Here is a 112,546-nt window from a genome sequence, read left to right as displayed (position 1 = left end):
GCGTCGTGCTCGCGCAATACGGCGGCCACGCGGTGGGCGGCGGCCAGGGCCTGGGCTTCGTCGCGGATCAACTCGGCATGCGGCGTGTGAATCGGGTAATCGGCAGATACAGGAAGTACAGGCATACAACGCTCTCGGGCGAATGAAATGCCAAGGCCATTGCAGCTTCTGTGCCTGCGCGCCAAAGCCCCTGAATACAGGGTTTTCCCGAGGTGTATCGGGGGCAGGTGCGACTGTTGCGCAGCAAACTGTTCGGTCACTGTTGCCGCACCAACACCTCAGGGGCTGCCCGCCACTAGCAAGCGCCTTCAACACACTTCATGAACAACCCCTCCACGGTTTCCCCCTTGCCCCCGACGCCCCGGGATTTCAGGATGCAAGCAATCATCACAAGGAGTCATTTCCATGTTTGCCGGATTTCAGAAAGACCAGCGCCACGTCAACGGCGTAGACATCAGCTACCGCCAAGGTGGCTCGGGTCCCGGCCTGCTCCTGTTGCACGGGCACCCGCAAACCCACGTGATCTGGCACAAGGTCGCCGAACAGCTGGCCGAACACTTCACCGTGGTCGCCGCCGACCTGCGCGGCTACGGCGACAGCAGCAAGCCGGCCGCCAATGACCACCACACCAATTATTCAAAACGGGAAATGGCCCGCGACGGTGTCGAGCTGATGAAAGCCCTGGGCTTTGACACGTTCTCGGTGCTGGCCCACGACCGGGGCGCGCGCGTCGCCCATCGCCTGGCGCTGGACCACCCGCAGGCCGTGCAACGCATGGTGCTGCTGGACATTGCACCGACCCTGTCGATGTACAACCAGACCGACGAAGCGTTCGCCCGCGCTTACTGGCACTGGTTTTTCCTGATACGCCCTGCGCCACTGCCGGAGGCGTTGATCGAAAGCAACCCCGAGCTGTACCTGCGCAGCGTCATGGGCAGCCGCAGCGCCGGGTTGAAACCCTTCACCAGCGAAGCCTTCGCCGAGTACCTGCGCTGCCTGAAACTGCCGGGCACCGCCACGGGTATCTGCGAAGACTACCGCGCAGCCGCCGGCATCGACCTTGAGCACGACCGGGCCGATATCGACAAGGGCAACCACCTGAATCTGCCCTTGCTGGTGATGTGGGGCGCCGAAGGCACCGTGGGCCGCTGCTTCAAGCCACTTGATGAATGGAAGAAAGTCGCCACCGATGTACGCGGCCATGCCCTGCCGGCTGGCCATTACCTGGCCGAAGAAGTGCCTGAGCTGTTGCTTGGCGAAGTCCTGACCTTTCTGCGCTAAGCCCCTTGCACCCGTGACCTGACGGACCCGCCTCGCAGGCTGCAAACGCCTGCGACGGGTTCTCTATGCCCAAAAAACGCCTCGAGATAATAACAATGACAATCAGAAAACTGCTGGGAACCCTGTATGTACAGGTGCTCATCGCGATCGCGCTGGGTGTGCTGATCGGCCACCAATGGCCCCAGACGGGCATCGATCTCAAACCCTTGGGCGATGGCTTCATCAAATTGATCAAGATGATCATCGGCCCGATCATCTTCTGCACGGTGGTGTCCGGCATCACCAGCATGCACGACGTGAAACAGGTGGGCCGGGTCGGCGGCAAGGCGCTGCTGTACTTCGAGATCGTGTCCAGCATTGCCCTGGTGATTGGCGTGCTTGCCGCGCACGTGCTGCACCCGGGTGTCGGTTTCAACATTGATGTGAAGACGCTGGACAGTTCGGCCATCGCAGGCTTTGTCGGCCAGGCGCAACACAGCGAAGGCATTACCGGCTTTTTGCTGAACGTTATCCCCAGCACGTTTTTTGACGCCCTGGCCAAAGGCGAGATCCTGCCGGTGCTGTTCATTTCCGTGCTGTTCGGCCTGGGGCTGGTGATGGTCGGTGAAAAGGCCCGTCCGTTGGTCGCAATGATCAACCAGGCCAGCGAGGTGTTCTTCCGCATCGTCGGCATGATCAGCCGCGTCGCGCCCATCGGTGCGTTTGGCGCCATTGCCTTTACCATCGGCAAATACGGCGTGGGTTCGCTGCTGCCTCTGCTCAAGCTGGTGGGCACCTTTTATGTCACGGCGTTTTTCTTTGTGGCCGTGGTGCTGGGCAGCATTGCCCGCTATGCAGGCTTCAGCATTTTCAAATTGATGGGCTACATCAAATCCGAGCTGTTGATTGTGCTGGGCACCAGTTCGTCGGAATCGGCCCTGCCGCAACTGATTCAAAAGCTGGAGAGCCTGGGCGCGTCCAAAGGCGTCGTGGGCATCGTGGTGCCCACCGGCTACACCTTTAACCTGGACGGCACCAACATTTATATGACCCTGGCGGTGCTGTTCCTGGCACAAGCCACCAATATCCACCTGCCGCTGGAACAGCAATTGACCTTGCTCGCAGTGGCCATGCTCACCTCCAAGGGTGCTGGCGCGGTGGTCGGCGCAGGCTTTGTGGCACTGGCGGCAAGCCTTGCCGTAGTACCAACGGTGCCGGTGGCGGCGATGGTGCTGATTTTGGGGGTCGACCGGTTCATGGCTGAATGCCGCTCGCTGACCAACATCATCGGCAATGCCGTGGCCGCGCTGGTGGTGGCCGCCTGGGAAGGCGAACTGGACCGCGAAAAAATGGCCCCCATCGCCCTCAAGCACGGCCGTCACGCACGCGCCGCAGCGCAGGCCAAGCCCACCGCCGAGTGACCCGCGACACCGGGCGGGCCTGATGGCTCGCCCATCCGGTGCTATTCTGGCGGCTCATGCCGCCATGCCTGTTTCTGATGAACCACAAGAAAGATACCGTGCCCCTACCTGAAGACCTGCGGGTGTTCCTGACCGTGATTCGCAAGGCCGGCTTCGCAGCGGCCGCCGACGAACTGGGCCTGTCCCCGGCCTATGTCAGCAAGCGCATCCAGATTCTGGAAACCACTCTGGCCACCCGCCTGCTGCACCGCACCAGCCGGCGCATCGCCCTGACCGAAGACGGCGAGCGCGTGCAACGCTGGGCCGTCCGCATTCTGGAAGACTTCCAGCAACTGTCCGATGAACTGTCCGATGCCCACGACACCCCGCGCGGGCGCCTGCACATCAGCAGCAGCTTCGGCTTTGGCCGCAACCACGTGGCGCCTGCCTTGTCGCTGTTGGCCGAACAGTACCCGGACCTGGAGATCCGCCTGGACCTGTTCGACCGGGTGGTGGACATCGTCAGCGAAGGTTTCGACCTGGAAATCCGCGTCGGCGACGACATCCCCGGCCAGCACATTGGTCGGCGCCTGGTGAGCAATCGGCGCGTGCTGTGCGCCGCCCCCGCCTACCTTGAGCGGCGCGGCACACCGCAGCACCTGGACGAGCTGGAGCAGCACGACTGCCTGGTGCTAAAGGAGCGCGACAACGCGTTTGGCATCTGGAACCTGGAACACGACGGCGCGCCGCAGAGCGTACGGGTGCGCGGGCCGCTGTCATCCAACAATGGCGAGATCGTTTTGCAATGGGCCTTGGACGGGCGCGGGGTGTTGTTGCGCTCGCTGTGGGATGTGAAGCCGTTGCTGGAGCAAGGCAAGCTGGTGCAGGTGCTGCACGCTTACACGCAAAGCGCGAATGTATGGGCGGTGTACCCCACGCGGCTGGCGTATTCCGGCAAGTTGCGCGCCTGCGTGGAGTTTTTGCAGGAGCATTTCAAAGGCTTGTCGATCTAAGCGCCCAACGGGAGAGCGGGCTCCCCCGTTGGTGCGCCCCATCAGCTGAGCCAGGGGTTGGCTTGAAGGTGCTGGCGCTCGAACGCCTTGATCTGCTCGCTGCGTTGCAGCGTGGTGCCGATGGCGTCCAGCCCTAGTAGCAGCGAGGTCTTGCGCAGGGTATCGATCTGGAACGGGATCACCTGGCCGTCCGCCAGGCAAATCTGTTGATCTTCCAGATCGACACTGATCTGCGCCTGCTCCGGGTGGCTGACGGTTTGCCCGAGTTGCTGCGCCACCGCCTCCTCCAGCGTGATCAACAACACCCCGTTGCGCTGGCAGTTGTCATAGAAAATCCCGGCAAAACTGCTGCCGATCAGCGCGCGAATGCCCATCTGCTTCAAGCCCCACACCGCATGCTCACGGCTGGAACCGCAACCGAAGTTGGGCCCCACCACCATGAAGCTCGCCCCCTGCCAGGCCGGTTGGTTCAACACAAACTCCGGGTTGGGCTCGCCCGACGGCAAAAAGCGCAGGTCGAAAAACAGGCCACGGTCCAGGCCATTGCGGTCGATGCCCTTGAGGAACTGCTTGGGCATGATCACGTCAGTGTCGATATTGGCCGCCAGCATTGGTGCGGCTTTGCCGATGACTTGGGTGAAAGGCTGCTGGCTCATGTGCGATCTCCAAAGTGGCGAATGTCGGTGAGGCGGCCGGTGATGGCAGCGGCCGCGACCATGGCCGGGCTCATCAGGTGGGTGCGTGCACCGGCCCCCTGGCGGCCTTCGAAGTTGCGGTTGGTGCTGGAGGCGCAGCGATCGCCCGGCGCCAGCACGTCATCGTTCATGGCCAGGCACATCGAACAGCCCGACTGGCGCCATTCAAAACCCGCTTCGATAAAGATCGCCGCCAGCCCTTCGGCTTCGGCCTGGTCGCGCACTTCGGTGGAGCCGGGCACGATCATGGCGCGTACGTGGTCGGCCACGTGTTTGCCGCGCACCACGCTGGCAGCGTCGCGCAGGTCTTCGATTCGGGCGTTGGTGCAGGAGCCGATAAACGCGTGGCTGATGCGGATTTCACTCAACGGCATGCCGGCTTCCAGGCCCATGTAATTGAGGGCGCGGCGCATGTCCTGGCGCAGGATCAAGTCACTGACGCCTTGCGGGTCGGGCACACGGGCGCCAATCGGGGCGGCCTGGTCGGGGCTGGTGCCCCAGGTGACCATGGGCTCCAGCACGCTTGCGTCCAGCGCCACTTCCAGGTCGAACACCGCGCCTGCGTCGCTGTGCAGTTGGCGCCAGCCCACCAGGGCCTGCTCCCACAGCGCCCCCTGGGGTGCGCGGGGCTTGCCTTTGAGGTAGGCGAAGACTTTTTCGTCCGGCGCCATGAACGCGCCGCGCGCGCCCGCTTCCACCGCCATGTTGCAGATGGTCATGCGGGCTTCGACGCTCAAGGCGTCGATGGTCGAGCCACAGAACTCGATGGCATAGCCGGTGGCACCGGAGGCGCCGATCTTGCCGATCAGCGCCATGATCACGTCTTTGGAGGTCAGGCCCGGCGCCAGCTCACCGTCAACGGTCACGCGCAGGGTTTTCAGGCGCTTGTAGACCAGGGTCTGGGAAGCCAGCAGGTGTTCGATTTCCGAGGTGCCGATGCCAAAGCCGAACGCGCCCAGCGCGCCGTAGGTGGTGGTGTGGCTGTCACCGGCGGCAATCACCATGCCCGGCAGGATGAAGCCCTGTTCGGGGGCGATCACGTGTTCGATGCCCTGACGCTTGTCGAGGATGTCCAGCAACTCGATGCCGAAATCCCGGCAGTTTTCCGCCAGGTACGACACCTGCCGCGCACCGCCCGCGTCGGGCATGGTCGCTATGCGTTGGGGGGTGGTGGGGTTCACGTGGTCGACCACCGCCAATGCGGTGCCCGGGCGCCACACGTTACGACCGGCTTCACGCAAGCCACTGAAGGCCTGGGGGCTGGTGTATTCGTTGATCACCTGGCGGTCTATATAAAGCAGGACATGGCCCTGGTCATCCAGGGGGCACACGGTGTGGGAATCGATGTGCTTGTCGTAGAGGGTTCTGGCAGTCGTCATTATTAGGCTCACTCAACGGTATGCCTCCATCCTACGCAGCGCGGCGGTGCCATCAATCCCGCCCGGGTGATGGCTCAGAACATGTTTCGTGTTCAATCCCGGCAATTTGAAACATTTTCTTTCATTTGCCCCTTAGGGATTTCTCATTCTCATCCGTCTTAACTTAGATACAGCCCGTCGCGTCAGCAAAAGCTACGACCGGCCTTTTCCGGGCCTCCATTGCCCCCTCCGATCAAGAATCCGCTTTCACATGTCCAAGAAGTCACGCTCAAAACTCTGGTTTCTCGTCCATAGCTGGCTGGCCTTGCCCATCTGGTTTTTTGTACTCATCGTGTGCGTGACCGGCACCCTGGCGGTGGTCAGCCAGGAGATTGTCTGGCTGGCCAACCCGGATATCCGGGCCAGCAAGCCTTCGCACGATGCCGAGCTGCTCAGCTATGACCAGGTGATCGCCGCCCTCAAGCGCGACGAACCCCAGGCGATCGTCGAGTCGATTTCCCGCCCGGATGAATCGCATTTTGCGCTGACCGTCGACCTCAGCTACCCCGGCGGGCGCTCCGTGGAGGTGTACGTCAACCCCTACACCGGCGCGCTCCAGGGCATCAGCCCGGCCTTCAACTTCCAGCGGTTCACCCGCGCACTGCACGGGTGGTGGCTGGTGCCGTTCACCAATGGCTACAGTTGGGGCTGGTACTTGGTGTCGATCCTGGGCCTGCCGCTGCTGGCCTCCCTGGTCACGGGGCTGGTGGTGTACAAGCGGTTCTGGAAAGGGTTCTTCAAGCCCACGCTGCGCCTGACCCATGGCGCGCGCATTTTCTGGGGCGACTTCCACCGGCTGAGCGGCATCTGGTCCATCTGGTTCATTGCCGTCATTTCCATTACCGGCACCTGGTTTTTGATCCAAGCCATCCTGGGCGACAACCAGATCACCATCTCCAGCGAGCCCATCGTCCCGGCGATTGCCCGGGAAAAAGTACCCCTGTCGAGCCCCGGCGTACCGGCGCCGATGATCCCCGTGGACGATGCCATCAACATCGCCACCCAACGCATTCCGGGCCTTGAGGCCAGTTTTGTGTTGCTGCCCAGCACCGCCTACAGCCACCTGCGCATCGGGGGGCGCGGCTGGTATCCGCTGATGTTCCAAACCGCCGAAATCAACCCTTACAACGGTGAAATAGCCGCCTCGCACCTGCTGGCCGACCGTTCGAAACTGGAGTTCGTCACCGAGTCCATGCGCCCGCTGCACACCGGCGACTTTGGCGGGATCTGGGTCAAGCTGATCTGGTTCTTCTTTGGCCTGGTGCTCAGCCTGATGGTGTTGAGCGGCTTGCTGATCTGGAGCAAACGCACGGCGCTGGCCACCCTCAACGCCCTCAAGCGCAGCGCCAAAGCGCCCCGCCCGGCCAAGGCCCGGCAGTTGGAAGCAGAGGAGGCTCACCCATGAGCAAGGTCATCAGTGCAGCCACCCCCTCGCCGCTGCGGGCCTGGTGGCTCAAATGGCGGTTCCATATCAATATCCTGCTGCTGCTGATCCCGCTGGGCTTCATGCCCAAGTACTTTTCCGAAGCCGCGCTGTTTCGCGGCGACACCGGTATTGGCGAACGCGTGGTCGGTGACGTGCAGGTCGGGCCCTGGCACCTGACACTCGCCGAGTTTCGTGATGAAGGCCCACGCCCCGACCCGGCGGGCCCGATGAAGTTCTTCAACGCTGCCCTGTGCGCCACCTGCACCGATCAGGTCAAGGCCACTTACCTGCGCATCGGCAAGCCCCGCAGCCTGCGGGCCGCCGGGGTGCTGTTCTTTGGCACGCCCTATCGCATGGGCGCCGCCCTGTCCATCCCTGAGCGCACCCCGCTGGACGCCGAACTGTGGATCACCATGGAAGGCTGGGACGGCACGATGCACCAGGGTTCCATCCCGTTGAGCCAGGCCTCGCCTGCCACGATTGCCTGGCTGAACAAACAAGGAGTCAAACCATGACGTTGTCGCGCCTGACCCGCGCCTGTGGCGCGCTGATCCTCTGCGCCGGTTTCAGTACTGTCGCCCTGGCCCACAACCCGATGTGTGAATGCAAGGAAGTCGCGGGCGATCAAGTCAAATGCACCGGCGGCTTTTCCGATGGCAGCGGCGCGCCCGGCGTGACACTGGACGTGATCGGCTACGACGAAAGCATCCTGCTGCCCGGCAAGCTGGGCGAAGACTCGACGCTGACGTTCAAGAAACCGTCCACCGAGTTCTATGTGCTGTTCGACGCAGGCCCCGGCCACGTCGTCGAGATCGACCAAGCGGATATCCAGCCCCAATGACCACCCATACCCAGGTTGTTCGCCCGGCCGGTGCCGGGCACGAAACCCTCTACGTGTTGCTGCTGTGCCTGGTGATTCTGGTCGCGGCAGGCGCCGTGGTGGCCTTGCACGGTGAACGCCAGGAAGAGCGGGTGGTGCCCAGCCATCAACTGGACGCCCGCCGCGACCTAAGCGCTGCCGAGCAAGGCCTCTACGCTGACCTGCGGGTGACGCTGGATGAAATCCAGCTGTTGCAGCAAGAACAACACGCGCTGCCCTCCCCCGCACAACTGGCAGAAGAAGGCTTCGCGCCCTTTGCCCAGGACGCCAGCTCGGTCAGCCGGGGCGACCACCGCTGGCAATTGCTGGACGCGGCCTACCTGGGGCTGAGCAAGACGCCCGCCCTCAGCGGCTCGGTGCTGATGCGGGTCAGCGGCAACGAACCGGATGTCTGGCTCAACCGCCGCGACGCGCTTGCCGCGCCCACTGACCTTTCCGACGCGGCGCTGATCGCTGCGGGCTGGCAGCAAGTGGTCACGCAATTCGATGCTGGCGTCACCCGCCAGCACCGTCACTGAATAAGAGAAGCCTCATCTATGTCATCGCCCTTGTTACGCCTGCTGCTGGTAGGCCTGTTCACCCTGCTGCTGGCGCCTCTGGCCAGCGCCGACTCGGCCAAGCGCCTGCGCATCGGCATTACCCTGCACCCGTATTACAGCTATGTGGCCAATATCGTCGGCGACAAGGCCGAGGTGGTGCCGCTGATTCCGGCCGGCTTCAACCCCCATGCCTACGAGCCACGCGCCGAAGACATCAAGCGCATTGGCACCCTGGATGTGATCGTGCTCAACGGCGTGGGCCACGATGATTTTGCCGACCGCATGATCGCCACCAGTGAGCGCCCGGACATCCCGGTGATCGAAGCCAATGCCAACGTGCCGCTGCTGGCCGCCACCGGCAACGCCGCCCGTGGCGCGGGCAAGGTGGTCAACCCGCACACGTTCTTGTCCATCAGTGCGTCCATTGCCCAGGTCAACAACATCGCCCGCGAACTGGGCAAGCTGGACCCGGACAACGCCAAGACCTACACCCAGAATGCCCGCGCCTACGGCAAGCGCCTGCGCCAGATGCGCGCCGACGCCCTGGCCAAATTGACCCGCGCGCCCAACCCGGACCTGCGCGTGGCCACCGTGCATGCGGCCTACGACTATTTGCTGCGCGAGTTCGGCCTGGAAGTCACCGCCGTGGTCGAGCCCGCGCACGGCATCGAACCGAGCCCCAGCCAGTTGAAGAAAACCATCGATGAGTTGCGCGCACTGGACGTGAAAGTGATTTTCTCGGAGATGGATTTCCCCTCCACGTACGTTGACACCATCCAGCGCGAATCCGGGGTGAAGCTGTACCCGCTGTCGCATATTTCCTACGGTGAATACAGCGCTGAAAAGTACGAAGTGGAAATGACCGGCAACCTCGACACGGTGGTGCGGGCGATTCAGGAGTCGGGGGCATGACGGCGGCGCAGCACCTGAACGTGGCCTGCGTTGGCCCGACCCTCGACTTTAGCGATGTTTCATTGACCCTGGGCCGCACGGTGATCCTCGAAGCGGTGAGTTTCCAGGTACAGCCCGGCAGCGTGCATGCACTGGTGGGCCCCAATGGCGGCGGTAAAAGCTCGCTGATCAAAACCTTGCTGGGGCAAACGCCGCATCAGGGCCAATTGAAGCTGCACTGGCCAGAGGCTGTCGGCACCATCGGTTATGTACCCCAAGCGCTGGAGTTCGACCGCGGCCTGCCGATGACCGTCGACGATTTCATGGCTGCGATGTGCCAACGGCGGCCAGCCTTTCTGGGGCTGTCGCGCCATTACGCGGCGGCGATCGGCGAGGCGCTTGAGCGGGTGGGCATGCAAGACAAGCGCAAACGGCGCATGGGCGCCTTGTCGGGTGGTGAACGCCAGCGGGTGCTGCTGGCGCAGGGGTTGATCCCGGCACCACAGTTGCTGGTACTGGATGAACCGATGTCGGCCCTCGATGAAGCGGGGATCCAGGTGTTCGAGCGGTTGCTGGTGGACTGGCGCCGCGCGGGGATCACCGTGCTGTGGATCGAACATGACCTTGAAGCCGTTGGGCGCCTGGCAGACCGGGTCACCGGCCTGAACCGCCGCGTACTGTTCGATGCCACGCCCAAAGAGGCGCTCACGCCGGACCGTCTGCTGAGCCTGTTTTCCACCCATCCCCGGAGCGCGGCCTTATGAGCTATGAAGCATTTCGCCTGATAATCCAGGGGTGGGCCTCGTCCGGGTATTTGCCCCAAGCGCTGGCCTATGGCTTTGTGGTCAACGCCCTGCTGGCGGGCCTGTTGATTGGCCCGGTGCTGGGCGGTTTGGGCACGTTGGTGGTGGTGAAACGCTTTGCGTTTTTTTCCGAAGCGGTCGGGCATGCCGCACTGACCGGCGTGGCCGTGGGCATTCTGCTCGGCGAACCCTATACCGGGCCGTATGGCAGCCTGTTTGGCTACTGCCTGCTGTTCGGCATCCTGCTCAATTACTTGCGCAACCGCACCGGCCTGGCGCCAGACACCTTGATCGGCGTGTTCCTGTCAGTGTCGTTGGCACTGGGCGCAAGCCTGCTGCTGATTCTGGCGGGCAAGATCAACGTGCACATCCTGGAGAACGTGCTGTTTGGTTCGGTGCTGACCGTCAACGGCAACGACCTGCTGGTGCTGGCGGTGGTCGGCTCGCTGGTGATGGCGCTGGCCTTGCCGCTGTACAACCGCATCATGCTGGCCAGCTTCAACCCACAACTGGCGGCGGTGCGGGGGGTAGCGGTCAAGGCCCTGGATTACCTGTTTGTGGTGCTGGTGACGCTGATCACGGTGGCGGCGGTCAAGGTCATCGGCGCGATCCTGGTGGGTGCGCTGCTGGTGATCCCGGCGGCGGCGGCGCGGTTGTTGAGCCAGTCGCTCAAGGGGTTTTTCTGGGTGTCGGTGGTGATCGCCACGGTCAGCACCTTGTGCGGCATCCTGCTGCCGATCGTCTTCGACCTGCCCATCCCGTCCGGTGCCGCGATCATTCTGGTTGCCGGTATCGCCTTCGCCCTCGCCGCCATCGCACGCGGCACGGTGCCCAGCCTCAAAGGGAATTTTGGATAATGCATTGGCTTTTTCGACCACTGATGCTGACCCTGGTGATCAGCACCCCGGCGCTCGCCGCCGACGGCATCAACAAGCTGCAGATTGTCGGCAGCCCGGGCCTCGGCCACGCGGCGCTGGCCAAGGCCCGGGCAACCACACCGGTGACGGTGCTGGCGTCGCTGCCCATCACGTATGGCCTGGCACAGGTGCTGCTCAACGGCACCGACGTTGTGCTTGAACGTGCAGCGCCCGCCAACTTGCCGGGTTCGCGGCAAACTGCGTATTTCACCGGGCGCGGCGCGCAGGCGCTGAGCACACTGGCCCAAGGCGCCGACGCCACCCTGGGCGTGCGCTCCCTGTGGCCGGATGACCCGCTGTACCCGGTGGCCCGGCGCAGCAATATTCGCATCGTCGAAATCGACGCCGCGCGCCCGGTGGATGGCGCCCTGCCCGGCATCGCCCTGCAACCGGGCAGCACCGATGGGCTCAATAGCCAGCCGTGGCTGTCGAGCAACAACCTGGGGCGCATGGCCGATGTGATGGCCGCCGACCTGAGCCGCCTGGCGCCCGCGGCCAAACCCCGTATCGATGCCAACCTGGCAGGCCTCAAGCAGCGCCTGCTCAAGCTCAACGCCAGCAGCGAAACGCGGCTGGCCCAGGCCGACAACGTGAGTGTGGTCAGCCTCAGTGACCACTTCGGCTACCTGATCAGCAGCCTGAACCTGGAGTTGGTCAGCACCGATGCACGCCCGGACACCGAATGGACGCCTCAAGCGTTGCAGCAATTGAGTGCCACCCTCAAGGACAACGACGTGGCAGTGGTGTTGCACCACCGCCAGCCGTCAGAAGCGGTGAAGTCCGCCGTGAGCGCAGGCGGTGCGACGTTGCAGGTGCTGGGCACCGACGGTGACGACCCGGTGGAAGCATTGGCGAGCACTGTGGACCAGGTCATCAGCGCACTCGCCCGTTGACTCACACCACGTCCACGCCCACATGAATGGCATCGTGGCGCCAGAACTCAAGGTCGCAGTCGATCAGGCGCTCATGCTGGTCATAATTGACCCGGGCAATGCGCAAGCCCGGGCTGCCCGCCGACACCCGCAACGCGGCGGCGGCCTCCACCGGCAATGACGTGGGCACGATCTCGAAACGCACCCGCCCGTAATGCAGGTCATACAGGCGGGCGTACAGCTCGGTAATCGACTGATTCAAATCACACTCCAGAATCCCGGGGAAATACTGCGGGTTCAGGTAGTGCTCCACGTACAACACCAGGCGCCCGTCGATCCTGCGGTTGCGGCAGATCTGGATCACGCTGGACAACGCTGGCAACTGCAACCACGCACACACCGCCGCCGAGGCCGGTTGCAGCCGCGCCGAAATCACCTCGGTGGACGGCTCCCGGCCCTGGGCGCTGACCATCGCGTGAAAGTGGCTGCGCTGCATCAGGTTGTAGGCCAGCCGGGGCGGTGAAACAAACCAGCCACGCCGCTCCTCGCGATAAATCTGCCCTTGGGCCTCCAGTTGTAACAAGGCTTCCCGCACGGTAATCCGGGTGGTACCAAACAACTCGCTGAGCTTGCGCTCGGCCGGCAATTTACTGGCGGGCGGCAATAAACCATGGCCCATCTGCTCTTGCAGCGCCTGGCCTATGGTGGTCACTGCCTTGGTTGCCTCATCGCGCATCAACGTTACTCATTTGGACTAGACCAGCACCATCGAAGTGCAGCGAACGCGCTTCCTCGGTGCCCCTTCTACTGCGTGCAAGCCTAGGCATCGCACATGACCGAGAGATGACAGCGGGTGTCGACGGCCTGCCGAATACGCTGCAATACATCGGCCAAGTCCAGTACTTACGGGCACTTTGGCATGGTCTACGCTTACCTCGCGCTTAACGACACAACTGATTTAAAAACGACACCGACATGAAACTGTCATCCACCTGGCCTAAATTGGCTCAGGTATTGCTGACCTAGACCAACACCACCGCAAACGTTAAAAAAACGCAGCGTTGAAAACGCCCAAAGGAGCTTCGGATGAAACAGCTTTTCCTGGCATCACTGTTAGGTTCGACTATCGCCATGTGCACCGCCGCCATGGCGGCTGATACCGATTTGAAAACCCTCGAGGCCGCCGCCAAGACGGAAGGTGCAGTCAACAGCGTGGGCATGCCCGATGACTGGGCCAACTGGAAAGGCACCTGGGAAGACCTGGCCAAGACCTACGGCCTCAAGCACATCGACACCGACATGAGCTCGGCGCAGGAAATCGCCAAGTTCGACGCCGAAAAAGACAACGCCAGCGCCGACATCGGTGACGTCGGTGCCGCCTTCGGCCCCATCGCCGAGAAAAAAGGCGTGACCCAGCCCTACAAGCCCACCACCTGGGCCCAAGTGCCTGACTGGGCCAAAGACAAGGACGGCCACTGGGCGCTGGCCTACACCGGCACCATCGCGTTCATCGTCAACAAAAAGCTGCTGCACGGCTCCGAAGCCCCCAAGAGCTGGGCAGACCTGAAGACCGGCAAATACAAAGTGTCCATCGGTGACGTCAGCACCGCTGCCCAGGCCGCCAACGGCGTACTGGCTGCCGCGTTCGCCACCGGCGGCGACGAGAAAAACATCCAGCCTGCGCTGCTGATGTTTGCCGACATCGCCAAGCAAGGCCGCTTGTCGCTGGCCAACCCGACCATCGCCACCATGGAAAAAGGCGAAGTCGAAGTGGGTGTGGTCTGGGACTTCAACGGCCTGAGCTACAAGGCCAAGATGGCCAACCCGGATGACTATGTAGTGCTGATCCCGTCGGACGGCTCGGTGATTTCCGGCTACACCACGCTCATCAACAAATACGCCAAGCACCCGAACGCGGCCAAGCTGACCCGTGAATACATCTTCAGCGACGCTGGCCAAATCAACCTGGCCAAGGGTAACGCCCGTCCGATTCGTGCCGAGCACCTGACCCTGCCCGCCGACGTGCAGGCCAAGCTGCTGCCAAACGAGCAGTACAAAAAGGTGACCCCAATCAAAGACGCCGACGCTTGGGAGAAGACCTCCAAGGCGCTGCCGCAGAAGTGGCAGGAAGAAGTCATCATCAATATGCAGTAAGGCTTTACCCGGTGTGGGCGCGGGCTTGCGCGCGCCCACACCGCTCTTGTTTCAACCCCCCTCTGTTGCGGAGCGCCAGCCCCCATGAAGCACAACGTCATCCTTGTCGTGCTCGACGGCCTGAACTTTGAGGTTGCCCGACACGCCATGGGGCACTTGCAGGCCTATATCGGCGCAGGACGCGCAGCGCTGTACAAACTGGAATGTGAACTGCCCGCCCTGTCCCGCCCGTTGTACGAATGCATTCTTACCGGCGTACCGCCGATTCAGAGCGGCATCGTGCACAACCATGTCTCGCGCCTGTCCAACCAGCGCAGCATTTTCCATTACGCCACCGACGCAGGCCTTAGCACGGCGGCGGCGGCCTATCACTGGGTCAGCGAGTTGTACAACCGCAGCCCGTTCATCGCCGCCCGCGATCGGCACACCGACGACAAGGCGCTGGCGATCCAGCACGGTCATTTCTACTGGAACGACCACTACCCCGACTCCCACCTGTTCGCCGACGCCGAAAGCCTGCGCCTCAAACACGCGCCGAACTTTCTGGTGGTGCACCCGATGAACATCGACGACGCCGGCCACAAGCACGGCCTCGACACCCCGCAATACCGTAACAGCGCCCGCTCGGCCGACATCATCCTGGCCGACTACCTGCAAGGCTGGCTCGAGGCGGGCTACCAGGTGCTGGTGACCGCCGACCACGGCATGAACAATGACCGCTCCCACAACGGCCTGTTGCCCGAAGAACGGGAAGTGCCGCTGTTCGTGCTGGGCGATGCGTTCAGCCTGGACGCCCACGCCGCGCCCCAACAAACCGATCTGTGCGGCACCGTCTGCGAGCTGCTCGGTGTCCCCCATGACAAACCTGTATGCCGGGAGCTGCTCAAGTGAATTCCATGACCCGTGGCAAGTGGCTGGCGGCCTTGTGCCTCGTGCCCTTCGCCGTGTTTTTTATCGTGTTTGAAATTGCGCCGCTGGCCTGGGTGATGATCAGCAGCCTGCAGTCGGAAGAGTCCGGGTGGGGCCTGGCCAACTTCACCAAGATCTTCAGCTCCAAGTTCTACCTGCAAGCGATCCAGTACAGCCTGGAGATCAGCTTCTACTCCAGCGTGTTCGGCATCATCATCGCGGTGCTCGGCAGTTATTCGCTGCGCCGGGTGGACTCACCACTGCGCAACTTCGTCACCGCGTTTGCCAACATGACCAGCAACTTTGCAGGTGTGCCGCTGGCGTTTGCCTTCATCATCCTGCTGGGCTTCAACGGCAGCATCACGCTGATGCTCAAGCAGGCCGGGATCATTCAGGACTTCAACCTCTATTCCAAGACCGGGTTGATCATCCTTTACACCTACTTTCAGATCCCCCTCGGCGTGCTGCTGCTCTACCCCGCCTTCGACGCCCTGCGTGAAGACTGGCGCGAATCGGCGGCCCTGCTCGGCGCGGACGGCTGGCAGTACTGGCGGCACATCGGCCTGCCGGTGCTGACCCCGGCCCTGCTGGGCACTTTTGTGATCCTGCTGGCCAACGCCCTGGGCGCCTACGCCACGGTGTATGCCTTGACCACCGGCAACTTCAACGTGCTGCCGATCCGCATTGCCGCCATGGTGTCCGGCGATATTTCCCTGGACCCGAACATGGCCAGCGCCCTGGCCGTGGTGCTGGTGGCGCTGATGACCGTGGTGACCGTGGTCCATCAACTGCTGCTCAAGAGGAGCTACCATGTCTCGCGCTGAACCCGGCTCGGCCGCCCTCTACCACCGGGTAGTGGCTTATCTGCTGTTTGCCATCCTCGTGCTGCCGTTGCTCGGCACGCTGGTCTATTCGTTTGCCAGCAGTTGGTCGGCCACGGTGTTGCCCTCAGGCTTTACCCTCAAGTGGTACATGCAGCTGTGGAGTGACCCGCGGTTTTTGAATGCGTTCGGTCAATCGTTGCTGGTGTGTGTCGGCGCGCTGATCCTGTCGGTGGTGCTGATCCTGCCGCTGCTGTTTGTGGTGCATTACCACTTTCCCAAGCTCGACGCGCTGATGAACATCCTGATCCTGCTGCCGTTCGCGGTGCCGCCGGTGGTGTCGTCGGTGGGGCTGTTGCAACTGTATGGCTCGGGGCCGTTCGCCATGGTGGGCACGCCGTGGATCCTGATCGGCTGCTACTTCACCATCGCGCTGCCGTTCATGTACCGGGCCATCACCAACAACCTGCAAGCCATCAACCTGCGCGACCTGATGGACGCCGCCCAACTGCTAGGCGCCAGCCCGTTCAAGGCCGCCCTGCTGGTGGTGCTGCCCAACCTGCGCAAGGGCCTGATGGTGGCGTTGCTGCTGTCGTTTTCGTTTCTGTTCGGCGAGTTCGTGTTTGCCAACATCCTGGTGGGCACTCGCTACGAGACGCTGCAGGTGTACCTCAACAACATGCGCAACAGCAGCGGCCATTTCACCAGTGCGCTGGTGATCTCCTATTTCTTCTTCGTGCTGGTGCTGACCTGGGCCGCCAACATCTTGAACAAGGACAAAAGCCAATGAGCTTCGTCAACGTCCAACGCCTGCAAAAAGGCTACGCCGGCACCCCGGTATTCAGTGACATCAACTGCGAGATCGCCAAGGGTGAGTTCGTCACCCTGCTCGGGCCGTCCGGTTGCGGCAAGTCCACACTGTTGCGCTGCATCGCTGGCCTGACCCCGGTGGACAGCGGGAAAATCCTGCTGGACGGCCAGGACATCGTCCCGCTGAGCCCGCAGAAGCGCAACATCGGCATGGTGTTCCAGAGCTACGCGCTGTTCCCCAACATGACGGTGGAGCAAAACCTCGCCTTTGGCCTGCGCATGCAAAAGGTCAACGCCGACGACAGCCATAAACGTGTGCAGGAAGTGCTGCAACTGGTGGAGCTCAAAGACCTCGCCGGGCGCTACCCGCACCAGATGTCCGGCGGCCAGTGCCAACGCGTGGCCCTGGCTCGCTCGCTGGTGACGCGCCCGCGCCTGCTGCTGCTCGACGAGCCGCTGTCGGCCCTCGACGCGCGCATTCGCAAGCACCTGCGTGAACAAATCCGTCACATCCAGCGCGAACTGGGGCTGACCACTATTTTTGTGACGCACGACCAGGAAGAAGCGCTGACCATGTCCGACCGCATCTTTTTGATGAACCAGGGCAAGATCGTGCAAAGCGGCGACGCCGAAACCCTCTACACCGCTCCCGTGGATGTGTTCGCCGCAGGGTTCATCGGCAACTACAACCTGCTGGACGCCGACAAGGCCAGCCAGTTGCTGCAACGCCAGGTCCACAGCCGCATCGCCATTCGCCCGGAGGCCATCGAGCTGAGCCGCACCGGCGAGCTGGACGCGCTGGTGCGCAGCCACAGCCTGTTGGGCAACGTGATTCGCTACCGCGTCGAGGCGCGTGGGGTGGAACTGGTGGTGGACGTGCTCAACCGCTGCGCCGATGATCTGTACCCCGACGGCCAACGCCTGGCACTGTCCATCGATCCCAGTGCGCTCTGCGAGGTGGCCTGAGGTTGCAACACTTTATTGAGGAAGCGTGAAATGGCTTTGGTAATTTTTGATCTGGACGACACCCTGATCCACGGTGACTGCGCCACGCTCTGGAGCGAGCAGATGGGTCGGCTGGGCTGGGTAGACCCCGAGTCGTTCATGCGCAAGAACAACGAACTGATGGCGGCCTACAGCCAGGGCAAGCTGGCCATGGAAGACTTCATGGACTTCAGCCTGGAGCCGATGATCGGCCGCACACCGCAAGAACTGGAACACCTGGTGGAGCCTTGGGTCGAGGACGTGATCGAGCCGCTGATCTACAGCGACGCGACCCGTACCATCGCCCGCCATCGCCAGAATGGCGACCGGATTCTGGTGATTTCCGCTTCGAGCACCCACCTGGTCACGCCGATTGCGGCCCGTATTGGCATCGACGAAGTGCTGGGCATTGAACTGGGCGTCGCCCATGGCACCTACACCGGCCAGACCGTGGGCGTGTTGACCTACCGCGAAGGCAAGATCACGCGCTTGATGGCGTGGCTGGCGCAAGAAGGTGAGAGCCTGGAGGGCGCGTACTTCTACTCGGACTCGCGCAACGACCTGCCGTTGCTGCTAAAGGTGGACCACCCGCAGGTGGTCAACCCGGATCCGGTGCTGCGCGCGCATGCCGAACAGGCGGGTTGGCCCATTCACAGCTGGACCTGAACCTGGCGTCCATCGCGGGCAAGCCCGAGATGGGCCTCACACCAGGCTTTCGTCGATCACCAGCACCAGCTTTCCAGCGATCTGGTTGGTGGCCAACTCCGCAAACGCCGCTTCGGCGTCCTGGATGGCAAAGGTCTTGGCCAGTTGCGGGCTCAAGCGCCCTTCGGCAAACAGGGGCCACACGTGCTGGCTCAGATCGCTGAACAGGTCGGCCTTGAACTGGTCATCCCGGCTGCGCAACGTCGAACCCAGCACCTGCAAGCGCTTGCCCAAAACCTGGGCCAAGTCGATCTGCGCGTCACGCCCGCCCATCAAGCCGATCAACACCAGGCGCCCGTCACGGGCCAGCAGGCTGATGTTGAGCGCCGCATAGTTGCCGCCCACCGGGTCGAGGATCACGTCGAACGGCGCAAAGTCCTTCAGGCTTTCAATACCGTCGGTGCGGATCACGCCGCCCTGGGCCCCCAGTGCCTCGCAATACGCCAGGCGGTCCGCCGAGCCCACGCTGACCCAGCACGGGCTACCAAACGCTTTGCACAACTGGATCGCCGCCGAGCCCACACCGCTGGCCCCGGCATGCAACAGCACCTTTTCACCCGGCTTGAGGCCTGCCAGCTGGAACAGGTTCAGCCACGCGGTGCTGTACACCTCCGGCAGCCCGGCAGCTTCGGCCAGGGAAATACCCTCCGGCACCGGCAGCACGTGGCGGCCATCCACCACCACTTCTTCGGCCATGCCGCCACCGGCCAGCAGGGCGCACACCCGGTCGCCCACCTGCCAGGACGCACCCGGGCCCACTTCGCTGATCACCCCGGAACACTCCAGGCCCAGCACCGGGCTGGCACCCGGCGGCGGCGGATACAGCCCGGAACGCTGTAATAAATCGGCACGGTTCAAGCCCGCTGCCGCGACACGAATGCGCACTTGACCTACATCGCATGTAGGACTTGGTTCATCAACCCACGCCACATGACCTTCAACGCCTTGCAATGCTTTCACAGTGCCTCCATAGTGAGTCCGGACTGAGCCCGTAGCTGTATCGCCGGGCTTTTTGCATTATGCGACCGGCCCTTACGGAACCGGCGACTTCAAAGACGGCCTAATATGCGTTATCAATTGCCCCCGCGTCGAATCAGCATGAAGCATTTGTTCCCCAGCACCGCCCTCGCTCTATTCATTGGCCTTGGCAGCTTGCCGTTTTCGGCCAATACGTTCGCAGCCAACAGCTGGGACAATCTTCAGCCAGATCGCGATGAGGTGATTGCCAGCCTTAACGTTGTCGAGTTGCTCAAGCGCCACCATTACAGCAAGCCGCCGCTGGATGATGCCCGCTCGGTGATCATCTATGACAGCTACCTCAAGCTGCTGGACCCGTCGCGCAGCTACTTCCTGGCCAGCGACATCGCCGAGTTCGACAAGTGGAAGACGCAGTTCGACGACTTCCTCAAGAGCGGCGACCTGCAGCCCGGCTTCACCATCTACAAGCGTTACCTGGACCGCGTCAAAGCGCGTCTGGACTTCGCCATCGGCGAACTGGACAAGGGCGTCGACAAGTTCGACTTCACCCAGAAGGAAACCTTGCTGGTCGACCGCAAGGACGCACCTTGGCTGACCTCCGAAGCCGCGCTGGATGACCTGTGGCGCAAGCGCGTCAAGGATGAAGTGCTGCGCCTGAAGATCGCGGGCAAAGAGCCCAAGGCCATTCAGGAACTGTTGACCAAGCGCTACAAGAACCAGTTGGCGCGCCTGGACCAGACCCGTGCCGAGGACATCTTCCAGGCCTACATCAACACCTTCGCGATGTCCTACGACCCGCACACCAATTATCTGTCGCCCGATAATGCGGAAAACTTTGATATCAACATGAGTCTGTCGCTGGAAGGCATCGGTGCCGTCCTGCAAAGCGACAACGACCAGGTCAAAATCGTACGCCTGGTGCCGGCAGGTCCTGCCGACAAGACCAAGCAAGTGGCACCGGCTGACAAGATCATCGGTGTAGCCCAGGCCGACAAGGAAATGGTCGACGTGGTCGGCTGGCGCCTGGACGAAGTGGTCAAGCTGATCCGCGGCCCCAAAGGCAGTGTGGTGCGCCTGGAAGTGATTCCGCACACCAACGCGCCTAACGACCAGACCAGCAAGATCGTGTCCATCACCCGTGAAGCGGTGAAACTCGAAGACCAGGCCGTCCAGAAGAAAATCCTCAACCTCAAGCAGGATGGCAAGGACTACAAGCTGGGCGTGATCGTGGTGCCTGCGTTCTACCTGGACTTCAAAGCGTTCCGCGCAGGCGATCCGGACTACAAGAGCACCACGCGCGACGTCAAGAAGATCCTGACCGAGCTGCAAAAAGACAAAGTCGACGGCGTGGTCATCGACCTGCGCAACAACGGCGGCGGCTCCTTGCAGGAAGCCACCGAGCTGACGAGCCTGTTCATCGACAAGGGCCCGACCGTGCTGGTGCGCAATGCTGACGGCCGTGTCGACGTGCTCGAAGACGAGAACCCGGGCGCCTTCTACAAAGGCCCGATGGCCTTGCTGGTCAACCGCCTCTCGGCGTCCGCCTCGGAGATTTTTGCCGGCGCGATGCAGGACTACCACCGTGCGTTGATCATCGGCGGCCAGACCTTCGGCAAAGGCACCGTGCAGACCATCCAGCCGCTCAACCATGGCGAACTGAAGCTCACGCTGGCCAAGTTCTACCGGGTTTCCGGCCAGAGCACCCAGCACCAGGGCGTACTGCCGGACGTGGACTTCCCGTCGATCATCGACACCAAGGAAATCGGCGAGAGCGCCCTGCCCGAGGCCATGCCGTGGGACACCATCCGTCCTGCGATCAAGCCTGCGGTGGACCCGTTCAAACCGTACCTGGCGCAGTTGAAAGCCGACCACGAAGCGCGTTCGGCCAAAGACGCCGAATTCGTGTTCATCCGCGACAAACTGGCCTTGGCCAAGAAGCTGCTGGAAGAAAAAACCGTCAGCCTCAACGAAGTGGATCGTCGTGCCCAGCACACCGACATCGAAAATCAGCAACTGGTGCTGGAAAACGCCCGCCGCAAGGCCAAGGGTGAAGCCCCGCTCAAAGAGCTGAAGAAAGAAGACGAAGATGCGATCCCGGCCGAGCCCGACAAGACCAAGCCAGAAGACGATGCCTACCTGAGCGAAACCGGGCGGATCCTGCTGGACTACTTGAAGATCAGCAAGACCGTGGCCAAGCAGTAAGTGATGGCAATTTAATGTGAACACCCCGTGGAGCGTCATCAAATAGACATCATTCTGTCGTGAAATAAAGGACCGGAGACTCGACATCTCCGGTCCTTTTTTTTCGATCGAGATCACCATGACCATGACCGAACAGCTGAATGCATTGGGCTCAATTCTGGCTCAAGGCAGCTTACACAGCCTGTTCCAACCGATCGTTTCCCTCTCCGAGCGACGTATCCTGGGCTACGAAGCCCTTAGCCGCGGGCCGTCCAACAGCCCATTGCACTCCCCCATCGCCCTGTTCTCAGTGGCCGCCCACGCGGGGCGCCTCAGCGAACTGGAAATGGCCTGCCGGGAAAGCGCCTGCCGACGCTTCAGCGCCCAGCAGCTGCCGGGCAAGCTGTTTCTCAACGTGTCCCCCGAATCATTGATGGAGAGCGCCCACCAGCCCGGCCGCACCTTGCAGTTGCTCAAGGACTTTGGCATCCCGCCCAGCCAGGTGGTGATCGAGCTGACCGAGCAAACCCCCACCGACGATTTTCAATTGCTGCAAACCGCGCTGCATCATTACCGCGCCATGGGCTTCTCGATTGCCCTGGACGACCTCGGCGCCGGTTATTCCAGCCTGCGGTTGTGGTCGGAGTTGCGCCCGGACTACGTCAAGATCGACCGGCACTTTATCGACGGCATTCACCAGGACGCCCTCAAGCGCGAATTCGTCGGCTCCATCCTGCACATCGCCAAGGCCTCCCGCGCCCAAGTGATTGCCGAGGGTATCGAATTGCCGGAAGAGTTGGCGGTGCTCACCGAAATGGGCGTCGACCTGGTCCAGGGCTACCTGCTCTGCCGCCCGCAGGAACACCCGCCACAAGACGCACGGTTGATGCTGCCCAAGCCCGACCATGCCAACGTTGCGCTCAACGAAGAAGGCAGTGACCTCAGCGCCCTGCTCAACGAGCAACCCGCCGTGGGCCAGGACACCGCCACGGCCAAGGTGCTCGAAGCGTTTCGCCAGCAGGCCAACCTCAATTCGCTGGCGGTGCTGGACACGCGTGGGCACCCGGTGGGCATCGTCCATCGGCACTCGCTGTCCGACGCGCTGCTCAAGCCTTTTGGCACTGACCTGTTCGCCCGCAAACCTATCAGCCGATTAATGAGCGATGACTTTCTAGCGGTGGAACTGAACCAGTCGTTGCAACAAGTCAGCCGCCTGCTCACCAGCCGTGCACGCCAGCGTATTGAAGAAGATTTCATCATTACCCTCAACGGCGACTACCTGGGGCTGGGGCGGGTGATCGACGTGCTCAAGCTGATTACCGAGCTGAAAATCCAACAAGCTCGCTACGCCAACCCGCTGACGCTGCTGCCGGGCAACGTGCCGATCCAGCAATGCCTGACGCGCCTGTTGCAGCAACAGCGCGAATCGGTGATCTGCTACGTGGATATCGACAGCTTCAAGCCGTTCAACGATATCTACGGCTATGGGCGCGGGGATGAAGTGCTGCTGTGCCTGGCGCAATGCCTCAACGACCGGGTAGACCCGACGCGGGATTTCGTGGGGCATATCGGGGGGGGATGATTTTTTGTTGGTGTTGGGCCCGCAGGATTGGCGCAAGCGGCTCACCCAATTGCTGGACGACTTCCAGACCCAGTGCCGGCGTTTCTACCGCAGCGAGCACCTTGAGGCAGGCTGCTTTGTAGCCCTGAATCGACAGGGTGTGCGTCAGGAGTTTGCGTTGTTATCGCTGTCCATCGGGGTGGTGCACTTACACCCACAGGCCTGTGGACAACTGGATGCCAGCCAACTGGCCGAGTTGGCCTCGCAGGCCAAGCACCACGCCAAGCATGTGCCGGGGTACAGCATTCATGTGATTGACAGCCTGCAATCGAGCCTGACCGAGCCGCAGCCCTTATAACTCAAGCCTCGGCCGACGCCGGGTACGTGTACTCAAACACCCGCACCACTTCCGAGGCGTGCCACGACGCCGCCGCCACGCCATCGGACGGCCCGCAAAAGCGCCCCAGGCGCTCCACGCACTCGAAAAAGCCGGTACGTGGCAGGCGGCTCGCCCCCTGGCTGATCACCAGTGAGCTGCGCAGCGGTTGATCGGCCTTGGCGTCCAGGGCCGCCAGGTGCTCAAGGGCGGCAGTCAGGGTTTGCATGGCGGGGGTGGGAAATTGCAGGCGTTCAAGCAGTGCGCGGTAGGTCAGCAGGTGCCGCTGGCGGCGGGCCTGGTCCAGCTCGTTAAGCAAACCGTCCCAATGTTGACGGCTGATTCGTAGGCTCATGGCTCTTCCCTCCAGCCCGGCACGCCCAATTCCCAGGCCAGGCTGCGACGAATCGCGGCGTCCGGCTGGCGTTCACCACTTTCGATCAAACCCAGGTAAGACGGGCTGATGCCCACCGTACGGGCCAGCACCTCAATGGCCAGGCCCTTGGCCTCGCGCAGGCTGCGCAGGTCCTGCAAGGGACGCAACGCGGCTTCGACGGTGGCAGCAGGCGCGCTGGACGGCGCAGATGCTGGCTGCTGACCGGCGGCTTTTAACAGCGCCTGGTACTGAGCCCATGGCAACACCGCGTATTCGGGCGCACCATCCCGTGAAATTATCTGAATATCCATGACTGCCCCGTAGGATCTCAACACTTTCTATGTAGGCTATTTCCGTAGAAGTGTAATCCTAACAGCCACAAAGAGCGCAGGGGGATGTGCGCAAGGTTCAGTTTTTTTTCGGATTTTCTTGTTCCAGCAGCTGCGCCGTGGCGGGCAAGCGCTCTACCACGGCCAGTTTTTCCGGCGCCTGGCGCTCACGCCAGGCGCGAAAGGCGCTCAATTCACCGTCCAGGGTCTTCATCACCCAGGCCAGCACGGCGATGTCATCGAGCATGCCAAACACCGGGATGAAATCGGGAATCGCATCGATCGGGCTCAGAAAGTACATCAGCCCCGCCACCACCGAAATCAGCGCTTTGGGGCTGATGGCCCGGTACTCGCCCCGCCAGTAGGCCAGGCACAGGGCCTGGAGCAGCTTGAGATCATCCTTGAGCTTGCCCAGCCGGTTTCCCTGGCTCGACCCTTTGGCGGCCACGGCGAACAGCAGGCTGGGCAGGCGCCCGCGCCCCAGGAGCCGGGCGGCCATGGGCAGGAAGCGGGTGAAATTCCACGGTGCTTTCATCGTCACTCCCGTTCCAGGTGAACAAAAATGTTATCCACACAAATTGTGGATAACCTTGTGAACAGAGCTCTTTTATGCGGCTCAAAGCCTTGTATTACAAGGGCTGCGTTCAAATCGGGCGTTTTTTGCGCACATAAAAAAACCCAATAATTCATTGACTTGGAGCGATTGTGCGTCTACCCGTATGCGGGTTCTTTATCAGACTGCCCTGCACCCCATCCGTTCGATTGGATCCGTACACGCCCGCCAGAAACGACAACGCCCCGTCGAAACGGGGCGTTGGGTGGTCAGGCGCCGATTACTTCTTGGTGGCGTCTGCGTCTGCTTTTGCAGGGTCCTTGATGCCCAGCAGCTCCAGGTCGAAGACCAGTACGGAGTTGGCTGGAATCGCCGGGCTCGGGCTCTGCGCGCCGTAAGCCAGGTCGGACGGGATGTACAGCTCGACCTTCTCGCCCACGTGCATCAGTTGCAGACCTTCAACCCAACCCGGGATCACACCGCTCACCGGCAGGTCGATCGGGCTGCCGCGATCCACGGAGCTGTCAAAGGTGGTGCCGTTGGTGAGCTTGCCGGTGTAGTGAACAGTCACCACGTCGGTCGGCTTGGGCTGTGCGCCGTCGCCTTTCTTCACGATCTTGTACTGCAGGCCGGAAGCGGTGGTGACCACGCCATCCTTCTTGCCGTTTTCTTCGAGGAATTTCTTGCCGGCAGCCGCCGACTCTTCACTCATCTTGGTCATGCGCTCTTCGGCACGCTTTTGCAGCGCAGCAAAGGCTTCAACCAGTTCGTCGTCTTTAAGCTTCTGGTCTTTCTTGCCGATAGCATCTTCGATACCTTGAGCTACCGCTTTGGAGTCCAGGTCGTCCATGCCTTCTTGAGCAAGGCTTTTGCCCATGTTCAGGCCGATACCGTAGGAAGCTTTTTGCGCCGGGGTTTTCAGCTCTACGCTGGTTTGCGAATCGCAACCCGCAAGTACCAGGCTTACCAGGGCCACCGCCGCCGCCAACCGATGCTGTTTCATGCTATTTCCTTGTTCGTGCGCCAAAAGGGCATTCGAGTAAAGTCGCGAGCTTATCAGGCGGCCACGACCAATGGCTACCGGCATGTGAGCAGGAAAATACTGATAAGTTCACGTGTTTAAACGCATTTTTACGCCGATCGGAGCGCTCCTACGGAAAGGCGCGCAACCAAATCAAGGCAAATGGCCACTTGCTGCCCTCCGGACGGGGTGGCATAACACTGCAACAACTCGACAAGGATCGTTATCTTGCGCACTTTTTCCCGTGTTTTCCTGCTGTTTCTAACCCTGCTGGCCTTGGCCCTGGCGGTGGTGCTGTATTACGTGATCAACCCCAGACTGCCGACCTACGTGCCGGTGGAACAGGTGCACTACCCGCCCCAATGGAGCGAGGCTGATCGCCAGACCTACTACTTCACCCCCCAAGGCACCCAGGTCAAAGGCCTGCACTACAACTGGTTCACCGCCCTGGAACTGCCCTTCTCCGAGCAACGCTTTGCCACCCCTGAATACCTGGCGCGCTTCGGCTTCCTGGTGGACCCCAAACAGGTGCCCACTGCGCAAAACCCCGGCAACCTGCCCGTGGGGTTCGCCCGGCACAAAAATGCCGGCAGCAACGACGAGTTTCTCGACATCACCTGCGCCGCCTGCCACACCGGCCAACTCAACTTCAAAGGCCAGGGCCTGCGCATTGACGGCGGCTCGGCCCAGCATGTGTTGCCGTCCAGCGTGCCCACCCTGCGCGGCGGCAGTTTTGGTCAGGCCCTGGTCGCAAGCCTTGCGGCCACCTATTACAACCCATGGAAATTCGAGCGGTTCGCCCGTCATGTACTGGGGGACCAATACGACACCGGGCACCGGCAATTGCGCGAGGGCTTCAAAAAATCCCTGAACACCTTCCTCAAAACCGCCTGGAACGACACCCACCGCGGCCTCTACCCCACCGAAGAAGGCCCCGGCCGCACCGACGCCTTTGGCCGCATCGCCAACGCCAGCTTTGGTGACGCCATTTCGCCGGACAACTACCGCGTCGCCAACGCGCCCGTGGACTACCCCCAACTGTGGGACATGTGGACCTTCGACTGGGTGCAATGGAACGGCTCGGCGCAGCAGCCCATGGCGCGCAACATCGGCGAGGCGCTGGGCGTGGGCGCCACGCTGGACTTTTTCGACAGCGCCGGCCAGCCGCTCAAGGGCGACGCGCGCTACCCGTCCAGCGTACGTGTGCGCGACCTCAATACCCTGGAAGAAACCCTGCAACGCCTCAAGCCACCCACCTGGCCAGAGGACTTGTTTGGCGCCATCGACAAACCGCTGGCCGCCAAGGGCCGCGCACTGTTTATCGAGAACTGCGCCGGTTGCCACGTTCCAGACGTGACGACCGTCAACGGCCGCCCGGTGAAGGCCCTGAAAATGATCCCGGTGGAGGCGATCGGCACTGACCCCGGCACTGCCGACAACATCGCCAACCAACGCTACGACCTCAGCGCCCTGCAATGGGACCCGGCCGAGCTTGCAAGATTGAACGTCGAACTGCACCCGACCCCGGGCGAGCCGCTGGACTTGCACAGCCTGTCCGTGGCCAAGGGCCTGGCTTATGTCACCGCCTTTGTCGAGGACCACGCCTACCGTGCGGCCGGCGTTACCCCCGCCGAGCGCCCGCGCCTGGACGGCTACGGCCTGCCCATTGGCGTGCGTGAACTGCGGGCGTACAAGGCGCGGCCATTGGCCGGGGTCTGGGCGACGCCGCCGTTTTTGCATAACGGCTCCGTACCGACGCTCTACCAACTGCTGTCGCCCCAGGATGAGCGCGCCACCACCTTCTATAAAGGCGGCTTTGAATACGACCCGCGCCACCTGGGTTATCGCACCGAGGCGTTTACCAACGCATTCCTGTTCGACACAAAAATCACCGGCAACCACAACAGCGGCCACGAATTCCGTGCAGGCCAACGGGGCAACGGCGTGATCGGCCGCGGCCTGCAACCGCAGGAGCGTTGGGCGCTGCTGGAATATTTGAAAGTGTTGGGCGGCCCGCTCGAACAGCAACTGCCCTGACGTATCAGCCTCACTGAAAAGGATCATTCGATGTTCGCAAGACTTTGGCTGCGCCTCGGCGCATGGCTTGGCAAGACGTTGCTGTGGTTGGTGGGCCTCGGCCTGCTGGGCTGGCTGCTCGCCACCCTTTGGTTTGCCTGGCGACACAGCGGGCCGGTATCACCCGACGAACAGGTTCCGCCGGGAGAAGCAGCGATGACCCAAGGCATCATCCAGACGGCGGTGCGCATCGTCGACCAACACCGCGAGGGCACGCGCTACCTGCGCGATGCCCATGCCAAGGCGCATGGCTGCGTGAACGCAGAGGTCACCGTGCTGGCCGACCTCGACCCGGCGTTGCGCCAGGGCGTGTTCGCCGAACCGGGCAAGCAGTGGCAGGCGCTGATGCGCTTGTCCAACGGCAACGCGTACCCGCAGTTCGACAGCATCCGGGATGCCCGGGGCATGGCGATCAAAGTGCTCGACGTGCCCGGCAAACAGCTGCTGGCAGACCAGCAAACCCGGGCCGAACAGGATTTTGTGATGTTCAGCCACCCCAACTTCTTTGTCAGCGATGTTGCCGAGTACGCGCAAAACGTATCGGCGCAGGCCGACGGCAAGAAAGTACTCGCGTTCTTCCCAAGCCTGGACCCGCGCAGTTGGCAGGTGCGCCACTTATTCATCGCCCTGGCCACCCTCGCGCCGCCACCGGCGAGCCCGACCCAGACCACGTACTTTTCGGTATCGCCCTACAAGTTCGGCAGCGCCAACGCCAAGTTCCGCGTGGCCCCCGACCCGCAGCGTTGCCCCGCCTACACCCTGCCCAAACAAAACCAGGACTTGCCCAACTTCCTGCGCAGCGCCCTGACCCAGCAACTGACCACCGACCGCGTCCCGGCCTGCTTCGTGTTGCAGATCCAGCGGCAGAACCCGCAGGTCTTCATGCCGATCGAGGACACCAGCATCGAATGGAAGGAAAGCGACGCGCCTTACGAAACCGTCGCCACCGTCACCCTGCCGCCGCAGGATTTCGATACACCGGCGCAGAACCTGGCGTGTGACAACCAGTCGTTCAACCCCTGGTTCGGGGTGGACGCGCATCGCCCCATCGGCGGCATCAACCGTTTGCGCAAGGCGGTGTACGAGGCCATCAGCGACTACCGCCACAGCCGTAACCTGTAAAGGTTGCGTATGGACCCGGCGCAGGCCGTAAGGTTTGCGTCGAGTCGGTTGAGAGGCCCATAAGCACCGACTACCGTGGCTTCCTACCCCATCACACCGTAGGAAATCATCGTGGAAGGTTCAACACTCGGCATCATCGTGCTCTCAATGATCGCGTTGTTTGGCGCGGCATCGTTCTGCTTTGAGCACCTGACCACGCGCCAGCCCAAGAAGAAAAAACTCAGGTAACCCGATACAAAATCGCAGACGAAAAAAAGCCCGCTCAATGAGCGGGCTTCTTGTGGCGACCTGGCGTTCAGTGTTCCAGGTGACCGAATATGGCGCAGCGGACGGGACTCGAACCCGCGACCCCCGGCGTGACAGGCCGGTATTCTAACCGACTGAACTACCGCTGCGCGTAACACATGAAGCGAATGGTGGGTGATGACGGGATCGAACCGCCGACCCTCTGCTTGTAAGGCAGATGCTCTCCCAGCTGAGCTAATCACCCTTCGTTTCGGTGTGGGCCGCATCATACACAGAAAATCTGTAATGTGCTGATTTAAATGCAATTTATTTAAAATAATTTGCACAGCGCCCGGCAGCCCAGGCAAAGCTGCGGTTTATCGCCGTTTCATAGCGAATCCACACCGTCACTTCGCCCATGACATTGGCCACGTATCTACCGCTCAGGGTCGTATGAACCCCATCAGGGTAAGATGACAGAAAGCCACTCCAGCACTTGCCTCGCAATGGGTCCGTCACCTTCCGCCAACTGATCAAGGATGTTGAAGTGGTCAAACGCCAAGGCCAATAGCTCCACGTTTTTGCTGCGGGCCGAGCAGGCCGCGGCGTAGTCGACGGTCTGGCGCTGGAACTCTGCAGGTTCCTGGAGCCCGTAGGGCAGCAGCAGCGGCGGCAGGTTCGCCGGTATCCTCAGTTGCGGGCTCAATGCCTCGGCCTGTGCGGGGGTGATGTTCAGTGTCGGCGCCAGGAAGGTGTGAGGCAAAGGCCGCAGGTCGTAGACACCGCTGACCGCCACCGCGCCCACGTAGGGTTGTTCGGGCAGGCCATATTCTCCCGGCCAGTCGGTGCCCAGCAGTTCGGCAACACCATGGGCGCCTGCCGAGTGGCCAACCAACACGATACGCTGGCGGTCGATGCCGAAACGCTCGGCGTTGCGCCAGATAAAGCTGAAGGCCGCACGGTGCTGACGCACAATTTCAGCGATGGAAACGTTCGGGCACAGCGCGTAGTTTTCCACCACGGTGATCACGCCTAAATCGCTCAACCCTTTGGCCACGTAGCTCCATTCCTTGCTGCTGGTGGCCTTCCAGTAACCACCATGAACAAAAAACACTGCCGGGCGGCCTGCGCCGTCGACCGCTGCCTGGGGCGGGAAGAACACGTCGAGGGTTTCGCTCAGGGTCGGGCCGTAGGGTACGTCCAACTGGCTGGGCAGGGTTTCGCGAACCGCGAGACTGCCTTCGACAAACTGCGTCACGTAGGCGCCGAAATCCTCGACCGAGGCTTCGACGTCATATTGCTCGTTCAATTGCTCCACGCAATTGAAATGCTTGTACAAGGGAACATTCATAGTCGGTATCTCTGCAATTCAGCCGAAGTGAAACTCTTGCGTTCAGGCGCAAAGCATTAAAAAGGAAAGGCCAGTTTTACCCAGTAAGCATCACCCTCGGCGCGGTTGCGCACGCCAGCTTCCTGCTGCCACTTAGCGGTGACCAACCAGCCGCCAGGGCTGGTGTATTTCAGTGAGGGGCCGATGGCAAACGCCCGCCCCTTGTGATCGCGCAGGCGCTCGCCGTCAACCTCGTCATCGGTAGTTTGCCGATAGGCATAACCGCCCACCCCCACCACCCAACCGTTACCCAGGCCCCAGCCGACGGCAAAGTCGGCGTGCAGTTCCTGGCCTGATCGATAATGGGTATCAGGGTTTCGGGCATTGATGTCATACATGGTCTTGAGGTCAAGATTCAAGCCCGCAGGGTCCACATAAGTGAACGCCGCCACCGGTTGCACCGCCCAGTAGTTGCGGCCGATGTTGAGCGACTCGTTACGGTCGAAGCGACCGGTGGGGGCTATTACGTCCAAGCCGTATACCGCATGGAACTTGTCGCTGTAGTGGTAACCCAGGCCATAGCCGAAGGTGATGTCGCCCAGTTCACGCTTGTGGTCACGGGCACCGTTGACCGACACCCTGAGGTCGACCAATGGCGCAATGATCTCAAAGCCCAACTGGCCGCCCAGCACTTGCTGCTCTGTGATCCACACCACACGGGGTGCAATCACGTTGGCCTGCAGCTTGAAGTCCACCGGCAGCCGCCTGCCGTCATTGCCCAGCAGGCGGTCGGCCTCGTAGTGCTGCGCGTAAACGATGCCATACACCCCCGGCGGCGGCATCACCCCGGACATGAAGTTTTCCGCGCCCATAGGGTATGACGACGCCCCACCCTCCGTCGCCAGCGCGACCTGCCCAACGCCTGCCAGCGAGCAGCTCAACGCCAGCCCTAGTGTGTGCCTGAGCCCTTTTTCAAGATTCATTTGTCGTTATCCATCATGAGTTGGCAGTTGCCTGGTTTTATTTTTATTGGGAGAAACAACTTCAAACATCGCGACACAACGGACGAGCACCGGCCATGAATGAGCGGAATGCGCCGCTCATTCAGGCAACCGGGTATTACGTTTACAGCGGGAGGCGAGTGTCAGTGCGCCTTGAGCATGTCCAGTGCCACATCAACAATCATGTCCTCCTGGCCGCCGACCATGCGGCGTTTGCCCAACTCCACCAGAATGTCAAACGCCGACAGCCCGTAGGTCTTGGCTGCCACTTCCGCGTGGCGCAGGAAGCTGGAGTAAACCCCGGCATACCCCAGCGCCAGGGTTTCCCGGTCGACCCGCACAGGCCGCTCCTGCAGCGGCCGCACAATGTCCTCCGCCGCGTCGATCAGGCGCTTCACATCGCAGCCGTGATTGAGGCCGATGCGCTCGGCGGCGGCGATAAAGACCTCCAGCGGTGCGTTGCCCGCGCCCGCGCCCATGCCGGTAAGGCTGGCATCGATACGGTCACAACCATGTTCCAGTGCGACCAGGCTGTTGGCCACGCCCAGGCTCAAGTTGTGATGGGCGTGCATGCCCGTCTGTGTGGCCGGGTCGAGCACATCCTTCATGGCTTTAAAGCGCTCGGCGATATCCGACATGCTCATCGCACCGCCCGAATCCACCACGTAGATGCACTGGGCGCCGTAGCTTTCCATCAGCTTGCCCTGGGCGGCCAGGGCGGCCGGGGTCTGCATATGGCTCATCATCAAAAAACCGACGGTGTCCATGCCCAGTTGGCGGGCATACTCGATGTGCTGGCGGGACACATCGGCCTCGGTGCAATGGGTAGCCACTCGCACCACCCTGGCACCGGCGTTGTAAGCCGCCTTGAGGTCGTGCACCGTGCCGATCCCCGGCAGCAGCAAGGTGGCAATCTGCGCACGCTTTACCGTATCGGCGACCGCTTCGATCCATTCCAGGTCGGTGTGGGCCCCAAAGCCGTAATTGAAACTGGACCCCTGCAAACCATCGCCGTGGGCCACCTCGATGCTGTCGACGCCCGCCTCGTCCAGTGCCTTGGCGATTTGCGCAGCCTGTTCCAGGCTGTAGCGATGGCGGATGGCGTGCATGCCGTCACGCAGGGTCACGTCAGAAACGTAGATTTTTTTTGCTGTCGCAACCATGTTCATACCCCTCCCCCAACGTGGCTGTGGGCGATCCGCTCTGCCACCGACACCGCTGCACTGGTCATGATGTCCAGGTTGCCCGCGTACGCCGGCAAGTAGTGCCCGGCCCCTTCAACCTCCAAAAACACCGAGACTTTGGTGCCCAGGCTCCAGCCAAGCCCCGGGATGTTCTGGCGGTTGTCCTCGCCGTAATGCTCGAACTGCACGTCCTGTTTCAGGCGGTAGCCCGGCACGTATTGCTGCACCTCGGCCACTCGGGCCTGTACTGCGGCGCGGATGGCCTCCGTGTCGGCGCCCGGCGACACAAAGCAGTAAACCGTGTCACGCATGATCAGCGGGGGTTCGGCCGGGTTGAGCACGATGATGGCCTTGCCTCGCGCCGCCTGCCCGACTTCGACGATGGCCCGCGAGGTGGTCTCGGTGAACTCGTCGATGTTGGCGCGTGTACCGGGGCCGGCAGACTTGCTGGAGATGGAGGCGACGATTTCCGCGTAATGCACGGGCGCCACCTGGGCCACCGCATGCACGATCGGAATGGTCGCCTGCCCGCCGCAGGTCACCATGTTCAGGTTGGGCGCCTGCCTGTGTTTGTCGAGGTTGACCACGGGAATCACATACGGCCCGATAGCGGCGGGCGTGAGGTCGATCACCCGCACGCCGTGGGGCTGCAATTTGGCGTTATGCACGGCATGTGCGGTGGCAGACGTGGCATCGAAGACGATGCGGATATCCGCGAAGTTCGGCAACGCCAGCAGCCCGTCAATACCCCCCGCGGTGGTCGGCACGCCCATGCGGGCAGCCCGTGCAAGGCCGTCGGACGCCGGATCGATACCGACCATGGCGGCCACTTCCAGGCACTTGGAATACCGCAGGATCTTGATCATCAGGTCGGTGCCGATGTTGCCCGAGCCAATGATCGCCACGGGAATTGGAAAAGTAGACATGCTCCGGCTCCCTATTGGCGCTGCAACGGTTTGTAGGCCACGGCCTTGATTTCGATCACCAGGTGCGGATGGGGCAACTGGTGCACGGCCACGGTGGTACGGGTCGGCCCGCTGGCGTCGAAGAATTCGCCATACACCTGGTTGTAGGAGGAGAAGTCATTCATGTTGACCAGGTAGCTGCAGATCTCGACCACATCGCTCAGGTCGGCGTCGACGCTGCGCAGGATGTCGCGGATGTTTTGCAACACCTCACGGGTTTGCACCGCGATGTCCGGGCGCACGCGGCCGGTCGCATCCAACTCCGCGCCTGCGATGCTGTTGTCAGGGCGGCGCGAACTGGTGCCCGAGACGTAGAGAAAGTCCCCCGCCCGTTTTACATGGGGAAACGTGCCCAGGGGCGTGGCTTTGCCGTCGACGACCTTGGCGCTGCCGGAAAGTGTTTGGTTCATGCTGTTATGCCTCGCGTACTGTATTGAAGGCAACGGCCCCCAGCGATTGGAATTCGCAGCGCACCGCCACGCCGGGGCGCAAGGCCACGGCGGCAGTCGCGGCACCAGCCATGACCAGCGAGCCCGGCTCCAGCGCTTCACCTTGCTGCGCAGCCAAACGTGCGGCGGCCACCAGGGCGCGCACCGGCGAGCCAAGAATGGCAGCGGTGCTGCCCAGCTCCACCGCTCGCCCGTCAAAGCTCATCAGCAACCCCAAGTTGCTCAAGTCCAGGTCCGGGCGTTGCCAGCTACCCACCACGAATCCGGATGACGAAGCGTTGTCGGCCACCACATCGGGCAGCGAGAACTTGAAGTCCCGGTAGCGTGAGTCGATCACTTCCAACGCCGGGGCGACGGCCTCTACGGCGGCCATGGCCTGCAAGGGGGTAACATCGCCGTGCAGGCGCTTGCCCAGCAGGAAACAGATTTCTGGCTCGACCCGCGGATGCACGTAGCGCGACAGGTCGATGCTACCGCCCTCCTCGATCAGCATGTCGTCGGTCAGGCGGCCCCAGATCAAATCACTGACGCCCATCTGGGCCATCTTCGCGCGGCTGGTAAAGCCCATTTTCATCCCGACCTGGCGGGCGCCACGGCCCAACCGGAGGTCGATCAGCACGCGCTGCACGGCGTAGGCTTCTTCGAGGGTCAGCGCGTCTTCGCCGGTCAGTTGCGGGGTGGCTTCTGCGTGCCGTGCGGCATCGTCGAGGCGCTTGGCAATACGTTGGATTTTCATTGGTTTATCTCAACTGGCGTGTTCGAAGCAGGCACGGACACTGCCCAACCCTTGAATGCGAGCCTCAAAGACATCGCCCGGCGTCACTGCGACCATCGGGCCCAGCGCCCCGGTCAATATCACGTCACCGGCGCGCAGGGCGGTGCCGTTGCTCGCCAGCGTGCGGGCCAGCCACAACGCCGCGTTGAGCGGGTTGCCCAGGCACGCCGCGCCCACGCCGAATGACACCGGCTCGCCCCGGCGCTCCATGACCATGCCAGCCAGCCGCAAGTCCAGGTCCTGCAATTTCACGGGGCGCTGGCCCAGCACATACACCCCGGCCGAGGCGTTATCGGCGATGGTGTCGAGGATGCCGATGTTCCAGTTGGCGATGCGGCTGCCCACCACCTCGATGGCCGGCAACACATAGGCGGTGGCCGCGATCAAGTCGCTGAGCACGATGTGTTCAAAGTCCAGGTCGCGCTCAAGCACCAGCGCCACTTCGGCTTCGCATTTGGCCTGCATGAGGCGCGAGTGCGGGATCTCTTCACCGTCGGTGAATTCCATGCTGTCGAGCAAAGTACCGAAGTCCGGTTGATTAACACCCAACTGGCGTTGCACCGACACCGAAGTCAAACCGATTTTACGCCCCGTAACCCGACGTCCTTCGCACACGTGTTGCAGCGTGTTGAGTTGCTGCACGGCGTAGGCCTCGGCGATACCACCGGGCAATTGGTCGCGTATCGGGTCAATCGCCTGGCCGGTTTTTGCCGCGTGCTGCAACAGGTCGGCCACCCGTTTCAAATGCTCAGACATCCCGAGCCTCCTCGTCGATACGAATGCATACGTTGGTCAATTCGCTGTAGAAATTCAGCGAGTGCAGGCCACCCTCACGGCCAATGCCAGACAGGCCGGCACCGCCGAACGGTGTGCGCAAATCCCGCAGGAACCAGGTGTTGACCCAACTGATGCCCACGCGCATGGCTTCGCTGACGCGATGGGCGCGGCTCAGGTTTGATGTCCAGATCGTCGCCGCCAGGCCATAGCGCGTGTCGTTGGCGCGGGCGATGACTTCCTGCTCGGTATCAAAGGGCGATACATGGCAGATCGGGCCGAAGATTTCTTCACGCACCGAACGGGCATCGTCCCCCAGGCCGGTGATGACGGTCGGTTCGACCCAGGCGCCGTCGTCGCGCACATCACCAAAATACGGAACGCGCCCCCCCGCCAGGAACGTGGCGCCTTCGTGGCGTGCCAGCTCGAAATAGCCAAGTACTTTGTCGCGATGCTTGGCCGAAATCAGCGGGCCCATTTGCGTGGCTGGATCGTTCGGCCAATCGATTTTCATGGCCTTGATGCGTGCCACCAGCGCTTCGCAGAAACGCTCATACAGCGGCCGCTCGACGTACACACGCTCGGAGCACAGGCATACCTGGCCGCTGTTGAGAAACAGCGCGCGCATCATGGTATCGAGCATTTTTTCGAAGTCGCAGTCGGCAAAGATGATTGCTGCATTCTTGCCACCCAGCTCGAACGACACTGGTTTCACGCCTTCGGCGGCCGCACGCATGATGGTGGTGCCGGTACGAGATTCACCGGTGAAAGTGATGGCGCTGATGTCCGGGTGCCGGGAGATGAACTCGCCGGCCGAGTCGGGCCCAAAACCATGCACCAGGTTGAACACACCCGGCGGTACGCCAGCGGCTTCCATGACCTCGGCCAGCAACGTGGCGCTGCCCGGCGTGTCTTCCGAGGGTTTGACCACCACGGCATTACCGCAGGCCAGGGCGGGTGCGACCTTCCAGGTCATCAGCAGCAGCGGCAGGTTCCACGGTGAGATCACCCCAACCACGCCCAAGGGTTTGCGGGCCGCATAGTTGAGCGCGTAGGCGCCGTCCGGCAAATCCAGTCGGTGGCTGTCCAGTGGGGCGGTGGCGAGGATGTCGGCAAACATCCGAAAGTTGGCGATGCCCCGGGGCACGTCAATGGTTGACGCCATGGCGTGGGGCTTGCCGGTGTCGGCCATCTCAGCGGCCAGAAAGTCATCCTGGCGACGCTCCATCTCATCGGCAATGCGCCGCAGCACCGCCACCCGCTGGCTGGCGTTGGTACGCCCCCACTCCCCGGCCAGCGCCTGGTGGCCGGCCTTGACGGCTTCGTCTACCAGCTCACGGCTGGCCTCGTGGACGATGGCAACCTGCGAGCCATCCACCGGGCTGATGTCTTCGAAGGTGCGCGGGCTTTCGACCCACTTTCCGTTTACATAGTTACGATAGTGCTTCATGACTGACCTCAGTGAAACTTGGCAAAAAGTGCGCCCGAAACTGCAACGGTTGTGACGATTTTCAGGCGCAGAAAACCCTGGCTTTAACTTTCGTCAAAGCGCTTGAATCGCAAATGCTGTGGGTGTGGAGCTGACTTACAAGGTGAACTCGACCACGGCCGCGCCGCTGCCATAGAGCGCACCGTAGTGGTGGACTTTTGCCCCTTTGAATTGGCCGTTCAGGGCACCCAGCAGCCAACTGAAGTGTTTGAACCCCATGTCGACCCGGGCCTGTTTGATGTAAAGCGGGAGTCGCTCTTTCAACTCAGCAAGGTTGGCAGTCTCGAGCAAACCAAGGATGGTGCGGTTCCACTGGTCCTCTTCGGGCTTCACGATATGGTCGTCGGCCGGTTCGATATGCCGGGTAAACACACTGCCCGACAACCCGCCTACGCCTATGATCGCTACGCGCTTGCCCTGCTCCAGCGCACATCGCGCGGCAATGGCCCCCAGTTTTTCGGTGGCCTCGCCGTTGTAGTAGAGGTTGTTCGACGCCACCACCAGGGGCAACGACTCATCGCCAATGCCCAGTGCCGTACACGCGACAATGGTGCCGGTGTCGATCGGGAACGCTTCATAGTCGGCGCCGCGAGCGGGAGTGCCCTGGGCACGACAGGCGTCGATACAGGCGTTGGCCAGCTCAACGTCGCTGTACAGGTCGTAGGGCAGCTCGCCGAACTCGTGCCAGTTTTCATCGACGTGAATGTCCTGGCTGCGACGGCGTGTCAGCCAGATTTCGTCCAACACTGCAAACCACTGGGTGGAATACACCAGCACCACATCCGGGCGCGAATCTCGCAGCGCGGTGCCCGCCTGCTGCATGGCCAACTGGAATTGGTGCCAGCCCGGCACATCGCCCCGCAATTGTGGAAGCGGGCTGCCCGGAACAAGAAAAGCCGAAACGATGGTCATGATCAATTCACCAGAAGAAGGAAAGTCGGGTACCACTCAAGCCGAGCGCCATTAGCCCGCAACGGCTGCGCGGGCAAGGCCAGCCTTGACCAGGTTCCACTCCATCACCGCATTGCCGGTCCCGATCACCGTGCCGTAGCCGTGGAGTTCGGCGGCCAGTTCCGGGTATTGCATGGCGGCATGCATCCAGGTAAATGCCCCGGACTTAACTTCGGCAAACGCCTCATCGATAAACTGCGGCAACAAGCGGAACACTTCCTTCATCTGGCCACGGCGCATCAGGTCGATCATGCGCATGTCCCACTGATAGCCCAACAGGCTTTCAGGATGCTCCTTGGTCATGTCTTCCGGCGGCTCCGGTTCCTGGTGAAAATGCCAGTGCGACAGGGTATTAGACGCCAACAGCACAGCCCGCTTGCCCGACTTGCGGATGGCCTGCAGGGTGGCTTTGCCCAACACGTCCATTTCGGTCAGCCCCTCTTCCATGCTCAGGTAGTAAGGGGTGTTGTTGGCCGAAATGGACACCACTGGAATGTCCCACTGCGGACGGATCATGTGCAGGGTGGTGATGGTGCCGTAGTCCACCCGAAAGCGTGGGTTGCGCATCATCTTGGTTTCCAGGCCGGCCTTACGCCCTTCTTCGCAGCACGCCTCGGCCAACGCCACGTCGACTTTCATTGCGTAATCAAAGCGAAAAAGGTTGGGGAAAATCGGGTCTACCGAGCGCCCGGAAAGCTCCGCCACACCGCTGAAGTGATGCCCTACCGAAGTGATCCAGTGGGGCGAATGCACCAGCAGCACATCCGGCTTCAGCGCCTCGACACTTGCGCGGGCCCGTTCATACGCCCAGCGCAGTTGCTCCCAGCCACCGGTTGAGCGCGGTTCGTTTTGCGGCGGGTTTTCTGCATAGAGCATGTGCGGCGGATGGGGGGCCAGAAATCCGCTGATAATTTCACCAGTTGCCATGTCGCTTCTCCTGTTTTTTTTGTGTGGATCAAGGCAGTGAAGGATCAATCACGAACTGAAATTCCATTTCGACCAAGGCGCCCAGGGGCAGCGCTGTGGCACCTACCGATGTTCGCGCCGGTGGTGTCCTGTTTTTATAAAAAGTTTCCCAGACCTGGTTGATCTCGCCAAACCGAGAGAAGTCGGCACAATAGATTCGCGCCAGCATCAGTTGGTCCAGGTCCAGGCTCAGCTCCGCGCTCAGGCGTTCGAGGTTTTTGAGTATTTGCCGGGTTTCAGCTTCCATGCCGCCTTCGATCAAGCGGCCGGAGCCGGGCTCCAGCCCCACCAGGCCCGACACGAAAACAAACGCCCCGGCACGTACTACCGGGCTGTATGAAAAATGCGGAGCGGGTAACGTCAAGCTGGGAATCGGCGCCCATAGAGGTGCCTTGCGGAGAGGATCGGGAGTGAGCATTTTATTCTCTTATGTACGTGCACGTCCTAATTGACACCGATGGTATGTAGCGATAATTAACCTGTCAACAGATTTATCCCGCAAAAACACGACTTGCACGCACTAAAAGCCCAACGAACGTTCGACTTGTTTCGCACCCGCGAAAGGCCAATACTTATGTCGCTGATTTTTCTCAATTTGATACGTGCACATACAAATTAACCGTCTCCCACAATGTAGGGAAGACGCACACGGAAGACCTTGACTGCCATGCCATCGAGCCAGAATCCCCCCACCCTTTCACCTCAAAGCCAACAGCTGGTAGAGCAGTTCCAACTCGAAGAGGTCGCCTCGCATCTCTTGCGCCGGGCGCACTTCATGGCTGAGGAATTGTTCAACGCCGAGTTTGCCGCCGAGGCGATCACGCCACGGCAGAAGGCCGCGCTGGTGGTGGTGTTCCAGCACCCGGGGCTGACACAGAACGCCCTGGCTGGGCATTTGTTCATGGATCGCAACACCGTTGCCGAGATGGTCAAGCGCCTGTGCGCCAATGGCCTGCTGCAACGCACCAGCGCACAGAACGACCAGCGTGCCTACCAGCTCTACCTGACGCCTGCCGGCACCGACTTGCTGGACCGGGTGCTGCCAAGGGATTTCGAGGTGGAAAGAAAGCTGCTGGAGCGCCTGCCGGAAGAATATCGACCGCTGTTTCTAAAATGCCTGAAGCTGATGGTCACGCCTGACAACACCTAATGGCTGACGCCTCTGGCGTATTGGCTCGGTGGCATCCCCACATGCCGGGTAAATGCCGTACTGAACGCGCTGGCCGAGCGATACCCCACACCCTGCGCCACCTCAATCATCCCCAGTTGCGTGCGGCGCAGCAGATCCTTGGCTACGGTCATGCGCCAGCCCAGCAGGTATTCCATGGGTGCCTGGCCCAGGGTGGTCATGAAGCGTTTGAAAAACGCCGAACGGGAAAGCGTGGCCACTTGGGCCAATTGCGGGACTGTCCAGCCGTGGGCAAGGTTGCCATGCATCTGGCGCAGGGCCTTGGCCAGCCGAGGGTCAGCCAGACCACGCAGTAAGCCTTGGGGCGTGTGCTCAGGCGGGATCGAGCGCAAGGCCTCGATCAGCAAGACTTCCACCAGCCGCGTGAGGATCAACTCACGCCCGACCGCCTGCGCCGTCGACTCTTCACGCAGCAGTCGCACCAGCGTCGCCAGGCGCTCGACACCGCGCACATGCACCCGCGCCGGCAACATCGCTACCAGCATGGCAGCTTCGGGGGACTCAAAGTTGAAATGCCCGCCGAGCAGGCGCACGTCGGCGGGCAGGTCGGGGTCGCCGTGGCGCAGCTCATCGGGCTGGGTGCTGCCATACACTGGCACCATCGTCACCGGCTCTACCGGCGCAAACCCCGAGAGGACGAACCCGGGCGTCTTGGGCAGCAGCAGAAAATCCCCCGCTTCAAGGGTCAGCTCAGACTGGCCATCGATGGCCAGCCGACACCTGCCTTCCAGCATCGCGCAGAAGCTGGGCAAGCCGAACTCGGAGTAACGCACGCCCCAGGTTCCGGCGCCGCTGATGCCTTTGGAAAACACCGCCTGTGGCTTGAGCAGTGCGATGACATCGGACAGTGGATCGCTCACAAAAGGACTCCTGCGAATAAATCTTGGACGCCTGATTATAGTGAGTCCAACCGACTCAGGTTATCGTTTTCACAACATTCACCCACTGGAATCCCCCATGAAAACAGTCCTCATCACAGGCTGCTCCTCCGGCTACGGCCTTGAAACCGCGCGCCACTTCCTCTCTCAGGGCTGGAACGTGATTGCCACCATGCGCACACCACAAACCACGCTGCTGCCCGCCTCGCAGCGCCTGCGCATCCTGGCCCTGGACGTGACCCAACCCCACAGCATCGCCGCCGCCATTGAGGCCAGCGGACCGATTGATGTGTTGGTCAACAATGCCGGGATCGGCCTGTTTGGCGCGCTGGAGGCCACGCCCATGGCCACCGTACGGGAAATTTTTGAAACCAACACGTTCGGATCGATCGCCATGACCCAGGCGGTGATTCCGCAGATGCGCGCCCGGCGCGCGGGAGTGGTGATCAACGTCACCAGCAGCGCCACGCTGGCACCCATGCCACTGGTCGCCGCCTACACCGCCAGCAAGCAGGCGATTGAAGGGTTTACCGGCTCATTGGCGCTGGAACTGGCGGCCTTCAATGTAGGCGCCAAACTGGTGGAGCCTGGGTATGCCCCCACTACCCGCTTCAGCGAAAATGCTGGCGAGCGCATGGCAGGGATGATTCCCGCGGACTACGTGCCCGTGGCCCAGGCGATTTTCGCCGAGCTGGGCAGCGGCCAATACACCACCGAGCAGGACGTAGCCACCGCCGTATGGCGTGCAGCGAACGATACCTGCGGGCAGCTGCGCTTTCCTGCAGGTGCGGATGCGTTGGGATTGGCGGCTCAATTACGTCGTTAATCGCCAGCGGCGTACTTGAATGCGTACTTAAAACCGTGGCAGGGGATGGATCCCGATGGAATTCCGTAAACGAAAAAAGCGGCTCATGGCCGCTATTTCCGTTGCTTCCAGGCGTTCAGTAGGCCTTGGTGGAAGCGAATATGGCGCAGCGGACGGGACTCGAACCCGCGACCCCCGGCGTGACAGGCCGGTATTCTAACCGACTGAACTACCGCTGCGCGTAACACATGAAGCGAATGGTGGGTGATGACGGGATCGAACCGCCGACCCTCTGCTTGTAAGGCAGATGCTCTCCCGGCTGAGCTAATCACCCTTCGCTTCGGTGTGGCGCGCATTCTACGGAGCGACCTATAGTCTGGCAAGCACTTTCTTAAATCTTTTTTTTGAGCCCTTCCAATGGCTTAGGCAGGGTTGGCCTCAGCCGTGATGAAGAGAATAATGCCCCCCTTTGTATATAAGGAGAGACTCACCCCATGTGGTTCAAAAACCTGCTTATCTATCGCCTGACCCAAGATCTGCCTGTTGATGCCCAGGCGCTGGAAACGGCACTGGCCACCAAGCTGGCCCGCCCTTGTGCAAGCCAGGAGTTGACCACTTACGGTTTCGTCGCTCCGTTCGGCAAAGGCGAAGACGCGCCGCTGGTGCACGTCAGCGGGGATTTCCTGCTGGTGGCCGCACGCAAAGAAGAACGCATCCTGCCAGGTAGCGTGGTGCGTGATGCCGTGAAGGAAAAGGTCGAAGAGATCGAAGCCGAGCAGATGCGCAAGGTCTACAAGAAAGAGCGCGACCAGATCAAGGATGAAATCATCCAGGCCTTTTTGCCCCGCGCGTTTATCCGCCGCTCGTCCACTTTTGCCGCCATCGCGCCCAAACAGGGCCTGATCCTGGTCAACTCGGCCAGCCCCAAGCGCGCCGAAGACCTGTTGTCCACCCTGCGTGAAGTGATCGGCACCCTGCCGGTTCGCCCGCTCACGGTGAAAGTGGCCCCTACCGCCACGCTGACCGACTGGGTCACCACGCAAAAACCGGCGGCGGACTTTTTTGTCCTCGACGAATGCGAACTGCGCGACACCCACGAAGATGGCGGCATCGTGCGCTGCAAGCGCCAGGACCTGACCGGCGAAGAAATCCAGTTGCACCTGAGCACTGGCAAAGTGGTGACGCAACTGTCACTGGCCTGGCAGGACAAGCTGTCGTTCATGCTCGACGACAAGATGACGGTCAAGCGCCTGAAGTTCGAAGACCTGCTGCAAGACCAGGCCGAACAGGACGGCGGCGACGATGCGCTGGGCCAGCAGGATGCCAGCTTTACCCTGATGATGCTGACGTTCGGCGACTTCCTGCCGGCGCTGGTCGAGGCCTTGGGTGGCGAAGAAACCCCGCAAGGCATCTAATCGCTTCCATTTATGACAAGGACTCCCCATGCGCGCACTCGCCGCCTTGAGCCGCTTCGTTGGTAATACCTTCGCTTACTGGGTGCTGATTTTTGCCGTGCTTGCGTTCCTGCAACCCGGCTGGTTCATCGACCTCAAAAGCGCCATCGTGCCGCTGCTGGGGCTGGTGATGTTCGGCATGGGGCTGACCCTCAAACTCGATGACTTCGCCGAGGTCGCCCGCCATCCGTGGCGCGTCGCCCTGGGCGTGGTCGCGCATTTTGTGATCATGCCGGGCGTGGCATGGGCGCTGTGCCAGCTTTTTCACCTGCCGCCCGAAATCGCCGTGGGCGTGATCCTGGTCGGCTGCTGCCCCAGCGGCACCTCCTCCAACGTGATGACCTGGCTGGCGCGGGGCGACCTGGCGTTGTCGGTGGCCATTGCCGCCGTCACCACCCTGCTCGCCCCGCTGCTCACGCCCGCGCTGATCTGGTTGCTGGCGTCGGCCTGGCTGCCGGTGTCGTTCATGGAGTTGTTCTGGTCGATCCTGCAAGTGGTGTTGCTGCCCATCGTGCTGGGCGTTGTCGCCCAGCGCCTGTTGGGTGCGCGGGTGCGCCATGCGGTGGAGGTGTTGCCGCTGGTGTCGGTGGTCAGCATCGTGCTGATCGTTGCCGCGGTGGTGGCCGCAAGCCAGGCGAAGATCGCCGAATCGGGCCTGTTGATCATGGCCGTGGTGATGCTGCACAACAGCTTCGGCTACTTGCTGGGTTACTTCACCGGGCGTCTGTTCAAGCTGCCACTGGCACAGCGCAAGTCGCTGGCACTGGAGGTGGGCATGCAGAACTCAGGGCTGGGGGCCGCGCTGGCCAGTGCGCACTTCTCGCCCTTGGCGGCGGTGCCCAGCGCGCTGTTCAGCGTTTGGCACAATATTTCGGGGGCGTTGCTCTCGACCTATTTCCGGCGCATGAACGAAGCGCACGCACCGCAACCCACCACCGAAACTTGATCGTCCGATCCATTTTCGGCACTCTACCGGGCGTTGCGGGGACGACCTTGCAACGCTGTCGCGCACTTAATCCGGGGACGACCCCACCTATATAAGGGAGGTCAACATGTCCTGGATCATTCTGTTTTTTGCAGGCCTGGCGGAAGTCGGCTGGGCGGTGGGCCTTAAATACACCGACGGTTTCAGCAAGCCGCTGCCCACCGCGCTGACCATCGGTGCCATGGTGGTCAGCCTCGGGTTGCTGGGGTTGGCGATGAAGGAGTTACCGCTGGGCACCGCCTATGCCATCTGGACCGGCGTGGGCGCAGTGGGCACGGTGATCGCCGGGATTATCCTGTTTGGAGAATCGATGGCGCTGTTCCGGCTGGCGAGTGTGGCATTGATTATCTGTGGGCTGATCGGGCTCAAGATCAGTACCTGAGCCCTCACGCTGTGCGCTAGCGACCGTCGCCGCGCAACTGGCCCACCAGGCCGTGCAAGGCCTGCGGCGTAGCCGCCTGCACCGCGACCGGCTGCCCGGCCACCAAGACCACCCGTGACCAGATCCTGTGGAAAAACCCCTTGTTCGGGTCACGGCTGAAGAAACTCCCCCAAAGCCCCTGCAATGCCATCGGAATGACCGGCACTGGGGTTTCCTCCAGGATCCGCGTCAGTCCGCCCCTGAACTCATTCATCTCACCGTCACCGGTCAGCTTGCCTTCAGGGAAGATGCATACCAGCTCACCGTCCTTGAGGTATTGGGCGATACGCTCGAATGCTTTTTCGTACACCTGCAGGTCCTCATTTCGCCCGGCAATCGGCACAGCCCCCGCCGTGCGAAAAATGAAGTTGAGGACCGGCAGACGATAGATCTTGTAGTACATCACGAAGCGGATCGGCCGACGCACCGCCCCGCCAATCAGCAGTGCATCCACAAACGACACGTGGTTACACACCAGCAAGGCCGCACCTTCGTCCTGGATCAACTCCAGGTTGCGGTGCTCGACACGGTACATGGAATGGCTGAGCAGCCAGATCATGAAACGCATGGTGAACTCGGGGACGATCTTGAAGATGTAGGTGTTCACCGCGATATTGAGCAGCGACACCACCAGGAACAACTCGGGAATTGAAAGCTTCAGCACGCTCAACAGCACGATGGAGACAATCGCCGACACCACCATGAACAACGCGTTGAGAATATTGTTGGCGGCAATCACCCGCGCCCGCTCGTTCTCGGCGGTGCGCGACTGAATCAGGGCATACAGCGGCACGATGTAAAAACCGCCAAACACCCCAAGCCCGAGGATATCGAACAGCACCCACCACGCCTGGCCGTAGCCGAGCACCGCGAGCCAGTCGTTTTCCTGGACGTTCTGCGGGAACCCGCCGGAATGCCACCACAACAACAGGCCGAACACGGTCAGACCGAAAGAGCCGAACGGCACCAGGCCGATTTCAACTTTGCGGCCGGACAACTTCTCACACAGCATCGAACCCAAGGCGATGCCCACCGAAAACACCGTGAGAATCAGCGTCACCACGGTTTCGTCGCCGTACATCCACTCCTTGGCATACGCGGGGATTTGCGTGAGGTAGATCGCACCGACAAACCAGAACCACGAGTTGCCCACGATCGAACGCGACACCGCTGGGGTTTGCTCAAGGCCCATGCGCAGCGTGGCCCAGGACTGGCTGAAGATATTCCAGTTCAGGCGCAACCCGGGCGTGGAAGCCGCCGCCGAAGGAATACTGCGGCTGGCCAGGTAACCCAGCACCGCCACCCCCACGATGGCCACGGCCACCACCGGCGCGTAATGGGTCGACGACATGATGACCCCCGCCCCGATGGTGCCCGCCAGGATCGCCAGGAACGTGCCCATTTCGACCAGGCCGTTGCCGCCCACCAGCTCCTCTTCGTGCAGGGCCTGGGGCATGATCGAATACTTCACCGGCCCGAACAGCGCCGAGTGCGTGCCCATGGCAAACAGCGCCAGCAGCATCAATGCCAGGTGGTTGAACAAAAAGCCCGCGGCGCCCACGGCCATGATCACGATCTCGCCGATCTTGATCGCGCGGATCAACGCGTCCTTGTTGAACTTCTCGCCAAATTGCCCGGCCAGCGCCGAGAACAGAAAGAACGGCAGGATAAACAACAAGGCGCAGAGGTTGACCCAAATGGAGCGGTCACCCTCGATAGTCAGCTTGTACAGAATGGCCAGGATCAGCGATTGCTTGAAGATGTTGTCGTTGAACGCGCCCAGCAACTGGGTCACAAAAAACGGCAGGAAACGCCGTTTGCGCAGCAAGGTGAATTGTGAAGGGTGGCTCATCGTCGGTGTTCCTGCGTGGCCTGAGACTATTTTTCAAGGCCACGACTTTACCTAATCGCGCCTACTTAATCCCTATTCCCGCAATGCAAGGTGATACAAAAAGCTCACCTTTATAGGCGCCCTGCACGGTACGCCGGGCAACGATCAGCCACATCAGCACCAGCGCCGCGACCAGCACACAGCCCATGACACTGAAAAAACCCAGGTGCAGCGTGCTCCACAGCTTTAACGTGGCCAGCGCGTACACGCCCAGCGGGAAGGTAAACCCCCACCAACCGAGGTTGAACGGAATGCCGCCGCGCAGGTAACGCAAGGTGATCAACACCGCGATCAGCATCCACCACAGGCCAAACCCCCACAGCGTGATACCGGCCACCAGGCCAATGCCATTGGCGATCTCGCCGATGCCGGGCAGGCCGTTGGCGGCAAAGATCGCGGGCGCATCGCTGCCCAGCAGCAACATGCCCAGTGCACCGGTGCCGATCGGCCCGAGCGCCAGCCAGCTGGAGGCGGCCATATTGGCGTGAGGCAGTTTGTGCAGGGCCATGCGCAGCATCAGGATCGTCAGAATGCTGAACGCCACGGGTAGGGAAAATGCCCACAACACGTAGCTGGTCACCAGCATCACCAGTTGACCGTGGGCATCGGCCAGGTGTGGCGCCAGCAGGCCACCGCTGGCGGCGGCGACTTCGGCGGCCACCACCGGCAGCAGCCAGACGGCTGTCATCTGGTCGATGCTGTGGGCCTGGCGGGTAAACATCATGAATGGGATCAACACACCGCATGCCAGCGCCATGGCCACGTCCAGCCACCACAAGGCTTCGGCCAGCGGCACCACCGCACTCCCCCAACGCGGCAGCCCAAACAGCAGCAAGCCATTGATCAGGGTCGCCAGCCCCATGGGAATGGTGCCGAAAAACATCGACACGGTGGAATGGGCAAAGATCCGCCGCGCCTCGTGAAAAAACATCACCCAACGGGCGGTATATAAAAGGCTGAACAGCACAAACAGGCCAAGAGTGAACCACCAAAGCCCTTCGGCGACGGCACGCGCACCGGGCACGCTGACCGGCAACTGTGCCAGCGCCAACGCCAGCACGCCGGTGCCCATGGTGGCGGCGAACCAATTGGGGGTGAATTGGCGAATCACTTCCCGAGGCCGGGTCAGGTGGCTAAAAGGCTTCAGGCTTTTGGCAGGGGTGTTGGAGCACGTCATGGGTTCATCCTCTTCCTCGCATGAGGTTGAGGCCATGGTAGAACCGAATCGAATATCTATATAACGGGTAATTTCTCTATCTGTTATCTACTTTTCAGATAAAGGCTGTGCCGAGCCCTGCTTTTGCAACGCCATCAACGCACCCAGCGCGAGCACAATCAGTGTTACACCGTAGCCATCGGTGGTGGCAATGAGGCCGAGGCTGCGGGTCAGATTGCCCGCCAGCAGTGACGGCACGCAAAACGCCAGGTAGCAGAGCGCGTAAAAAGCCGACATCAGGCCCGCCCGTTCGTGGGGCAACGCCAGCGGCACCACGCTGCGCAAGGCGCCCAAAAAGCCTGCGCCAAAACCGCTGCCGGCGATCAGCGTCGCGATAAAAAACACCACCAGGCTGGCACTGTGAACCGCCGCCAGAATCAACCCTACGCCCGCCACCAACAGCACCGCTCCGAGCTTGAGCACCTTGTCTGCCGGGCGATTGCGCAGGCTGAAAATCATCCCCGCCCCGCTCACGGTGAGCACGGCGACCAGCCCGCCGCCGATCAGGTTGGAGGTCGAACCCGTGGCCGCCCTGACCAGCGACGGCGCCAGCGACAGGTAAAAACCGCCCATGGCCCATACCGCCACGTCCACCGGCAGGCAAATCCACAACGCGCGGCGCGCCTGGGGCGGTACATGCAGCGTGGGCCACAGCGACGCCAGCGCACCGGGCATGCGGCTGACGGTTTCCGGCAGGTGCCAGACAAACAGCGCCTGCACGGCCATGACGCCCAGCAGCAAACCGTAGACCAGCGTGGTGGGCAACGGGGCAAACTCCACCAACAGGCTGCACCCCATGGCGCCACACGCCATGCCCAACAAGGGCGCCACGCTGTTGATCAGCGGGCCGTGCTGGCGGTCGGTGTCCAGCAGTGCAGCGCCCAGTGCCGCCGTGGCCATGCCGGTGGCGAAGCCTTGCAAGGCACGGGCGGCAATCAGCCAGGCCACGCTGTCCGCCTGGATAAACAACAGCATGGCCAGCATATCCAGGACCAGGGCGGTAAAAATCACCGGCTTGCGCCCCAAATGGTCTGACAACGACCCCACCGTGAGCAGGGCCGCCAGCAAGGTCATGGCGTAGATTCCAAACACCAGGGTCAACATGGCTGCCGAAAAGTGCAGCCCTTCCTGATAAAGGTGATACAACGGCGTCGGCGCGCTGGACGCGGCGAGAAACGTCAGTAAGGTAAGCGCCAGAAACACCCGGCGGGGACGATGAACAGTGACGCTGGACATGGGCTTGCTCCACTAAAGCTAATATTTTGCTTTTGTGGAGTGTGCTACTGCATCGCGCTTAAAGCAAATTCTTTGTGTTAAGGTTTTTCCCATGGCGATAAAAGAAGGGCTCCGCCCGGGGGGCCGCAGTGCCCGGGTACAGGAATCGGTCCACCGCAGCGTGCGCGAATTGCTGGAGAGCCACGAGCGCTCCAGCATTACCGTGCCGATGATTGCCGCGCGTGCTGGCGTCACGCCCTCCACGCTCTATCGTCGCTGGGGCGACTTGACCGCCCTGCTCGCCGACGTCGCGCTGGCCCGCCTGCGGCCCGACAGCGAGCCTGTGAACACCGGCAGCCTGCGGGGCGACCTACGGGCCTGGGGCGAGCAATACCTGGATGAGATGAGTTCCGAGCTGGGCCGCGACATGATGCGCGATGTGCAGCACAGCGGCGGCCCGGGCTATTGCGTAGACATCCTGAGCGGGCAGTTGCAGATCATTCTCGAGCGTTACCGCACCAGCACCCACACGCTGCCCGCCATCGACAGCCTGTTGAACCTGATGGTCGCGCCGGTCGTGTTCCGCAGCCTCTTTTCCCGCACGCCGCTGCCGCTGCAAGAGCTGCACAGGCTGATCGATATCGCCCTGTCGCACTAAACTTGGCGCAAAAAAAGGGAGCACCTGGCTCCCACTTTTTGCTTTTGCGCTCAGCGCTTGATCAGCTACGCATCCCGCGCCCGCTCACCAGCAGCCGCGCACACCCGATGTACAGCACCAGCGTGGCCACCAGCATAAAGGTGATGGCAATGCTGATGCGGATGTCCGACACCCCCAGGATCCCGTAGCGAAACGCGTTGACCATGTGCAACACCGGGTTGGCCAACGACACGGTCTGCCAGAACGGCGGCAGCAAGGTGATCGAGTAGAAGACCCCGCCCAGGTACGTCAACGGCGTCAGCACAAATGTCGGGATGATCGAAATATCATCGAAGTTGCGCGCAAACACCGCGTTGATAAAGCCCAGCAGCGAGAAGATCGTCGCCGTCAGCACCACCACCAACAAGGTGACGCCCAGGTGATGCACCTGCAGGTGGGTAAAGAACAGCGAGAGCAACGTCACGATGATCCCCACCATCAAGCCGCGCAGCACACCGCCCAGGGTGTAGCCGATCAGGATGGTGTGCGGCGACACCGGTGACACCATCAACTCTTCGATGGAGCGCTGGAACTTGCTGCCAAAAAAGCTGGAGACCACGTTGCCGTAGGAGTTGGTGATCACCGACATCATGATCAGCCCCGGCACGATGTACTCCATGTAGGTGAAACCGCCCATGTCGCCGATCTGTCGGCCGATCAGGTTACCGAAGATCACAAAGTACAGGACCATGGTGATCGCTGGCGGCAGCAAGGTTTGCGGCCAGATCCTCGTGAAGCGCTTCACTTCGCGGTAGACGATGGTCTGCAGCGCGACCAGGTTGGGTTGCAGTTCCGAACTCATAACGCCACCTTCGCCAGGTTTTTCTCCACCAGGGACACGAACAACTCCTCAAGGCGATTGGTTTTGTTGCGCAGGCTCAGCACTTCGATGTTCTGGGTGGCCAGTTGGCCGAACAACGCAGTGATGCCCACCGATTTATCCACCTGCACTTCCAGCGTATGGCTGTCCACCAACCGGCTCGGGTAGCCGATCAAGGACGGCGCGACGTTCAGGTTGTTTTTCAGGTCGAGCAGGAAGGTTTCCACATGCAACTGGTTCAGCAAGCTGCGCATGCTGGTGTTTTCGACGATGGTGCCGTGGTCGATGATGCCGATGTTGCGGCACAGCTGCTCGGCTTCTTCCAGGTAGTGCGTGGTCAGGATAATGGTGGTGCCTTGCTCGTTCAGCTCCGTGAGAAAGCTCCACATCGAGCGGCGCAACTCGATGTCCACCCCGGCCGTCGGCTCGTCCAGAATCAGCAGGCGCGGCTCGTGGATCAAGGCCCGGGCGATCATCAGGCGGCGCTTCATGCCACCGGACAACGAACGTGAAGGCACGTCACGCTTGTCCCACAGCCCCAGCTGGGTCAGGTACTTCTCGGCGCGTTCCTTGGCAACTTTTGCCGGGATGCCGTAGTAACCGGCCTGGGTCACGACGATGTCGAAGGTCTTTTCAAACTGGTTGAAATTGAACTCCTGGGGCACCACGCCAATGCTGCGCTTGAGCGCGGCCGGGGATTTGTCCAGGTCGTGGCCGAAGATATTCACGGTGCCCCCGGTCTTGTTGACCAGGGTGGAGAGAATGCCGATGGTGGTGGATTTGCCGGCGCCGTTAGGGCCGAGCAACGCGAAGAAATCACCTTCGCCAACATCCAGATCGATACCACTCAGGGCCTGGAAACCGTTGCCGTAGGTTTTGGTTAGCTGCCGGATAGACAGAGCGGAACTCATATCGGATTACGCACCAAGGAAGAGGAATAGGCTGACAAGATTAGGGCGCATCGCACGAAATACAACCACGACGCATGGCGAGCATGGTGCTTGCCTGCGCCGTACAAGTACAGTCACCCGTATTGATAGTAGGTATTAAGTCAACGCGGTCATGACCGCCTTCTGATACGCCGGGCGCTGCCGCAAACGCTCGTACCAGGCCTCCAGGTTGGGCATGGCAGGCCGCTCGATGGGCATTTCGAACCAGGCATAAATAAAGCTGCCCAGGGGAATGTCGCCAAGGCCGATCTCGTGGCCCGACAGATAAGGCTGATGCGCCAGCGCCTGCTCCACGGTTTGCAGCACCTCGATGCACGCCTGGCGGCCGGCGTGGATGTTGTCCCAGTTCTGGTTTTCCGGCAGCGTACGCAGCACGCCCCAGAACACCGTCTTGAACGGGTCGGCCCAGGTGGACGTGGTCCAGTCCATCCATTTTTCGGCGTTGGCGCGGGCCTGCGGGTCTTGCGGATACCACGGCGTGCCCGGTGCATGCCTGGCACACAGGTAACGCACGATGGTGTTGGACTCCCACAACACAAAGTCACCGTCTTCAATCATCGGCACCCGGCCATTAGGGTTCAGCGCCCGGTATTGGGGGGTGTCCACCACACCAAAGGCGCCGCCTGCGTCGATGGCCTCGTAGGCCAGGCCCAGTTCTTCAGCGCACCAGAGCGCCTTCCTGACATTTGACGAATTTTTACGACCCCAGATTTTCAGCATGACCGCCCCGGCGAAATGAAGATGGTTGGATGAATGCCGGGGCAGCATACGCCGGTTCATCGGCCACGTGCATCAATGCGCGCGCCAGCGCCTGACTGGCCGGTCACGCGGCCCCGGGTCTTTTGTGCCGAACTCCCCCCTTGCCGGGTGGTCACTATCGATGAGGCGGCCGACTCCCGGCACACCCCGTAACACCCCTGTCACCCTGGCTGTTGGCGAGCCGACTAGGCTCTTGGGTGATTTTGGCCCCTGGTTTCATGGAGGATTGAATATGCTGTTGTTGTGGATACTGGTTCTGGTGGTGGGCATTGCCTACCTGGCCCACCGCCGCACCGCGCCGCTGCCCGCCCTGGGCGTGGTCGCCGTCTACCTGTTGGCCATGGGCGCCTTCAGTCATGCACCGGGCGGGTTGCTGCTGGTGTTCTGGGTGCTGATCGCCCTGGTGGCCACCCCGCTGCTGCTCCCGGACCTGCGCCGCAAATACTTCACCGCGCCGCTGTTCAACTGGTTCCAGAAAGTCCTGCCGCCCATGTCCGACACCGAGCGCGACGCCATCGACGCAGGCACCGTCTGGTGGGACGGCGAGCTGTTCAGCGGGCGCCCGGACTGGGACAAGCTCCTGGCCTACCCCAAGGCCCGGTTGACCGAAGAAGAACAAGCCTTCATCGACGGCCCCACCGAAGAGCTGTGCGCCATGGTCAGCGACTGGCACATCGGCCAGGCCATGGACCTGCCGCCCGAGGCCTGGGAACACATCAAGCAACATGGTTTTTTTGCCCTGATCATCCCCAAGGAATTCGGCGGCAAAGGCTTTTCGGCCTACGCCCACTCCCAGGTGGCCATGAAACTGGCGACCCGCAGTGGCGACCTTGCCTCCACCGTGATGGTGCCCAACTCCCTGGGCCCCGCCGAACTGCTGCTGCACTACGGCACCGACGAGCAACGCAACCATTACCTGCCGCGCCTGGCCCGCGGCGATGACATCCCCTGCTTTGCCCTCACCGGCCCCCTGGCGGGCTCCGACGCGGGCGCCATGCCCGACACCGGCGTGATCTGCCAAGGCGAATGGGACGGTAAACCAACCCTCGGTTTGCGCCTTAACTGGGAAAAGCGCTACATCACCCTCGGCCCGGTCGCGACCCTGCTGGGCCTGGCCTTCAAGGCATATGACCCCGACCATCTGCTGGGCGACGAGGAAGACCTGGGCATCAGCCTGGCGCTGATTCCCACCGACACCCCGGGCGTGGACATCGGGCGCCGCCACCTGCCCCTGGGCGCGGCGTTCATGAACGGCCCCAATTCGGGCAAAGACGTGTTCATCCCGCTGGACTTCCTCATCGGCGGCCAGCCGATGCTCGGCAAAGGCTGGATGATGCTGATGAACTGCCTCTCGGTCGGCCGTTCGATTTCCCTCCCGGCGGTCGGCACTGGCGCGGCCAAGTTCACCAGCCTGGTCACCGGCCAATACGCTCAAGTGCGCGAGCAGTTCAACGTACCGCTGGCGGCGTTTGAAGGCATCCAGGAAGCCCTGGCCCGCATCGGCGGCAATGCCTGGTTGATGGACAGCGCACGCATGCTCACCGCCAACGCCGTCGACCTGGGAGAAAAACCCTCGGTGCTGTCGGCGATCCTCAAGTACCACCTCACCGAGCGCGGCCGTGAATGCATCAGCCACGCCATGGACGTGCACGGCGGCAAGGGCATCATCATGGGCCCCAACAACTACCTGGGCCGCAACTGGCAAGGCGCGCCGATCTTCATCACCGTAGAGGGCGCGAACATTCTCTCGCGCAACCTGATGATCTTCGGCCAGGGCGCCATTCGCTGCCACCCGTTCGTACTCAAGGAAATGGCCCTGGCTGGCCGCGAAGACCGTGACCAGGCGCTCAAGGAGTTCGACGGCCTGCTGATGCAGCACATCGGTTTCGCCCTGAGCAACGCCGCCAGCACCCTGGTGCTGAACCTTGGCCTGGGCCACTTTGAAAAAGCCCCCGGCGATCGCCTGAGCCAGGGTTACTTTCGCGCGCTCAACCGCCAGGCGGCGGCCTTCGCCCTGCTGGCAGACCTGAGCATGATGCTGCTGGGCGGTGAGCTCAAGCGCCGCGAACGCCTGTCGGCCCGCCTGGGCGATGTGCTGAGCCACCTGTACCTGGCGTCGGCGGCGCTCAAGCGTTACCACGACTTGGACTCGCCCGAACACCTGCATCCGCTGTTCACCTGGGCCATGGAAGAAAGCCTGGGCCATTCGGAACGTGCGCTGGATGAACTGCTGAGCAACTTCCCCAACAAGGTGCTGGGTGGCCTGCTGCGGGTCATCGTGTTTCCGTTTGGCCGTCGCCACACCGGCCCGTCCGACGCACTGGATGCCGAAGTGGCCCAGGTACTGGGCCGGGCCAAGGGCGACCCGACGCTGGAAGCCGTGCTTGACGGCTGCTACCGCCCGCAGGCAAAAGACGACCCGGTGGGCGCCCTGCAACACGCCTGCGACCTGCTTGCCGCCAGCCATCCCGTGCAGAAAAAACTCCACGAGGGCCTCAAGAGCGGCCAGGTCAAACCTGCGCCAGGCCAGCCGGCCATCGACGCGGCCCTGGACGCAGGCGTGCTGCAACCGGGCGAGGCGCAAGCACTGCGCGACGCCGAAGCGGCGCGGCGCACGGTGATCGACGTGGACGACTTTAGCAAAGAGGAACTGAGTCAGGCCGAAGGTAAAATCCGCTGAGTCCAGCGGTCGTATAAATACGGGCGCGAGGGCTTTATACTCTCGCGCCCGTTTTTGTTCTTGAGGACTTATCCCGTGTCCAACGTCGTTGCCGATCATCTCGTCTTGCTCGACCACCTGCGCAGTATCCTGGTTGCCGTCGGCGAAGCCGAACAGGTGCCCGAGGAAAGCCACGCGCTGTTTCTGGAGCGCTTTGACGAATTGCGGGCGCAATTGCCTGTTGATCCGATCGAAAGCCAGTACCTGGGGCAGGACCTGATGTGCCAGGTGATTCAGCGGTATCCGCAGATCGCCCACCTGGTGCCGCGCGACCTACTGTGGTTCTTTGGCGGTGACTGCCTGCATTACATGCCCGACGAAGAGCTGGACCTGTACCAGGCGCTGGAAGAGCGTCGCTTTGAGGCAGAGCAAAATGACGAGCCGTTCGACTGGAACCAGGAAAAGCAGTTGCTGGCGCTGTCTGATGACCAGTTGAAGCATTGAGGTGAACCCACAGGGTGATCGCAACACCCGCGTGGGTCGTGAACCACGGCCCACGCCCCGCTGAATGAGCACCACACGGATCAAACCACCACCGCCCCCGCCCTGCCCGGCTCCACCACAAACGACTTGAGCGTCGAGACACTGGCATGTGGGTCCCGTGGGTCGGAGATGGCCCGCATCTGGGTCAGCATGCTGTGCTCTTCAAGCACTACCGACACATACCCGCGCTGACGACTGTCGAAAAACCGCACGTGCGGGTTGAGCGGCAGGATCGTCTGAAAGGCCTCGTACGGCGGGCCGTCGGACGTCACCGACGTGCCGACAAACTCAGTCGCGACCACCGGCGAGTCCGGGTCATCGCCACGGGCGTGCAGGTCATTGGCCCAGAACGAATGAATATCGCCGCCCCAGAACACCGGGTTGCTCACGGTGTGGCGGGTGATCGAGGCCAGCATGCGTTCGCGGTTGGCCATGTAGCCGTCCCAGCCATCGGTCCAACGGCCCACTTTATGTTGGGTCAAGTCGCGCTGGGTGAGCGGTGCCACCAGCAAGTCCTGGGCGATCACGTTCCATTGCGCCCGGGACTCGGCAAAGCCCTGGTCCAGCCAGGCTTCCTGCTCCCACCCCAGCATCGTGCGGCGTGGGTCGCGCAGGTCCGCACAGGTATTGGCAGCGATATGCCCCTGGTGGCTGCCGTTGGCCAGGATGCACGGTTGTTCCGAGCGGTATTGCCGACCGTCCAGCACATGGAAACGGGCGAGTCGGCCGTAGTCCACGCGCCGGTAAATGCGCATGTCCGGCCCGCGCGGCAGGCTGCTCGCGCGCAGCGGCATGTGCTCGTAAAACGCCTGATAGGCCGCCGCACGCTGCTTGAGAAAACGCGCCACCGACACCTTCGGGTCCTGGGACCACTGGTTGGCGTAGTCGTTTTGCACCTCGTGGTCGTCCCAAGTCACCACACTGGGGGCCGCGGCGTGCAGGGCTTGCAGGTCGGGGTCGGTCTTATACAGCGCGTAGCGGTTGCGATAGTCCACCAGGCTCTCGGCGTTGGCGCTGCCGTGGGGGCGGATGATCTTGCCCGAGTCGGCGGCGTAGGAGCTGTCGTAGATATAGTCGCCCAGGAAAAACACCAGGTCCGGCTGCTCGGCCGCCAAGTGGCGATAGGCGCTGAAATAGCCGCGTTCCCAATGGGAACACGAGACAAAACCCAGCCTGGCCGACGCCATGGCCTGCACCGCAGGCACAGTGCGCGAATGCCCCACCGGGCTCTGCGCGCCCAGGCTTTCAAATTGATACCAATAGGGCCGTGCGGCCTCGAGCCCGGCCACTTCCACATGCACCGAATGGGCAAACCGCTCGGTCGCCATCACCTCACCCTGGCGCACGATGCGCGTCATGCCCGCATCGCTGGCCACCCGCCAACGCACCGGCACCGCCCGGCTCAAGCCGCCACGCCCATCGGCTGCATTGAACAGCGGCGCAAGGCGCGTCCAAATCACAAAACCATCGGGCAACGGGTCGCCCGAGGCCACGCCAAGCGTGAAGGGATAGTCGATGCCCGCACTGCGCGCAAACGGGCTCAAGATCGAAAACGCGGTGGCCACCGCCAGCCCGCCGAGTACCCGGCGACGGTCCTGATCGACGCGGCTCATGGGCGGTGCTCGCAGGCGCTCACCCGGCCATCCCCTTCATGCAGGCAAGTACCCTGCTGACGCCTGGGCAACGGTGTTAACAGCTGTCGTGAAGTGAATAGATGAGGCAATGAATCTCTCATGCGGGAAGCACTCGCCGGGTAAATTTTCCAAGAATGTACCGGCGTCGTGTCAGTTTCATTACGTCGGAAAATTCCACTCCTGATGGCCTACAAGCCCCGAAATAGAGCCTTAAAACCTTAAATGAACGTTAACCATTCGGTCATTTTCGGTTGCTAGCGTGTCGCCCCTAATCAACGAGGGGTAGCGGAATGAGAACGTGGGACGAACCCAAAAAACGCAAGGCGCATATCGAACTGATCCCAATGATCGACGTGATGATGTTCCTGCTGGTGTTTTTTGTACTCGTGAGCCTGAACGTGATTCCGGCGCTCGGCATGAAGACGCAATTGCCCAGCGCCAGCAGTTCGCAGCAGCTCAAGCCGCAGAACAAATTCATCCTCACGCTGGGGCTCGAAGGCCAGTTGCAACTGGACGGCAAGGACATGACCGTCGACGCCCTGGTGCCTGCGCTCAAGGCGGCGCAAAAGCCGGACACCCGCTCGACCATCATCGTCAACAGCGACAAGGGCGTGGAAGTGTCGCGCCTGGTAGAAGTCATGGACACCCTGCGCCTGGGTGGCTTTACCTCCGTCTCCATCGCCACGCGTAAGTCCTGACCATGTACGTTCTGTTTCGTGCGCGTCGGCTGCTGGGCAGTGTCCCGGCCCTGATCGCCCTGGTGCTGATTGCACTGGGTATCCATTCCCAACCGCTGAAAATCGAACCCACCTATGACGAGTCGGCCGTGGAGCTGGCCCTGGTCGAACCCGAGCCTGAACAGGTGCCCGAACCGGTCGTGGAGCAAGCGCCACCGCCGCCGGTGATCGAGGACGAGGAAGCCGAACCGGCCCCGCCGCCACCACCGCCCAAACCCGTTCCAAAACCCAAGCCCGAGCCCAAGCCAAAACCTGTGCCCAAGCCGACACCGGTGGTGGCCAAGCCCGCGCCCAACCCGGCCCCTGCGGTGGCCAAGCCCGTGCAGGCCCCCCCGGCGCCTGCGCCCACACCGGCGCCGCCCGCGCCACCGCCACCGCCCAAAGTCGATGGCCAGGCCTTGGAGGGGGGTTACCTCAAAGGCTTGCGCAACGAAATGGACAGCTACAAACAGTACCCCACCGGTCGCCAGGCATCCCTCGAACGCCCTACCGGCGATGTCGTGGTGTGGCTGCTGGTCGACCGCCAGGGCCGCGTCCTCGACGCCGGGATCCAGACCCCGGCCCCGAGCATGTTGCTCAACCGGGCAGCCAGCAACAGCCTGCGCCGCATCAAGCAGGTCAAGCCGTTCCCCGAACAAGCCTTCGGTGGACGTAACGAACAACGCTTCACCGCCACCTTCAACTACAGCGTGCAATAAGCACTCACCACCAGGACGACAGTGATGAAGTTCACCCGGATTCATCTGGCACTCGTTGCCGCGACGAGCATGACCCACGGCATGGTCATGGCAGACACCAGCGACAGTGACGTCGGCACCATCGGCGTGCAAGGCAAGGCCACCGCCGGAGGCGGCTACATGGTGGCGGAGGAAAGCGCCAAGGGCCGCTCCACCGTGACCAAAGAAGCGCTGGACAAACAGACGGCGACGGGCAACGCCATCGACAAGCTCAAGTACACCCCGGGCTTGAATATTTCCAGTGAAGACAACACCGGCCTGTCGGGCTTTCGCTTCACCATGCGCGGGATGAACTCCGACCAGATCGGTATGTCGGTGGACGGCATGCCGATCAACGATTCGGGCAACTACGCGCTGTATTCCAACCTGCTGGGCGACCCGGAAAACATCGACCAGATTTTTGTCACCCAAGGCTCCTCCGAAGCCGACGGCCCGCACATCGGCTCCAGCGGCGGCAACATAGGCATCGTGACCATTCGCCCGACCAAGGACGCCGGTGTGTTCGTCAAGCAGGTGGCGGGCGGCAATGCCACCACCAAAACCTTCGCCCGCGTGAACACCGGCGAAATCAACGGCCTGAGCAACTGGCTGTCGGCCTCCCATACCGAAGGCCAGATGTGGCGCGGCTCGGGTGCCGTGCGTGCAGACAAGGTGGAGTGGAACAGCTTCTTCGACGCGGGCAACGGCAACACCGCCAACCTGATCCTCAAGTACCACGAGCAAGACAACAACAGCTACAGCCAGCTGACCAAGGCGCAGTTCCAGCAGTTCGGCCGCAAATTCGACCCGTACCCCGCCACCCCGACCGTGGGCAGCAACGGCAAGTACAACAGCTACTACGACCTGGCGCAGAACCCGTTCCAGACCTTCACCGCCGTGCTCAACACCCAGTACAAACTGTCTGACAACCTGGCCCTGTCCGTGATCCCGTATTACTACTGGGGCAACGGCAGCGGCGTGGGCTCATCGAGCTATGCGCTCAACCGCGGCTCGAACCAGGGCGGCGTGTTCGACCTGGGCAACCTGCCGACCGCCGCCCAGTACAACGCCGACGGCACCCCGAACAACGGCGTCTACTACCGCCCTTCGCGCACCCAGACCTGGCGTCCGGGCATCACCACCAAACTGAACTGGGACCTGGGCGACCACAGCCTGCAATTCGGCTACTGGTACGAGCGTGCGCGCCAGAGCCAGACCCAACCCTTCATCGCCCTCAAGAGCGACGGCAAGCCCACCGACACCTGGCCTGATGGCAGCGCGGTGGTCGACGCCAACGGCAACACCGTACAGGGCCGCGACCGCTACACCGTGACCCCGGCCCAAAAGGTCTGGGCCCAGGACACCTGGTACATCAACCCCGACTGGACCGTGGTGGCGGGCCTGGCGTACATGAACGTCGAGCGTGAAGGCACCAACCACGGCAGCCTCACCGAACAACCCGGCAAGGCCAGCAAGACCTATAACAAACTGCTGCCCAACGCGAGCGTGAAATACCAGCTCGACGACACCGACCAACTCTTCTACAACCTGACCCGCAACATGCGCGTGCCGCAAAACTACGTGCTCTATGACAAAGGCGTCGGCTCCCTGGACGCCAAGCCGGAAACCAGCTGGGACCAGGAACTGGGCTGGCGCTACACCACCCAGGACATGACCCTGGCCGCCACCCTGTTCTACATGCAATTCAAGAACCGCCAGGTGTCGTCGCTCGACAGCAACGGCGACTCCGCCGACTTCAACGCAGGCTCCGTCACCAACAAAGGCCTGGAGCTGGAATGGAGCGGCTTGCTGCCCAACCACTTCAACTACTACACCTCCTACACCTACACCAAGGCCGAGCAGCAGGACGACCTGACCGTCTACAACGCGGGCAAAGCTGTGGTGCTGCCCACCGAAGGCAAGCAGTTCGCCAACGTGCCGACCAACATGCTGGCGGCCAACATCGGCTATGACGACGGGCGCTTCTACGGCACCTTCGGCGGCAAGTACACCAGCAAGCTCTACGGCGACCTGACCAACGACGAGTCCATTTCCGGGCGCACCGTGTTCAACCTCGGCGCCGGTATCTACCTGCCCGTGGACAAGAAAGTGGTCAAGAGCGCGACCCTGCGCCTGAACGTCGACAACCTGTTCGACAAAAAATACCTGGACGGCGTTTACACCACCAAGACCACCTCGGCGACCTACAGCGGCTTTCGCGATGGCAGCCCCAGCTACATCGTGGGCCTGGACCGCACCGTGACCGTTTCCCTGGAAGCCAATTTCTGATTTTCACCCTGAGAGGTCATGCGACATGGACATGAACACGCTCCACCAGATCACGTTTTATGTGATGTATGCGGCCATGGCGATCGCGATTTTCATCGCCATCGAGCGCGGCATCTATTTCGCCTACGTACGCCGCCAGGCACGCGCCCTCATCGACGCCCTGGGCAGCCAGGTGCACAGCGAGCGCGACCTGCCCCAGGCCCTGACCCGCCGTGACGGCCTGGCGCTGAACATGGCGCAGGCGATCCTGACGCAAAAGGCCTCCAACGGCTCGCGCAAAGAGCTCGATGACGAGATCGAAACCCAGTACCTCAAGTCCCGCGCACCGCTGGCCCGCAGCCTGTGGATCATCGAAACCATCACCACCGCCGCCCCGTTGCTGGGCCTTCTGGGCACCATCCTGGGCATCATCGACACCTTCAAGGCGCTGGCCAGTGCCGGGGTGTCGGACCCTGGGCAGATTTCCGCCGGTATCGGCACGGCCCTGTTCGCCACAGGCCTGGGGATTGCCATCGCGCTGTTCTGCGTGGTGTTCCACAACTTCTTCCAGGACAGCCTGGAGCGCATCAACGACCAGCTGAAAATCCTGCTGATCCGCGCCGCCAGTGGCGCCCGCCTCCAGGGTGAAGTCCCGCACCGGGCCCCCACCCCGCTGCACAGCCGTACGGCATGACCCCACGCAGGCAAGCCCGTTCCAGCCGTTGAACGGGCTCACCGCTCGCAACCGGGTGGGGTTGGGCTTGCCCGTGGTGGTCACCGATTCTTCTTTGCTGACGAGACGCCCATGCCCCTATCGTTGAGATTCCCACGTGCAGGCCTTGCCCTGTGCAGCGCAGGCCTCGCCAGCCTGCTGGTCAGTCCGCTGGTTCAGGCGGACTTTTCAATCCCGGGGTTTGAACTGGTGCACACCGTGCCGGTAGACACCGACCTCGCCACCGCCGATTTGCGCCAGCCGGGCCCGGTGTGGATCAACCTGTTTGACAGCGCCCGACAGCGCATCGACATCGGCCAGTTCTACGCCGCCGACCATCCAGGCTCGGTGATGGACACGGTGATCGAACACCTGGAAGCCGCTGGTAAACGCGGTGTGAAGATCCGCTTTCTGCTGGAAGAAAAAGGCCTGAAGCTGTCGGACGCCGCCACCCTGGACCGCCTGCGCGCCATCCCCAACCTGACGTTTCGCGTGCTGCCCTACGCCAAGCTGAGCGGCGGGATCATCCACGCCAAATACATGGTGGTCGATGGCAAGCAGGCCTTCATCGGCAGCCAGAACTTCGACTGGCGCTCACTGGAACACATCCACGAAACCGGCCTGCTGATCCATGACGCCACCGTCGTGGCCCAGACCCAGGCGATCTTTGAACAAGACTGGCAAGCCCAGGCCGCGCTGGCCGCTGGCAAACCCGTGCCCCTGCCCGCCGCTGGCAACCCGCCGCCGCGCAGCGGCAATTACCTGGTGGCCAGCCCGCAACGCTACAACCCGCCGGGGGTGGGCGACTCGCAGCAGGAACTGCCACGCCTGCTGGGGGAGGCCAAACAGGAAATCCGCGTGCAATTGCTCGACTATGCGCCGCTGTCCTACGGGCCGGACCACACCCGGCCGTACTACGCGGTGATCGACAACGCCGTGCGTGCGGCGGCGGCGCGTGGGGTGTCGGTGAAGTTGATGGTGTCGCACTGGAACACCGAGGCGTTGGAGCTGCCTTACCTCAAAAGCCTGGCCGTGCTGCCCAACGTCCAGGTCAAAATCGTGACCCTGCCGCCGGCCAAATCGGGGTTTATCCCCTACGCCCGGGTCATCCACAGCAAGACCCTGGAGATCGACGGCCAAGTGGCCTGGGTGGGCACCAGCAATTGGCTGGGCGGCTACCTGGACAACTCGCGCAACCTGGAAGTGGTGATGCGCGACGCCGCCATGGCCCAGCGCGTCAAAGCCCTGCACCAACAGCTGTGGGACGGACCTTACGCCAAGGCACTCGACGTGACGGGGGACTACCCGCCACCGCACCCGGGCACGCCGTGACGTTTCCGACCTGATGGGTTAAACACAGCAGCGCCGCCCCGCCGCGGGTGGCACTGTTGAAGTATTGCCCTCTCACACAAACTTCCCCGCACGCCACGAATAAGTCAGTGCGACACACAGGAACGGCCCGTTGTTTAAAGTCCGACAACACAGACTAAACAGCACAAAAAAATCTTATAGCCAGTTGCAATAACGCAAATAACAAATCCCAATAAAGTTAGCCATTCAACTTGTTGAGAATGACTCCACTTAAAAATCCATCCAGCCCACTACAATCACAACCCCCTGTAATCAAACATAAAAACACTAATCAGCCGTTCTACCTACCCGTCATCAAACGCCCTTTTAAAACTTCAATTCCCAACAAACTTGCAAAACAACCACAACCGTCTAGTTTCATGACAGTCTTAGCCGGTCGCCTCTAACACCCGCCTTTCGGGCCGGAGCCCCCGTGCCTGAACACCCCTAAGACGCTGTGCTTAGTTACTGAAACGGAACTCAGTCATAACACTCAAAAAGGGATGCTTGATGAAGCGCAGCCGGTGGTTTCGTGCGTTTTCGAAAACAGGCCCAGCCGAATACTTCTGGCTGTCACTGGTGTGTTTTTCGGCCCTGGTGGTCGCCAGTTTCCTGTTGTTTGAACAACAGATTCAGGACGTCCTCGCCTACCTCACCCTGTACCTGCCTGAAACGCCCGCGCAAAAACTCAACGTGGCGCTGTTGCTGATCGCCCTGTTGGCGCTCGACGTGATGCTGCCGGTGCCTTCCAGCATGGTCGCGTTGCTGGCGGTGGCGATGCTGGGCAGCCTGGGCGGCTACCTGGTGATTTTCATCGGCCTGTGCCTGGGCGCCAGGTTGGGGTATGCGTTGGGGGCGGGCTATTTTCGGCTGCTGTCCGGGCGCCTTGGCCTGCACCAGCGCCAAGCGGGGCAATGGGCCTACCGCTTGAACACCCTGTCGCTGGTCTGCCTGCGCGGCGTGCCGGTGCTGGCGGAAACCTCGGTGGTGGCAGCGGGCATGCAACGCTACCCGCTGCGCGCGTTCTTGCTGGTCACCACGCTGGCCAACGCGGGCCTGGCGCTGGTCTACAGTGCGATCGGCAGCTGGCTGGTGGCAGAAAACGCCCTGCTGGTGACACTGCTTGCAAGCATGGTGCTGCCCGGGGTGTTTATCGCAGGTGTCAGCCTGTTCAAAACCCTGCGCGGCCACCGCGCCGACCAACCCCTGCGCGGGCGCTTTCAGGTCCGCTATGACTACCCCGTGGTGTTTACCGACCACCTGTTCGACCCGCTCAACCCCTGCCTGCACCACCAGCTCACCGCCCAGCACAATGGCCGGGTGACGGTACTGGTGTTTGCCGACGAGCAACTGCTGCACAGCGCGCCGCACTTGGCAGAACAGGTCAACGCCTACTTCGCCGCGTTTGCCGCAGACCTGCAGTTGCTGGCCGCGCCCATCGCGGTGCCCGCCGGGGAGCTGAGCAAAGACGCCAACGTGTTGCAACGGCTCTACGCCGACATGCTGCAGCACGGGCTCGACCGGCACTGCTACGTGCTGGCCCTGGGCGGCGGCGCGGTGCTGGATGCGGTGGGCTACGCCTGCGCCACGTTTCACCGCGGCATTCGCCTGATCCGTCTGCCCAGCACCGTGCTGGCGCAGAACGACGCGGGCATCGGCGTGAAAAACGGCATCAACGCCTTCGGCCAGAAAAACCTGCTGGGCGCCTTTTACCCCGCCACCGCGGTCATCAACGACTTCCAGTTGTTGACCCACCTGAGCCACCGCGACCAGATCGCCGGGCTCGCCGAGGCGGTCAAAGTGGCGTTGATCAAAGACCAGGCCTTTTTCCAATGGATGGAGCAGCAGGCCGACGCCCTCGCCTGCTTCGATCACCCGGCCAGCCGCTACGCCATCCGCCGCTGCGCCGAGCTGCACCTGGCCCACATCACAGGGGCGGGCGACCCGTTCGAGCGCGGCAACGGCCGCCCGCTGGATTACGGCCACTGGGCCGCGCACAAACTGGAAAACCTCAGCCACCACCGCTTGCGCCATGGTGAAGCCGTGGCAGTGGGCATAGCCCTCGACGGCCTCTACGCCAACGGGCTGGGCCTGTTGAGCGATGGCGACACCGAGCGCGTCCTGGGTCTGTTGACCCGGCTGGGTTTCAACCTGTGCCCGCCGGAGCTGGGTCTTAAAGACGCACACGGCCGCTCACAGGTATTGCAGGGCCTGGAGGAGTTCCGCCAGCACCTGGGCGGGCAGCTTTCCATCCCCCTGCTCAACCGGATCGGCGAGTCGGTGGACCTGCATGAAATCGACACGGCCGGCATGGAGCAAGCGCTCGCACGGCTGTCTGGCCGCGCCGCCCCGGCCCTGGCCTTGAGTGAAGGTTGCGCATCATGAACCCACCACCAGGCACCCTGAAAACCTGGCTGACCCTGGGCCGGGTGTCCAACCTGCCCACCGTGTGGACCAACACCCTGGCCGCCGCGTTGCTCGCCAGCAGTGCCGGGGCGCTGGCGCCGCCGTCGTCGCTGGTGTGGGGGTTGTTGCTGTGTGCGCTGTCGCTGTTGTACCTGGCCGGTATGTTGCTCAACGACCTGCTGGACGCCGACTGGGACCGGCAACACCACAACCCGCGGCCCATCACCCTGGGCCTGGTGAGCCGCCAGCAAGTGGGCCTGGCCACGCTGCTGTTACTGGCCCTGGCCTGCGCAGCCGTGCTGGGCCTGAGCCGCGTGATCGACCAGCCGCACTGGCTGCTGGCGGGCGCGGTCCTGCTGACCGGCTGCATCGTCTGCTACAACCTGCTGCACAAAAAATACGCCCACAGCGTGTGGCTGATGGGCGCGTGCCGCTCGGCGCTGTACCTCACCGCCGCCGCCAGCCTGGCGGTGCCTGCGCAACCGATCTGGCTGTGCGCGGTGCTGCTGGGCGTGTACATCAGCGGCCTCACCTACCTGGCACGCCAGGAACAACGCAACCACGTGCTCAGCCGCGTGCCGTTGCTGCTGATGCTGAGCCCGCTGGCGCTGACCTTTTATGCCACCGGCGTGTGGTTCTGGCCGGTGCTGTTGCTGTGGCTCGCTTGGCTGGGCTGGCACTACTGGCGTCACCTGGCCGACCCGCGCCATCGCCAGGTACGCGCCTTTATCGGCGCAGGCCTGGCGGCGCTGCCGCTGTTCGATGCCCTGGTGCTGGCGGTGGCCGATCAGCCGCTGGGCAGCCTGGTGTGCGTCAGCGTGTTTTTCCTGCTTCCCCACTTTCAACGCTGGATCAAACCCACATGAACACGGACGTCACTGCCGCGCCATCGACGGCGCTCCAGCTGCGTCACGACTGCCTCGTGGCGCAGCATCAGGCCCTCATCCACTCACTGGACAACCACACCCTCATCTGGTGGCGCCAGGCCCAGGAACACCTGGCCGCGCAGCCCGACGCCACCACCGCCGCGCGGTTGAGCGCCCAGTGCGCGCGCCACCTGCCCGCCGAGCACCTGCCGTCGGCGCGGGCGCTGCTGCTGGCCCAGACCGTGGAGCACAGCCCGGCCGCTGCCCAGGCGCCGTTGCTGCGCCAACTGTTTTTGTGGGGTGACGACCAAGAGAAAATCGCCCTGCTCAGCGCCCTCGACACACTCGACAGCACCGGGTTGTGCGTGGAGCTGGCCTTGCAGGCCGGGCGCACCAGCAACAGCCACGTGTTCGCCGCACTCGCCCTGCACACCGATTACCCCGCCCGGCATTACCCCGAGCGGGCGTTCCACCAACTCGTGCTCAAGGCCCTGGGCATGGGCCTGGACATCCGGCACCTGCGGGGCCTGGCGCAGCGTCACAGCGTGGCCCTCAACCAACTGGCCCTGGACCTGCTGGACGAACAGCTCGCCGCCCACCGGCCAGTGTCTGCCGGGCTGCCCTGCGCCATCGCCTTTCGCCTGCTGAGCCCTGCGCAAACGCTGCGCCTGCTCGGCCTCAACCGCAAGCAACGCCTGCCGCCGGAATGGCACGCGCCTCTGACCGACACCTGAGCGCAGCGCGGCACCACCACGCCCTACCCTTGACGAGGATTTCCCATGCCCAAGTACTTCGATCCGCATATTCATATGGTCAGCCGCACCACCGACGACTACCAGAACATGGCCGCCGCCGGCATCACCGGGGTGATCGAACCGGCGTTCTGGCAGGGCCAGGCGCGCACCAGCGTCGGTAGTTTCGTCGACTATTTCGACACGCTGCTGGGCTGGGAACGCTTTCGCGCCAGCATGTTCGGCATCCATCACTTCTGCACCATCGGCCTTAACCCCAAGGAGGCCAACGACCTGTCGGTGGCCAATGAGGTGCTGGAAATTCTGCCGCGCTACCTGGTCAAGGACGGCGTGGTGGCCGTGGGAGAAATAGGCTACGACGACATCACCCCCGAAGAAGACCGCTTCCTCGCCGCCCAACTGGAACTGGCCAAGCAGTTCAATCTGCCGGTGCTGGTGCACACCCCGCACCGCGACAAGATCGGCGGCACCCGGCGCACCCTGGCCGTGATCCGCGAAGTGGGGATTGCCGAGCACCTGGTGATCATCGACCACCTCAACGAACTGACCCTGCCGCTGGTGCTGGAAACCGATTGCTGGCGCGGCCATTCGATTTACCCCAATACCAAGATGTCGGAGCAGCGCATGGTCGCGCTGCTCAAGGAATACGGCACCGAAAAAATGGTGGTCAACAGCGCCGCCGACTGGGGCATCAGCGACCCGCTCAAGGTGCCCAAGACCGGCGAGGCCATGTTGGCCGCAGGCTTTTGCAGCGCACAGGTCGAACAGGTGCTGTTTCACAACCCGGTGGATTTTTTCGCGCAAAGCGGCCAGCTCGACAAAACCCTGGTAAGCACCCCGCTGCCCATCGACCAGCGCCGCCAGTGGCAGGAAAACTCGGCCCTGCGTGGCCAGGAACCGGTGGTCAAATGAGCGGCGGCGCGGGATGGTCCGCCACACAACTGGGCTATTGCAGCAACGTGCACCCCACCGCCGACCTGGCCGGGTTGCGTGCCTCCGTCGATCGGCATTTTCAGGGCGTGCGCGTGTTGCGCGGGCTGCACGAACAAGACAGCGGGCTGTGGATTTGTGCCCACGCCGCCCGTGAGTTGCAGGCACCGGCGGCCCGCGCAGCCTTCATGGCGCTGCTGCGCCGCAGCGGCCTGCGCCTGACGTCGCTGAACGGGTTCCCCTACGGCGAGTTTCATCAGGGCGCGGTAAAAGCCGAGGTGTATCGGCCCAGCTGGGCCGAGCCGCAACGGCTGGCGTACACCCTGGACCTGGCGCGGTTTCTGGCCCAGGCCCTGCCGCCGGACTGCCCGCGCGGGGTGATTTCCAGCGTGCCGTTCGGTTACGCGGCCACCTGGAACGCGGCCCTGCAAACACAGGCCGACGCGCACCTGCGCCAGCTCACCGCCGAACTGGCCGCGCTGCACCGCGAGAGCGGCAAGCACATCGTGGTGTGCCTGGAAATGGAGCCCGACTGCGTGCTGGAAAACACCGACCAGGCCATCGCATTCTTCCAGCGCTGGCAAGCCTGCGACCCGCACCATGCCCATCTGGCCCTGTGTTTTGACGTGTGCCACCAGGCGGTGATGTTTGAAGACTGCGACCTGTCGCTGAGTCGGCTGCGCGAGGCGGGCGTGCCGGTGGGCAAGGTGCAATTGTCGAATGCCTTGAGTTGTCGCCTGCCGCTTGACGATCAAACACGACGCGCCCAGGTGCTCGACACCCTGGGCGACTTTGCCGAAACCACCTACCTGCACCAGGTCAAAGCCCGCGATGCACAGGGCCGCAGGGTGGCCTGGCCAGACCTGCCCGCCGCACTGAGCGCCTGCGCACACCCGGCGCAGCGCTACACCGAACTGAGGATTCATTTTCACATTCCGCTGTTCAGCGAACGGTTGCTGTTGCCCGAGTTGTGCGGCACTCAGCACGCCTTGGCGCAGACCTTTGATTTTATGGCGCGCCACGCCGATTTTCGCCCGGTGCTGGAGGTGGAAACCTACAGCTGGGGCGTGCTGCCCGCGCCCCTGCGCCCCGACACCGAACACGCGCAACTCCTGGGCATCGCTGCCGAACTGCAATGGGTCGAGGACCAGTTGCGCCAGCGCCAGTTGTTAGAGGCCCCCAGGCTGGAGGCTCGCGCGTATGCCCTCTGAACAGCCGCTGTTGTTGATCAATGTGGTCGGGCTCACGCCTGCACTGTTGGGCGATGCAACGCCGCACATCAATGCGCTGCTCAAGACCGCCCAGATGGCCAGCCTGCAACCGGTGTTTCCGGCCGTCACCTCGACGGTACAGGCCTCGATCCTCACCGGCCGCCCACCCTCCGAGCACGGCATCGTCGGCAATGGCTGGTACTTTCGCGACCAGGCCGAGGTGCGTTTCTGGCTGCAACCCAACAGCCTGGTCGAAGGGGAAAAAGTCTGGCACACGCTCAAGCGCGAGCTGCCCGGGTTTCGCTGCAGCCAGTTGTTCTGGTGGTACAACATGCACGCCGACGTGGACGCCGCCATCACGCCGCGCCCGCATTACCCGGCCGACGGGCGCAAGGTGTTTGGCCTGTATTCGTCGCCAGCGTCGTTGCACGCACAAATCGAACAACAGATTGGCGAGTTCCCATTCCCGGGTTTCTGGGGGCCGGCGGCGGGCATTGCGTCGAGCCGCTGGATCGTCGATTGCGCCCTGGCCGAGTTCGGCATCAACCGGCCCCACCTGCAACTGATCTACCTGCCGCACCTGGATTACTGCTTGCAAAAATACGGGCCTGAGCACCCACAGGTGAGCGAGCAAGTGCGCGCGATCGACCATGAAGTGGGCCGCCTGTTGAGCTTTGCCCAGGCGCAGGGAGCGGCAGTGATGCTGCTCTCGGAGTACGGGATCGAAGCGGTCAGCCAGTCCGTGTCGATCAACCGCGTACTGCGCAATGAAGGCCTGTTGCAAGTGCGTGAGTCACTCGGCTGGGAACTGCTCGACCCCGGCGCCAGCGCGGCCTTTGCGGTGGCCGACCACCAGGTGGCGCACGTCTATGTGAAGCACGCGCACGACATCCCCCGCGTCAAAGCCTTGTTGCAACGCCAGCCCGGCATCGAGCAGGTGCTGGACAAACCCGCGCAACGGGCCTGGCAGCTGGACCACCCGCGCAGTGGCGAGCTGGTGGCCGTGGCCGAGGCCGGTTACTGGTTCGATTACTACTACTGGTTCGACGACCGCAAGGCGCCCGACTTCGCGCGCACCGTGGACATCCACCGCAAGCCCGGCTACGACCCGCTGGAGTTGTTCATCGACCCGGCGATCCGCTTTCCCACCCTCAAAGTGGCGCGCCGCCTGCTGCAAAAAAAGCTCGGCTTTCGTTACTACATGGACCTGATCCCGCTCGACACGTCACTGGTCCGTGGCAGCCATGGCCGCCTGCCCGAAAGCGCGCACACCGGCCCGCTGCTCATCACCAATTGTGATCTGGCGTTACCGCCGCAACTGGCGGCAACGGCAGTGAAGCAACTGCTCCTGCAACACTTTCTGGGGCACCCACACACCGACCTGGCCAATGCCAAGGAGCTTCCATGCGGCGCGCCATTTCCTTAACCGTTCTGAGTGCCGTGGCCGGTTTGGCCCAGGCCGGGAACACCAACACCTTCGACTGCACGCAGTTCCTGCAGTTTGGGGGCAACCTCGACGCCACCCGGGCCGCGTTCACCCAAGGCCCGGAGACACTGGCCTGGAACTGGTTCGCCTGCCTGAACCAGCCCGATACCACGCAACCTGCCAACCGGGTCTGGGAAACCCTCAAGCCGTCCGATCAGGTCTACCTGAGCAACGGCGGCAAACCCCTGCCCTACAACGAGAGCCCGCCGGTGCCCGCCGCCGTGCTGCAACAGGCCCAGAAACTGGGCATGAACCCCGACCGCACGTTCCACAACCTCAACGCCACGCAGCAAGTCGACGGCCTGATCGTGGAAATGGGCGGCCAGGTGCCCACGGCCGAAAAAGGCCAGCCGGTGCGCTTCCAGTTGCTGATGAGTGAAGACACCTTCAGCTACATCGTGGCCCGGCAGGTCTACAACGTGGACGGCCAGGAGGCGCTGACCAGCGACCTGGACTTTCCGTCCACCGCCTGGGAGCTCAAGGCCGCCTGGCTGTGGATCGGCAACGACACGGCCTACCAGCGAAAACTTGCCAACGACGGTTACTACATCGCCCAGACCTACTACCAGCAAGGCACCACGTACCAGGTGGGGTATGCGGCGTTGAGCGGCCTGCATGTGATCAACAAGCTCAACCCCGGGTGGGTCTGGACCACCTTCGAGAACCGCAACAACGGCAAGTACACCGTGACCAACGCGATCCCGCCCACGCCGATGACCAACGACACCGGCCCGACCGCGGCCGCGCAATCGGCGAACACGCCTTTTCAGACGGCGTTTCCCGCCCTGGCGCAGTACGAGCTGATCGGTGTGCAGTCCGGCACCACGCCGACGCTGTTGGCCAACTCGCAGTTGGAGTCGGTGTTCCAGAGCCAGTCGTCGTGCTTCGCCTGCCACAGTACGGCGGCGTATTCGAAAAAAGACGGCTATTTCAATTTCGCCCTCAACCAGCAGGGCGGCATCGTGTACCCCACGGCCCTGCTGCCGGAGGCCGACTTTACCGGCTACCGCAAACTGGATTTTGTCTGGTCGCTCAAACGCGCCCAGTGGCACCGTCAAGGAGAATGACATGAGCGTCTTGAATTTCCCGCGCATCTACCTGGGCGGCCACTTTTTCTGGAACCCGCCCACCGCCAACAACAACGACATGTTCCCGCTCTACGACGCGGTGAAGATGCAGATGAACTGGCCGTTCCTGAAGGCCTTTGGCATCACCCCCGAAAACGCCGCCAGCACCCTGATGCCCTGGACGATCGCGCCGCTGGCGGTCGACAAAATACCGCCCTACGTCATGCAGGTGCCGGGCAACGCCAAGCAGATCCAAGCACCGGTGATTCCCGGCGAATGGAACCTGTTTGGCGACAACGCCTGCGGCACGGTCAACTACAACCAGACTCGCTCGGTGATCACCGGCGGCGAACTGCCCGGCGGTGGCTACGTGGGCCAGGACCCGCTGATCGACCAGGTCTTCCAACTGGTCGGCAACCCGTTTGGCAGCAACGCCCAGACCCCGGCGCGTTTTGTGGACGTAAGCCCATGGCAGAACGCGTTCACCGCGCTGTACTTCGACAAGCTGATCCTGGGCGACACCCAGTGCGGCCTGACGCTCAACCGCGAGCACCGCATGCTCGACCGCTTCTTGAACTTCAACTGGGCGAACCTGGGCGGCCTGAGCTACGTCACCACCACCTGGCAGACCTGCTTTCCCAAGGAAAACCTGGAATGGGCGCTGGGCGACTCGGCCCTGCTGGAAAACCTCCAGGCACAGATGCAGCAACAAAACGCCAAGGGGTTGATGTTGCGGTTTTCCACGTACCTGACGGTCTATGACAAAAACGGCATCCTCAACAACTACCCGCCCATCGACACCCACACCTCCACCCCCCAGGCCCAGGCGCAAGTCGAAAAAATGTACCGCGATGGCCTGGCGAACGTGGGCGATATTTTCTTCAACCCGGCCTACAGCCGCACGGTCGGCACAGTGGGCCTGTGGTTCGAGGGCGAATTCCCCACCGCTCCAGCGGGCCAGCGCCTGGTGCCCGCCAGCCCCGTGCCCATCGGCAAAGCCACGCCAGACCCGGACAACCCGGTGCAACTGGGGGTGATCTCGGCGCAGGTGCACGACACGACCTTGTCGCTGGACCTGGCCAACACCTTTCCGTTCTACCCCGTGGACAAGACAGCCCCCATTCCCGTGGCGGCCAAGTACCAGGCGGGCACCTACCAGGTGGGTGTGCGCCAGGACGGCGCCTTCAAGGAGCTGGCACGCTTTGGTTTTGAGCAGTACCAACAGAGCGCGTTCGACCAACGTTCGGGCATTCTCGACTTGCCCCTCGGCAGCGACGCGCAGAACACGCTGAAAGCCACTGGCCCGCTGGAACTGCGGCTGATCGGGGACACGCCGGTGACCGCCGCCGTCCAGCAGCGGTGGACCGCCGAGGTGGTCGAGAGCGCAAGCTTCATCGACGTCGGCGACACCAAGACCTTGCAGATCATGGTGCAACAGGACGGTGCCCCCGCCCCCGCGGGCACCGTGTTGTGGGTGGCCGAATACGCCAACGCCTACATGCTGTGCACCACCGACTATTACCTGACATTCAGCAACGCGGCCGACTTCACGCTGTTTTACGACCACCCCAAAAACCGCACCCTAAACAACGCCAACCTGCCGCAGTTTCGCGGCGCCGCCACCCTGGCCCGTCACGTGACCGAAGGCACTGGCCGCCAGCTCATGGCCACCCGGCTCGCTGTCGCCTCCGACGCCGAGGAGCCGGTGAGCTACGCGCAATTTTTGTCGACCCCGGCCGCCGTCCCCCTGAGCCCCTGCCTGAAGTTCAAAGATCCGATCCCCCTGCAAGGCACGTTGCAGAACGCCGATGAAAGCCCTGTCAATTACAGCGTGACGCGGATACAGACCGACGCCCAAGGCATCGCCCTCCTGACCGTCACCGCGCAAGCGCCGGGCTTTCCGACCTTGCGTTTTTTTGTGCAGGAAGACGAGACGCCGCCAGCCGTTCCCTTCAGCTTCCCGCTCTCGCAGGCGTTCACCGACTTCCTGGCGCCGCTGCGCGTGTTGCCGCAGGAGCCGCACCTGGTGCAAGCGTTTATCGAGGCGTGGAATCCGATCTGCCACCTCACCCAAGCCCGCGTGATCATCTGGGAGACGTTCATCTACCCGCGCATCCTGCAGCCGTTCTATTACCTGTACCCGATCATGAGCAAGTACATGCCGCTCAATTCGCTGGAGCGTATCGAAGGCGCCGTCGACCAGTTGATCGTGCTGATCAGCAAGCCCTATCAGGAGGAAAGCACCCTGGCCATGCCCATCACGCGGGACATGCCACAAAGCCGTCGCGCGGTCCTGGAGCTGTGGGCCCGGGCACTGGTGAAAAAGAACTACCCCCCAAGACCGCTCGGCCCGGGCGACGTCCCACAGGCCTGAGCCTCCCGTCTGAAGCAGGACCACCGGGTGACGCCCCGTCACCCGGCACTTCACAGGAGTGTCATATGAAAATCGCTCTTTTGCGCCGGTTCTTGCTGTTGATGCTGCTGCTCAGCCCGTCTGTGTTGGCCGGGCAGCCCAGCGGCGCTGTGTACTTCACCATGGGCGTGCACAACAGCGCAGGTTGCAATGAACAGAACGGCAACTGCATCGCTACCCGCGCGCCCACCGACCCGTCCGACCCGTTTTTCCCGGCGTTCTGGATCAGCGACTGGACCCAGTACCGGGTCATGCACAACTATGAGAAAAACCCGCCGCCCTACAGCAACCCGCCCAGCACCCTCACGCCTTCGGACTACACCGTCTCACGGGGCACCAGCTATTACGACACCACTTATATTCCGCCAGACGGTGACGGCTTTGGCGCGATGATGGAGCACTACGAACAGTACTGCCTGCCGATCTTCCCGATCAAAAACAACCACTACACCTGCTCCTTCGTGTCCTTGGGCAACAAGGCCTACTTTCTCACCTACCCGCAAGACCGTCCCAAGGACATGCCAGCGTGCTGCCTGTTTTCGCCGATGAACCACCCGCCCCGGCAGGACTTCATCCAGCACCTGCCCTACAGCGCCACGCGCAGCCAGCACCTGGGGGCCAGTGTGCAGGCCTATGCGCTAGAGCTTGACTCGCCGTCGGGGCCGGTGCTGTTCGGGTATGCCTTCAACAAACAGGCCTCGGGAAAACCGCCTTATCGGCTACCGCAGTCGTTCTTCTTTTCCGGGGACGCCAGCATCGCCAACGCCCCCATCGTCAGCCAGAACTACACGAACTTTCGCATCGCCCAACCCGTCCCGGCGCAGACCTGGGACAAGGTGGCCGCCATGTGCCCGTCCAACCCGCCACCGTGCCAGTTGTTCGAGCCCCCGGCGTCGCAAAGCAATGGCCACAACGCCCAGTGGAACACCCTCATGAAGCGCAAACCCTGACGGACAAGGATCAATCGCCATGAAAACTCTGCTTTGTTTTTCCGTGATGTTACTGGGTCTGGCCAGCCTGCCTGCGCTCGCCCGGGAACACCCCGCGCCCCTGGCCGTGGCCGCCAATCTCAACTGCCAGCCCCCGCCACTGCACCGGCCGCCAGCGCTGGCCAGGATCAGTTCGACCAATACAGCTGGCAGCTTTTCGTCGCCCTGAACTGGCCCGCGCAACAGGGCCAACGCGGTGTCCCCGACTGCTCTCGCGCACCAGGCGCCGGGGGCTACACCGTGTGGCAAACCTACAAGACCGTGGAGGAAATCTTCTTGCCACAAGCCGCGAACCCGGGCCCGTGGAACAGCCCGCTGCTCGCCAAGACCCTGGGCATCATCAATATTGCCGCGCTGAAAAACACCAGCCTGGTCACCGCCATCGACCAGGCCGTGGGCGGCTGGCTGATCGACCAGGCTGGCAACCCGACCTACTACGACATCTCGGCCAACGAAACCTCCTACAACTACATCGTGGCCAACACGTTCTACAACGCGAATATCGTCTCCAAGGCCAATAACATCCGCTTTCCCAACGGGGTCATCGAGGTCAAGTCGAGCTGGCGCATTCTTACGCCTGCGGACAACGCCAGCCACTACCTGACCCAATTCGCCCGCGTGGCCACGTTCAATGACCAGGGCCAACGCACGGGTGTTACCGAGGCCTATCTGGGCCTGGTGGGCCTGCACCTGATCACCAAGGCCAATGGCTACCCGCAGTGGATCTGGTCGACGTTCGAGCACATCGACAACGTGCCGCCCAAGGTGCAGGCCGGCAACCAGTGGCTCGACCAACCCGCCCAGGGCGTCAACTACGCCTACTTCAACCCCAATGCCCCCGCCGACACCCTCAACCAGTCGCCCTGCAATTGGCAGACCCAGGGCGCGCACCTGGTCTGCGTGCCCAAGGCCGGCACCACGTTCAAGACCCCCAATCCGCTGAACCGGGTCACACCGATTGCCGCCGTCACCGCGGGCATCAACGCCCAGTACCAGGCAGAACCCGGGCTTTCCAACAGCGTGCTCAAGTACTACCAGCTCATCACCACCCAGCGCCCGCTGATGCCCGACAACCCCAGCAACCCGCTGGGCCAGCCGACGCCTGCGCTGTCGGCCAACGTGACCATGGAAAGCTACATCCAGCCCAACAGCAGCTGCATGAATTGCCACTCCATGGCCACCCCGGTGAAGAGCCCCTTCAAGTCCGATTACTCCTACCTGTTCAAATTTGCCCAGCCTCCGGCTGCCACTGCCATCAAGGACGAGAACTAAGCCATGAGCATTTTCAACGGACCTCGCTTGAATTTCTGGGGCGGCATCCGCACCGATGTCAGCCTGCCCAACAACTCGCCCACCCTGCCCCAGGGCTCGGACCACAACTGGCCGCTCTTTGACCTCACCACCTCGACCCTGGCCCCCGAGGCCCAGGGCTACAGCGACGACCAGCTGAACAACATGATCAACACCCCCAGCGGCAACTACTACACCGCTGGCGGCTGGAACCATTACGGGCAACACGTGGTGGACATGCAAAACGCGCTGATCAGCTCGCAGGGTAACCCGGGCAGCCTCAGCACCACCGGCGATCTGATCGGCCAGCCGGTGTACCTGCTGGGCTCGGTAGACCCGCTCACCGGGCAAGGCCCGGTGTCGGGCCCGATGATGGTGGACCTGGACCCTACCGCCTCGACCACCACGCAGATTTTTGTCGGCGGCCTGCAGATCGGCGGCCTCGACAACCCGCAACTGGTGATTCGCCACGACACCGTGTGCAGCAGTTTCGACGTGACCGGGCGCGTGCTGGAGCCCAAAAAAATGGACGCCCCAGGCTCGTTTCACGCCAGCGGCACCTTCCAGCTGACCTTCCCGCTGAGCAGCATCGTCAGTTGGAACACCAACAGCCCGGGCCTCGCGGCGATCATCCAGGCACCGGGGGCCACGGGCATCGTGCTGCGGTTTGTGATGTTCGAGATGTGCCCGCAGATGACCACCGAACAACTGACCGCCGACTACGCCGCCAACCGCTATACCCCCAACCCGAGCATCGGCCGGGTCATCGGCACCCTGGCCCCGGCCTTTGCAGGCGAGCCGCTGAGTTGCCAGCCGGGACGGCAAGTGGTCAACCCGTGCACGGGCAACGCCGCTTATGCGGTGATGGGCAACAACGGCCTGCTGAGCATCGACATGGTCAATGTCATCCCCAAGCAAACCTTCCGCGCCGTGCGCGACGACATCACCAGCCCCATTGGGCCCAACATCAATTACGGCGTGGTGAGCATCAACGCGGGCAACACGGTGCTGGCCACCCTGGACCCCACGGCCAGCACCTTGCAGGACTACTACGTGTATGGCGGCCTCGTCGACCTGCCCCTCACGGCCAGCCAGCAACAAGCCGCGCAGACCTCACCCCTGTCCATCACTGCACCCGCCACCGTGGCGGGCACCACGCTGGCGGCGGTCGAATCGACCTACCGGGTGTACGCCGATTACCGCAACGTGTACCTGGAAGACCACCCCGACGGCCTGACGATCACCTTGCAAGTGCGCTACCTGGGCGGGCCGGTGCCCGGGCCCACGCCGATCACGCTGCAGGCCGGCCCGCCAGAGCTTTACGATCAACCGCAAAACTGGGACTTCATCACCTTCCCCACTTCGCTGACCGTCCCGGCCGGGCAATCGAGTGTCAGCGTGCCGGTCACGCTCACACCGGGCAGCGCCGCCCAGGCCGGTTTCGTGGCCCTGACCTGCACCGCCAACGGCGACGAAAACGGCGCCTGGTTCACCAACCTGCGCAAATACGCGCAGACCGACTTTGGCATCCCCCAGGGCACTACCGTCACCTGGGCGATGATGTACCCCAACGTGCTGCGCTTTCACTACCTGGCCTTTCCGGCCATGTCGCGCTATATCCCGCTCAACCAGCCGGACGCGATCATGGCCGCGAAAAACCCCATCCTCGCCCGCACCTCGGACACCTACAAAGGCACCACGCTGTTCATGCCGGTGGTGCGTTCGATGTCGCCCTGCCAGCGCGCCCTGCTGCGCGCCTACCTCACCGGCGAGCCATGGCAACCGCCGCAATAACCCAGGAGAGCCCTACGATGCCCATTCAAATTGCGGCGCACCCCACCCTGGCGCTGCGCCCCGCCACCGTGATTGCCGAGGGGTTGCTCAACCCGCGCGGCGCGTGCGTGCAAAGCGATGGCAGCCTGCTGCTGGTCGAGGCAGGTTCGGGCCAGGCCGACTCGCCCTTCAGCGGACGCATCAGCCACCTGCGGCCCCATCCGCACACCCCGGGCGCCTACCTGCCACGCGAAACCGTGGCCCGAGGGTTTCGCGCCATGAACATGCAAGCCCGCATGCTGCGCGATGAAATCATGGGGCTGTCGGACATTGCCTGCGGCGACGGCCGTTGCCTGGTCAGCCAGACCGACTACGTCGAAGGCTCCAAACTGCTGGACCTCAACCACTGCCCACCGGAGCCGGTGTTTCACAGCCGCGGCAACCTGAACGCACTGTGTTATCACCCCACGCGCCGCAGTTGGCTGGCGGTCAAGCCCGACACCAATCAACTGGTGGAATTTCGCGAGGGCCAGGACGAGTGCGTCTTGGTGCACCTGCCCGAACTGGCCCAGGGCCAGGAAGCCGTGCCCGTGACCCTGGTGCATGAACCGGCGACAGACGCGGTGCTGATCAGCCTGTTCTCCGGCGAACTGCACAGCGAACCGGCTCGGCGCGGCATCGACTTTGCCGACCGGGCCGGCCAGGTCATCCGGGTGATGCCAGCCAGCGGGCAGATCGAGGTCGTGATCAGCGGCCTGCAACTGCCCACCGGGCTTGCCTGGACGGCCAATGGCGACCTGCTGGTACTGGAACTGTGCAGCCACCTGCAACAACCCTTGCCACCGGGCTGGAATGGCGAAACCTTGCACGGCGGCTTTACCCGGTTTTCCGGGCGACTGCTGCGCGGCAACCTGCAGACCGGAGAAGTGACCGTACTCGCCCAGGGGTTGGACACGCCCTCCAACCTGTGCGTGGCGGGCGACGCGGTGCTGATCAGCGAGGGCATGGGGCTGGTCGGGCGACCGTTGCCGGTAACCGGCGACCAGGCCGCGCCATTGAGCGGCCGGTTACGCCGGGTGCTGCTCTGAGCTGCACGCAAAAAAATCCCCGGCGTTAGCGCCGGGGTTGGGGTCACGCTTGCGAATCGCCTTGCGGGCCGTTATTGCGCACCGGTCGCTGGCGGAACTGGTTGGCCAGCCCTGCCACGGCGTTGGCGCCCATTTCCGCGCCCGTACCGGCGCCCATGTGGCCTGCGAGGGTGCCCAGCCCGTTAAGCGAGCTGGACAACAAATCACCGGCCATCTTGGCACCCGCGTTAAGGCCTGCACCCACCGCCGACGCCGCGCTCATGGCTTTGGGCGGCACTTCTTCCTGCAGCATCTTGACCGTGGCTTCGGTGGCCTTGTCGCTTAACACAGCGGTGGCCCCGTAGGCGCCAAAGGTCAATGCCGACATCCCGACGTTGGTGGCGTGGTCTGCCGCAACAACCGCAGCGGGTGGAAGCCCGGCTTGAGTGGCGGCTTGCTTGACTGCGCTGCGGGTCATGGTCGCCAGGGAGAAGCCACCACCAAGCGCCAGGCCGTTGGCCGCAATGCTGGATCCTGTGACAGCGCCAGCGAGGGATTTAACGGTATCGGTGGCAAGGTCCAGCGGCAGCTTGGCCACGCGTTTCGCACCGTTGAGCAACGGGTCACGCGAGGGGCTGCAATCTCTCAGGGTTTCGTATTGCTTTTTCCAGTCCTGGCGCCCGAACAGGTATTCGGGCCCTGCGCGGTGAGCCTGCAGATCGTGCTTGCGCATGATCCCTGCATAGCCCGCCCCCGCCACCATGCCGCCCGCCGAAGACAGTACCGTGTCGGCTGTCGCGGCGGCCTTGGGGCCTTTGGTGGCCGTGACGGCAACCGCCACCAGCCCGCGTGCGATGTTACGCAAGGTAAACGTCTGGAACGCACCGGCGGACTGCACGGCGCGTGCGCCGGTCGTTTCCTCGTTGCGTGCGGCCTGGGCGTGCTGCATCACCGGCTCCAGCGCACTGGCCGGCGCCTTGAGCCAGAACGTATCGTGGGTGGCACGCGACAGCATGCCGTTGCCCACGGTGTCGACGGCCCCGGACATGGACCCTGCAATGAAGCCGGTGTAAGGCGCACTCTCGGCCGCCTTGGCCGTGACACCCGGCACCTTGTCCAGAATCACCGACGCCACGGCAAAGGGCGCCGAACCAATCGCGCCCTGTACCGGCAACGTCACACGGTCCATCCGTGTGGCCTTGTCGAGCAAGCGCTCCACGTCGGCGGCGGTCTGCCCCATTTGCTGCAATTGACTGGCGCGGTCTTTGACCATCGCCGCGAGCTCTTCCCTGTTCTCGGGTGTTTCATGGGGGGCAAAAATGTCCCCCATTTTTTTCTCCAGGTCCATCAGGACCTGGTGGTTGTGCACAGCGTTGACACCGGCCGGGCCTTGCACCGCAGAATGCCCGAGAGGCTGCATCTGGATGTGTTGGTCGGCCCCTCCGGGCGCAAACGGCAGGGGCGCCACTTGAGGGGGTGTCAAGCTGATTTTCGGTGGTATAGCCATAGGTCTTGCCTCCATGCTCATCAGGTAATTACAAAATGCTCACTCTTTTAAAGTTATTGGGAATGCCAACCACGCGTTGCTGACCGGCCGAGGCCGGATCAATGCGGGCGTGGGATACCAAACTGGTCCAGCGTCGGGTCTACGTTGTGATCGAACTTCTTGGCTGCCTGGTGCTTCTTGACGGCCTCGACAATGGCCGCGATCCCCAACCCGATACTCAACAGCGCATCGACGGCCCAGCCCACAGGACCTGCCGCGACACCGATCGCCGATGCCACCGCGGCACCAGCCGCCTCAGCACCCACGGCCGCACCGATACGTACCGCCGCGCCGGCCGCCAGACGCCCCAGTCCTGCCGACGCTTCCCGGCCCGCCACTTCGCGCACCGCATCAACGCCCGACTTGACCCCTTTGACGCCCTCTTTGGCGTTGTCGACCTTGTCCTTGACGTTTTGCAAACGGTCGGTGGTGGTCATGGCCAACACGGCTGTCGCACTGGTGTCGCCACTGGCGGCTTTTTCCAGGAAGCTGCGACCCGGCTTGGACTGCTGCAGTTCACCCGCGGTGGCCTGCTCGAACTTGGGTTGCTGGCGCTGCACGAAGTCGTCGGACAGCACTTCGTCGTACGCCGCTTTATGCACGTTCACGGTTTGCAGGGCCTGGCCTGCGTCCGCTTTCTTCTGGCCGAGCAGTTGGTGCAGCTCGCCGCCTTCGCTGAAGTTGGCGCGGTAGGCGCTTTGCAACTGATGCTTGAGTTCCGGCTGGTTGCCCACCACCTGTTGCGCGGTCGGCACCTTGGCATCCGGGCCCAACAGGTCACGTTGCAGTTGCAGTTGGGCCGACAAGCCGTTGACCGCGCTGCTGTAGTCGGGCGCCGCGCTGTCTTTGGACTTGTTCTTGTCGGCCGTGCTCATGTCGTTGCGCAGGGCCTGGCCGTTGTTGACGTTTTGCATCTGGTCGTACACGGCTTTTTTCAGCGCAGGATCGCTGGCAATCAGCGAACGTTCCTGGCTCGGCACCGCCTGCGACAGGTACGACTGCACGTCCGGATCGTTTTGCAACTGGCCGATTTTCTCGTTCAGCGCGGTTTCGGTGTCGCCGGTCTTGCGCAGATCGCCACCGGCATCGACGCTCATTTTGGTCTGCTGCAACTTGACCATCACCGCCGCTTTCTGGGCACCGGTGTAGTTCTGCGGGTTGTCGAAGACATCCTTGCCCAGCTTGCTGATGTCGGTGTTGGCCACCGCGTTGATCGTCGCGGCGTCGCTGAGCATGCCAGCGAATTGGCCGCCGTTGGTCGGCGCCTGTTTCTTGATCCAGCCGCTGATGTTGCCTGCGTTGAACAGCCCGTCCGGGCCATGGGTGGCCAGGTCGCGACCCGACAACCCGCCCTGGTCGAGCTGGTTGAGAAAGCCCGGCTGCGACCAGGTCTTGGCAGCCTGCTTGAGCGCGCTGCCCAGGCCCGGGTTGTTCTTTTGCAAGGCCTGAAGGCCGGCGGCATCGGTGCAACCGTCGATCTTGGTTTCGCCGTCGGCACCTGCCGCGTGCTTGGGATCGGCCGCTGCGGTGATCGGGGAGTTGGCGCGCATCAACGACGCACTGATGACCATCTGCAGCGACTGCGCGTCTGCATTCGGGTTGGCCTTCTGATACGAAGCCAGGTCTTTGCCTGCGTTGTCACTCTCGCTCTGCATCTTCTTGACGAAGGCTTTGAGGTCGTTGCTGGAGATCTTGCCGTCAGCCTTGCCACCGTGAGCGGCGGTATCCACCGCGGTCGCCAGCGCCGGGTTGGCCTTGATGAAGGCCATGGCCTGCGCGCCGTTGGCGCCTTTTTCCTGGGCCATCTGCGCGGCGGCAATCGGCCGGTTCAGCTCTTTTTCAGCCTGTAGACGCTGGTCCGGTGGCAGGTTCTGAACCATCGGCTCCCAACGCTTGAGGGCATCGGGCGAGGAGTATTTGGAGTCGTCGAGGAACTTGCCCGCGTCGCTGGCAGGTTGCACGGGGTCGGAGGCCGGTGGCGCAGTGACCGGGGTGCTGCCTTGCACAGGCGCGGTGCCGCACACTGGTTTGGTCGGGCAGGCGCCGCCCACATCCGAGGTGCCACCGGGCGCCTGGGGTGTCTGCGGGGTTTGTGGCGCCTGAGGCGTTTGTGGCAGGTCGCCCTGGGTGGGCGCCGTGCTGTCATCGCCACCGCCGAACAGGCGGGCCATCAGCTGATCAAGTTGGTTCTTGAGGCTTTCACTGCCGCTGTCCAGCTCCTTCTGGAGCTTGTCCAACCCGGCCTGGGCGTCATCGACGGCCTTGTCCAGGTGGCTCATGAAATCAACGGGCTGGCCCATTGAACCAAATTGCACACCGGCGCTTTTAAGCGCGCTGGCGCCGCCTTGGATGTCAGGCGTCGCCTGCGCATCCGGGCTTTGCATTGCTGAACCGGTACCGGAAAAAGGAGCATTCGTTATGCGCATGGTGATCGCCATAATCAGTGGACATTAATAATGCGTGGGAGCAGAGGCGAATCAGGTTCCCTGTCCCGTGTAATTAATTGGCCATCTTTTTTACGTGTGCCTAGAAACCGCTGGATACACGGCGCTTGAGTTGCTCGCGGGCACGTGACAGACGCGAGCGCACGGTGCCGATGGGCACACCCAGTTCCGAAGCGGTGTCCAGGTAGTTGCCTTCCATTTCCATGGACACCCGAATCACTTCCTGCATGTTCTGCGGCAAGGTGTTGATCGCACGGGCCACGCGCGCCAATTGACGGCGCCCGTTCACTTCGCTGACCACATCACTGGTGTCGGCGATTTCGAGCACTTCACTTTCTTGCAGGCATTCCTGGAACGGCTGGCTGTACAGGCGACGGAAATGGCTGCGGATCAGGTTCATGGCGATGCCACACAACCAGGTCAGCAGCAATGAGTCGTGGCGGAATTTGTGCTCGTTGCGCAGGGCTTCAAGAAAGGTGCATTGCAGGAGGTCTTCAACGTCATCGGGGTTCATGACCTTGGCCCGGATGAACAGGCGAACCTTCTGCAGCAACTCGGCATCGAGCTGACGAAGAACAGAAATCGGGCTGGAAAACGCGAACAGATTGGCTACGGACATGGGCATAAACCATTTCAGGATGTGTCCGTCCTATAGAGCGAGATGTGTGCCAAAAAAATTACAAATTTAAGTGATTGTTTTTAAACGTTATTATTTTATTTTGTAAGAAAAAGTGTGCAAGTTTCTGCACAAGCGCTTCAGTTTCAATACATATTTTTGCACATATTTTTGATTGATTTCGTTATGGGAACCAGTTAGCAAAAAATCACCACTCACAGCGCATGATCCCTTGCGTCAGTGCCGCGCCATGAAAATTTCAGGCTTCACGCCCATCCTCGCGATACCGCCCGTTTCCCCGGTTACAGCCCGAAATGGCGTGTCGTCTGACCTGCTGGCGCCGATGATCGCCACTGACCAGGGCACATCCCCGCAACAGATCGCTCGCTTTACCTCGGCGCTGATTCAAAAGAGCCGCATGCTCAGCCAGCGCGAGCTGGTTATCAGCAGCACGGCCCTGCAATCGAAGGCAATGAAGCTGGGCGAGCTGTATCAGTTGTTGATGGGCACCCAGGACACCAGCCTCGACGAAGCCGTGCGCAGCATGCGTCGTGACCTTACGCGCGAAGTGGTCGACGACGATGTTCTGGACCAGGTGCTGACCTGCGCCGACGGTGACGTGGCCAAGGCTCACGTGATGCTTCAGGCCGCCGCGCGCCAGGCCTATAACGAAGGCGCCACCGACGAGCACCAGCGCCTGGCCCACCACCTCAAGGTGCTGCGCCACCGCCATGGCAGCCGGGCCCGCGCCGGTATCAACACCGCCCGCGCCTTTGCGCGCTCCACGCTCAACCCCCGTCGCCGGCAAAACCTGCGCGACCTCTACTACAACGGCGTGGTCGGCCAGCAGACCATTTCGAGCCTGATCGACACCCTGCTCGGCCAGGATGAAGGCGAGCGCGAATTCGAGCCGACCCTGCGCGACCTGCGCAGTGCGATTGCAGACGACCTGGCCGCCTTCACCCCCTCCACCACCCGTCAGCAATTGCGCACCCTGATGCATGGCCTCAATACCGCACGGCATGTGTCGACCCTGTTGCAAAGCTGCGAACACCTGCTGGGGCGCATGCGCGGTAAAAACCCGGCCTTGCAGCTCAACGCCCCGACGTTTCTCAAGCACTTGCTGGTGCTGTCGGGCAAGGGCATGAACCTGCATGAAACCCTGCAACTCACCCAATTTGTCGGCGGCTCCCAGCTCAAGCATCAACTGTCGTTTCTCAACGGCTTGCGGCCGATGCTGCAACAGCTGCCGATCCTGCTCTGGAAGGACCTCAAGGCGCGGCAAGGGGCCTTGGGCAACTTGCTGATGTTGATGGCTGAGCTGACCCAGCAAGAGCAAAACCAGGCAAAAGGAAGCCGTGCCTGATGCACCAGGTTATCAATCTACTCAACCAGCTCGCGCTGGCGGCCATGCGCCGCTCGGAGATTGTCGGCGCGTTCGTGGTGCTGGCCATCGTGTTCATGATGATCACGCCCCTGCCCACCTGGCTGGTGGACATTCTGATTGCCGTGAACATCTGTATTTCGTGCCTGCTGATCATGCTGGCCATGCAGTTGCCGCGTCCGTTGGCGTTCTCGACGTTCCCCTCGGTGCTGCTGATCACCACCATGTTTCGCCTGGCACTGTCGATTTCCACCACCCGCCTGATCCTGCTGAACCAGGACGCTGGCCACATCGTGGAGGCCTTCGGGCAGTTCGTGGTGGGCGGCAACCTGGCGGTCGGCATGGTGATTTTCATGATCCTCACGGTGGTCAACTTTCTGGTGATCACCAAGGGCTCCGAGCGGGTCGCCGAGGTGGGCGCGCGGTTTACGCTGGACGCCATGCCCGGCAAGCAGATGTCCATCGACAGTGACCTGCGGGCCAACCTGATCAGCGTGCAGGAAGCCAAGCGCCGCCGTTCGGAGCTGGGCAAGGAAAGCCAATTGTTCGGCGCCATGGACGGGGCGATGAAGTTCGTCAACGGCGACGCCATCGCCAGCCTGATCATCGTGGCGATCAACATGATCGGCGGCATCGCCATCGGCGTGATCCAGCACGGCATGACGGCAGGCGACGCGGTTCAGCTGTACACCGTACTGACCATCGGCGACGGCCTGATCGCGCAGATCCCGGCCCTGCTGATCTCGGTGACCTCGGGCATGATCATCACCCGGGTGTCCAACGACAACCCGGGTGCCGAAGCCAATATCGGCCGCGAAATCGCCGAGCAGATCACCAGCCAGCCCAAGGCCTGGATCATTGCCTCGGTGGCGATGGTCGGGTTTGCGGCCATGCCGGGCATGCCCACCGGGGTGTTCATCACCATCGCGATCATTTGCTCGATCGGCGGCGTGTTGCAGTTGCAGCGGGCCAAACCCAAGGTAGTCAAGGAACAACCCGCCCAGGTGTCGCCAGAGAACAACGGCAAGGAAGACTTGCGCATGTTCCTGCCCAGCCGGCAATTCGTGCTGCAATTTCACTCCAGCCAGAACACCGCGCAGGTCGATGCGCTGGTGAGTGAGATCCGTCAGCGACGCAACCGCCTGGTGATCAACTACGGCCTTACCCTGCCCTCGTTCATCATCGAATACCTGCCGCACCTGGAGCCCGACGAGTTTCGTTTCACGGTCTATGAAGTGCCGATGCTCAAGGCCACGTTCAGCCAGACCCACGTGGCCATCGACGGCCAGACCCAGCAGATCGAACACGACCCGCAGATTGTGCAAGGCACCGCAGACCGCCAGGAAAGCCAGTGGCTGTGGATGCCGATCGAAGATCCGCAGTTGCAACGCATGTCGGTGGAAGTGGTCAGCGCCAACACCCTGATCATCGAACGCATGGAACGCGCCCTGCAAACATGCGGGCCGCAGTTCATCGGCTTGCAGGAAACCAAGGCGATCCTGGGCTGGCTGGAATCGGAGCAACCGGAAGTCGCCCAGGAACTTCAGCGCGTACTGCCGCTGGCGCGCTTCTCCCAGGTGCTGCAACGCCTGGCGTCCGAATGCGTACCGCTGCGCGGGATCCGGGTGATTGCCGAAACGCTGATTGAACACGGCCAGCACGAACGCGACGTGACCGCCCTCACCGACTACGTGCGCATTGCCCTCAAATCACTGATCTACAACCAGTACTGCAGCGCCTCGGGGCTGTTGGTGTGGTTGCTGACCCCCGAAAGCGAAGGCATTTTGCGTGACAGCCTGCGCCAGACCCAGACCGAAACGTTTTTTGCCTTGAGCAGCGAGTCCAGCCTGTTGCTGGTCCAGCAACTGCGCATGGCCTTCCCGCTGCGCCCGGTCGACCGCGCCGTGATGCTGGTGGCGCAGGACTTGCGCGCCCCGCTGCGCACGCTGTTGCAGGACGAATTCCACCATGTGCCGGTGCTGTCGTTTGCCGAAATCAGCAACGCCGCCGAAGTCAAAGTGCTGGGCCGCTTTGACCTGGAAGACGAACTGCCTCCGCTGGAGGAAGACGATTATGCCGCCTGACACCTGGAGTTTCCTGCATGTTTGAACTACGGGTATTGAACGGGCTGCACCAGGGCGCTGCCTTGCCGCTGGTGGGCGAACAATGGTTGATCGGTGCCGACGAAGAGCACGACCTGGCGCTGTACGACCCGGGCATCGCCGCCACGCATTGCCGCCTGAGCCGGACCGAGGCCGGGTGGTCGCTGGACGCCGAAGACAGCCTGATCAACGACGACGAAGGCCATGCACTGACCGCCACGGCGCTGCTGCCCAACCAGACCTTTGCCCTGGGCAACGTGTGGCTGTGCCTGGCGCCCGCCGAAGAAGCCTGGCCGCAAGTGCCGATGGTGGTCACACCCGGTCAGACGCAACCCGAACAACCGGAACCGATGGCCCCGCCAGCCAGCGCAGCGCCCAAGGGCGTGTCGCGGTTCAAGCTGGCCTGCGGCGTAGTCGCCGGGCTGCTGATGGGCGTGGCGGGCACCCACTGGGGCCTGCACCGCGGCGCCGTCGCAACCCCCGCGCCCGCCGTGGTGGAGCAAAGCCCGCCCGTCGATACGGCGCCGGTCAAAGTGGCCCAGGCCCCGGCTTCGGACAAGATCAGCCTGACCGGTCGCGACGAGATCCGTCGGCGCCTCAACACCCTGCTCAGCGAGCGTTTGCTCACCCAGGTGAGCATCGAAGACAGCAGCGAAGGCCTGACACTCAAAGGCAACCTGTCGGACGACGCACTGGCGCTGTACCAACGCATGTTCAAAGGCTTCAACGACCGTTACGCGACCTCGGTGCCCGTGCTCGATCAGGTCGGCGCGCTGGGCACCGGCCTGCCGTTCGCGATTGCGCAAATCATCTCCGGCACCAACGCCCACGTGGTGACGGCGGACGGTCATCGTCTGTACATCGGCGACCAGCTCAACGGGTTGCGCCTGACGCGCATCGATGACCAGCGCATCGAATTCGACGGCGAACAACACATTGAGGTGCGCTGGTGAGCGCCGCCCTCGCCCAGTGGACCCGCGAGCAGAGCGCACGCCTGAGCCACTGCTCGGCGGTGCGCGTCAGTGGCCGAGTGTCGGCGGTGAGCGGGATCTTGCTGGAGTGCCAGGTGCCCGCGGCCAAGATCGGCGACCTGTGTGAAGTGAGCAAGGCCGACGGCAGCGCCATGCTCGCCGAAATCGTCGGCTTCACCACCCAGTGCACGCTGCTCAGTGCCCTCGGCACCCCGGACGGCATTCAGGTCGGCGCGCGTATCGAGCCGCTGGGCATGGCCCACCGCATTGGTGTGGACGACCGCCTGCTGGGCCGCGTGCTCGATGGTTTCGGCCGCCCGCTGCTGGGCGATGGCGACGGCGCGTTTGCCGGGCTGCACGACACGCGCACCACCACCCCGGTGATCGCCGACGCGCTGCCGCCCATGCAAAAACCGCGCATCAGCAACGCCCTGCCCACCGGCATTCGTGCCATCGACAGCGCGATTCTGCTGGGCGAAGGGCAGCGCGTGGGGCTGTTCGCCGGTGCCGGTTGCGGCAAGACCACGCTGCTTGCCGAAATGGCGCGCAACATGGACTGCGACGTGATTGTGTTCGGCCTGATCGGCGAACGGGGCCGCGAGCTGCGCGAGTTTCTCGACCACGAGCTGGACGACGAACTGCGCCAACGCTCGGTGCTGATCTGCGCCACCTCCGACCGCTCCAGCATGGAGCGCGCCCGCGCCGCCTTCACCGCCACGGCCATCGCCGAAGCCTACCGCCAGCGCGGCATGAAAGTGCTGCTGCTGATCGACTCCCTCACACGGTTTGCCCGGGCCCAGCGTGAAATCGGCATTGCCGCGGGCGAGCCGCTGGGTCGGGGCGGGTTGCCGCCGTCGGTCTACACCCTGCTGCCGCAATTGGTGGAGCGGGCCGGCATGAGTGAAAACGGTTCGATTACCGCGATCTACACGGTGCTGATCGAGGCCGACTCGATGAACGACCCGGTGGCCGACGAAGTGCGTTCGCTGCTCGACGGGCACATTGTGCTGTCGCGTAAATTGGCCGAGCGCGGGCACTACCCGGCGATCGACGTGCCCGCCAGCATCAGCCGGATCCTGGGCAACGTCACCAGCCGGGAGCACGTGAAGGCCAACAACCGCCTGCGCCAATTGATGGCCTCCTACCGGCAGGTGGAAATGCTCCTGCGCCTGGGCGAATACCAGGCCGGTGCCGACCCCGTCACCGACTGCGCGGTACAGCTCAACGACACCATCAACCAATTTCTGCGCCAGGACCTGCGTGAGCCTGTGAGCCTCGACGACACCCTGGCCCTGCTCCACCACATCACCTCGCAATTACCGGATTGACCATGGACGAAGACCTAGAAGTGGATACCCATCGCCTGGCGCTGGAACAGGTGATCGGTGTGTTGACGCCCTTGCGCCAGCACCGCCAGGCGAGCGCCGAACGCACGCGTCAGCGCCTCGAGCAGGAGCTGGCGCAATTGCATGAAGAACTGTTGACCAGCAAGGCTTCATGGAATCAGGAGCGTGACAACCAGAAGGTGCGTCGCCAGCAGTTGTCCGACACGCACCTGCAAAAAACCATGGAACTGACCGACATTGACCGCTGGCATGAAAAGGAGCGCCGCATGCTCGACCGCCTCGCCCACATCCGCCAAAACGTCAGCCAGTTGCGTGAGCGCATCGACTGGCAGGAACAACAAGTGCAGCAGGCGCACCTGGACGTCAAGGCCCGTCAACGCGCCGTGGAAAAACTGGCCTGCATGAGCGAGAGCCTGCATGAGGACTGAGGCCCCCAAATCCATACCGGTGCACCCCACCGCGCCGCGTGCGCCGCAGAAAGCGGCACCGGCGGCGATTCAGCCACGCCCGGACGCCCCACCGTCCAACGCACCGCTGCCCAAACGCAGCGAGGCGCAGCGCACGCGCCTGGCAGACCTCAGCCCCCGCGAAGACAAAGAGCTGGAAGCCGACGGCCTGTTCTTTGAGCAGTTGCTGATGCCGGTGTCCAGCGGTCAAAGCGACCACTCCGGCACCAGCGGGGGCGGCAGCAGTTTTTCGATGTTCACCGCCCTCGACGGCGTGCCGACCCAACTGATCGACGAGCTGGCGCTGCAATTGCCCAACCACGGCAACCGCCCGTTCAGCGCCACCTTGCTGATGCCCAACCTGGGCAAGGTGCAGATTCGCGCCAACAAACGCGACAGCCACTGGGCGATTGAACTGGGGTTCGAGCGCCGTGACGTGCTGGAGCGCATGACCAAGCAACATCAGGCCTGCGAAGACGCGTTCGCCAGCGCCCTGGACCACGACGTGGAGCTGTCCTTGCAACCGGCAGGTGACGCATGAAGCCGTTGAGCCTGCGCCAGGTTCCGGCCAACATGGCGGCGGCGTACACCGCCCTGGGGCGCGGCCTGTGGCTGGACTTTGCCAGCGCCGAGGAACCGGTGCGCCTGACGCTCGGCCCCTTGTTGGCGCCCGGCACGGCGCCCGGCGAACACGTCAGCTTCACCTGCCAACATGGCCCACTGCGCCTGAGCAACGCCGACGCCTTGCTGAGCCTGTGCGGGGAAACCCCGGTGGTCTGCGCAGGGCCGCCACAAGGCTGGTACTGGCAGTGGATCAACCAACAATTGAGCCCGGCCTTGCAGGCCCTGTTGTCACCGCTCGAACCGCAGGTGGAGCCCACGGACCTGGGCGAACATCTCGATTGCCGTCTCAGTGTGGAGCGGGCGGGCGAGCGCGTACACGGCGTGTTGAGCCTCCCTGTCGACACCCTGCTGCGCATGCTCGATGCGGCGCAGTGGCAGGCTGTGGAACAGCCGTTGCCCGCTGACTGGCCGCTGCATTACCCGGTGGTAATGGGCCGCATCCGCCTGACCGTCAACGAGCTGCACGCGTTGCGCCCGGGCGATGTGTTGTTGCCCACCACGGCCCTTTTCGACAGCCAGGGCCAGGGCAGCCTGCACCTGGGCAATCGCCAGTGGGCCGTCGACACCGAACACCAGGATGACCATCTGCAGCTGCGGCTGATTCACGAGGAAGACCTTCACCATGAGCAATGAGCCGTTGGACGAAACGCTGTACGAGATGGACACCGATATCGACGAGCAGGAACCGCCCGTGCCGGTGTACGAAGAACCCCAGGCCCCCTGGGCCCACGAGCAACCGTATGAAGACGATGAGCCGCAACCTGCGCCTGAGCAGGCGCCCTCGCCCGTGTCGGGCCTGGACCTGGACCTGACCGTGCGCTGCGGCGGTGTGAGCCTGAGCCTGGAAACCCTGCAACACCTGGCGCCGGGCGCGGTGCTGGGCATCAGCGGTATCGCACCGGGCGAGGCCACCTTGTGCCACGGCGAGCGCGTGGTTGCCCACGGCGAGCTGGTGGACGTGGATGGCCGCCTGGGGCTGCAAATTACCCGCGTGGTGTTTGACCGATGATTCTGGATGGCATGAACCCGATCATGCTCGCGCTGTTTCTGGGCGCGCTGTCATTGATCCCGCTGTTTTTGATTGTGTGCACCGCGTTCCTGAAGATCTCCATGGTGCTGTTGATCACCCGCAACGCCATTGGCGTGCAGCAAGTGCCGCCTAACATGGCGATGTACGGCATCGCCCTGGCGGCCACGCTGTTTGTCATGGCGCCGGTGGCCCACGAGATCCAGCAGCGCGTGGCAGACAACCCGTTGCAGATCGGCTCCACCGAAAAACTGCAAGCCAGCGCCAACACGGTGATCGAGCCGCTGCAGCGCTTCATGACGCGCAACACCGACCCGGACGTGCAAGCCCACCTGCTGGAAAACACCCACCGCATGTGGCCCGCCGAGATGGCCGCCAAGGCCAGCAGCAGCGACTTGCTGCTGGCGGTGCCGGCCTTTGTGCTGTCGGAGCTGCAGGCCGGGTTCCAGATCGGTTTTCTGATCTACATCCCGTTCATCGTGATTGACCTGATCGTGTCCAACCTGTTGCTCGCCCTCGGCATGCAGATGGTGTCGCCCATGACCATTTCGCTGCCGCTCAAGTTGCTGTTGTTTGTGCTGGTGCAAGGGTGGTCACGGCTGCTCGACAGTCTGTTCTATTCGTATATGTGAGGCAGACGTGGAAGCGTTGGAGTTGTTCAAGCAAGGCATGTACCTGGTGGTCATCCTGACCGCACCGCCGCTGTTGGTGGCAGTGCTGGTGGGCGTGTTGACGTCGCTGTTGCAGGCACTGATGCAGATCCAGGACCAGACCCTGCCCTTTGGCATCAAGCTGACGGCCGTGGGCCTGACCCTGGCCGCCACCGGGCGCTGGATTGGTGTGGAGTTGATTCAGTTCATCAACCTGGCCTTCGACCTGATCGCCCGCACCGGAGGCGCCCATTGATACCGCTGGACGGTGAGCACCTGTTCGAGCTGATGCTGGGCACCGGCCTTGGCATGGCGCGGATCCTGCCGTGCCTGATCCTGGTGCCGGCGTTTTGTTTCAAGTACCTCAAGGGCCCGTTGCGGTATGGCGTGACCGTGGCCGTGGCGCTGATTCCGGCGCCGAGCATCGGCCATTTGCTGGCCCAGGAAAACGACAGCTGGTTCGTGATTGCCGGGCTGCTGCTCAAGGAGTCGGTGCTGGGCATTCTGCTGGGGCTGTTGCTATACGCGCCGTTCTGGATGTTTGCCACCGCTGGCGCCTTGCTCGACAGCCAGCGCGGCGCCCTGAGCGGCGGCCAGCTCAACCCGTCGCTGGGGCCGGACGCCACGCCGCTGGGCGAGTTGTTCCAAGAGATGCTGATCATGCTGGTGATCCTCTCGGGCGGCTTGTCGCTGATCACCCAGGTGATCTGGGACAGCTACATTGTCTGGCCGCCCACCGCCTGGCTGCCGGGCCTGGATGTGCAGGGCCTGGACGTGTTCCTCGGCCAACTGAACCGCACCCTGCAACACGCGTTGCTGTACGCCGCGCCCTTTATCGGCTTGCTACTGCTGATCGAAGCGGCCTTCGCCATCGTCGGCCTGTATGCCCAGCAACTGAACGTCTCGGTGCTGGCAATGCCGGCCAAGAGTATGGCCGGCCTGATGTTTTTGCTGGTGTACCTGCCGACGCTGTTGGAGTTCGGCAACGGTGAGCTCAAACAACTGGTGGACCTCAAGTTCATCCTGGCGCAATTGGTGCGGGTGCCATGAGCGAAAAAACCGAAAAGGCCACGCCCAAGAAACAGCGCGATGCCCGCGAAAAAGGCCAGGTGGGGCAAAGCCAGGACTTGACCAAACTGCTGGTGCTGATGGCCGTGAGCGAGGTGTGCCTGGGCATGGCCGACGAGAGCATGACCCGCCTGCAATACCTCACCGCCCTGCCGCTGCGCCGCCTGCGCGAACCGTTCATGAACACCCTGGTGGAGCTCAGCGGCGAGGCCATGTGGACCTTGATCTCGTTCATTTTGTCGAGCGTGGGCGTGGCCATTCTGATGCGCCTGGTGGGCAGCTGGCTGCAAATCGGCATCCTGTTTGCGCCCAAGGCGCTGAAGATCGACTTGGGCAAGCTCAACCCCCTCAGTCACCTCAAGCAAATGTTCTCGGGGCAAAACGTACTGAACCTGTTGCTGAGCATCCTCAAGGCAGTGGCGATCGGGGTCACGCTGTACGTGAGCATCAAGCCGCTGCTGGGCAAGCTGGTGCTGTTGGCCGACACCGACCTGACGACCTACTGGCATGCGCTGCTCACGGTGTTTCGCAGCGTGCTGCGCACCACGCTTGGGTTGTTGTTGGCGCTGGCGATGGTCGACTTTGCGATGCAGAAGTACTTCCATGCGAAAAAACTGCGCATGAGCCATGAGGACATCAAGAAGGAATACAAGCAGTCGGAGGGCGACCCCCACGTCAAGGGCCATCGCAAACACCTGGCCCACGAACTGCTCAACGCAGAACCCAGCACCGCGCCCCGGCCGGTGGAAGACGCCGACCTGTTGCTGGTCAACCCCACGCACTACGCAGTGGCGCTGTTCTACCGGCCCGGCAAGACACCGCTGCCGGTGATCCACTGCAAAGGCGAGGACGAGGACGCGCTGGCGCTGATCAAACGGGCGAAGAAAGCCAAGATTCCGGTGGTGCAATGCGTGTGGTTGGCGCGGGCGTTGTACAAGGTCAAGACCGGACGGCACATCCCCCGCCAGACCCTGCTGGACGTGGCCCGCATCTACCAGGTGATCCGCCAGCTGGACGAAGTCAGCGAAGACGTAATTCAGCTCGAAGAGTATTGATGTAGAGCGCCTGCGTTCACGAAACTGCAATATTAAAAGGCTTCAATGGTCGTCAAAACTTTCGGACGTTTGACCCATGAATCCATCCCCTCGCCCGCCTGCCAAAACCCCTCTTTCAGAAGACGCCAGCGCCTGGCTGGCCGAGGCGGCCAATGACCTTGGCCTGCCCGCCGACCAGGCCCGCGAATTTGCCCGCAGCGGTGCGCTGAGCCTGCCGGGCATGAGCGTGCAGCTGTCGCTGTGGCAAGCAGAACCGGTGCAACAATGGATCGCCCTAGGCCTGCTGCCCCGCCCCGCCACCCTGGCCGCCGACCCTTGGAGCGAGTTGCTATTGCGCGCCAACTGCGCGGTGTCGGCGATGAGCACGGGCAGCGTGGCACTCAACGAAACGGGCGACGGCTTGCTGGTGCAACGCCTGGCCTCACGCCCCGGCCAAGTCACCACGCGCCTGGGCAATGAAGTCGCGCATTTGCTGGCCCTGGCCGAGAGCCTGGTGGGCGGCGCCACGGCGTTGTCGGGCGGCGCGACAGGCCCTGCGGCGCCGGGCCACACCGCGCCCGTTCAACAGCGTGGCGCGCAGGCTGCCGCCACAGCGGCGATGAACCAGCACTGGCATCGCCCGCTGCTCACCCAAGCCTTGCAGCACCTGGGCATCGCCGTCCCCCCTGCGGCGCAGATGCAGACCGTGGGCGTCATCCAAGTCAATGCCCGATCCTTTGAAGTGCTGGCCGATGCGGACGGCCAGCACCTGCTGGTGAGCAGCGCCATCAAGACCCCGCTCACCCGAGGCCAACAGCGCGAACGTGCGTTGCAGGCCAACCTGCACTTGATGTTGCTGAGCCAGTGCGCCGTGGTGCTGACCCCGACCGGGTCGGCCCTGCAAGCGCGCTGGAACAGCCAGGCACTGGACGGCGCAGCGTTCGCCGACTGGCTGCTCGATTTTGGCCACTTGGCTGACAGTTTTACCCAGGCGCCTGCACCGGCGCCTTCTGCCCTCAGGAATCGCACATGGACATGAGAACACCCACGGTAGGCGGCGGCGCTCAGCCGCTCAATCACGCCATCCCCTTGCAGCCGCTGCGCCGCATCCCCACCCCCGACGAGCTCGAACGCGGTGAGCCGGCTGCCGAGCCGCTGGGCTACACCGCGCGCGCAGCCGCCCATGTGAGTGGGCTGGGGCAGGCGTTTCATCGCAATTACTTAAAGCCCGGCTGGCAAGCTGCGGGCCGGGCCTGGAGCAGCGTCAGCGAACAAGGCACGGCCGCTGGCACCAGCCTCAAGCACGGTGCCGTGCAGGCCTGGAGCGACACGGCCGCCAACCTGCCGTCGGGGCGCACTACCCTGGCCGCCGCGGGCCAGACCCTGCAACAAATGGCGACCTGCGGCGGGCCGACGTACCTGCGCGAAGTGGCCTTTATGCACGCCTACAGCGCGCTGGCCGACGGGCTGGCAAAAAAGAGCCCGGGTGGCGCGCTGGCGTTGCAGGCCGCCGTTTCTTTGGCGTCGGTGGCCACCCAGGTGTACCTGCGCCAACCGCGCCTGGAGCGTTTGGGCGATGAGTCCAGCGTGGCGGTACGCGGGCATTTCGCCTTGAGCGAAGCCAAGTGGAATGCGCTGCTGCCGGACAAACAGGACGCCTTGCGCCAGCAGATGAAACGCGACTCGCGCAACGTGACTCGCAACCAGATCGCCGCCGAGGTGATCTACCTCGGCATGGGCGCCCTGGGCGCCGCGCGTGGCGACGGCGCGTTGAGCGCACGGGTGCTGGCCACGCAACTGCGCAACGTGCTGTATGCCGTGGGCCGCGAAACCATGCAGGCCAGCCTGAGCATGACCGGCAAGCACGACAAGACCAAAACCCACGGCATCAACGAAGACAACATGGCGCTGCTCGGCTGGGCCTACGGCACCATGACGCTGAGCATGGGGTTTGTGCAGGACTCCGTCAGCCCGAACGTGCTGCCGCCGGGCCAGACGCTGACCAGCCCGGCCTTGCTGGGCGACGACCACAAGCCGCTGCACGGCGCCGCGCTGGCCAGCTCGATTCAGTCATTGGCGGGCACCCGCGCGGCGTTCAACACAGTGATCGCAATCCTCGACAATCACCTGCAAAAGCACTTCGACACGCGCCAGGCCGGCACCACGCAAACCTGGAAGCCCAGCCTGCCGATGAAAGACTACGGGCGTGTGCTCGACCAGTCGCCCGGCCGCGTCGCCTGGACGAGCCTGGCCAGCGCAGTGAATATGGTCACGGGTGAGCTGCTGCACGGCAAGTTGCCGCCAGCACTCTCGGGGTTTCTGGGCAATGCCGCCAGCGCGGCGGCGATGGGCCTGGCCTACCGCACGATGAACCAGACCTTCCAGGCCCATGCCAGTGTGCGTAAGGCGGTGGATGCGGGGCCTGTGGCGCCTGCGGCCAATGACAACGCACCGGTTGCGGCACAACCGTTGGCCGCTGCCGGTACGCTCAATCGTCGGGTCAATGCCATGCGCGCCGATGCGGTGGACAACGGCGCACCTGGGGAGGTGTGACTTAGCGCGTGGCCTGGTCCAGATGGTCCAGGCCCGCCAACATCAGTTGATGCTGGCAGATGTTGTCCAGCGTACTGCCGCCTTGCTGGGTAACCGGCGCGGCGTGCCACACCACGAAGTCACGTTGTGAATCCAGGAACAGAAAGTAATCGGGGAACAGGTGCGACTGGGTAAACCGTCGCTCCAGCGCCCCGCGCAGCTGTTGGGGTTGCAAGGTGCGGCTGTCGATGTGCAGCGCAATGCCCCAATCATGGTGTTCACGGCGACTCACAAAGGAAACGCCGGCCGCTACCGGCCAGACCGCAGCCTGTCCGGCCGACACCTGCTCGTAGAATTCCGCTTTCTGTGAAACTCGGATCATGATGCTCAATCTCTTAATGGCACGACGGTGAAGTCTATAGGCCGCTTGGTATTTTCCAGCCCCGAACGCATGTCCTCGGGCCACCAGATCACCAACGCCTTATCGTTGGAGTCCGGGCGATCGCACGCTTGCCCGGAACACCCCGCACGGGGTGTCGCACAACCGGCCAAGGCAACGCTTAACAACCACAATCCTGCCCACACAACGTGCTTCATGGTTTTGCCTCCCTGAGCAATGAGGCTCGCGCCGTTGTGTTGCTCTTGAGCGCCTGAGGCTGACGCAAGGCAACGAACACTTCACTTTCACCCCCTGGCTGCAGCCAGGCGTGAGGCCACACACTGACCCCCAGCACCCAACGCCCGCCACAGGTGCTTTCATCGATACGCACCGGTTGAGCGCTGGTGTTGCGCGCCACCACCACGCCGACACTCCAGGTCTTGCGCGCATACCACTGGCTGCGCTGGCTATCGATCACGATGCCGGGCTGGTTGTCACACAGGCTGTCGGGCACAAACAGCGGGGTCTTGCTTTCGGTGAAACCGGCCGGCTGCACGTTGTTGAGCAACTGGGTGAAGGCTTGCTGCACATCGACGCGGGTCGGCTGGGTGCCGTCGTGACGGTCATTGATGCGCTTGACCGCATCCTCGACGTCATTGGGGTCGCCCGCCTCGACGTAGCGGGCCGGGTTGATCTGGTCGCCGATCAGGCGCGGGGTCAGGATAAACAGACGCTCGCGCTTGCTGGTGTGGTGGCTGCTGGAGGTGAACAGCAGCTTGCCCAACAGCGGAATGTCACTGAGCCACGGGATCTTGCGCACTTTGTCTTCGGACTCCAGCACATGAAACCCGCCGACCACCAACGAGCCGTGTTCGGCGATGACCGCCTGGGTGCTGACGTTGCCGGTGCGCACGCTGGGTTTGGTGTCATCGAGCACCGAGGCTTCGATCTGCCCGTCTTCGATGTCAAGGATCAGTTGCACCTCGGACTTGCCGCCATGCTCCAGCGAGCGCGGAATGACCTGCAGGCTGGTGCCCGCCGTGATCGGCTGGATGTCGGCCACCCGCTCACCCGTGGCGGTGAGGTATTCGGTGCGGCTGAAATCGATCACCGCCGGCTGGTTTTCCAGGGTCAGGATCGAAGGGTTGCCCACCACGGTGGCCGCGCCCTTGCCTTCCAGCGTATGAATGGCCAGGGCGAAGCGCCCGGCATTCTCGGCCGACAATGTGGAGTTGGAGCCCGAATCCAGCAGCGAGGCGGTGACGTTGGTGCCACCGGCCCACACGTTCCAGTTACTCGACAGCTCGGCCAGGTCGTCGCGGTTGATGTCGAGGATCACGGCATCGATTTCGATGAGGTTGCGCGGCACGTCCAGCTGCTTGACCAGTTTTTCGTAGAGCGGCTTGCGTTTGGGCAAGTCGTAGATCAGCACGGCGTTGTTGCGCACGTCGGCAGTGACTCGGATGCGTGACTTGCCACTGCTGTTGCCGCCAGTTTTCTGGGTGCGCGCGCTGGTGCCCGCCAAGACGCGGTCCAGTCCTTGTTGCAGGCTTTCGGTGTCCAGAAAACTGGACGGTCCGCTGCCGTAGGCGTTGTTGCCGTAAGCGTTGTTGCTGCTGCCACCGCCCAGCCCCGCACCTTGCAGCAGGTTCAGCACGTTACCGGCCGAGTCGTTGCGCGAGCGGTTGTCGAGCAGGTCCTGGAGGATGCTGGCCACGCCCGCGACCGTCAGTTGTTCTTCACGGTATTTGATCGTGCGGTCGGCGGCGTTGGCATAACGCAGCGGCAAGACCACCACGTCCTGTTTCTCGTCGGGCTTGTCCACGGTCTTGCTGTATTCGCGCACCATCTGCACGTAGCGCGGCGGGCCGCTGACCAGCACCACGCCGTCGTCCGGCAAGGCGCCCCAGCCGAATCGCGTGTCGAGCAGGCCGACGTCGGTCAGTGCGCTTTTCAGGTCGTCCACGGCGTCCGGCGACACTTCGATGCGCGCCGAGGTCTGATCGCTGGTGGCGCTGATGTACAGCGTGTCGTTGTACACGAACCACTGAAAGTGATGTTCCTGGCCCAGGCGATTGAGAAAGGCTTCCGGGCTTTCGGCACGGATACGCCCGTCGACCACGCCGTCGACCGGCGCCATTTCAAGCCCGATGCCGAACTCTTTGGTGAACGCTTGCAGCGCGGTTGCCAGCGGCGTCTGCTGCGCGTCATAGGCGTAGGCGGTGTGTTTCCAGGTGGGCGGGACCACGGCGAATGCCTGGGCACTGGCCCATAACAAGACGCACGGCAGCCAACGGTAAGCCTTCAGCATTTCAAACTCCCGGGTGCCAGGTAGGGGTGACTGAACGGGGTTCAGCACGGGGCGAATCGAATACGGTCTTGTGCATCAGGCTGAGCATCGCCGCACGCTGGTTGGCCAGGCTTTGCACGATATTGAGCACATGGGGCACGTTGCACGGCGGCGCCAGCCAGAAGACCAGCACCAGGCAGTGACTCTCGGGGTCAATGGCCAGCGCACCGTCGCAGTGGCAGGCCACACTGGCCCCGCCCTGCCCCAGGATGCTCATCAGGCGCTCCGGGGCACTGGCGTCGTAGGGGTCGAGTACGTCCATGCTGCAACGTATGCCGCCTTCAACGTGGGCCAGGCGCGCGTTGGCGTCATCGATCCAGCAATCGAGCGGCGTGACTGTGCGCAGGTCGAACCACTGCGTCAGGGCCGCGACAAAGTCATTGAATTCCATCGATGATCGACTTGGTGATGCCGTGTTGAGCCCGCAGGCCTTCACTCATGACCGACGTGGCGGTGGCCATTTTTTGCGCGGCGTCGGAGAACGCCCGGAAGTCTTCGATGTTGCCGCTGTCGGCGGCTTCGATCGCGGCGTTGTCGGTGCCGCTCTGATTGCGGGTGAAGGTGTGGTCGAGGCGGTTTTCCAGGGATTTGAAGCTGATCATTGCGTGCACTCCATGAAAACTGATGAAAAGTGAGTGGGACAAACCTTGTTACAGGTTCCACTCACAAACACAGGTTTCATAGAGAAAAATGCCGCCCGCTTGACGATTTGGGCGATTAACGGCCCTTGGCGAGCAAACAGCGTTGCAAACCGGCCCAGTCCAGGTCGAATTCGCCGGTTTCACTGCTCAGGCGCAACGCCGTGAGCGGCATCAGGCCGTCTTCACGCAGTTGCCACAAGGCCGCGAATCGGCTGCCTGCCACCCAGGCCTGGACCTCGTCAAACAGCTGGGGGTGGCAGCTTAATGTGGCCCCCGTGGCAATGGACTGGCTGGCCGCCAGGTGCTTGACCATGACACGCGCGCGCTCGCCCGGGGACGCCTCGTCGAACAACCGCTCCAGGGCCAGGTTGAGCAGTTGGCTCGACGCCTCGATCACCGACGCTTGCGTGTCACGGTAGCGCGCATCGAGCCCTTCCAGAAAAGCCCCCGCCTGGTCCCAGAACTCACCGGCGGCCTGGTCGAGCATGTATTGGCAGCGAGCTTGCGCATCGTCCAGCATGGCCTGCACCTGTTCCTGGGCACGCTCAAGCAGATCGACGGCGGCCTGCGCGTCAGTAAATTGTTCGTGGCGCAGGATGCGTGCCGCCCCAGCGCCCTGATCCCCCAGGGACAATCGCCGACGCACTAGCATGTTGAAGTGTTGTCCATTGCATTCACCTTCCAGAGCACGGCACGCCACAGGGCATCCAGTTTGCGCGCGGGTAAATTCAGCGCCAGCGCCACGTTGTCTTCGGGTGACCAGGCCAGGCGCAGGCGCGACCAGCAGCTTTCGCCCAACCAAGGGCCGAGCATCGCCCGCGCATCCGTGACTTCACCGGCCAGCCACAGCCCCGGGCGCAGTGCCTTGGCCAGGCTGCGGCACCAGCTCCAGTGTTCACCGGTTTGCGCCTGGGTGTCGGCATCGACGGTAAAACAGATCGCCTGCACCAGCGTCAGGGCCTGTTCGCGCTGCGCGTCACTCAAGGACAGCCACTGCATCACATCCGCCACCGGCTCCGGTGGCTGGCTGGGCGTGATGCCCAGGCAGTGGAGTAACTCGCCATGTCGGCTGCGTGACACCGCCATGAAGGCTTCAAGCGGTACGCCCTGCTCGGCCAGCAACCGGGCTTGCCAGCCCGGGTGCATCCAGCGCCAGGTGCAGCACCACCAGTTGATCCAGTCGGTGTCGGTCATGTACGGGCCGGGTAATTGGTCGAGCCACCACCAGAGCGGCGCAGGCGACCAAACACCGCGGCGCGCCAGTCTGCCCGCAGCAACAACGCCACCAGCAACAGCAAGACCACCGCCCCCACCGGCACGGCGATGACGACCACGTTCCAGAAGCCGAGGTCGCGGCTGTTGACCAGGAACGGGCCGAAATGCACCAGGCTTTCGGTGTCTTTGAATTCCACGGAGGGGACGAAGACAATCGAGAATTTCTTCGAGTTGGCGGTGTCCTGGCTCATGCCCGGAATGCTGCTCGCCACCATCTGCTGAATACGCCCGCGCACACTGTCGGGGTCCAGCAGTGACGCGGAGTATTTGATAAACACCGCCGCCGAGGCCGGCTGCACCGGCTCACCCGGCGCGATGCGCTCGGGCAGCACCACGTGCACCCGCGCCACGATCACGCCGTCGATTTGCGACAGGGTCGATTCCAGTTCCTGGGACAGCGCATAGATATACCGGGCGCGCTCCTCCAGGGGCGTGGAAATGACCCCTTCTTTCTTGAAGATTTCACCCAGGCTGGCACGCGCGTGGTGCGGCAGGCCCGCCGCATCCAGCACCCGCACGGCGCGGTTGATGTCGCTGGAGGAGACGATCACCGTGACACCGGTTTTCTCCATCTGCTTGCGGGCCACGATGTGTTCGTCCGCGAGTTTGGCGATCACATCATTGGAGTCCTGTTCGGTCAGGCCGCCGAACAATACGGTGTCGTCGCTGCACCCGGCGAGCAGCAACAGGCAAACGACGACAAGTAATCGAGGGAATTTCACGACAGCCCTACTGCAGGTTGGTCAATTTATCGAGCGCCTGGGCGCCCTTGTTCACCACTTTGGTGGTCATTGCCATTTGCAGGGAGTACTGCGACAGCGAGCGGCTCATCTTTACCACGTCCATCGGCTCTGACGAGCCCGAGGCGTTTTTCATCGAACGCATGGCTTGTTGCGACAGGTGTTCCTGCGAGCCCAAGCGCTCGGACAGCACACCCATCAAGCCATCGGCCAAGTGCCCTTGGGGCGCGTGGTCGGTGCGCATCGCGCTGTTGAATAAGTCGACATCGCCCTGCGAAGGCCCCGAAACCAGTCCTTGCTCGTGGTGGTCGAGTGCAAAGCCCTTGAGAGAATTGACGTTGGAAATGGTCACGGGATGGCTCCGGCAGGCGATGTCGAAAGGTGCAATTAACCGTACTGCCCTGAAATCAGGACAGGCTGGCGTTCATCACATCAAGGATGTTTTGTGCAGCGTGGGCTGCGCTGGTTTGCAGGCTCTGTTGCTGCAGCTGCGGGCTCAGGCCGCCAGCGTCAGGCTGGGCTTGGTGAGCGTGCAGGCTTGCACCCAGTTCCAGGCCTTTCTTGAACAGGTCCATCGGGTCTTTGACGCCCAACAGTTGCTCCAGCATTTTGAGCTGATTGAGCTGCGAGTCCTGGCTGGAAGCGCCTGTGGTTGCGCCCGAATCATCACCGGTGTCGTCGGCCTGCGGGCTGCCAAGGCCGCCTGCGGTCGTTGGCCCCTGGTTGTCGTCGACGTCGCTGCTGTCATCGCCAGCATCACCGGCGCCGCCTGTTGCGTCCGAACTGCCCAGCCCGCCTGCGGTGCTTTGCGGCGCGCTGACACCTGCGGCATCACTGCCCGAGCCCATTTGCTGGGAGATCTGGTCCAGTGCTGCGCGAAATTTTGCGGTTTCGTCTTTGTTGAGGTAGTTGTCCTCGTCCAGCTCTTTGCTCCAGGAGCCCGAATCCGGCGCGCCAAAGGTCGCCTTGTTCTGGTCCATGAAGTCTGCCACTTGCTGCAAGACCGGCTTGTCGGCCTTGGAGAACGTCGAACCGTCGCCCTTGGGCGTCAGTGCATCGTTGAGCGAGGCTTTGCTCAAGCCTTGCATGACCTGGGACATCAGGTCTTGACCACCCTGCCCGCCACCGATACCTGCGCTGGCAGCCGCACCGAAGTTATTACCCAACTTGTCTTTGATCAGATTCGTCACGGCGGACTTGATGGCATCGGCGTTCTGGCCGCCCATCAGCGCTGCGAGCGGATTCTCTTTCTTCAGTTGCTGTTCAACCATTTTCCCCAGAGGAGAATCGGCATTCAGGTGCCCGCCCGACATCAGCGAACTGGTTAACTTGTCCACCACATCCTTGAGGGCAGGTGGTGTATTGGAGCCAGACATGTCACCGAAACTCGCATCACGCGGAATGACGGTTCCGATGTGCAGCGCCGCAGTATTGAGGGAGATAGGATTGGCCATGAAGGGGGTTCTCGCTAAGGATCAAAATAGCCCTCCGACATCTCGGAGGGCTCAGGGATGATTAATAGCTGATGCCTTTGGCGGTCTGGGCAACGTTGGAGATCTCTTTGTTCGCGGCGTCAGTCTGGGCGGAGCTGACAGCTTGCATGGTGTTGCGTTGCTCGGTCTGCATGGCAGCCTGGCCTTGGAACATGATCATGCGAGCGGATTGGGCGTCCTGCATTTTCATCATCGCCAGCGATGCTGCACCAGCTTCGCCGCCGCCAGCCAGGTCAGCCGATTGCGATTGGTTGGAAGCGTTGGCCGCCGAGCTGTTGATTTGCGCCTTGGCACCCTGAAACGCATTGACGCCGGTGTCGACTGCGTGGCCAGCAGCGCCAGTCATGCTTGCTGCGTTACGAAATGGGTTGTTAGCGGAAAGAGGCAAAGTCATCGTGTTTACTCCAAATTTTAGCTCGCATCAGTGCGAGGTAATAATTTGTGGCAAATGCCCCGAATCAGGTTCCACATTTTTTTCAAGCGGTGAATTTTTTCCGAAAATTTCAAGGCATTTGATGCGGTGGTAGAGCGTGCGGCGCGGTACGCCCAGCTCCATGCTGGCGGCGTCAATGGACTGGCCATGACGCTTGAGCGCCTCCTGAATCAGGATGCGTTCAATCACCCGCATCTGGGACTTGAGCGTCTGGCTTTCTGCCTCATCCACCATCTCCGCCCCCAGCGACGCGAAGCCCAGCACATAGCGCTTGGCCGCGGATTTCAACTCACGAATATTTCCGGGCCACGAATGCCCCAGCAGCACCTGCGTCAACGCCGAACACGGTGTTTTATGGCTGCGCCCCAAATCTTTGGCAGCCGCGGCGGCGAATTGAGAAAACAGCGGAATGATCTGCTCGCGGCGCTCGCGCAGCGCCGGCAACTGGATCGTCAATACATTGAGACGAAAATAGAGGTCGCGCCGAAACTTGCCCTGCTCCACCAAGTCGGCCAGCGAGCGTTGCGCAGAAGCGATCACGCACAGATCCAGCGGAATGACCGTAGTGGATCCCAAACGCTCGATCGCCCGCACCTCCAGAACGCGCAGCAACTTGGCCTGCAGGCTCAGGGGCATACTGTCAATTTCGTCAAGGTACAAAGTGCCGCCCTGCGCCGCCTCGATATAGCCTTTACGGGAGCGATTGGCCCCGGTAAACGCACCGTTGACGACACCAAACAACTCACTTTCAGCCAATGATTCCGGGATGGCCGCACAGTTCATTGCCACGAAACTGCCCTTGCGCCCCGACAACGTATGAATATGCTGCGCCAACGTGTCTTTTCCGGTTCCTGTCTCGCCTGACAATAATAAATCGATCCCCAGTACTGACGTACTTTGAGCAATGATCTTTATGTCAGGTATTTCATTAACGCCATCAGGTCCGCTGTAAAAATAATCGTACACACCCATCTACAACCTCCCGATCGACTTACTCAATCCAGCCCCCCATCCTTAAGGGCGCACGCTGTTTTTTTAACCCCCCCGCCACACCGCGACGCGCTATAAATCGTCCGTGTACTTGAGGTCTTTCTTTTAGGGGACAGGCTCGACAATAGGAAGCAAGTAAAAAAACTGATGTTTTATTCTAATTATGACACTCGTCACACCTGAACGGTTTCGCCCACACTTAAACCGAAAAAGCCTATGAATCAAGCGTTTCCGGGAATACCCGAATGCGCTAATACCGTACTAGCGAGTTCTAATATTATTTTAGAAACCGGCGTCAGCCCTCACTAGGCAGTTACAAACAAGTGTTTGAACGCCTGTTTCAGGGCCTTTTTCAGGCGGCCACACTATAACCATTACTTGTCGTTCTGGTTATAACAGCCACCGTGTGACAGGTTCAAAAAAATAATAGGACTTGAACAGCTGTTCAAATGGATCCAATCTCTAGAACAGTCTCTACTGGCGTGCCAGTGCTGTTTGAGAGGTTCAGAGAATACCGTCGAATCCCAACATGTCAATCGCCATAAAACCGTCACAAAGGTGAACGAGTGTTCACTCTTTCACAGTCTCCGAGTAGACCGCCCGGCCGAAAAAAGTTCAATGCCGCGACGAACCAAAAGAATGCACAACAGGTAAAACGTCACTTCGTCACGAAGATCAGAAAGCACCTCACCTGAATTTAATTATTATTCAGGAGATTCCACTAGAAAAAAAAGGGAACCCATCACCGCTTGCGCACCACTCACCAGGCGGACAGCTCCCTTTTTTGCCGCTGGGAGCGCCACCCACTGCCTGCAGGGCATGCTGACATGCCCGGAGAATAACAATATGGCGAGCACACAGTTTTACCACCTGGTTGACGAAATTTGCCAACTGGCCCTCATTCCTGCCACTGCCGTGCGTCATGATTCCCCGCAATTGAATGTCAAAGGCGTAGATTTTTCCCTGCGTCATCTCGACGGTGCCGACGAGGGCACCGTTCTGATCCATGCCGATTTCGGCCCCCTGCCGTCCCGCCAGCGCGAAGCCGTCCTGGCGCGCTTGCTGGACACCAACTTTCACCTGTCGGGCAGCCAGCAGCACAGCAGTTTTTCCCGCGATGAGCGCACCGACCACGTGGTGTTCCATGGCACGCTGCCGCTGGCCAGCACCCGCGGCGAAAACGTCTTGCAACTGATGGGGCACCTGAGCGAATACGCGCAAGCGTGGCGCCAGACCTATTTTTTGGATGAGCAGCCTAAACGTCAAGCCGGCGCGCGCCCTGCAGCGAGGGCCCTGTGATTCGCAACACGGGGATTCATCAAGGCCCCGCTCCCTCTGTCAGCAGCACGTCGTCACTTGAAGACACCAGCGGTGATATCGGGCTTGCCCGGCTGCCTTCGCGCACCGCCAGCGATTTGACACCCCCTGCGACGCCCGCCCCGCAAGCCACCCTTAAAAGCTACTCGCAGCGACTGCGCCCCTCCCGCCCGCTGGCCGAAGAAGCTGCAGGTGTGGCACGTGAGCTGACCCGCGGGGGCACCAGCAAGCTCGACCAGGCCCAGGCCCGAATGGTGCTGGAAGGCAAGTATGCGCAGGAACAACCCCACGTCGCGTTTCAGGTGATCAACGAACAATTGTTCCCCGAGCGTGACGCGCAACATCGCCTGGTCATTACCGACCCATTGGCGGACAGCGCCCATGACGCCCGCCTGGAAATGCACAAGGCCTTGAGTGAACTGGGCAAAAACCCGGGCAGCGCCCCCGATGTAGCGGCGTATGCCCAAGTGCTCAAACATGCGGTGAACACGCAGACCGAGCTGTTCGCTGGCAAGGCCGCGCTGTACCAGGAAGTGCTTGCCCGGCCCGACTTGTCGCCGACCGACCGCAAACACGTCCTGGCCAGCGAGCAGGCGTTCGCCCGGCATGCCAGCCAGGTCGCCGCGCAGATTCCGACCGCCCTTCAGGAGGCCTCTGCCAAGGCCGACGCAACAGTCAAGGCCTTGCAGCACCTCAATCAGCCGTCGCAGGCCTGGGAAGAACTCAGCCACCAGCTCAAGGCACTGGTGAAGGAAACCACGGTGGACGGCGAGTTCAAGGACGCGCTGGACAACGCCCGCCTGCCCGACACTCTGGAAAAACTGCACAAGAGCAACGACGGTTGGGCGGCCACCACCAAAGCCTTCGTGGCGGGCGCAGTGCCGCAAATGCTTGCCTCAGGCCTGGCGTTTGGTTTTGCCCGGGCGGTGGTGGAGTCTGCGATCCCCCACAACTTGCCCAAGCAGTTGTTCGCCACCGGTGTCACCATGGCCGCCGCGCATGAAGTGGGCGTCAACCTGCTCAAGCCCATGGGCCAGGAGCTGGTGAGTTCGTGGAACCTGGCGCCGGTCAAAGCCTCGGACGTGATCCCCAACCCCAACCCGCGCGTGAGTATCCAGGGCGAGATCCAGCCCCTTAGCGACGACGCAAAAACCCAGGCGCGCCAAGATGTCGACGCCCTGCGCGGCCGCCACCTCAACGCCCAGCAGGCCAACAAGAACGGCACTGGCCTGGGCGAGATGCAGGCCTTTGGCGCCTTTGGCCTGGCACAAGGCATCCGCCGCGGCATCGGCCTGGCCGCGCCGCACGTACCGGTGAACGACTTCGGGCCGCGCACCCTCACCTCCATGGCGGGCGGCGTGATGATGGGGGGCGTGCAGTCCAGCAGCCAGCTGCGCAGCACCGTCCCCGACCAGCGTGGGCGCGAACTGCCGACTCACACGTTCAAGACCACCGACAAACCCCTGGCCCAGCGCTTGGCCAAGGCGGCGGGCGATGCGGTACTGGCCAGCGACCCGAGCAAAAGCGAGGTGCGCCAAAGCCTGCTGAGCAAGACGTTCGGCTCGTTCATCGGCCTGGGCAATGCCGCCGCCGTGGGCGCTGTAGCCCGCAGTATCGGCTCGCACACCCCGGCGCAACAATTTGGCCAGGTGGTGCTGGCGGCCCTGGGGTCACCGGCGCTGCTGCTGCCGGCTTACGCCGCCTTTCAGTCCGGGCCTGAAACCAAGGCCAGCGCCGCCGCGCTCAAGGCGACCCAACTGCCCGATGCGCCCGCCGCGGCACCGTCAAACTTTCCCCGCACCCGAACGGCACTGCAAAACGTGGTATCGCCCGAGCGCGCCGACCTGCCCCACGGCTCCATGCCTGGCAGTTGGGGGCGTACCGCCGAGAACACGTACCACCGGGTTCGTGGCGGGCTACAGATCGCCTCGCAAATCCCGACGGAGCTCATTGAAAACTCGCCGCAGTTGCTCAAGGCGGCACCCGCCGCACTGGCCAACACGGTGGATGCGGTCAAGCAAGCGCTGACCCCCGCAGTTCAGAACCGCGACACGGACGAGGATGACCCGCAGCCACCGGGAGCCTTTCAGATGACGTAACCCGCCGGCCTCGCCGCAGGGTTGCTCTGCGGCGAGGCCGTCCATCGTTTGAACACATGAGACTGTCATGCGCCTGACCACACAACATCAACCCTTTGCAGGGCCCTCGAGCCTTTACAACGGCGCCGCCCCGACACATCGCGTGCCGCTGAACCGGGTGCTGACAGACCCGCTGGGCCAGGCACATCCCACTTGCCTGAAAGCCGTATCACCCAAAGAAATGGATGGTTTGCTGGTTGCCAACCAGGCGATCGATGACACCTGGCGCATACTCAACCGTGGCTCGGGAAACCAGCAAAAACAGCTGCGAAGCACACAAGGTGATTCGTTCAAGCGAACCCTGGTATTACGTGCAGAAACAGAACCCCTTGGCCAGGACTGGCCGGGTATTGCCCGTGCGGCAGCGCTTATGCAAGCGGGCAATTGCACGGAAATGGCGGCCGTCAGCGCCTTGCTCGCCACGAGTACCGGTATTGATCAGCCGGTTTCGATTGTCGACTCGCCCCACCTGGGCCATGTGGTCGCGCAGATTGGCGACGCGCGCACCGCCGACAAGCCGGTCATTGTGGATCCCTGGCCGGAGTTCGGACGCGCCCTGTTGCGCGAAGACTTTACCTTGCTCGACCCCGAGCCCCAGATTCTGCACACATACGCCCCGCGCTCGGTGGCACCGCAGGAACGCAACCGCCTGCTGCATGAGAGCAAGGTGACCCAGCGCCAGGTCGATGAAGATTTTGTCAAACTGTACCCCGGTCTGCCCACCGGCAAAGACCTGCTGGAGCTCATTCAATTCAACATGCCGGGCTACGCCCAGCAGCACGGCGCCCGCAACCTGGGCGTGCGTTATCAAGGTGCCGACAGCCAGGGCCGACGCCATGAGGTGGATCAGAACCTGACGCAGGCGCAGTTCCAGCAACGCCTCGTACAGCTGGGAATCGACCCGAAGACCGGTGCGCCCGTGAGCCCTCGCCCGGATAACGCTTAGCGCTGGCGGGTAAACCGCGGAATATCCAGCCCCAGGCTTTCGCGCAAGGTCGTGCCTTCATACGCCGTGCGGTACACCCCGCGCTCTTGCAATAACGGAATCACCTCGCGGGTGAAGCGGGCGAACTGCCCCGGGTGGCCGATGTAAATGTTGAAGCCATCCAGCGCCCGCGCCTCGAACCAGTCCGCCATTTTTTGCGCAACGGTCTGCGCCGACCCCACGAAAGCGCCGGGGCGCAATTGCCGTGAAAACGCCACGGCCTGGCGCAGGCTAAAGCCTTTTTCACGTGCCTGGTCGGCGATGCGCTTGGCATTGGTGAAAAAGCTGCTGCGGGCGAACTCCAGGCTCTGCTGCGGGAACGGTGCGTCCAGGTCGTACTGGCTGAAGTCATGCCAGCCAAAGTTACGCCCGAATTCCTTCAGCGCCAGTTCAAAACTGTGGTCGGCCTGATGATAATGCCGCTCGATTTCGCGGGCATGTTCGTCGGTGTCGCCCACGTAGATCTCTGCGCCCGGCAACACCAGCAGCTGCTCGGGATTGCGGCCCAGGCGCGCCGCCCTGCCCTTGACGTCGTTATAAAAAGCCTGGCCCTGCTCAATGCTGGCCGCGTGGGTGAAGATCACGTCTGCCGTCGCCGCGCCCAACTCGCGCCCTTGCTCGGAATCGCCCGCCTGGAAGATCACCGGCTGGCCCTGGGGTGAGCGCTGGATGTTCAACGGGCCCACCACGCTGAAGTGCTCGCCCGTGTGATCGAGGCTGTGCAGCTTGTGCGGGTCGAGAAATTGCCCGGTCGCGCGGTCACGTACAAACGCGTCGTCTTCGTAGGAGTTCCACAGGCCCTGAACCACCTTGACATGCTCTGCGGCGCGCCCGTACCGGGTGTCGTAATCGTAGTGTTCGTCACGGCTGTAATTGCCCGCTGTGCCCGCGTCACCGCTGGTCACGACGTTCCAGCCCGCACGACCTCGGCTGATCAGGTCCAGCGAGGCCAGGCGCCGGGCCACGTTGTATGGCGAGTTGTAGGAGGTGGTCAGCGTGCCGACGAGCCCCAGGTGCCGCGTGCACACCGCCAGCGCCGACAGCAATGTCAACGGCTCCAGGCGGTTGAGGTAATGTGAGGGCGAGCCCGGGGTGATGAATTGGCTGTCGACGATAAACATCAGGTCAAACAGCGCGGCTTCGGCCTGGCGTGCGATGTCGATGTACCAGTCGATATTGACGCTGGCATCGGCCGGCAACTCAGGGTCGAGCCACAGGTTATGCCGGCCCGGCCCGCCACAGCCCATGGTCAGGGCGCCCAGCTTGAGGGTGCGTTTAGTCATGTTTGAAGGACGCCTTGGGGGTTATGGCCGGGCCTGCGCCGTGGTCGGTTGCAAGGAGGCGGCGAATGAGTCATCGAACAGGCTGGCCGCCGGGTAGGCTTTGATCAGGCCGAGGCCTGCAAAGAAGTCCACGGTTTTTTGCGCGTCGATAACGACTTGCGGGTTCAGCGGCTCGATAGAGGTACGCGCCCGCGCAAACCACAGGCGTGCGATGTCCGCGTCGGCGCGGGTGCGCTTGGCCCAGGCATCGGCATAGATTTGCGTGTTGGCCGGGTCGCTGAGGGCCCATTCACGGGCCTTTTTCAAGCGCTGGAGGAAATCGTCGATGGACGCACGCTTGGTGTCCACCACCTTGGCGTTGGCGACCACAAAGCTCTGGGCAGGAATCAACCCTTCAGCGGTGGCCAGCACCCGCGCGCCCTGCCGCTCCTGCTGGGTGACGTAGGGTTCCCACGTGGCGATGGCATCCACGGCGCCGCCGTCCAACGCGTGGGAGGCATCCAGCGCACTGAGGTAACGCAGCTCCAGCGAGTCGCGCGGTACGCCCGCCTTGTCCAAGGCCGTGATCAGCAGTTGCTGGCTCCAGGAGCCTTTCCACAGGGCCGCACGCTTGCCGCGCAGGTCGGCCAAGCTGTGGATCGGCGAGTCCTTGCGCACCAGGATCGCCACGCCGCCAAGGTTCTGACGCGTGATGGCAACCACCTTGATCGGCGCCCCCAATGCACCGAGGAACAACGGCGGCGCGTCGCCGAGCAAGCCCAAATCAAGGCTGCCCACGTTAAGGGCCTCGGCCACCGGGGAGCCGGCGGTGAATTGCTTCCACTCAAGGGTGTAAGGCAGATCATTGAGCACGCCAGCCGCTTCCATGACCGCCTGGGCGTTGTAGCTCTGGTCGCCCACGGTCAACGTTTGCGCACTGGCGGCAAGGCTGAGCACGGTGGCCGCGATACCCACGGCGAGTTTTTTTAGGTAATGCACGTTTCGTCTCCAAAGGCCTGGGGTCAGGCCTGTCAGGTCGATCCGCGCATACGGTCTCGTCGGGGTCAGCAGGGAAAAAATCAGGCCGTCGATGCGTTAAACAGCGTTATATCGGTTAAATCTAACCGGGCCTGTTTTTATAGATTAAGGTTTAAGCGGCCTTCTGTTAAATTCTATTTATGCATAACTTAATTACACAAAAATGCATTTTATTAATAACTAAAGGCCGCCCGTGCAGATAGCACCCATGCGATAGGGATGAAACGGCGGGTTGATGCGAAGGTGGGTGTTTTTTGCAGGCCAAAAAAAAGACGCCGAAGCGTCTTTTTTTGAGAACCCATAGCCTCTGTGCAAGGCTGTGGATCGATGTATGGAGCGGGAAACGAGACTCGAACTCGCGACCCCGACCTTGGCAAGGTCGTGCTC

General features: G+C 62.5%; 106 protein-coding genes, 4 tRNA genes and 2 pseudogenes (1 of these 112 cut by a window edge). 63 read left to right on the top strand and 49 right to left on the bottom strand.

The window, feature by feature from the left end; translation table 11 throughout:
* Positions 1-125 carry the 5' end (the start) of an SfnB family sulfur acquisition oxidoreductase gene (locus ACW9H9_RS08330; RefSeq protein WP_457342593.1) on the bottom strand. 1,099 nt of this gene lie to the left of the window's left edge, so 125 of the gene's 1,224 nt are visible here — the first part of the coding sequence; it begins with the start codon at positions 123-125; its stop codon lies beyond the left edge, outside the window.
* 280 nt (positions 126-405) lie between these two features.
* Here ACW9H9_RS08330 and ACW9H9_RS08325 point away from each other — a divergent pair, with 280 nt between their 5' ends.
* The 3 genes from ACW9H9_RS08325 (at position 406) to ACW9H9_RS08315 (ending at position 3,673) form a co-directional block, all read left to right on the top strand.
* A complete protein-coding gene (locus ACW9H9_RS08325) occupies positions 406-1,281 on the top strand; it encodes an alpha/beta fold hydrolase (protein ID WP_457342594.1) in 876 nt (291 codons plus the stop codon).
* 95 nt (positions 1,282-1,376) lie between these two features.
* Positions 1,377-2,681 carry a dicarboxylate/amino acid:cation symporter gene (locus ACW9H9_RS08320; RefSeq protein ID WP_457342595.1) on the top strand — a complete coding sequence of 435 codons (1,305 nt, stop codon included), beginning with the start codon at positions 1,377-1,379 and terminating at the stop codon, positions 2,679-2,681.
* Positions 2,682-2,758: 77 nt separating this feature from the next.
* A complete protein-coding gene (locus ACW9H9_RS08315) occupies positions 2,759-3,673 on the top strand; it encodes a LysR substrate-binding domain-containing protein (protein ID WP_457342596.1) in 915 nt (304 codons plus the stop codon).
* A 41-nt stretch (positions 3,674-3,714) separates the two neighbouring features.
* On the opposite strand, the gene leuD is transcribed toward ACW9H9_RS08315, so the two are convergent.
* The gene (gene leuD, locus ACW9H9_RS08310) at positions 3,715-4,329 is read right to left on the bottom strand and encodes a 3-isopropylmalate dehydratase small subunit (protein ID WP_457342597.1); all 615 of its coding nucleotides are present in this window, start codon (positions 4,327-4,329) and stop codon (positions 3,715-3,717) included.
* Positions 4,326-5,747 carry a 3-isopropylmalate dehydratase large subunit gene (gene leuC / locus ACW9H9_RS08305; protein WP_457342598.1) on the bottom strand — a complete coding sequence of 474 codons (1,422 nt, stop codon included), beginning with the start codon at positions 5,745-5,747 and terminating at the stop codon, positions 4,326-4,328. The genes leuD and leuC overlap by 4 nt, the downstream gene beginning before the upstream one ends.
* 250 nt (positions 5,748-5,997) lie before the next feature.
* On the opposite strand from leuC, the gene ACW9H9_RS08300 reads away from it, so the two are divergent.
* The 8 genes from ACW9H9_RS08300 to ACW9H9_RS08265 are packed head-to-tail and all read left to right on the top strand — an operon-like array spanning position 5,998 to position 12,135.
* A complete protein-coding gene (locus ACW9H9_RS08300; protein WP_457342599.1) occupies positions 5,998-7,191 on the top strand; it encodes a PepSY-associated TM helix domain-containing protein in 1,194 nt (397 codons plus the stop codon).
* Positions 7,188-7,727, top strand: coding sequence for a thiamine pyrophosphate-binding protein (locus ACW9H9_RS08295; protein ID WP_457342600.1), 540 nt, complete (start codon positions 7,188-7,190; stop codon positions 7,725-7,727). The genes ACW9H9_RS08300 and ACW9H9_RS08295 overlap by 4 nt, the downstream gene beginning before the upstream one ends.
* Positions 7,724-8,053, top strand: coding sequence for a hypothetical protein (locus ACW9H9_RS08290; RefSeq protein ID WP_457342601.1), 330 nt, complete (start codon positions 7,724-7,726; stop codon positions 8,051-8,053). The genes ACW9H9_RS08295 and ACW9H9_RS08290 overlap by 4 nt, the downstream gene beginning before the upstream one ends.
* The gene (locus ACW9H9_RS08285; RefSeq protein ID WP_457342602.1) at positions 8,050-8,610 is read left to right on the top strand and encodes a DUF6162 family protein; all 561 of its coding nucleotides are present in this window, start codon (positions 8,050-8,052) and stop codon (positions 8,608-8,610) included. Before ACW9H9_RS08290 ends, ACW9H9_RS08285 begins: the two co-directional genes overlap by 4 nt.
* Before the next feature lie 18 nt (positions 8,611-8,628).
* The gene (locus ACW9H9_RS08280; protein WP_457342603.1) at positions 8,629-9,543 is read left to right on the top strand and encodes a metal ABC transporter substrate-binding protein; all 915 of its coding nucleotides are present in this window, start codon (positions 8,629-8,631) and stop codon (positions 9,541-9,543) included.
* Complete coding sequence (locus tag ACW9H9_RS08275; RefSeq protein WP_457342604.1) at positions 9,540-10,286, top strand: metal ABC transporter ATP-binding protein; 747 nt, start codon at positions 9,540-9,542, stop codon at positions 10,284-10,286. The genes ACW9H9_RS08280 and ACW9H9_RS08275 overlap by 4 nt, the downstream gene beginning before the upstream one ends.
* Positions 10,283-11,182 carry a metal ABC transporter permease gene (locus tag ACW9H9_RS08270; RefSeq protein ID WP_457342605.1) on the top strand — a complete coding sequence of 300 codons (900 nt, stop codon included), beginning with the start codon at positions 10,283-10,285 and terminating at the stop codon, positions 11,180-11,182. Before ACW9H9_RS08275 ends, ACW9H9_RS08270 begins: the two co-directional genes overlap by 4 nt.
* A complete protein-coding gene (locus ACW9H9_RS08265) occupies positions 11,182-12,135 on the top strand; it encodes a metal ABC transporter solute-binding protein, Zn/Mn family (protein ID WP_457342606.1) in 954 nt (317 codons plus the stop codon). The genes ACW9H9_RS08270 and ACW9H9_RS08265 overlap by 1 nt, the downstream gene beginning before the upstream one ends.
* Before the next feature lies 1 nt (position 12,136).
* Here the strand turns inward: ACW9H9_RS08265 and ACW9H9_RS08260 are convergent, their stop codons facing one another.
* A complete protein-coding gene (locus tag ACW9H9_RS08260; RefSeq protein WP_457342607.1) occupies positions 12,137-12,850 on the bottom strand; it encodes a UTRA domain-containing protein in 714 nt (237 codons plus the stop codon).
* 350 nt (positions 12,851-13,200) lie between these two features.
* Between ACW9H9_RS08260 and ACW9H9_RS08255 the strand changes: the two genes are divergently transcribed.
* From ACW9H9_RS08255 to ACW9H9_RS08230, 6 genes are all read left to right on the top strand, one after another.
* Complete coding sequence (locus ACW9H9_RS08255; protein WP_457342608.1) at positions 13,201-14,268, top strand: ABC transporter substrate-binding protein; 1,068 nt, start codon at positions 13,201-13,203, stop codon at positions 14,266-14,268.
* 84 nt (positions 14,269-14,352) lie between these two features.
* Entirely contained in the window at positions 14,353-15,159 is an 807-nt protein-coding gene (locus ACW9H9_RS08250) for an alkaline phosphatase family protein (protein WP_457342609.1), read from the top strand.
* 5 nt (positions 15,160-15,164) lie between these two features.
* Positions 15,165-16,001: an ABC transporter permease gene (locus tag ACW9H9_RS08245; protein WP_457342610.1), complete on the top strand. Its 837-nt coding sequence runs from the start codon at positions 15,165-15,167 to the stop codon at positions 15,999-16,001.
* Complete coding sequence (locus ACW9H9_RS08240) at positions 15,988-16,788, top strand: ABC transporter permease (RefSeq protein WP_457342611.1); 801 nt, start codon at positions 15,988-15,990, stop codon at positions 16,786-16,788. The genes ACW9H9_RS08245 and ACW9H9_RS08240 overlap by 14 nt, the downstream gene beginning before the upstream one ends.
* Positions 16,785-17,774: an ABC transporter ATP-binding protein gene (locus ACW9H9_RS08235; protein ID WP_457374534.1), complete on the top strand. Its 990-nt coding sequence runs from the start codon at positions 16,785-16,787 to the stop codon at positions 17,772-17,774. Before ACW9H9_RS08240 ends, ACW9H9_RS08235 begins: the two co-directional genes overlap by 4 nt.
* A gap of 30 nt (positions 17,775-17,804) precedes the next feature.
* A complete protein-coding gene (locus tag ACW9H9_RS08230) occupies positions 17,805-18,458 on the top strand; it encodes an HAD family hydrolase (protein ID WP_457342613.1) in 654 nt (217 codons plus the stop codon).
* 36 nt (positions 18,459-18,494) lie between these two features.
* Here ACW9H9_RS08230 and ACW9H9_RS08225 read toward each other — a convergent pair whose 3' ends face one another.
* On the bottom strand, positions 18,495-19,457 hold the full coding sequence (locus ACW9H9_RS08225; protein WP_457342614.1) for a zinc-binding dehydrogenase: 963 nt from the start codon (positions 19,455-19,457) through the stop codon (positions 18,495-18,497).
* A gap of 138 nt (positions 19,458-19,595) precedes the next feature.
* On the opposite strand from ACW9H9_RS08225, the gene ACW9H9_RS08220 reads away from it, so the two are divergent.
* Both ACW9H9_RS08220 and ACW9H9_RS08215 read left to right on the top strand, forming a co-directional pair.
* Complete coding sequence (locus tag ACW9H9_RS08220) at positions 19,596-21,677, top strand: carboxy terminal-processing peptidase (protein WP_457342615.1); 2,082 nt, start codon at positions 19,596-19,598, stop codon at positions 21,675-21,677.
* Between the two features lie 118 nt (positions 21,678-21,795).
* Positions 21,796-23,575: pseudogene (locus ACW9H9_RS08215) on the top strand (bifunctional diguanylate cyclase/phosphodiesterase).
* A gap of 1 nt (position 23,576) precedes the next feature.
* Here ACW9H9_RS08215 and ACW9H9_RS08210 read toward each other — a convergent pair.
* The 4 genes from ACW9H9_RS08210 to ACW9H9_RS08195 all read right to left on the bottom strand — a co-directional run bounded on the left by ACW9H9_RS08210 (position 23,577) and on the right by ACW9H9_RS08195 (position 25,854).
* On the bottom strand, positions 23,577-23,948 hold the full coding sequence (locus ACW9H9_RS08210) for a hypothetical protein (protein ID WP_457342616.1): 372 nt from the start codon (positions 23,946-23,948) through the stop codon (positions 23,577-23,579).
* On the bottom strand, positions 23,945-24,280 hold the full coding sequence (locus tag ACW9H9_RS08205) for a helix-turn-helix domain-containing protein (RefSeq protein WP_457342617.1): 336 nt from the start codon (positions 24,278-24,280) through the stop codon (positions 23,945-23,947). Before ACW9H9_RS08205 ends, ACW9H9_RS08210 begins: the two co-directional genes overlap by 4 nt.
* A gap of 97 nt (positions 24,281-24,377) precedes the next feature.
* On the bottom strand, positions 24,378-24,833 hold the full coding sequence (locus tag ACW9H9_RS08200) for a YkvA family protein (protein WP_457342618.1): 456 nt from the start codon (positions 24,831-24,833) through the stop codon (positions 24,378-24,380).
* A 298-nt stretch (positions 24,834-25,131) separates the two neighbouring features.
* On the bottom strand, positions 25,132-25,854 hold the full coding sequence (locus ACW9H9_RS08195; RefSeq protein ID WP_457342619.1) for an FKBP-type peptidyl-prolyl cis-trans isomerase: 723 nt from the start codon (positions 25,852-25,854) through the stop codon (positions 25,132-25,134).
* Positions 25,855-26,100: 246 nt separating this feature from the next.
* Here ACW9H9_RS08195 and ACW9H9_RS08190 point away from each other — a divergent pair, with 246 nt between their 5' ends.
* Positions 26,101-27,909, top strand: coding sequence for a di-heme-cytochrome C peroxidase (locus ACW9H9_RS08190; RefSeq protein ID WP_457342620.1), 1,809 nt, complete (start codon positions 26,101-26,103; stop codon positions 27,907-27,909).
* 30 nt (positions 27,910-27,939) lie between these two features.
* On the top strand, positions 27,940-29,070 hold the full coding sequence (locus ACW9H9_RS08185; protein ID WP_457342621.1) for a catalase family protein: 1,131 nt from the start codon (positions 27,940-27,942) through the stop codon (positions 29,068-29,070).
* 318 nt (positions 29,071-29,388) lie between these two features.
* On the opposite strand, the gene ACW9H9_RS08180 is transcribed toward ACW9H9_RS08185, so the two are convergent.
* The 13 genes from ACW9H9_RS08180 to ACW9H9_RS08120 all read right to left on the bottom strand — a co-directional run bounded on the left by ACW9H9_RS08180 (position 29,389) and on the right by ACW9H9_RS08120 (position 39,597).
* A tRNA-Asp gene (locus ACW9H9_RS08180) sits at positions 29,389-29,465 on the bottom strand.
* Positions 29,466-29,484: 19 nt separating this feature from the next.
* Positions 29,485-29,560, bottom strand: a tRNA-Val gene (locus ACW9H9_RS08175).
* Between the two features lie 198 nt (positions 29,561-29,758).
* Complete coding sequence (locus ACW9H9_RS08170; protein ID WP_457342622.1) at positions 29,759-30,646, bottom strand: alpha/beta hydrolase; 888 nt, start codon at positions 30,644-30,646, stop codon at positions 29,759-29,761.
* Positions 30,647-30,702: 56 nt separating this feature from the next.
* On the bottom strand, positions 30,703-31,608 hold the full coding sequence (locus ACW9H9_RS08165) for a SphA family protein (protein ID WP_457342623.1): 906 nt from the start codon (positions 31,606-31,608) through the stop codon (positions 30,703-30,705).
* Between the two features lie 161 nt (positions 31,609-31,769).
* On the bottom strand, positions 31,770-32,789 hold the full coding sequence (dmpG, locus tag ACW9H9_RS08160; protein ID WP_457342624.1) for a 4-hydroxy-2-oxovalerate aldolase: 1,020 nt from the start codon (positions 32,787-32,789) through the stop codon (positions 31,770-31,772).
* A 2-nt stretch (positions 32,790-32,791) separates the two neighbouring features.
* Positions 32,792-33,736, bottom strand: a complete 945-nt coding sequence (locus ACW9H9_RS08155) for an acetaldehyde dehydrogenase (acetylating) (RefSeq protein ID WP_457342625.1) — start codon at positions 33,734-33,736, stop codon at positions 32,792-32,794.
* 11 nt (positions 33,737-33,747) lie between these two features.
* Complete coding sequence (locus tag ACW9H9_RS08150; RefSeq protein WP_457342626.1) at positions 33,748-34,185, bottom strand: RidA family protein; 438 nt, start codon at positions 34,183-34,185, stop codon at positions 33,748-33,750.
* Positions 34,186-34,189: 4 nt separating this feature from the next.
* Positions 34,190-34,960 (bottom strand): 2-keto-4-pentenoate hydratase, encoded by a 771-nt coding sequence (locus ACW9H9_RS08145; RefSeq protein WP_457342627.1) that lies wholly within the window; start codon positions 34,958-34,960, stop codon positions 34,190-34,192.
* 9 nt (positions 34,961-34,969) lie between these two features.
* Positions 34,970-35,755, bottom strand: a complete 786-nt coding sequence (locus tag ACW9H9_RS08140) for a 2-keto-4-pentenoate hydratase (protein ID WP_457342628.1) — start codon at positions 35,753-35,755, stop codon at positions 34,970-34,972.
* Positions 35,748-37,223, bottom strand: a complete 1,476-nt coding sequence (locus ACW9H9_RS08135; protein ID WP_457342629.1) for a 2-hydroxymuconic semialdehyde dehydrogenase — start codon at positions 37,221-37,223, stop codon at positions 35,748-35,750. The genes ACW9H9_RS08140 and ACW9H9_RS08135 overlap by 8 nt, the downstream gene beginning before the upstream one ends.
* 135 nt (positions 37,224-37,358) lie before the next feature.
* Positions 37,359-38,174, bottom strand: coding sequence for a DODA-type extradiol aromatic ring-opening family dioxygenase (locus tag ACW9H9_RS08130; protein WP_457342630.1), 816 nt, complete (start codon positions 38,172-38,174; stop codon positions 37,359-37,361).
* Between the two features lie 51 nt (positions 38,175-38,225).
* Positions 38,226-39,140, bottom strand: a complete 915-nt coding sequence (locus ACW9H9_RS08125) for a DODA-type extradiol aromatic ring-opening family dioxygenase (RefSeq protein WP_457342631.1) — start codon at positions 39,138-39,140, stop codon at positions 38,226-38,228.
* A 28-nt stretch (positions 39,141-39,168) separates the two neighbouring features.
* Complete coding sequence (locus ACW9H9_RS08120; RefSeq protein WP_457342632.1) at positions 39,169-39,597, bottom strand: RidA family protein; 429 nt, start codon at positions 39,595-39,597, stop codon at positions 39,169-39,171.
* A 357-nt stretch (positions 39,598-39,954) separates the two neighbouring features.
* Between ACW9H9_RS08120 and ACW9H9_RS08115 the strand changes: the two genes are divergently transcribed.
* Positions 39,955-40,329 carry a MarR family winged helix-turn-helix transcriptional regulator gene (locus tag ACW9H9_RS08115; protein ID WP_457342633.1) on the top strand — a complete coding sequence of 125 codons (375 nt, stop codon included), beginning with the start codon at positions 39,955-39,957 and terminating at the stop codon, positions 40,327-40,329.
* Here the strand turns inward: ACW9H9_RS08115 and ACW9H9_RS08110 are convergent.
* Positions 40,326-41,228 carry a cupin domain-containing protein gene (locus tag ACW9H9_RS08110; protein WP_457342634.1) on the bottom strand — a complete coding sequence of 301 codons (903 nt, stop codon included), beginning with the start codon at positions 41,226-41,228 and terminating at the stop codon, positions 40,326-40,328. The genes ACW9H9_RS08115 and ACW9H9_RS08110 overlap by 4 nt on opposite strands.
* 97 nt (positions 41,229-41,325) lie before the next feature.
* Here ACW9H9_RS08110 and ACW9H9_RS08105 point away from each other — a divergent pair, with 97 nt between their 5' ends.
* On the top strand, positions 41,326-42,072 hold the full coding sequence (locus ACW9H9_RS08105; RefSeq protein WP_457342635.1) for an SDR family oxidoreductase: 747 nt from the start codon (positions 41,326-41,328) through the stop codon (positions 42,070-42,072).
* Positions 42,073-42,213: 141 nt separating this feature from the next.
* On the opposite strand, the gene ACW9H9_RS08100 is transcribed toward ACW9H9_RS08105, so the two are convergent.
* A tRNA-Asp gene (locus ACW9H9_RS08100) sits at positions 42,214-42,290 on the bottom strand.
* A gap of 19 nt (positions 42,291-42,309) precedes the next feature.
* Positions 42,310-42,385 (bottom strand) — tRNA-Val (locus ACW9H9_RS08095).
* A gap of 160 nt (positions 42,386-42,545) precedes the next feature.
* Here ACW9H9_RS08095 and rdgC point away from each other — a divergent pair.
* The 3 genes from rdgC to sugE all read left to right on the top strand — a co-directional run bounded on the left by rdgC (position 42,546) and on the right by sugE (position 44,872).
* Positions 42,546-43,466 (top strand): recombination-associated protein RdgC, encoded by a 921-nt coding sequence (gene rdgC, locus ACW9H9_RS08090; RefSeq protein ID WP_457342636.1) that lies wholly within the window; start codon positions 42,546-42,548, stop codon positions 43,464-43,466.
* A gap of 28 nt (positions 43,467-43,494) precedes the next feature.
* Complete coding sequence (locus tag ACW9H9_RS08085) at positions 43,495-44,451, top strand: bile acid:sodium symporter family protein (RefSeq protein WP_457342637.1); 957 nt, start codon at positions 43,495-43,497, stop codon at positions 44,449-44,451.
* Between the two features lie 106 nt (positions 44,452-44,557).
* Positions 44,558-44,872, top strand: a complete 315-nt coding sequence (sugE, locus tag ACW9H9_RS08080; protein WP_457342638.1) for a quaternary ammonium compound efflux SMR transporter SugE — start codon at positions 44,558-44,560, stop codon at positions 44,870-44,872.
* A gap of 16 nt (positions 44,873-44,888) precedes the next feature.
* Here sugE and ACW9H9_RS08075 read toward each other — a convergent pair whose 3' ends face one another.
* The 3 genes from ACW9H9_RS08075 to ACW9H9_RS08065 form a co-directional block, all read right to left on the bottom strand.
* A complete protein-coding gene (locus tag ACW9H9_RS08075; protein WP_457342639.1) occupies positions 44,889-46,763 on the bottom strand; it encodes an MFS transporter in 1,875 nt (624 codons plus the stop codon).
* Positions 46,764-46,824: 61 nt separating this feature from the next.
* Positions 46,825-47,979 (bottom strand): TDT family transporter, encoded by a 1,155-nt coding sequence (locus ACW9H9_RS08070; protein ID WP_457342640.1) that lies wholly within the window; start codon positions 47,977-47,979, stop codon positions 46,825-46,827.
* Positions 47,980-48,066: 87 nt separating this feature from the next.
* Positions 48,067-49,254 carry an MFS transporter gene (locus ACW9H9_RS08065; protein WP_457342641.1) on the bottom strand — a complete coding sequence of 396 codons (1,188 nt, stop codon included), beginning with the start codon at positions 49,252-49,254 and terminating at the stop codon, positions 48,067-48,069.
* Positions 49,255-49,345: 91 nt separating this feature from the next.
* Here ACW9H9_RS08065 and ACW9H9_RS08060 point away from each other — a divergent pair, with 91 nt between their 5' ends.
* Positions 49,346-49,891 carry a TetR/AcrR family transcriptional regulator gene (locus ACW9H9_RS08060; RefSeq protein ID WP_457342642.1) on the top strand — a complete coding sequence of 182 codons (546 nt, stop codon included), beginning with the start codon at positions 49,346-49,348 and terminating at the stop codon, positions 49,889-49,891.
* Between the two features lie 61 nt (positions 49,892-49,952).
* Here the strand turns inward: ACW9H9_RS08060 and ACW9H9_RS08055 are convergent, their stop codons facing one another.
* The 3 genes from ACW9H9_RS08055 to ACW9H9_RS08045 all read right to left on the bottom strand — a co-directional run bounded on the left by ACW9H9_RS08055 (position 49,953) and on the right by ACW9H9_RS08045 (position 52,420).
* Positions 49,953-50,732 (bottom strand): ABC transporter permease, encoded by a 780-nt coding sequence (locus ACW9H9_RS08055; RefSeq protein WP_457342643.1) that lies wholly within the window; start codon positions 50,730-50,732, stop codon positions 49,953-49,955.
* Entirely contained in the window at positions 50,729-51,661 is a 933-nt protein-coding gene (locus ACW9H9_RS08050) for an ABC transporter ATP-binding protein (RefSeq protein ID WP_457342644.1), read from the bottom strand. The genes ACW9H9_RS08055 and ACW9H9_RS08050 overlap by 4 nt, the downstream gene beginning before the upstream one ends.
* A gap of 135 nt (positions 51,662-51,796) precedes the next feature.
* Positions 51,797-52,420, bottom strand: a complete 624-nt coding sequence (locus ACW9H9_RS08045) for a glutathione S-transferase family protein (protein WP_457342645.1) — start codon at positions 52,418-52,420, stop codon at positions 51,797-51,799.
* Positions 52,421-52,691: 271 nt separating this feature from the next.
* Between ACW9H9_RS08045 and ACW9H9_RS08040 the strand changes: the two genes are divergently transcribed.
* Complete coding sequence (locus ACW9H9_RS08040; protein WP_457342646.1) at positions 52,692-55,139, top strand: acyl-CoA dehydrogenase; 2,448 nt, start codon at positions 52,692-52,694, stop codon at positions 55,137-55,139.
* A gap of 75 nt (positions 55,140-55,214) precedes the next feature.
* Positions 55,215-55,622 (top strand): PA2817 family protein, encoded by a 408-nt coding sequence (locus tag ACW9H9_RS08035; RefSeq protein ID WP_457342647.1) that lies wholly within the window; start codon positions 55,215-55,217, stop codon positions 55,620-55,622.
* 80 nt (positions 55,623-55,702) lie between these two features.
* Here ACW9H9_RS08035 and ACW9H9_RS08030 read toward each other — a convergent pair whose 3' ends face one another.
* A complete protein-coding gene (locus tag ACW9H9_RS08030) occupies positions 55,703-57,274 on the bottom strand; it encodes an alkaline phosphatase D family protein (protein WP_457342648.1) in 1,572 nt (523 codons plus the stop codon).
* A 311-nt stretch (positions 57,275-57,585) separates the two neighbouring features.
* Between ACW9H9_RS08030 and ACW9H9_RS08025 the strand changes: the two genes are divergently transcribed.
* The 17 genes and pseudogenes from ACW9H9_RS08025 to ACW9H9_RS07945 all read left to right on the top strand — a co-directional run bounded on the left by ACW9H9_RS08025 (position 57,586) and on the right by ACW9H9_RS07945 (position 79,349).
* Positions 57,586-57,993 carry an ExbD/TolR family protein gene (locus tag ACW9H9_RS08025; protein WP_457342649.1) on the top strand — a complete coding sequence of 136 codons (408 nt, stop codon included), beginning with the start codon at positions 57,586-57,588 and terminating at the stop codon, positions 57,991-57,993.
* Between the two features lie 2 nt (positions 57,994-57,995).
* The gene (locus ACW9H9_RS08020) at positions 57,996-58,730 is read left to right on the top strand and encodes an energy transducer TonB family protein (protein WP_457342650.1); all 735 of its coding nucleotides are present in this window, start codon (positions 57,996-57,998) and stop codon (positions 58,728-58,730) included.
* 24 nt (positions 58,731-58,754) lie between these two features.
* Positions 58,755-61,037: a TonB-dependent receptor family protein gene (locus ACW9H9_RS08015; protein WP_457342651.1), complete on the top strand. Its 2,283-nt coding sequence runs from the start codon at positions 58,755-58,757 to the stop codon at positions 61,035-61,037.
* A 25-nt stretch (positions 61,038-61,062) separates the two neighbouring features.
* Positions 61,063-61,710: a MotA/TolQ/ExbB proton channel family protein gene (locus ACW9H9_RS08010; RefSeq protein WP_457342652.1), complete on the top strand. Its 648-nt coding sequence runs from the start codon at positions 61,063-61,065 to the stop codon at positions 61,708-61,710.
* A 111-nt stretch (positions 61,711-61,821) separates the two neighbouring features.
* A complete protein-coding gene (locus ACW9H9_RS08005; RefSeq protein WP_457342653.1) occupies positions 61,822-63,060 on the top strand; it encodes a phospholipase D-like domain-containing protein in 1,239 nt (412 codons plus the stop codon).
* A gap of 528 nt (positions 63,061-63,588) precedes the next feature.
* Positions 63,589-65,463, top strand: coding sequence for a 3-dehydroquinate synthase (locus tag ACW9H9_RS08000; protein WP_457342654.1), 1,875 nt, complete (start codon positions 63,589-63,591; stop codon positions 65,461-65,463).
* Positions 65,460-66,350 carry a UbiA family prenyltransferase gene (locus tag ACW9H9_RS07995; protein WP_457342655.1) on the top strand — a complete coding sequence of 297 codons (891 nt, stop codon included), beginning with the start codon at positions 65,460-65,462 and terminating at the stop codon, positions 66,348-66,350. Before ACW9H9_RS08000 ends, ACW9H9_RS07995 begins: the two co-directional genes overlap by 4 nt.
* Positions 66,347-67,084, top strand: a complete 738-nt coding sequence (locus ACW9H9_RS07990) for an EboA domain-containing protein (protein ID WP_457342656.1) — start codon at positions 66,347-66,349, stop codon at positions 67,082-67,084. The genes ACW9H9_RS07995 and ACW9H9_RS07990 overlap by 4 nt, the downstream gene beginning before the upstream one ends.
* 45 nt (positions 67,085-67,129) lie before the next feature.
* The gene (locus tag ACW9H9_RS07985; RefSeq protein WP_457342657.1) at positions 67,130-68,014 is read left to right on the top strand and encodes a TatD family hydrolase; all 885 of its coding nucleotides are present in this window, start codon (positions 67,130-67,132) and stop codon (positions 68,012-68,014) included.
* Positions 68,011-69,243: a metabolite traffic protein EboE gene (gene eboE / locus ACW9H9_RS07980; RefSeq protein WP_457342658.1), complete on the top strand. Its 1,233-nt coding sequence runs from the start codon at positions 68,011-68,013 to the stop codon at positions 69,241-69,243. The genes ACW9H9_RS07985 and eboE overlap by 4 nt, the downstream gene beginning before the upstream one ends.
* Entirely contained in the window at positions 69,233-70,669 is a 1,437-nt protein-coding gene (locus ACW9H9_RS07975) for an alkaline phosphatase family protein (RefSeq protein WP_457342659.1), read from the top strand. The genes eboE and ACW9H9_RS07975 overlap by 11 nt, the downstream gene beginning before the upstream one ends.
* The gene (locus ACW9H9_RS07970; protein ID WP_457342660.1) at positions 70,648-71,796 is read left to right on the top strand and encodes a hypothetical protein; all 1,149 of its coding nucleotides are present in this window, start codon (positions 70,648-70,650) and stop codon (positions 71,794-71,796) included. Before ACW9H9_RS07975 ends, ACW9H9_RS07970 begins: the two co-directional genes overlap by 22 nt.
* 1 nt (position 71,797) lies before the next feature.
* Positions 71,798-74,170, top strand: coding sequence for a hypothetical protein (locus ACW9H9_RS07965; protein WP_457342661.1), 2,373 nt, complete (start codon positions 71,798-71,800; stop codon positions 74,168-74,170).
* A gap of 65 nt (positions 74,171-74,235) precedes the next feature.
* Positions 74,236-75,159, top strand: a complete 924-nt coding sequence (locus ACW9H9_RS07960) for a hypothetical protein (RefSeq protein ID WP_457342662.1) — start codon at positions 74,236-74,238, stop codon at positions 75,157-75,159.
* A 19-nt stretch (positions 75,160-75,178) separates the two neighbouring features.
* Positions 75,179-76,470, top strand: a pseudogene (locus tag ACW9H9_RS07955) (hypothetical protein).
* Between the two features lie 3 nt (positions 76,471-76,473).
* Positions 76,474-78,282: a hypothetical protein gene (locus ACW9H9_RS07950; RefSeq protein ID WP_457342663.1), complete on the top strand. Its 1,809-nt coding sequence runs from the start codon at positions 76,474-76,476 to the stop codon at positions 78,280-78,282.
* A 17-nt stretch (positions 78,283-78,299) separates the two neighbouring features.
* Complete coding sequence (locus ACW9H9_RS07945) at positions 78,300-79,349, top strand: hypothetical protein (protein WP_457342664.1); 1,050 nt, start codon at positions 78,300-78,302, stop codon at positions 79,347-79,349.
* 43 nt (positions 79,350-79,392) lie between these two features.
* Here ACW9H9_RS07945 and ACW9H9_RS07940 read toward each other — a convergent pair whose 3' ends face one another.
* From ACW9H9_RS07940 to ACW9H9_RS07930, 3 genes are all read right to left on the bottom strand, one after another.
* Positions 79,393-80,835 carry a hypothetical protein gene (locus ACW9H9_RS07940; protein WP_457342665.1) on the bottom strand — a complete coding sequence of 481 codons (1,443 nt, stop codon included), beginning with the start codon at positions 80,833-80,835 and terminating at the stop codon, positions 79,393-79,395.
* Between the two features lie 98 nt (positions 80,836-80,933).
* A complete protein-coding gene (locus ACW9H9_RS07935) occupies positions 80,934-83,300 on the bottom strand; it encodes a type III effector HrpK domain-containing protein (RefSeq protein ID WP_457342666.1) in 2,367 nt (788 codons plus the stop codon).
* A gap of 100 nt (positions 83,301-83,400) precedes the next feature.
* A complete protein-coding gene (locus tag ACW9H9_RS07930; protein ID WP_457342667.1) occupies positions 83,401-83,937 on the bottom strand; it encodes an RNA polymerase sigma factor in 537 nt (178 codons plus the stop codon).
* 247 nt (positions 83,938-84,184) lie between these two features.
* On the opposite strand from ACW9H9_RS07930, the gene sctW reads away from it, so the two are divergent.
* From sctW to ACW9H9_RS07860, 14 genes are all read left to right on the top strand, one after another.
* Positions 84,185-85,300, top strand: a complete 1,116-nt coding sequence (gene sctW / locus ACW9H9_RS07925) for a type III secretion system gatekeeper subunit SctW (protein ID WP_457342668.1) — start codon at positions 84,185-84,187, stop codon at positions 85,298-85,300.
* Positions 85,300-87,402: a type III secretion system export apparatus subunit SctV gene (gene sctV / locus ACW9H9_RS07920; RefSeq protein WP_457342669.1), complete on the top strand. Its 2,103-nt coding sequence runs from the start codon at positions 85,300-85,302 to the stop codon at positions 87,400-87,402. The genes sctW and sctV overlap by 1 nt, the downstream gene beginning before the upstream one ends.
* A gap of 17 nt (positions 87,403-87,419) precedes the next feature.
* The gene (locus ACW9H9_RS07915; RefSeq protein ID WP_457342670.1) at positions 87,420-88,373 is read left to right on the top strand and encodes an FHA domain-containing protein; all 954 of its coding nucleotides are present in this window, start codon (positions 87,420-87,422) and stop codon (positions 88,371-88,373) included.
* Entirely contained in the window at positions 88,370-89,719 is a 1,350-nt protein-coding gene (locus tag ACW9H9_RS07910) for a FliI/YscN family ATPase (protein ID WP_457342671.1), read from the top strand. Before ACW9H9_RS07915 ends, ACW9H9_RS07910 begins: the two co-directional genes overlap by 4 nt.
* Positions 89,720-89,721: 2 nt before the next feature.
* Entirely contained in the window at positions 89,722-90,165 is a 444-nt protein-coding gene (locus ACW9H9_RS07905) for a type III secretion protein (protein ID WP_457342672.1), read from the top strand.
* Positions 90,155-90,724, top strand: a complete 570-nt coding sequence (locus ACW9H9_RS07900; protein WP_457342673.1) for a type III secretion system HrpP C-terminal domain-containing protein — start codon at positions 90,155-90,157, stop codon at positions 90,722-90,724. Before ACW9H9_RS07905 ends, ACW9H9_RS07900 begins: the two co-directional genes overlap by 11 nt.
* The gene (locus ACW9H9_RS07895; RefSeq protein WP_457342674.1) at positions 90,721-91,440 is read left to right on the top strand and encodes a type III secretion system protein; all 720 of its coding nucleotides are present in this window, start codon (positions 90,721-90,723) and stop codon (positions 91,438-91,440) included. Before ACW9H9_RS07900 ends, ACW9H9_RS07895 begins: the two co-directional genes overlap by 4 nt.
* Positions 91,430-91,816 (top strand): FliM/FliN family flagellar motor switch protein, encoded by a 387-nt coding sequence (locus tag ACW9H9_RS07890; protein WP_457342675.1) that lies wholly within the window; start codon positions 91,430-91,432, stop codon positions 91,814-91,816. Before ACW9H9_RS07895 ends, ACW9H9_RS07890 begins: the two co-directional genes overlap by 11 nt.
* Positions 91,813-92,466: a type III secretion system export apparatus subunit SctR gene (gene sctR / locus ACW9H9_RS07885; protein ID WP_457342676.1), complete on the top strand. Its 654-nt coding sequence runs from the start codon at positions 91,813-91,815 to the stop codon at positions 92,464-92,466. Before ACW9H9_RS07890 ends, sctR begins: the two co-directional genes overlap by 4 nt.
* 7 nt (positions 92,467-92,473) lie before the next feature.
* Complete coding sequence (gene sctS, locus ACW9H9_RS07880; RefSeq protein ID WP_457342677.1) at positions 92,474-92,740, top strand: type III secretion system export apparatus subunit SctS; 267 nt, start codon at positions 92,474-92,476, stop codon at positions 92,738-92,740.
* The gene (gene sctT / locus ACW9H9_RS07875) at positions 92,740-93,534 is read left to right on the top strand and encodes a type III secretion system export apparatus subunit SctT (protein ID WP_457342699.1); all 795 of its coding nucleotides are present in this window, start codon (positions 92,740-92,742) and stop codon (positions 93,532-93,534) included. Before sctS ends, sctT begins: the two co-directional genes overlap by 1 nt.
* A complete protein-coding gene (gene sctU / locus ACW9H9_RS07870; RefSeq protein WP_457342678.1) occupies positions 93,531-94,607 on the top strand; it encodes a type III secretion system export apparatus subunit SctU in 1,077 nt (358 codons plus the stop codon). Before sctT ends, sctU begins: the two co-directional genes overlap by 4 nt.
* A gap of 76 nt (positions 94,608-94,683) precedes the next feature.
* A complete protein-coding gene (locus ACW9H9_RS07865) occupies positions 94,684-95,625 on the top strand; it encodes a type III secretion system chaperone (RefSeq protein WP_457342679.1) in 942 nt (313 codons plus the stop codon).
* Positions 95,616-97,139, top strand: a complete 1,524-nt coding sequence (locus ACW9H9_RS07860; RefSeq protein WP_457342680.1) for a hypothetical protein — start codon at positions 95,616-95,618, stop codon at positions 97,137-97,139. The genes ACW9H9_RS07865 and ACW9H9_RS07860 overlap by 10 nt, the downstream gene beginning before the upstream one ends.
* A gap of 1 nt (position 97,140) precedes the next feature.
* Here the strand turns inward: ACW9H9_RS07860 and ACW9H9_RS07855 are convergent, their stop codons facing one another.
* The 12 genes from ACW9H9_RS07855 to ACW9H9_RS07800 form a co-directional block, all read right to left on the bottom strand.
* Positions 97,141-97,500, bottom strand: coding sequence for a type III secretion protein HrpV (locus ACW9H9_RS07855; protein WP_457342681.1), 360 nt, complete (start codon positions 97,498-97,500; stop codon positions 97,141-97,143).
* A gap of 5 nt (positions 97,501-97,505) precedes the next feature.
* A complete protein-coding gene (hrpT, locus tag ACW9H9_RS07850) occupies positions 97,506-97,715 on the bottom strand; it encodes an HrpT family type III secretion system protein (protein WP_457342682.1) in 210 nt (69 codons plus the stop codon).
* The gene (sctC, locus tag ACW9H9_RS07845) at positions 97,712-99,808 is read right to left on the bottom strand and encodes a type III secretion system outer membrane ring subunit SctC (protein ID WP_457342683.1); all 2,097 of its coding nucleotides are present in this window, start codon (positions 99,806-99,808) and stop codon (positions 97,712-97,714) included. The genes hrpT and sctC overlap by 4 nt, the downstream gene beginning before the upstream one ends.
* Position 99,809: 1 nt before the next feature.
* The gene (locus ACW9H9_RS07840; RefSeq protein ID WP_457342684.1) at positions 99,810-100,238 is read right to left on the bottom strand and encodes a type III secretion protein; all 429 of its coding nucleotides are present in this window, start codon (positions 100,236-100,238) and stop codon (positions 99,810-99,812) included.
* The gene (locus ACW9H9_RS07835; protein WP_457342685.1) at positions 100,225-100,449 is read right to left on the bottom strand and encodes a type III secretion protein; all 225 of its coding nucleotides are present in this window, start codon (positions 100,447-100,449) and stop codon (positions 100,225-100,227) included. The genes ACW9H9_RS07840 and ACW9H9_RS07835 overlap by 14 nt, the downstream gene beginning before the upstream one ends.
* 115 nt (positions 100,450-100,564) lie before the next feature.
* Positions 100,565-101,140: a type III secretion system stator protein SctL gene (gene sctL, locus ACW9H9_RS07830; protein WP_457342686.1), complete on the bottom strand. Its 576-nt coding sequence runs from the start codon at positions 101,138-101,140 to the stop codon at positions 100,565-100,567.
* Positions 101,134-101,682 carry a type III secretion protein gene (locus tag ACW9H9_RS07825; RefSeq protein ID WP_457342687.1) on the bottom strand — a complete coding sequence of 183 codons (549 nt, stop codon included), beginning with the start codon at positions 101,680-101,682 and terminating at the stop codon, positions 101,134-101,136. Before ACW9H9_RS07825 ends, sctL begins: the two co-directional genes overlap by 7 nt.
* Positions 101,679-102,485: a type III secretion system inner membrane ring lipoprotein SctJ gene (sctJ, locus tag ACW9H9_RS07820; RefSeq protein ID WP_457342688.1), complete on the bottom strand. Its 807-nt coding sequence runs from the start codon at positions 102,483-102,485 to the stop codon at positions 101,679-101,681. The genes ACW9H9_RS07825 and sctJ overlap by 4 nt, the downstream gene beginning before the upstream one ends.
* A gap of 7 nt (positions 102,486-102,492) precedes the next feature.
* Positions 102,493-102,855 carry a type III secretion system inner rod subunit SctI gene (gene sctI, locus ACW9H9_RS07815; RefSeq protein ID WP_457342689.1) on the bottom strand — a complete coding sequence of 121 codons (363 nt, stop codon included), beginning with the start codon at positions 102,853-102,855 and terminating at the stop codon, positions 102,493-102,495.
* Between the two features lie 55 nt (positions 102,856-102,910).
* Positions 102,911-103,957 (bottom strand): hypothetical protein, encoded by a 1,047-nt coding sequence (locus ACW9H9_RS07810; protein WP_457342690.1) that lies wholly within the window; start codon positions 103,955-103,957, stop codon positions 102,911-102,913.
* 61 nt (positions 103,958-104,018) lie between these two features.
* Positions 104,019-104,390: a hypothetical protein gene (locus tag ACW9H9_RS07805; RefSeq protein WP_457342691.1), complete on the bottom strand. Its 372-nt coding sequence runs from the start codon at positions 104,388-104,390 to the stop codon at positions 104,019-104,021.
* A gap of 27 nt (positions 104,391-104,417) precedes the next feature.
* Entirely contained in the window at positions 104,418-105,401 is a 984-nt protein-coding gene (locus ACW9H9_RS07800; RefSeq protein ID WP_457342692.1) for a sigma 54-interacting transcriptional regulator, read from the bottom strand.
* Between the two features lie 864 nt (positions 105,402-106,265).
* On the opposite strand from ACW9H9_RS07800, the gene ACW9H9_RS07795 reads away from it, so the two are divergent.
* The 3 genes from ACW9H9_RS07795 (at position 106,266) to ACW9H9_RS07785 (ending at position 109,820) form a co-directional block, all read left to right on the top strand.
* Positions 106,266-106,718, top strand: a complete 453-nt coding sequence (locus tag ACW9H9_RS07795; protein ID WP_457342693.1) for a CesT family type III secretion system chaperone — start codon at positions 106,266-106,268, stop codon at positions 106,716-106,718.
* The gene (locus tag ACW9H9_RS07790; RefSeq protein ID WP_457342694.1) at positions 106,715-108,835 is read left to right on the top strand and encodes a hypothetical protein; all 2,121 of its coding nucleotides are present in this window, start codon (positions 106,715-106,717) and stop codon (positions 108,833-108,835) included. Before ACW9H9_RS07795 ends, ACW9H9_RS07790 begins: the two co-directional genes overlap by 4 nt.
* Before the next feature lie 67 nt (positions 108,836-108,902).
* Entirely contained in the window at positions 108,903-109,820 is a 918-nt protein-coding gene (locus ACW9H9_RS07785; RefSeq protein ID WP_457342695.1) for an Hrp-dependent type III effector protein, read from the top strand.
* Here the strand turns inward: ACW9H9_RS07785 and ACW9H9_RS07780 are convergent.
* A complete protein-coding gene (locus ACW9H9_RS07780) occupies positions 109,817-111,142 on the bottom strand; it encodes an LLM class flavin-dependent oxidoreductase (protein WP_457342696.1) in 1,326 nt (441 codons plus the stop codon). The genes ACW9H9_RS07785 and ACW9H9_RS07780 overlap by 4 nt on opposite strands.
* A gap of 21 nt (positions 111,143-111,163) precedes the next feature.
* Positions 111,164-112,120 carry an ABC transporter substrate-binding protein gene (locus ACW9H9_RS07775; RefSeq protein ID WP_457342697.1) on the bottom strand — a complete coding sequence of 319 codons (957 nt, stop codon included), beginning with the start codon at positions 112,118-112,120 and terminating at the stop codon, positions 111,164-111,166.
* Positions 112,121-112,546: the final 426 nt, after the last annotated feature.

Source organism: Pseudomonas sp. SDO5215_S409, from assembly GCF_054071325.1.
This window is presented reverse-complemented; position numbering and strand designations above follow the sequence as displayed.

Excerpts from the sequence above, each read along its gene's own strand:
- ACW9H9_RS08005 (WP_457342653.1), top strand. The coding sequence starts at position 61,822 with ATGCCCCTATCGTTGAGATTCCCACGTGCAGGCCTTGCCCTGTGCAGC.
- ACW9H9_RS08210 (WP_457342616.1), bottom strand. The coding sequence starts at position 23,948 with ATGAGCCTACGAATCAGCCGTCAACATTGGGACGGTTTGCTTAACGAG.
- ACW9H9_RS08105 (WP_457342635.1), top strand. The coding sequence starts at position 41,326 with ATGAAAACAGTCCTCATCACAGGCTGCTCCTCCGGCTACGGCCTTGAA.
- ACW9H9_RS08295 (WP_457342600.1), top strand. The coding sequence starts at position 7,188 with ATGAGCAAGGTCATCAGTGCAGCCACCCCCTCGCCGCTGCGGGCCTGG.
- ACW9H9_RS08150 (WP_457342626.1), bottom strand. The coding sequence starts at position 34,185 with ATGAACCAAACACTTTCCGGCAGCGCCAAGGTCGTCGACGGCAAAGCC.
- ACW9H9_RS07890 (WP_457342675.1), top strand. The coding sequence starts at position 91,430 with ATGAGCAATGAGCCGTTGGACGAAACGCTGTACGAGATGGACACCGAT.
- ACW9H9_RS08275 (WP_457342604.1), top strand. The coding sequence starts at position 9,540 with ATGACGGCGGCGCAGCACCTGAACGTGGCCTGCGTTGGCCCGACCCTC.
- ACW9H9_RS07825 (WP_457342687.1), bottom strand. The coding sequence starts at position 101,682 with ATGACCGACACCGACTGGATCAACTGGTGGTGCTGCACCTGGCGCTGG.
- ACW9H9_RS07810 (WP_457342690.1), bottom strand. The coding sequence starts at position 103,957 with ATGGCCAATCCTATCTCCCTCAATACTGCGGCGCTGCACATCGGAACC.
- dmpG (WP_457342624.1), bottom strand. The coding sequence starts at position 32,789 with ATGGTTGCGACAGCAAAAAAAATCTACGTTTCTGACGTGACCCTGCGT.
- ACW9H9_RS07895 (WP_457342674.1), top strand. The coding sequence starts at position 90,721 with ATGAAGCCGTTGAGCCTGCGCCAGGTTCCGGCCAACATGGCGGCGGCG.
- ACW9H9_RS07990 (WP_457342656.1), top strand. The coding sequence starts at position 66,347 with ATGAACACGGACGTCACTGCCGCGCCATCGACGGCGCTCCAGCTGCGT.
- ACW9H9_RS08280 (WP_457342603.1), top strand. The coding sequence starts at position 8,629 with ATGTCATCGCCCTTGTTACGCCTGCTGCTGGTAGGCCTGTTCACCCTG.
- ACW9H9_RS07805 (WP_457342691.1), bottom strand. The coding sequence starts at position 104,390 with ATGACTTTGCCTCTTTCCGCTAACAACCCATTTCGTAACGCAGCAAGC.
- ACW9H9_RS07900 (WP_457342673.1), top strand. The coding sequence starts at position 90,155 with ATGAGGACTGAGGCCCCCAAATCCATACCGGTGCACCCCACCGCGCCG.
- ACW9H9_RS08230 (WP_457342613.1), top strand. The coding sequence starts at position 17,805 with ATGGCTTTGGTAATTTTTGATCTGGACGACACCCTGATCCACGGTGAC.
- ACW9H9_RS07785 (WP_457342695.1), top strand. The coding sequence starts at position 108,903 with ATGCGCCTGACCACACAACATCAACCCTTTGCAGGGCCCTCGAGCCTT.
- ACW9H9_RS08015 (WP_457342651.1), top strand. The coding sequence starts at position 58,755 with ATGAAGTTCACCCGGATTCATCTGGCACTCGTTGCCGCGACGAGCATG.
- ACW9H9_RS07985 (WP_457342657.1), top strand. The coding sequence starts at position 67,130 with ATGCCCAAGTACTTCGATCCGCATATTCATATGGTCAGCCGCACCACC.
- sctV (WP_457342669.1), top strand. The coding sequence starts at position 85,300 with ATGCACCAGGTTATCAATCTACTCAACCAGCTCGCGCTGGCGGCCATG.
- sctR (WP_457342676.1), top strand. The coding sequence starts at position 91,813 with ATGATTCTGGATGGCATGAACCCGATCATGCTCGCGCTGTTTCTGGGC.
- ACW9H9_RS08255 (WP_457342608.1), top strand. The coding sequence starts at position 13,201 with ATGAAACAGCTTTTCCTGGCATCACTGTTAGGTTCGACTATCGCCATG.
- ACW9H9_RS08125 (WP_457342631.1), bottom strand. The coding sequence starts at position 39,140 with ATGGCAACTGGTGAAATTATCAGCGGATTTCTGGCCCCCCATCCGCCG.
- ACW9H9_RS08065 (WP_457342641.1), bottom strand. The coding sequence starts at position 49,254 with ATGTCCAGCGTCACTGTTCATCGTCCCCGCCGGGTGTTTCTGGCGCTT.
- ACW9H9_RS08115 (WP_457342633.1), top strand. The coding sequence starts at position 39,955 with ATGGCTGAGGAATTGTTCAACGCCGAGTTTGCCGCCGAGGCGATCACG.
- hrpT (WP_457342682.1), bottom strand. The coding sequence starts at position 97,715 with ATGAAGCACGTTGTGTGGGCAGGATTGTGGTTGTTAAGCGTTGCCTTG.
- ACW9H9_RS08260 (WP_457342607.1), bottom strand. The coding sequence starts at position 12,850 with ATGCGCGATGAGGCAACCAAGGCAGTGACCACCATAGGCCAGGCGCTG.
- ACW9H9_RS08020 (WP_457342650.1), top strand. The coding sequence starts at position 57,996 with ATGTACGTTCTGTTTCGTGCGCGTCGGCTGCTGGGCAGTGTCCCGGCC.
- ACW9H9_RS08205 (WP_457342617.1), bottom strand. The coding sequence starts at position 24,280 with ATGGATATTCAGATAATTTCACGGGATGGTGCGCCCGAATACGCGGTG.
- leuC (WP_457342598.1), bottom strand. The coding sequence starts at position 5,747 with ATGACGACTGCCAGAACCCTCTACGACAAGCACATCGATTCCCACACC.
- sctU (WP_457342678.1), top strand. The coding sequence starts at position 93,531 with ATGAGCGAAAAAACCGAAAAGGCCACGCCCAAGAAACAGCGCGATGCC.
- ACW9H9_RS08270 (WP_457342605.1), top strand. The coding sequence starts at position 10,283 with ATGAGCTATGAAGCATTTCGCCTGATAATCCAGGGGTGGGCCTCGTCC.
- ACW9H9_RS07860 (WP_457342680.1), top strand. The coding sequence starts at position 95,616 with ATGGACATGAGAACACCCACGGTAGGCGGCGGCGCTCAGCCGCTCAAT.
- eboE (WP_457342658.1), top strand. The coding sequence starts at position 68,011 with ATGAGCGGCGGCGCGGGATGGTCCGCCACACAACTGGGCTATTGCAGC.
- ACW9H9_RS07945 (WP_457342664.1), top strand. The coding sequence starts at position 78,300 with ATGCCCATTCAAATTGCGGCGCACCCCACCCTGGCGCTGCGCCCCGCC.
- ACW9H9_RS08000 (WP_457342654.1), top strand. The coding sequence starts at position 63,589 with ATGAAGCGCAGCCGGTGGTTTCGTGCGTTTTCGAAAACAGGCCCAGCC.
- ACW9H9_RS07840 (WP_457342684.1), bottom strand. The coding sequence starts at position 100,238 with ATGGAATTCAATGACTTTGTCGCGGCCCTGACGCAGTGGTTCGACCTG.
- ACW9H9_RS08300 (WP_457342599.1), top strand. The coding sequence starts at position 5,998 with ATGTCCAAGAAGTCACGCTCAAAACTCTGGTTTCTCGTCCATAGCTGG.
- ACW9H9_RS07905 (WP_457342672.1), top strand. The coding sequence starts at position 89,722 with ATGGACGAAGACCTAGAAGTGGATACCCATCGCCTGGCGCTGGAACAG.
- ACW9H9_RS07855 (WP_457342681.1), bottom strand. The coding sequence starts at position 97,500 with ATGATCCGAGTTTCACAGAAAGCGGAATTCTACGAGCAGGTGTCGGCC.
- ACW9H9_RS08040 (WP_457342646.1), top strand. The coding sequence starts at position 52,692 with ATGCTGTTGTTGTGGATACTGGTTCTGGTGGTGGGCATTGCCTACCTG.
- rdgC (WP_457342636.1), top strand. The coding sequence starts at position 42,546 with ATGTGGTTCAAAAACCTGCTTATCTATCGCCTGACCCAAGATCTGCCT.
- ACW9H9_RS08245 (WP_457342610.1), top strand. The coding sequence starts at position 15,165 with ATGACCCGTGGCAAGTGGCTGGCGGCCTTGTGCCTCGTGCCCTTCGCC.
- ACW9H9_RS07970 (WP_457342660.1), top strand. The coding sequence starts at position 70,648 with ATGCGGCGCGCCATTTCCTTAACCGTTCTGAGTGCCGTGGCCGGTTTG.
- ACW9H9_RS07835 (WP_457342685.1), bottom strand. The coding sequence starts at position 100,449 with ATGATCAGCTTCAAATCCCTGGAAAACCGCCTCGACCACACCTTCACC.
- ACW9H9_RS08290 (WP_457342601.1), top strand. The coding sequence starts at position 7,724 with ATGACGTTGTCGCGCCTGACCCGCGCCTGTGGCGCGCTGATCCTCTGC.
- leuD (WP_457342597.1), bottom strand. The coding sequence starts at position 4,329 with ATGAGCCAGCAGCCTTTCACCCAAGTCATCGGCAAAGCCGCACCAATG.
- sctL (WP_457342686.1), bottom strand. The coding sequence starts at position 101,140 with ATGCTAGTGCGTCGGCGATTGTCCCTGGGGGATCAGGGCGCTGGGGCG.
- ACW9H9_RS08055 (WP_457342643.1), bottom strand. The coding sequence starts at position 50,732 with ATGAGTTCGGAACTGCAACCCAACCTGGTCGCGCTGCAGACCATCGTC.
- ACW9H9_RS08010 (WP_457342652.1), top strand. The coding sequence starts at position 61,063 with ATGGACATGAACACGCTCCACCAGATCACGTTTTATGTGATGTATGCG.
- ACW9H9_RS08315 (WP_457342596.1), top strand. The coding sequence starts at position 2,759 with ATGAACCACAAGAAAGATACCGTGCCCCTACCTGAAGACCTGCGGGTG.
- ACW9H9_RS08250 (WP_457342609.1), top strand. The coding sequence starts at position 14,353 with ATGAAGCACAACGTCATCCTTGTCGTGCTCGACGGCCTGAACTTTGAG.
- ACW9H9_RS07935 (WP_457342666.1), bottom strand. The coding sequence starts at position 83,300 with ATGCGCATAACGAATGCTCCTTTTTCCGGTACCGGTTCAGCAATGCAA.
- ACW9H9_RS07780 (WP_457342696.1), bottom strand. The coding sequence starts at position 111,142 with ATGACTAAACGCACCCTCAAGCTGGGCGCCCTGACCATGGGCTGTGGC.
- ACW9H9_RS08220 (WP_457342615.1), top strand. The coding sequence starts at position 19,596 with ATGAAGCATTTGTTCCCCAGCACCGCCCTCGCTCTATTCATTGGCCTT.
- ACW9H9_RS08165 (WP_457342623.1), bottom strand. The coding sequence starts at position 31,608 with ATGAATCTTGAAAAAGGGCTCAGGCACACACTAGGGCTGGCGTTGAGC.
- ACW9H9_RS08120 (WP_457342632.1), bottom strand. The coding sequence starts at position 39,597 with ATGCTCACTCCCGATCCTCTCCGCAAGGCACCTCTATGGGCGCCGATT.
- ACW9H9_RS07915 (WP_457342670.1), top strand. The coding sequence starts at position 87,420 with ATGTTTGAACTACGGGTATTGAACGGGCTGCACCAGGGCGCTGCCTTG.
- ACW9H9_RS08195 (WP_457342619.1), bottom strand. The coding sequence starts at position 25,854 with ATGAAACAGCATCGGTTGGCGGCGGCGGTGGCCCTGGTAAGCCTGGTA.
- ACW9H9_RS07950 (WP_457342663.1), top strand. The coding sequence starts at position 76,474 with ATGAGCATTTTCAACGGACCTCGCTTGAATTTCTGGGGCGGCATCCGC.
- ACW9H9_RS08075 (WP_457342639.1), bottom strand. The coding sequence starts at position 46,763 with ATGAGCCACCCTTCACAATTCACCTTGCTGCGCAAACGGCGTTTCCTG.
- ACW9H9_RS08240 (WP_457342611.1), top strand. The coding sequence starts at position 15,988 with ATGTCTCGCGCTGAACCCGGCTCGGCCGCCCTCTACCACCGGGTAGTG.
- ACW9H9_RS08025 (WP_457342649.1), top strand. The coding sequence starts at position 57,586 with ATGAGAACGTGGGACGAACCCAAAAAACGCAAGGCGCATATCGAACTG.
- ACW9H9_RS07960 (WP_457342662.1), top strand. The coding sequence starts at position 74,236 with ATGAAAATCGCTCTTTTGCGCCGGTTCTTGCTGTTGATGCTGCTGCTC.
- ACW9H9_RS08060 (WP_457342642.1), top strand. The coding sequence starts at position 49,346 with ATGGCGATAAAAGAAGGGCTCCGCCCGGGGGGCCGCAGTGCCCGGGTA.
- ACW9H9_RS08265 (WP_457342606.1), top strand. The coding sequence starts at position 11,182 with ATGCATTGGCTTTTTCGACCACTGATGCTGACCCTGGTGATCAGCACC.
- ACW9H9_RS07965 (WP_457342661.1), top strand. The coding sequence starts at position 71,798 with ATGAGCGTCTTGAATTTCCCGCGCATCTACCTGGGCGGCCACTTTTTC.
- ACW9H9_RS08050 (WP_457342644.1), bottom strand. The coding sequence starts at position 51,661 with ATGAGTTCCGCTCTGTCTATCCGGCAGCTAACCAAAACCTACGGCAAC.
- sugE (WP_457342638.1), top strand. The coding sequence starts at position 44,558 with ATGTCCTGGATCATTCTGTTTTTTGCAGGCCTGGCGGAAGTCGGCTGG.
- ACW9H9_RS08155 (WP_457342625.1), bottom strand. The coding sequence starts at position 33,736 with ATGTCTACTTTTCCAATTCCCGTGGCGATCATTGGCTCGGGCAACATC.
- ACW9H9_RS07865 (WP_457342679.1), top strand. The coding sequence starts at position 94,684 with ATGAATCCATCCCCTCGCCCGCCTGCCAAAACCCCTCTTTCAGAAGAC.
- ACW9H9_RS08140 (WP_457342628.1), bottom strand. The coding sequence starts at position 35,755 with ATGTCTGAGCATTTGAAACGGGTGGCCGACCTGTTGCAGCACGCGGCA.
- ACW9H9_RS08130 (WP_457342630.1), bottom strand. The coding sequence starts at position 38,174 with ATGACCATCGTTTCGGCTTTTCTTGTTCCGGGCAGCCCGCTTCCACAA.
- ACW9H9_RS08200 (WP_457342618.1), bottom strand. The coding sequence starts at position 24,833 with ATGAAAGCACCGTGGAATTTCACCCGCTTCCTGCCCATGGCCGCCCGG.
- ACW9H9_RS08070 (WP_457342640.1), bottom strand. The coding sequence starts at position 47,979 with ATGACGTGCTCCAACACCCCTGCCAAAAGCCTGAAGCCTTTTAGCCAC.
- ACW9H9_RS07800 (WP_457342692.1), bottom strand. The coding sequence starts at position 105,401 with ATGGGTGTGTACGATTATTTTTACAGCGGACCTGATGGCGTTAATGAA.
- ACW9H9_RS08085 (WP_457342637.1), top strand. The coding sequence starts at position 43,495 with ATGCGCGCACTCGCCGCCTTGAGCCGCTTCGTTGGTAATACCTTCGCT.
- ACW9H9_RS08170 (WP_457342622.1), bottom strand. The coding sequence starts at position 30,646 with ATGAATGTTCCCTTGTACAAGCATTTCAATTGCGTGGAGCAATTGAAC.
- ACW9H9_RS08030 (WP_457342648.1), bottom strand. The coding sequence starts at position 57,274 with ATGAGCCGCGTCGATCAGGACCGTCGCCGGGTACTCGGCGGGCTGGCG.
- ACW9H9_RS08145 (WP_457342627.1), bottom strand. The coding sequence starts at position 34,960 with ATGAAAATCCAACGTATTGCCAAGCGCCTCGACGATGCCGCACGGCAC.
- ACW9H9_RS08135 (WP_457342629.1), bottom strand. The coding sequence starts at position 37,223 with ATGAAGCACTATCGTAACTATGTAAACGGAAAGTGGGTCGAAAGCCCG.
- ACW9H9_RS07940 (WP_457342665.1), bottom strand. The coding sequence starts at position 80,835 with ATGGCTATACCACCGAAAATCAGCTTGACACCCCCTCAAGTGGCGCCC.
- ACW9H9_RS07975 (WP_457342659.1), top strand. The coding sequence starts at position 69,233 with ATGCCCTCTGAACAGCCGCTGTTGTTGATCAATGTGGTCGGGCTCACG.
- ACW9H9_RS07795 (WP_457342693.1), top strand. The coding sequence starts at position 106,266 with ATGGCGAGCACACAGTTTTACCACCTGGTTGACGAAATTTGCCAACTG.
- ACW9H9_RS07930 (WP_457342667.1), bottom strand. The coding sequence starts at position 83,937 with ATGTCCGTAGCCAATCTGTTCGCGTTTTCCAGCCCGATTTCTGTTCTT.
- ACW9H9_RS07995 (WP_457342655.1), top strand. The coding sequence starts at position 65,460 with ATGAACCCACCACCAGGCACCCTGAAAACCTGGCTGACCCTGGGCCGG.
- ACW9H9_RS08185 (WP_457342621.1), top strand. The coding sequence starts at position 27,940 with ATGTTCGCAAGACTTTGGCTGCGCCTCGGCGCATGGCTTGGCAAGACG.
- ACW9H9_RS08045 (WP_457342645.1), bottom strand. The coding sequence starts at position 52,420 with ATGCTGAAAATCTGGGGTCGTAAAAATTCGTCAAATGTCAGGAAGGCG.
- ACW9H9_RS08320 (WP_457342595.1), top strand. The coding sequence starts at position 1,377 with ATGACAATCAGAAAACTGCTGGGAACCCTGTATGTACAGGTGCTCATC.
- ACW9H9_RS08285 (WP_457342602.1), top strand. The coding sequence starts at position 8,050 with ATGACCACCCATACCCAGGTTGTTCGCCCGGCCGGTGCCGGGCACGAA.
- ACW9H9_RS08325 (WP_457342594.1), top strand. The coding sequence starts at position 406 with ATGTTTGCCGGATTTCAGAAAGACCAGCGCCACGTCAACGGCGTAGAC.
- sctC (WP_457342683.1), bottom strand. The coding sequence starts at position 99,808 with ATGCTGAAGGCTTACCGTTGGCTGCCGTGCGTCTTGTTATGGGCCAGT.
- ACW9H9_RS08235 (WP_457374534.1), top strand. The coding sequence starts at position 16,785 with ATGAGCTTCGTCAACGTCCAACGCCTGCAAAAAGGCTACGCCGGCACC.
- sctW (WP_457342668.1), top strand. The coding sequence starts at position 84,185 with ATGAAAATTTCAGGCTTCACGCCCATCCTCGCGATACCGCCCGTTTCC.